Origin of the sequence: Gemmobacter megaterium (assembly GCF_900156815.1) — a bacterium.
Classification (GTDB): Bacteria; Pseudomonadota; Alphaproteobacteria; order Rhodobacterales; family Rhodobacteraceae; genus Wagnerdoeblera; species Wagnerdoeblera megaterium.
This window is the reverse complement of sequence record NZ_FTOT01000003.1, coordinates 284,788-400,130: the sequence shown is the minus strand read 5'-3', so window position 1 is coordinate 400,130 and position 115,343 is coordinate 284,788. Positions and strand designations below refer to the sequence as shown.

Here is a 115,343-nt window from a genome sequence, read left to right as displayed (position 1 = left end):
CTCCACCCGCCCGGTCGATGCGGCAGCAGCAGGCGACATTGCCATTTCCGCCGAACAGATCCGGTTCTTTGCCGAATTCGCCGACAAGGAAGGCGGCGATGTCGTGCCGACCGATGACAGCTCGCTTGGCATGATCCTGTCGGAACCCTATGGCGTGGTGGGCGCCATCACCCCGTGGAACTTTCCGGTCTCGATGGCCGCGTGGAAACTGGGGCCGGCCCTGGCGGCGGGGAATGCAGTTGTGCTGAAACCGTCTGAAATGACACCGTTTTCCACATTGTACATGGTGGAATTGGCCGAACGCGCGGGCTTGCCGCCGGGGCTGGTGAATGTCGTACTGGGCAATGGGCCTGTCACCGGAAACGCCATCACCGGGCACCCAGAGATTGCCAAGATCAGCTTTACCGGATCGACCGGGGCAGGGCAGGCGATCATGGCCAATATCGCCCGTCATGGGGTCAAGCCGATGACGCTGGAACTGGGCGGCAAATCCCCGCAACTGGTGTTCGACGACGCCGATCTGGACCTGGCCGCGCGCTGTGTGGCGGCGGGCATCACCTCGAACGCCGGGCAGGCTTGCGTTTCGGGATCGCGCCTGCTGGTGCATGAAAGCGTGGCTGGCGCGCTGGTCGACCGCATCCGCGCGGCGATGGCCCTGCTGGTGCCGGGCAATACCTGGGATGGTGGCACGCCGTTTTCGCCCATCATCTCGGCCCGCCAGTTGGACCGGATCGACGGTATCGTGCAGGCTGCGGTGGCCCAGGGCGCCGAGTTGATCTGCGGCGGCGAACGGTTCGACAGGCCGGGGTATTTCTACCGCCCGACGATCCTGTCGGGGGTCGGCGAAACCTCTCCTGCCGTAACCGAGGAAATCTTTGGCCCCGTCCTGACGGTGCAGACATTCGCCACCGAGGACGAGGCGATTGCGCTGGCCAGCCATCCTACCTATGGCCTGTGCGCAGGCGTCTTCACGCGGGATCTGTCGCGGGCGGTGCGGGTGACGCGCGCGTTGGAGGCCGGGACCGTCTGGGTCAACCGCTACAACCGTTCGCTGGACCATATCCTGCCGACGGGGGGCTACAAATCCTCGGGGCTGGGCAAGGATCTGGGCCGCGCGGCCTATCAGGCGAACCGGCGTCAGAAATCGGTCCTGATCGGGCTGTAAGGGAAACGGGCCCGGCAGGACCGGGCCCGTTTCACAAGGCGGGGGAGCATCCGCCCCGGTGGTCAGAGACCGCCGATATGGAACGTCTTGACCTCGAGATATTCCTCGATCCCCAGATGCGAGCCTTCGCGGCCCAGCCCCGATTGCTTGACGCCGCCAAAGGGCGCCACCTCGGTCGAGATCAGGCCGGTGTTCAGCCCGACCATCCCGGAGTCCAACGCCTCGCCGACACGGAAGGCGCGGGCCAGATCGCGGGTGTAGAAATAGGCGGCAAGGCCAAAGGGGGTATCATTGGCCATCGCTACCGCCTGATCCTCGGTTTCAAACCTGAACAGGGGGGCGACGGGGCCAAAGGTTTCCTCGGTGGCCAGTTGCATGGCGGTGGTGGCATCGCGCAGGACCACGGGGGTCACATATTGCGCGCCATCGGGGCCGGGGGCGGCGCCGGACATCACGCTGGCGCCCTTGGCCAGCGCATCTGCGACATGGCGGTTGATCTTGTCCACCGCAGCGGCGTTGATCATGGGGCCGATCTCGGTGCCCTGTGCCAAGCCGTCGCCGACCTTCATCGCGTTGACACGGGCGGCCAGACGGTCGGCAAAGGCGTCATAGATGCCGTCCTGCACCAGAATGCGGTTGGCGCAGACGCAGGTCTGGCCACCGTTGCGGAATTTCGACTGGATCGCGCCTTCGACCGCGGCGTCCAGATCGGCATCGTCGAACACGATGAACGGCGCGTTGCCGCCCAGTTCCAGCGACAGCCGCTTCAGCGTGGGGGCGCATTGTTCCATCAGCAGCGCGCCGATGCGGGTGGATCCGGTGAAGGACAGTTTGCGCACGACGGGGTTGGCGGTCAATTCTGCGCCAATCGCCTGCGGCATCCCGGTCAGCACGTTGATCACGCCCGGCGGGATCCCTGCGCGTTCGGCCAGCACGGCCAGTGCCAGCGCCGAATAGGGGGTGAAATCCGACGGCTTGATCACCACGGTGCAACCCGCCGCCAGCGCGGGCGCCACCTTGCGGGTGATCATGGCGTTGGGAAAGTTCCAAGGTGTGATGATGGCGCAGACACCGACCGCCTCTTTCAGCACAAGGATCCGGCGGTTGGCCGTGGGGGACGGGATGGTGGATCCGCAAATGCGCCGCGCCTCTTCGGCGAACCATTTGATGAAGGAATTGCCATAGGCGATCTCGCCCTTCGCCTCGGCCAGTGGCTTGCCTTGTTCCAATGTCAGCAGGCGGGCCAGATCGTCGGCATGTGCGGCCACCAGCGCAAACCAGCGGTCCAGCAACGCGGCGCGGTCGGCGGCGGTCCGGGCCTTCCACGGGCCAAAAGCGGCCCCGGCAGCGGCGATGGCGGCGCGGGTATCGTCGGCGGTGCAGTCCGGCACGCGGCCCAGTTCCTTGCCTGTCGCCGGATTCAGCACGGCAATGGTTGCCCCGTCCGACGCTGCGCGCCATTGGCCCCCGATCAGGCAGGTGTCGCGGAAAAGATCGGTGTCGGCCAGTCCATGCATGGTGTTTTCCTTGGTTGCCATTCTGGCAGGATGGATCGGTTCGGCCGAAAACTCCTGCCGTTCCGCCCTGTTTCGCCGCAGGTCCTGCTGGAATTGCCTGCATGACGGCAGCATATCGCGTGCATTCCTGCGATGCTGGGGCAAATGCAGAAGGAGACCGCCATGCCCGCCCACCGTATCGCCCTTATTCCCGGTGACGGAATCGGCCCCGATGTGACCCGCGCCGCATGGGAGGTGCTGACCCGCGCCACGGCGCTGGACGGGGCCACGCTGGAGGGAGAGTGGTTCGACTGGTCTTGCGAAACCTGGGTCAAGACCGGCCGCATGATGCCCGAAGATGGCATCGAAATCCTGCGCGGATATGATGCCATCCTGCTGGGCGCGGTTGGCTGGCCTGCGACGGTGCCGGATGCGGTATCGCTGCACGGGTTGCTGCTGCCGATCCGCAAGGCGTTCGTGCAATATGCCAACATCCGCCCGCATCGCCTGTTGCCCTGCGTCACCGGCCCCCTGCGTGCCGAAGGGTTCGACATCCTGTGCATCCGCGAGAACACCGAAGGCGAATATTCCGGCGCGGGCGGCCGCGTGCATCAGGGCACGGCGGACGAGGTGGCGGTGGAAACCTCGATCTTCACGCGGGCGGGGGTCGAACGGATTTTGCGCTTTGGCTTTGAACAGGCGCGCAAGCGGCGGGGCAAGCTGGCCTCGGTCACGAAATCCAATGCGCAGAAATATTCGATGGTGTTCTGGGACGAGATGACCGACCGGCTGGCCACCGATTACCCCGACGTCGAGGTCAGCCGCTATCACATCGACGCCATGGCCGCGCGGATGGTCATGGCCCCTGAAAGCCTGGACGTGGTTGTCGCCTCGAACCTGTTTGGCGACATCCTGACCGATCTGGGCGCGGCCATTCAGGGCGGGCTGGGCTATGCGGCCTCGGCCAATATCAACCCCGACCGTTCGGCGCCGTCGATGTTCGAGCCGGTGCATGGGTCGGCCCCCGATATTGCGCATCTGGGCATCGCCAACCCCATTGCCACGATCTGGTCGGGCGCGATGATGCTGGAGCATCTGGGCGAAGGCGCGGCAGCCGCGCGCGTGATGGCGGCGATCGAAGGCGCGACGGCAGCGGGTATCGGAACCGTGCCGGGCAAGGACAAGACAGATGCGATCGCGGCAGCCGTGCTGGCCCGTCTGGGCTGAGGCCGCACCCGGCCAGAACATCATGCAGATACGGGGGCCATTGGCCCCCGTTTTCACATTCAACCCTCACATCCTACATCCGGTCGTTGCGCACATCCAGCGCGTCGCGCAAGCCATCGCCAATGAAGTTGAAGCTGGTCACGGCGATAGTGATGGTCAGGCCGGGAATGATGGCCAGCCATGGCGCCTTGTCCAGATACTGTTGCGCGCCGTTCAGCATGTTGCCCCAGCTTGGCAGCGGTGGCTGGATGCCATAGCCCAGAAAGCTGACATAGGCCTCTAGCAGGATGGCACGGGCAACGGTCAGCGTTGCCGCCACGATGATCGGGCCGATGACATTCGGCAGGATCTCGCGGAACATGATATGCGCGCCCGAAAGGCCCAGCATACGGCCCGCCAGCACGAATTCCCGCTCGCGAAGTGACCGAACCTCTGCCTCGACGATGCGCGCCACCTCCATCCAACTGGTGACGGCAATGATCACGGTGATCATCGTCGGGCTGGGCTTTAGCAGCGCGGCCAGCGCCAGAACCAGAAAGATCGAGGGAAAGGCCAGAAACGCGTCCACAAGACGCATCAGCGTGGCGCCGATCCAACCGCCGCGATAGCCCGCGACCACGCCGATCACCGCACCGATCAGCGTTGACAACAGCATCGCGGCAAAGCCGACCAGCAGCGAGATGCGCCCGGCCTCCAGCAGACGTGCGGCAATATCGCGGCCCAGCGGGTCGGTGCCCAGATAATGCTGTCCGGTCAGCGGCGGGGCAAAACGCGCGCGCAGGTCGATGTGCAGTGAATCATAGGGCAGCAGCCACGGGCCGACGATGCAGGCCAAGGTCAGCGCCGTGATCATCACCATGCCCACCAGGGCCAGACGGTGGCGCATGAACTTGCGCACGGCGCGGTTCTGCCACCAGCGGCTGCGGCCCGACGAGGAAGCGGCAAGGGTAGTCATGGATAAATCCTCCGGGTCGCGTCAGCCAAGGCGGATGCGCGGATCAACCATCGCCACGACGATATCGGCGATCAGGTTTCCAAGCAGGGTCAGGATGGCCGAAAACATCAGCAACCCCATCACGACGGGATAGTCGCTGTACCCCAGGCTATCCAGGAACAGCCGCCCCATGCCGGGCCAGGTGAACACGGTTTCGGTCACCAGCGCGCCACCCAGAATCGAGGGCAGGTGCATCCCCGCAAGGGTGATCATCGGCAACAGCGCATTGCCCACCACATGCTTGCGCAGCACGCGGCGCTCCGGGACGCCCTTGGCGCGGGCGGTCTTGATGAAATCCTGGCTGATCACGTCCAGCGTGGCCGAGCGCATGTAGCGGCTCCAGGTGGCGACATTGACCAGCGACAGGACGATGCTGGGCAGGATCAGGTGGTGCAGGTAGTTCAGCGCCGATTCCTTGCCGATCGTGTACATGTTGCCCGCTGGCACCCAGCCAAGTTCCAGCGAAAAGACATAGATGCCGATCAGGCCGAACCAGAACGTCGGGATCGACAGGGCGATCATGGCGCCGACGGTCGCAGCATAGTCAAAGCCGGAATACTGGTGCGTCGCGCCGCGGATGCCGATCCAGGTGCCAAGCGCGATGGCGATCACCGTGGACGACCCCATCAGCAACAGCGTGGCGAACAGGTGGCGGCGGATCACCTCCAGCACCGGGGCGCCATCGCGGTAGGATGTCCCCCAATCGCCTTGCAGCATCCGCCAGGCCCAGTCGGCATATTGCACGGGCAGCGGGCGGTTCAGGCCCATCTGCTCGGACAGTCGTTCGATGTCAGCCTGGGTCATGCCTGGGTCCAGCGTGAATTGCGCCAGCGGCCCACCGGGCATGAGGTTCAGCACCAGGAACCCGATGATCGACACGATCACCAGCAGGATGATGCTCTGCCACAGACGGTTCAGCAGGAATACTAGCATTCGGCCCTCTATTCGACCCGGACAACAGGCAGGGTTGGGTGTGCCGCCCGGCAGTCAGGGCCGGGCGGCACGTTATGGTCGGATCAGCCTACCCATTTCCAGGCAGCGGCGTGCCAGGATTCGCTGCGGGTGTTGCCGTTGTGCTCGACCCCTTCGATCCCGGCTTTCCAGCCGCGGGCGGAGTTGTCCGAGAACAGCGGCAGGAACGGCAGTTCGGCGCGGATGATGTCCTGCACCTCGTCATAGATCGCCTTGCGGGCCTCGGGGTCGAATGTACGGCTGCCCTGCTCCAGCAGTTCATCCACCCGCGCGTTCTTGAACTGCGAGTTGTTGGACCCGCGTCCGCCCTGTGCCGCGATGGCGGTGGAATGGAAACGGTTGGTCACATCGGGATCGGCGCCAATCAGGAAGGTGATGCCGACAACCACGCTGTCGAACTGCGATTGGGTCCAGAACTCTCCCCAGATCACGGCGGCGGGCAGGTTCTCGATCGTCATCTCGACGCCGATTTCGCGCAGGGTCTGCTGCATGAATTGTTGCAGTTGCTCGCGCAGCTGGTTGCCCGAGGTGGTCGAGTTCTTGAAGGCCAGCCGCACACCGTCCTTGACGCGAATCCCGTCGGCACCCGGCACCCAGCCGGCATCGTCCAGTAGCTTGCGGGCATGATCCAGGTTGAATTCATGCTTGGGCAGGTCGGCCTTGTTGTAATAGGACGTGCGCGGCATGAAGGTTTCGACCGATTCCGGCAGGCCATAGTACAGCGCGTCGATGATCGAGGATTTGTCGATCGCGGCATAGATCGCCTCGCGCACAGCGAGTTCCTTGAACTGCGGGCGCTCGTTGTTCAGGTAGATGCATTCCACCGACGACGACGGCACCAGAGTCACGACCCTGCCCGGCAGTTTCGAGGCTTCTTCATAGTTGTCAGGCGTGATGTACTGACGGCCCAGCAGGTCGATGTCGCCGCTCTTGAACTGGGTATAGAGCACGGTGCCATCGGGAATGTACTTGAACACCAGCTGTTCGATATAGGGCCCTTCGCCGTGATAGTCGGTGTTGGCCACCAACGAGACCAGGTCACCCGCAACACGGTTCTGGAACTTGAAGGCGCCGGTGCCGATCGGGTTCTGGTTGAACGCTGCGGTGTTCGGGTCGGCCTCGGCTTCCAGGATGTGCTTGGGCACCATGAAGGTCTCGGTCAGGAAGGACATATAGGGCGCGAACGGGCGCTCCATCTTCCACGTGATCTCGGTCGGCGAGACGACGGTGATGTCCTTGACCAGCGAATGGCCAATGGTGCGCCAGCTGCGGAAGTTCGGGTTGACGATCAGCTCCAGCGTGTATTTCACGTCTTCTGCCGTAAAGGGGGCCCCATCGTGCCACTTCACGTCGTCACGCAGCTTGACCCGCCATTCCAGACCGTCGGCGGAAATGCCGCCATTGTCCTGTGTCGGCACTTCGGCAGCCAGGTTCGGCACGATCGTGCCATCCGGCATGACACGGAACAGCGCGTCAAAGACCGAGAAATGCACCGCGTCATCGACTTCGATCTTGACCATCAGCGGGTTGAGAACCGTGACCTCCTGCGAGATGCCGACGATGATCCGTCCCGACGGCGCGGCCTTGTCGGCGGCAAAGGCGGGTTTGCCCAGCAGATGCGGGGCCACCAGCCCCGTCGCGCCAAGAATCCCCATCAGTTTCAGCGCGCTGCGCCGGGTCGTTCCATTCTGTGCTGCCATTTTGATAGCTCCCTGTCTGGCTTTGTCACTTGGTTCTTGGTCGGGACGGTGCGCGATCATGCACCGGGGTCTTCGCCCGGAATGGCGGCCACCAGCTCTCGGGTGTAGGCCGATTTGGGGTTGAGGAATATTTGCGAAGGCGGGCCGATCTCTACGACCTTGCCCTTTTGCATCACGGCGATTTCGTCGCAAATCTGGCTGGCGACGCGCAGGTCATGGGTGATGAACACCATCGCCACGCCAGTTTCGCGCTGAACCTGATCCAGCAGCTTCAGGATTTGCGCCTGAATCGACACGTCCAGCGCCGAGACGGATTCATCCGCCACCAGCAGCTTCGGCTTGAACATCAACGCGCGGGCAATGCCGATACGCTGACGCTGGCCGCCAGAAAATTCGTGCGGGTAGCGGCCATAGGCGCCACCGTCCAGCCCGACATGGGTCAACAGGGCCACCGCATCCTGCCGCGCCTGATCATGGGGCACGCCGTGCGCCATGGGGCCCACCGTCAGGATATGCCCGATGGTCGAACGGGGGTTCAACGAGGCGAAGGGATCCTGAAAGATCATCTGGATTTTGGGGCGCAAGGCGCGGAACTGGTCTTCCTTCATCGCGGCAATATCGGCGCCCTCGAACAGGATACGGCCACTGTCACTGTCCATCAGCTTGACCAGCAGCCGGCCAAGCGAGGATTTGCCCGAACCGCTTTCGCCCACCACGCCCAGCGTGCGCCCCGGTTGCAAGGCAAAGGAAATGTCATTCACCGCAGGCACGACGCGTTCATTGCCCAGCCATTTGCTGCCGCTGCGATAGGTCTTGACCAGATTTTCTACCGTCAGGATCGGTGCCACCTCGTTGGTGGTTGGCGGGACACGATCCTGGCCTGTCAGATGCGGCACCGCAGCAATCAGGCGCTTGGTATAGGGATGATCGGGGGTTCGGAGCACCTTGGAGGCAGGGCCCTGTTCGACGATATGCCCCTTTTCCATCACCACGACGCTGTCGGCGATTTCGGCCACCACGCCGAAATCATGGGTGATGAACATCACGCTCATGCCTTTGCGGCGCTGGATGTCGCGGATCAGTTCCAGGATTTGTGCCTGAGTGGTCACGTCCAGAGCTGTTGTCGGTTCGTCCGCGATCAGGATCGACGGCTCCAACGCCAGTGCCATGGCGATCATCACGCGCTGGCGCTGCCCGCCGGACAGGCGGAAGGGATACTGGTGGAACATCAGCGCGGGGTCGGGCAGGCCCACTTCGGTCAGCAGTTCGATGGCGCGGGCACGGCGCGATTCGGCGGTGCCGACCCCGTGGGCCATCATCGCCTCTGTGATCTGGGCGCCGACCGTCATCAGCGGGTTCAGCGCCGACAGCGGATCCTGAAAGATCATCGACACCACGCGACCGCGCAATCCGCGCAGATGTTCGCGGTCGGCGGTCAGGATATCGGTGTCGCCCAGACGGATCGACCCGCCCGCAACGCGGATCGCGCGGGGCAGCAACCCCATGATCGCATTGGCCGTTACCGATTTTCCCGATCCTGATTCCCCGATGATGCACAGGATCTGGCCCGAGATCAGGTCGAACGAGATGCGTTCGACAGCATGGGCCCGTTCCATTCCGGCAGGCAGGCTGACCGTCAGATCGCGGACCGACAGCGTGGCCTGCACATCCGCCGTGATGGTTGCCGGTGCTGAACCCACATGCGCCTCCTGTTGACCGCGTGATGATGCGACTCATGAAAATGGAACATATATTGAAAATTTCAGCAAGAGCCATTGAAATTGAATTTGTGAAGAAAGCGTGGCTCCTGCGGCGAGAATCGTCTATAGTATTGGTATTACTTGATTTATTGCCTGATCCGAGGGGGTGCCACATTTTCACTCGGAATTTTATCTGTGCACAGGTCGTTATCACTATTGAAAGTTTTCGACGGGCATTTCACTATTTTGCACTGACTGTCCCCTCACACGGGCATTGACGCCCCGAGGAGCGGAGGAGCAATGAACGAGCGTATCACGCCGCCAGACGACGGACGCGCCTCTGACCCTCATGTCGGAAGCAACTTGCGCAACCTGCGCAAGGCCAAGGGCCTGTCCTTGCAACGTCTGGCCGAGGCGTCGGGTGTTTCGGTCGGGATGATCAGTCAGGTCGAACGCGGGCTTGCCAATCCGTCGATGCGGCTGCTGACGTCGTTGCGGCGGGCGCTCAACATCTCCATGCAGGAACTGTTCGGGGATGTCGCCACCGCCGCACCGTCCAATGCCGACCCCCATTTCGTCCGGCGTCGTGAAAACCGCCCTGTGATTGACCTGGGGACGCTGCACAAGGAACTGCTGACCCCGACAGACCGCCATCACCTTCAGATCATGATCCTGCGTCTGGAACCGGGTGGTGAATCGGGCGGCAAGGCGCTGAGCTATCCGGCGGAAAAGGGTGGCCTTGTCCTTGCGGGCAAGGTGATGCTCAGCGTCGATGGTGAAGTCGCCGAAATGACCGAGGGCGACAGCTTTGTCTTTGACAGCGTGCGCCCGCATTTCCTGCGCAATTCCAGCGACGCGCCAGCCGAGGTCCTCTGGATCATCGGGGCCGTCCAGTTCGACCGGCATCTCTGACCCGCCAGCACAAGAAGGCCATCATGGAAAAGTCCCGCATCGCCGCAAAAAGCACGCCCTATTGGTGGGAGGCGGCGCCGGTGCGGCCGCTGCCCGACCAGCCGCTGGCCCGGCAGGCCGATGTCGTGATCGTCGGCGCAGGCTATGCCGGGTTGACGGCGGGGCTGACGCTGGCACGCGCGGGCCGGTCGGTGACGATACTCGACAAGATGAATCCCGGCGAGGGTGCCTCGTCCCGCAACGGGGGTATCACCAGTGGTAACATCCGGCTGTCCTACGCTGAACTGGTCAAGAAATACGGCGAAGCCCGCGCCAAGGCCATCGAGGCCGAGGGCAAGGCCGCGCGTGAATTCATCTATGACTTCATCCGCACCGAAGGACTGGACTGCGATTTCCAGATGACCGGGCGGTTCTATGGTGCCATTGGCAAGGAAAACTACGAAGCCCTCGCCCGCAGCGCCGAAGCATTGGCGAAATCGCTGGGCATCGAGTCCCATGCCGTGCCCCACGCCGAACAGCGCAACTATGTTGGAACCGATCACTACCGGGGTGGTTCGGTCCGTATGGATATCGGCGGGTTGCACCCTGCGAAATACCATGCCGAGATTCTGCGGGTGACGCTGGCCGCTGGGGCCAGTGTGCATTCGGGTGTGGCCGTCACCAACATCGACAAGGACGTATCGGGGTTCAAGGTGACCACCTCGGCCGGGGCCATCAAGGCGCGGCAAGTGTTGATCTGCACCAATGGCTACACCGATGGCGCGGCGCCGTTCCTGCGCCGCCGGATGGTGCCGGTGCGCAGCCGCATCATTGCAACCGAGGAACTGTCGCCGGGCCTGATGTCCCAACTGATGCCCAAGCTGATGATGTGTGGGGAAAGCAAGGTGTTGGGCTACTACTACCGGCCCTCGCCGGATGGCAAGCGCATCCTGCTGGGGGGCCGCGATGCCTCGCAATCGGGTGATCCTGCCGCGCCTACGGATATGCTGCGCAAGGGGCTGGTGGAACTGTTCCCCGAACTGGCCGATGTCGGCCTCAGCCACAGCTGGTTCGGCAATGTGGCGATGCACCGCGACATGCTGCCACGGATTTTCGAGAACAAGGGCCTGACCTATGCCACCGGCTTTTGCGGCTCGGGGGTGGTCTGGGCACCATGGATCGGCAGCCGGGCGGCGCTCAAGCTGCTCAATGACGACACATCGCGGTCTGCCTTTGATTTCCGGGCGCCGCCGTTCATTCCGTTCTACAACGGCAAGCCCTATTTCATGCCGGCCTTCATCCAGGTGTACCGGATGCAGGACCGGATCGCGATGGCACGGGCAACCCGCTGACCCCCTCGCGCCGCGCGGTCCGCGCGGTGCCTTACCACAGGATCTGCCATGACCTTCCTGATGCTTTCCTTTCCCGAACGGGTCGAGGTGTTCCGCCGCCATTTCGAGCGTGATCTGCCCGAGGTTCCCTTTGTCAGCGATGCCGCAGCGGTGGACCCGCTGGATGTGCGCTATCTGATGACCTGGAGCTTTCCCGACCAGCTTGAAACCCTCTATCCCAATCTGGAACTGATCTTTTCGGTCGGGGCGGGTATTGATCAGGTCGTGGGCAAGCCCATCCCCCCCAAGGCCCGGCTGGTGCGTATGGTGGAAAGCGGGCTGACCACCCTGATGCGCGACTATGTGGTGATGAGCGTTCTGGCCCTGCATCGGCGTCTGCCTGCCTATATCGACCAGCAGCGGCGCGGCGAATGGAAGAATCTGCCGTTCCAGTGGGCCGACCAGCGGCGTGTCGGGGTTCTGGGGCTGGGGGAACTTGGCCTTGCCTCGCTAGAGGCGCTGCGGCCCTTTGGATTCCAGTTGTCGGGCTGGAGCCGGTCCCCCAAAGAGATCGAGGGCGTGCACTGTCATCATGGCGCCGATGGTCTGGCACAGATGTTGGCCCAGACCGATATTCTGATCTGCCTGCTGCCGCTGACCCCGGAGACCAAGGGGATCCTGAACGCCGATCTGTTCGCCCGACTGCCCAAAGGTGCCGCATTGGTGCAGATCGGGCGCGGCGCGCATATGGATCAGGATGCCTTGCTGGCGGCGCTGGACAGTGGACATCTGGATGCCGCGTTCGTCGATGTGACGGTGCCCGAGCCGCTGCCGGCGGACCATCCGCTCTGGTCCCACCCCAAGGTGATCCTGACCCCGCATGTCGCAGGACATACGCGGGCCGACAGCGCCGCCGAGGCGACGGTTGCCAACATGCGTCTGCATCTGGCCGGGCTGGACCCCAAGGGCCTGGTGGATCCGGCGCGCGGATACTGAGGCCGCCGTCAGGCCCACAGGACGGCAGGTTGCGCCGGGCGGGGGGGCGATTTTGGCAGAATCTTTCGGGCTGGTACCGGGTTTGGCGCCGAACCACCGCGACACGGCGCTATCCTGGGCCAAGACCGCAGGAGTTGCCATGCCCACCGTCGCCTTGCCCGAAATCGCCCTGATCCGGCTTGATGCCACCCATCTCGACGCCGCGCAGCGTCTGTCTGCGCAGGAAAGCTGGCCGCATCGGCGCGAGGAGTGGGCCTTCTTGCTGGCGATGGGTCCAGGGTTCGGCATTCTGGCAGGCGACCGGCTGGTCGGCACCGCCGTGCTGACCCCCTATGGCACCGATGCGGCGACCTGCAACATGATCATCGTGGATGACACGATGCGCGGCCATGGTCTGGGCCGCAAGCTGATGGAGGCACTGGTGGCCGAGGCCGGCGACAGGGAATGTCGTCTGGTCGCAACGGAAAGCGGTCAGCCGCTGTATGCCAAGCTGGGTTTTGTCCCCACAGGCCGGATCCGGCAGTTTCAGGGCATGGCCATCGGGCTGCCCGCGCCGGACGGCCCGGTTCTTGCCCGTGGTGACGATCTGCCGGAAATCTGTGCGCTGGATCGTGACGCAACCGGCATGGATCGCAGCGTGTTGTTGGGGCGGTTGATGGCCGAAGGGCCGGTCTTTGTGCTGCGCGCGGGCAGTGGGTTGCGAGGGTTCGTTGCCTGCCGGGCCTTTGGTCGGGGCGATCTGATGGGGCCGCTTGCCGCGCGGGATGACGATGCGGCAGATCTGTTGATGCGTGCGGCCATCGCCCGTCATGCCGGGCGCTTTCTGCGGGTGGATCTGAGCGCGGCAGGCGCCCGCCATGCCGACCTTGTGCAGGCCGCAGGTCTGCTGCCTGTTGGCGGCGGCGTGGCGATGACCCGACCCGGCGCCACCCGATGCCCTGCACCGTCGGGGGCCGAAACCTATACGCTGGCCAGCCAGGCCCTGTGCTGACCCCCTAGCCGGAGACACCCTTATGGGCGCGCCACTTCTGAGCATTGACACCCCCGGCGATCTTCCGCCCGAGGCGGAGGTTGTCGTCATCGGGGGCGGCATCATCGGCACCTGCGCGGCCTATTATCTGGCGCAGCGTGGTGTGCGGGTGGTGCTGCTGGAGAAAGGCCGGATCGGTGCGGAACAATCCAGCCGCAACTGGGGATGGTGCCGTCAGCAGAACCGCGATGCGCGCGAATTGCCGGTTGCGACCCGCAGCCTTGACCTGTGGGAGGCGATGGCCGCGGACATCGGCGCGGATGTCGGCTTTCGTCGCTGTGGGCTGACCTATCTGTCCGACGATCAGGCCCAACTGGACAGTTGGGCCGAATGGCGGCGGTTCGCCATCGGTCAGGGGGTGGAAACCCACATGCTTTCGGGTGCTGAACTGGAGGCGCGGGCGGCGGCCACTGGGCGGCGCTGGCAAGGTGGTGTCTGGTCGCCGACCGATGGCACCGCCGACCCCTCGCGCGCCTGTCCGGTCATCGCGCAGGGTGTTCAGAAGTTCGGCGGCACGGTGGTGCAGATGTGCGCCGCGCGCGGGATCGAAACCTCGGCGGGCAGGGTCAGCGGCGTGATCACCGAAAAGGGGGTGATCCGCACCGCGCAGGTGGTGATGGCGGGGGGGGCCTGGGCCTCGTCCTTCTGTCGCCAGTTGGGGATCAGCTTTCCGCAGGCGTCGATGCGGTCCTCCATCCTGTCGCTGGCGCCCGGTGACGCCGCGCCGGTGCCTGATGCGCTCTATACGCCAGAGGCGGCCGTAACCCGGCGCACCAATGGTGGATATACCGTGGCGATCAGCGGGCGGGGCCAGATGGACCCGACATTCCAGACCCTGCGCTATGGTCGGCATTTCCTGCCGATGTTCTTCAAGCGGCGCAAGGCCGTCACGCCCGGCGGGTTGCAGGCGCTGGGGTGGGGGCATGAACGCCGCCGCCGCTGGGCGCTGGATCAGCCAACGCCGATGGAACGCGCCCGCATCCTGGACCCGCGCCCGTCGCAGGCGATCATCGACGACACCCTGCGCCGTGTGCGCAAACTGTTGCCTGCATTGGCGGAGCGCAGGTTAGAGGCCGCCTGGGCCGGGTATATCGACAGCACGCCGGACGGGGTGCCGGTGATCGGTGAAATACCCGCACTCCCCGGTTTTGTCCTTGCGGCGGGGTTCAGCGGCCATGGGTTCGGCATCGGCCCCGGCGCCGGGTTGATGATCGCGGATCTGGTGACAGGGCGCCCCGGCTTTGTCGACATGGCCGATTACCGTCTGTCGCGCTTTGCCAGCGCGGCCTGGGGCAAGGTGGCGGAGTTCTGAGGCGGACGCCCCCCCCGATGCGGGGGGGGGCGCAATGACAGGGTGGCAGGTACTAGCGGCAGGTCGCCACGAGCCTTTCCAGAAAGGTGACGCAGGCGTCAAGCTGGCTGACGGCGATGCTTTCATCAGGCTGGTGGGCATCGGCAATATCCCCAGGGCCGCAAACGACAGCCGGAATCCCCGCAACGGCGAAATGTCCGGCCTCTGTGCCATAGGAAACGCCGCGCGGTGCGCTCTGGTCCAGCAGCGTCAGAAGTTCGGCCTCCAGCGCCGCGTCGCCGGTCGGCGCCAGCAGCGGAATGCGTGCCATCACGTCAAAGCGAATGCCCGCCGTTTCGGAAACCCGTTTCATCGCGGGTTCCAGCACATCGGACGCATAGCGGGCAAAGCGGTCGAACACCGCCCGATCATCGGTTCCCGGCACCACGCGCATTTCCCAGAAAAAGGCGCAATCCTCGGCCACGATATTGCCGTGCAGGCCCCCGTTGATCTGGTTGACCTGAATCGTCGAAAAGGGCGGATCGAACAGGTCCAGTTGCGGGCCCGTTTTCATATCGTCGCGGATGCGGTTGATCTCGGCCACCAGTTCGGCAGCGACCATGACCGCGTTGACATATTTGTCTGGTTGCGAGGAATGGCCGGGCACGCCTTTGACATGCGCCCATCCGATCATGCCGCCCTTGTGGGCCGTGATCAGGTCCATGTTGCTGGGCTCGCCGATCACGGCCAGCCGGGGGCGCATCGCGCTGGCGCCGATCCAGTCGGCCATGGGCGGGACGCCGGTACAGCCCACTTCCTCGTCGTAAGAAAACGCGAAATGCACGGGCTTGGTAAGCGGTGCGGCTGCGATTGCCGGCATGGCAGCCAGACAGCAGGCCAGAAAGCCCTTCATATCCGTCACGCCCCGCCCGATCACGCGCGGACCGACGTGGCGCAGGGTCCAGGGGTCGGCCGTCCAGTCCTGTCCGGCGCAGGGGACCACATCCATATGGCCGCTGAACAGCACGCCCCCCGGCACCTCGGGACCAAAGGTCACAAGCAGGTTCGTCTTGGTTCTCTCGGCATTGGCAAAGCGGCGACACCGCCCGCCATAGGGGGCGACCGCGGCTTCGATGGCTGCCGCCATCTCCAGGTTGCTGGCGGCGCTGACGGTGGGAAACGCCACCAGTCGGGCAAGATGATCGGTCACGGACAGCGGGGCAGATGGCGTCATTTCAGGCTCCGGTCATGGAACGGGCGGCCGAAGCCGCCCGCGGATTTGGGTATGTCCGATGGGTCAGTTCGGCACGAACGACGACGGGCGGGTCTGCTCGTCGGCACGCGGCAGGATGTCGATGCCCTTGCGTGCCGCCCAGGTGGACCCCTGCCAGTAGAGCGGAACGATGGCCATGTCGTCATGCACGATCTGCGCAGCTTCGGCCATCAGGCCCCGGCGCTCGCCTTCGTCCATGGTGGCCATGGCCTTCATCGTCACTTCGTCCAGTTTGGGGTTGCAGTAATTGCCCCAGTTGACCGGGCCCATGCCCTTGTCCTTGTCCTTGCAGGCGATCATGGCGCGGATGCCGCCAGCCGCATCGGCCGTATTGCCCCAAGCCATCATGCTCATGGCGAATTCACCGCCATTGCCGCGGGTATTGACCATGGTGAAGGGCATGGAATCCACCTGCGTGCGGATGCCTGCGCGGGTCAACATCTGGGCAATGCCCTGTGCGACCTGTTCGTCGTTGATCAGGCGGTTGTTCGGGGTGGCCAGCGTTACCTGGAACCCGTCCGGGTATCCGGCCTCTGCCAGCAGGGCCTTGGCCTTGTCCGCATCGAAGGCAGGGGCGTCCAGCGCCTCGATATAGCCTTCGCCGCCGTCAAAGACGATATTGTTGGTCGGCCATGCCAGGCCGGACATCAGCCGGTCGCGGATGGCATCGCGGTTGATCGCAAGGTTGATCGCTTGCCGCACCCGCACGTCCTTGAGCGGGTTCTTGTCCAGCGGCTTGCCATCATGGCTCAGGATCGTCGGCGCCTGATCACGGCCCGAGTCGACGAACAGGAACACCACGCGCATCGACTTGGCCGATTCATAGACAAGATCGGGGTTCGACTGGAAACGCTCCAGATCCGAGGTCGGTACGTTCTCGATCGCATCGACCGAACCGGACAACAGCGCAGCCGAGCGCGCACCATCGTCGGTGATGAAGCGGATGCGCACATTGTCCCACGCGGGTGCGTCGCCCCAGTATCCGTCAAAGCGGGTCATGTTCAGTTGGTCGTCGGGGGTATAGCCGGTGAACTTGTAGGGCCCGGTGCCGATGGCGGCCTTGCCACTGTTGAATTCTGGCGTGCTCGCGCCTTCGACCAGGTCTTTCTTGACGATGGCCACGCGGGTCAGGTCGCGCGGGAACTGCGGGAACGGCGCATTGGTGATCAGCCGAATGGTGTGATCATCGACGATCTGGATTTCCTTGATCGGCCGGGTGTAGATCGTGAAGGCCGAGGGGCTGTTGGTGATCGTCGCCGGGCGCAGCAGCGAAAACTCTACATCCGCAGCCGTCATGGGCGTGCCGTCATGGAACATGGCCGGGACCAGATCAAATTCCCAGGTCACGTCGTCGATCAGGCGCCATTCCTTGGCCAGCGAAGGCTCCACCATGCCATCGGGGCCGATCACCGTCAGCGATTCAAAGATGTTGCTGAGGGCGGCGTTGTTCGGCGTGGCATTCTGGTAATGCGGGTCGACCGCTGTCACGGGCGCGCTGATCGCATAGGTCAGATCTGCGGCCTGAACGGCACCGCCGCTCAGGACGAGTGCAAGCGCCGCCGAGGACAAAAGCCTTTTTGCATAGGTCATTTCTATGGCTTCCCTGTTGTTGAGTGTTTCCTTGATCAAATGATACAACGCTGTTAATTTGAGTTTCAACCATTACTTTCGACCATCCGCCCGGCAGAGTCCGAAAGACCCGAACAGAACAGGAAGGACCCACGCTTGGACCATAGGATACCTGCGGCATCGCGCCAGGGGCGCGACGGGGGCCGTATATGACTGCCTATCTGATTCGCCGGGTGTTCCAGGCGCTGTTCACAATGCTGGCGATGGCCGTTCTGGTGTTTGCCGCCGTCTATATGCTGGGCAATCCGGTGGATGCGTTGCTCAGCCCCGATTCCGACCAGATCGAGCGTGCGGCCGCCATCGCGCGGCTGGGTCTGGACCGGCCGCTGCACGAGCAATTCGGCCTGTTCCTGTGGAATGCCGTGCGTGGCGATCTCGGGACATCCTTTGTCTATGGCATTCCGGCGATCGAGGTGCTGTTCCTGCGCCTGCCGACCACGTTGGAGCTTGCGGTCTTTGCCATGGTGCTGGCGCTGGTCATCGGTATTCCGCTGGGCATCATCGCCGGAATGCGGCCAGGCAGTTTCGCAGGCAAGACCATCATGGGCGGGTCGATCCTTGGGTTTTCGCTGCCTGCGTTCTGGGTCGGATTGATGCTGGTGCTGATCTTTGCCGTGCAGTTGCAGGTGCTGCCGTCGGGTGGGCGTGGCCAGACGGTTCAGGTGTTCGGCATCAATCTGGCGTCGCTGACGCTGGACGGGCTGAAACACATGATTCTCCCTGCCACGACGCTTGCGCTTTACAAGGCGTCGCTGGTGATCCGGGTGTGCGAATCCGGCACGCGAGAGGTGATGTCGCAGGATTACATCCGCTTTGCCCGCGCCAAGGGGCTGGGGTTCTGGCGTATCGTTTCCGTCCATATTTTCAAGAACGTGCTGATCCCGGTTGTCACCATCATGGGGATGGAGTTCGGCGGCTTGCTGGCCTTTTCGGTCGTCGTGGAAACGATCTTTGCCTATCAGGGCATGGGCGAGTTGCTGATCAGCTCGATCAACCGGCTGGATCGTCCTGTCGTTGTCACCTACCTGCTGTTCACCACAGTGATGTTCGTCGGCATCAATCTGGTGGTCGATATCCTGTATGCGGTGCTGGATCCCCGGATCCGGCTGTCGGAGGAAAGCGCATGAGCACACCAGCCGCAACCCCGGCCCTGCCCAAACAGAACATCCTGCGCATTCAGGCCGCGAAGTTCATCGAAAGCCCGACGGCCATTGTAGGCATCGTCGTTCTGTTGCTGGCCGCGCTGATCGCCGTGCTTGCGCCATGGATCGCGCCGCAGAACCCCTATGATCTGATGCAGATCGACATCATGGACAACATGCTGCCACCGGGCGGCGAGATGATGTCGGGGCAGATCGCCTGGCTGGGCACCGATGCACAGGGGCGCGACATGTTGTCGGCCATGCTGTACGGGCTGCGGATCTCGTTGTCGGTCGGGCTTGTCACGGTGCTGATCGCTGGGGCGATCGGGGCGACGGTGGGGGTGGCTGCGGCCTTTATCGGAGGCCGGTTCGAATCCATCGTCATGCGGATCGTCGATCTGCATCTGGCGTTTCCGTCGATCCTTATCGCCCTGGTTCTGCTGTCGGCCTTCGGGCGCGGCATCGACAAGGTGATCATCGCGCTGGTGATCGTGCAATGGGCCTATTATGCGCGCACGGTGCGGGGATCGGCCCTGGTTGAAACGCGCAAGGATTACATCGCCGCCTGTTCGGTGCTGCAACTGCCGCGCTGGCGGGTGCTGTTCCGCCATTTGCTGCCCAATTGCATTCCGCCGCTGATCGTTGTGGCCACTGTTCAGGTCGCCGGGGCCATCCTGCTGGAATCCACCCTGTCGTTTCTGGGGGCCGGGGTGCCTGTGACCGAGCCTTCGCTGGGAATGCTGATTTCGCAGGGCTACAGCTACATGCTGTCGGGCAAGTACTGGATTGCGGTGTTTCCCGGCGTGCTGCTGGTTCTGGTGATCATCGCCATCAACCTTGTGGGCGACCGGCTGCGCATCATCCTCAACCCCCGTCTGTCGTCGTGAAGGGGCCTGCCATGAGCCAACCCGCCTTGCAGGTCACGAACCTTGCCGTATCCTTCGCCACCCGTCGTGGCGACCTGGCGGCGGTGCGTGGCATAGAGTTTCACGTGATGCCGGGCGAGGTACTGGGGCTGGTCGGTGAATCAGGGTCTGGCAAGTCGATAACTGGCCTTGCCACCATGGGCCTGATCGACCCGCCGGGGCGTATCGTCTCGGGCTCTGTCAAGGTGAACGGCCATGAATTGGTCGGTCTTTCCGAGGCAGAGCTGCGCAAGAAACGCGGGCGCGAGATCTCGATGATCTTCCAAGATCCCTCGACGACGCTGAACCCGGTTCTGCGCGTCGATACCCAGATGATCGAGGCGCTGCGCGCGCATGAGCCTGGCCTGTCCACCAGGGCGGCGCGGGAAAAATGCCTTGCGGCCTTGGCGGCTGTGGGCATTCCGTCACCCGAGGAACGGCTGTTGGGCTATCCGCATCAGTTTTCCGGCGGGATGCGCCAGCGGCTGGCGATTGCCATCGCGCTGCTGAACCGCCCTGCGGTGCTGATCGCGGACGAGCCGACAACGGCGCTGGATGTCACGATCCAGAGCCAGGTTCTGGGCGAAGTCCAGCAACTGGCCGCGGAAACCGGCACGGCACTGGTCTGGATCACGCACGATCTGTCGGTTGTCGCCGGCCTCGCAGACCGTATCGCGGTGATGTATGCAGGCCGCATTGTCGAGACCGGCACCGTGACCGACATCCTGTCGGATCCGCGCCATCCCTATACGGCGGGCCTGATCGCCTCGGTTCCCAGCCGGAATCGCCGGGGGGCACGGCTGGCACAGATCGCGGGAACAACGCCGTCGCTGGTTGCGATGCCGACGGGTTGCCCGTTCCACCCGCGTTGCGACCACGCCGATGCCGTCTGCCGTGCCGAGGTGCCGCCGCCCCGCCCCGTGGCCGGGCGCACCGTTGCCTGCCATCACCCCCTGACTGCCCATGCCACGGCCTGAAACCGGGATGACCCACATGACCGACACCGCCCCCCCGATCCTTCAGCTTGAAGGCGTGGGCCGCGTCTTTGCCCGCAAACCCGACATTGCGGCGCGCATCGCCCACAAGCTGGTGGGCAGCCCCCTGCCCCCGCGTGTGCGGGCGGTGGATGATGTCAGCTTCACCGTCCGGCAGGGCGAGGTGCTGGGGCTGGTCGGAGAATCCGGCTGCGGCAAGTCCACCCTCGCCCGGATGATCAGCGGCATCCTGTCGCCCACCTCGGGCAGGATCAGGTTCGAAGGCGCCGACATGGCGGCCATGTCGGCCGCCGAGCGGCGCCGGGCGGGGCTGGCCGTGCAGATGGTGTTTCAGGATCCGATGTCCTCGCTGAACCCCCGCTTGCGGGTGGTGGACATCATCGGCGAGGCGCCGGTGGCGCATGGGCTGGTCAAGCCTGCCGATCAGGATGGATATGTCTGCGAGATGATGGAGCGCGTGGGCCTCGACCCTTCGACGCGCTATCTGTATGCGCACCAGTTTTCGGGCGGACAGCGGGCGCGCATCGGCATTGCCCGTGCGCTGGCAGTCCAGCCGCGCGTCCTGATCTGCGATGAATCGACCGCGGCGCTGGATGTCTCGATCCAGTCGCAGATCCTCAACCTGTTCATGGATCTGCGTGCGCAGATGGGGCTGACCTATATCTTTGTCAGCCATGATCTGGGGGTGGTCCAGCATATCTCGGACCGGATCGCCGTGATGTATCTGGGCCGGGTCGTGGAACTGGCGGGCGCCGAAGAGCTGTTCGCCGACCCCCAGCATCCGTACACCCGCGCCCTGCTGGCCGAAGTCCCGCGGCTGGAACCCAAGAAACGTCAGTTCACCGGCATCAAGGGCGAGATGCCGTCGCCGCTGAACCCGCCTTCGGGCTGCCATTTCCACCCGCGCTGTTCCGTGGCCGTGCCCGCTTGTGCCACGCGGCGACCGGCGCTGCGCGAGTTGCCGGGTGGCCGGCTGGCGGCCTGTGACCTGATCGGCGAGGGTGTGGCAGGTTGAGAGGCCGCGCCCGCATTCGCCAGAGTGCTGGCGCCCTACAGCCCCATCCGTGACGGGGCAAAGGGTGTGGGGTCGATAAAGGGGGCCTCGCCGGTCATCATCTCTGCAAGCAACCGGGCACTGGCGGGGCCTTGGGTCAGGCCGTGATGACCGTGGCCGAACAGGCACCACAGGCCCGGTTGTGCCGTCGTCTCACCGATCAGCGGCAGCATGTCGGGCAGGCAGGGACGGCTGCCAAGCCACGGAGGATCGACCGGGGCGCCAAGCGGTAGATATGTATGTGCGGCCCGCGCGGCAGCTTGGATCTGGCGCAGATCCGGCGGGGCATCGCGGCGCGCAAGTTCCACGCCCGTCAACACTCTGAGCCCCATGGCCATGGGCACCACGAGATGCCCGCTGCCGGGCAGGTGAACCGGATGGCGCAGCCTGCAACCCGGTGCGGCGGCGAAATGCTGGTGATAGCCGCGCTTGAACAACATCGGCACCGAAAGCCCCAGCGGCTGCAACAGATCCGGGCTCCACGGGCCCAGGGCGACCACCACCTGCGCAACATCCATGGCACCCTTCGAGGATGCGATCCGCCAGCCGGCCCCCCTGCGGACCAGATCGGTCACGTTCGCCGATACCACCTCGCCCCCAGCGGTGCGAAATGCCTCGGCCATCCGGGCCACATAGGCGCCCGGATCGGTGATCGAGACGGTTCCCTGCCAATGGAATGCACCGGCGAAGGGTTGGCGCAGATCGGGCTCCGCCGCCCGAAGCGCGGCACTGTCCAGCCGGGCAACCGCAATACCATGCTGCGCCATATCGGCCGCACGGTCGATTTCCAGGGCGCGGGGATCGCGGATCAGCTCCAGCCAGCCACAGGCGCGCAAAAGGTCAAGCGCCCCCGCCTTGTGCGCAAGGGCCCGATGTTCGGCCAGCGCCACCCGCATAAGCGTGCGAAAGCTGGCGCCGATCGTGTCGATGCGGTCAGCGCGCGAATTGCGCCAGTACTGATAAAGACCCGCCCCCAGCCCCGCCCATGTCCAGCGCAGATCCGGCGAGAGGTTGAGCGCGTAGCGCGCCAGCGTGCCAATGTCCTGCGGACAGGGATGAGGCAGAAGAGCGGACATCTCTATCAACCCGGCATTGCCATAGCTGGTGCCGCCGCCGGGTTTGCCGCGATCCAGCAAGATCACCGGAACGCCCCTGGCCTGAAGCTGCAACGCCATGGAGACGCCTGCGATACCGGCGCCAAGAATGCCGATTGGCCCGGTCATGCGCCTGCCCTAGGGGCGGTTGCAGGGCGCGGCCCTGGTCCGAGATCGCTGACCATGCAATTCCCTCATTCTTGCATTCAGGGCAGTTTGACCTTGAAATACTCCGCAATGCAATATGTGATCAAACCATCGAATGATTGGAGAATAGCATGACCCCGGACCGCAAGACTGTCGTCGACCTTCTGGCGAAGATCATTTCGTTCCGCACCATCAGCGCAGAGTCGAACCTGCCGCTGCTGGACTGGATCGAAGATGTCGCGCGGCCCTATGGTGTGACCGCCCGCCGCTTTCCCGATCCGACGGGGCGCAAGGCCAGCCTGCTTCTGACGCTCGGACCAGAGGTGCCGGGCGGCGTTCTGTTCAGTGGCCATACCGATGTGGTCCCGTGCGAGGGTCAGAGCTGGAGCGGCGATCCCTGGTTGGCGCGCGTCGAGAATGGCCGCCTGATCGGGCGGGGGGCCAGCGACATGCAGGGGTTCATCGCCTGTTGTCTGGCCGCCTTGCCGACGATTGCTGCCAAGACGCTGACCAAACCTGTCCATTTCGCATTCTCTTATGACGAGGAGGTCGGCTGCACCGGCGTATGGGACATGGCCGAATGGATCGGCAAAAGCCACATGCGGCCGCGCCTCGCCGTGATCGGCGAGCCGACCGAGATGCATGTGGCGAATGCGCATAAGGGCGGGCTGATCGGCTGGTGCAAGGTCAAGGGCCTGCCCGGTCATTCGTCGCAGCCCGACAAATATGTCAACGCGGTGATGATCGCCGCAGAAGTCGTGGCCGAGATCAACCGCATCCGCGACGACATGCGCGATGGCCCGCGCTATGCCGCCGCGACGCCGCCATGGTCCACCATTCAGGTCAACCAGATCCGCGGTGGCCTGCATGGCAATATCGTGGCCGAGGATTGCGAGTTCTTCTGGGAGATGCGCATCACCCCTGGCAGCCCGCCCGACAGCGATCTTGCCGTCCTGGAACGAATGAAAGCCTTTGCCGCCACACTTGAACCGGCGATGAAAAAGATTAGCCCCGAGGCCGGTATCACGTTCATCACCCAGGCCCGAATTCCGCCGCTGAACCCGGTCAGCGACGCGGCCCTTTTGCGCGAGATGCTCGACCTGACGGGTACACAACAGCCGTTGACCAAATCGGGCGGAACCGAGGCGGGAATCTTTACTGTGCAGGGCATCCCGTCGCTTGTGATCGGACCGGGCGACAACACACAGCCGCACCAGCCCGACGAATATGTCGAAGTGGCCATGTTGCACCGTTGCACAGACTTTCTTGATCGCCTGACCGACAGTTGCACCGGATAGCCTGGGCTGCGGACTAAAGGCTTGACCTGGGGCGCCAATAGTGTGATCAAATGATCCGAAACGAGTTGGTGATCCCTCATGCCTTATCTTGCCCGCCGCATTACCGAAACTTCAGGAAAATCCTTCGGGATGTTCGGGCGGGCCGCCGCATTGGCCGCGGCCGGCCGGCCCTTGCTGCGGATGGAGGTCGGGATGCCCCATTCCGACACACCGGCGCATATCAAGCAGGCCACGATTGACGCCTTGTTGGCTGGCAAGGTGCATTATTCCAATTTGCCGGGCGAGCTGCACTTTCGTGAAGCTGCGCGCGACAAGCTGAAACGCAAGAACGCGCTGGATGTGCCGGTGGACCGGATCATCGTGACCAACGGGCTGACCCATGCCTCCTATGCCGCGATCATGGCCCTGATCGACGACGGGGACGAGGCGATCCTGCTGGAGCCTTATTATCCCCAGCATATCGGCAAGATCGAACTGGCAGGCGGCTCGGTCGTCACCGCCGGGCTGGATGCCGCGAACAATTTTGCCATCGACCCGGCGCGGATCGAGGCAAAGATCACCCCGCGCACCAAGATGATCGTGCTGATCAACCCCTGCAATCCCACCGGCCGCGTCTATACCCGCGCCGAATTGCAAGGCCTGGCCGATCTGGCGATCCGGCATGATCTGCTGGTGGTGTCGGATGAGGTCTACGAGGATATCCTGTTCGACGGTGCCGAGCATATCTCCATCGCGTCGTTGCCGGGGATGGAGGCGCGCACGATCAGCATGTTCGCCTTTACCAAGAGCTATGCCATGGATGGATGGCGCATTGGCTATATGGTTGCGCCCGATTGGGCCATCGGGCCGCTGCTGAAGATCACCGCAAACGATGTGACCCATGTCAACACCTTCATCCAGGATGGTGCGACCGCCGCGCTGACCGGCGATCCGGCGGTGCTGGCAGGGCTGGTGGCCGAGGACAAGGCAAAACGCGATATCGTGGTCAGCCGCCTGAACCAGATGGCGGGGGTGCGCTGCGCCTGGCCCGAAGGCACCATCTATGCCTTTCCCGACATCCGCGAAACCGGCCTGTCCTCGCAAGAGGTGGCCGAAAGGCTGCTGGAAGATGCAGGGGTCGCGGTCGAGGCGGGCAGCTTTTACGGGCCGACCGGCGAGGGCCATCTGCGTGTCTGCTTTGGCTCCTTGTCCGAAGAGGACATCACCGAAGCGATGGACCGGATGCAACGGTTCTTTGGCGCGCTCTGACCGGCCGGGTGTCTGGCATGGACCGCCGGGGGGCCAGCCCCCCGGACCCCTTGGGGTATTTCGGGCAAGATGAAAGGCCGAAGCGGGTCAGTCCAGCAGGCTTTTCAAGGCTGCCAGAAGTTCTGCACAGTGATCCGGTGTCGTGACGCTGCCAGGTGACAACCGCAGGATGGCCCCTCGGGCATCGGTATGGATGCCACGACGGCGCAGTTCGTCGACCAAAGCCACGGCATTGCCCTTGATGTGCAACATCAGGCTGCCGCCGCGGCGATCGGCTTCGGCGGGGGAGGCCAGAGACAGGCCCAGATCCGCCGCGCCATCCCGCAGCAGGCCGGTCAATTGCCGGTTCTGCGCCTCGAGCCCCGCAAGGCCGGTGTGCAGAACATGGTCGAGCCCCGGCTGGCTGGCGATTGCCGGCAGTATGTTCGGCGTGCCATTGTCGAACCGCCGCGCGTCAGGTGCAAAGGCAAAGGCATCCAGATCCCAGGAAAACGGATTTGCCTGGCTGAACCAGCCGCGGAATTCCGGCGCGCAGTCGGCCAGCAGGTCGGGCATCACCTGCAAGACCCCTGCCCCGGACACGCCGCACAACCATTTCAGCGAGGAGCCGACGGTGAAGTCGGCATGTGCGGAATAGGGGCGGATCCCCACCCCTTGGGTGATGTCCACGCCCACCAGGCTGCCCATGCGGCGGCCGTGATCGAGAAGGCGGTCCAGATCGGCCCGGTGCGAGGCGGTGGATGTGACCCAGGTGATCAGCGCCAGCCGCACCTCCGGGCCCCATTCGGCGATGAAGTCGTCATCGGTCACATAGGCGCGCCCGCCGGTCGGGGCGACGGTGCGCAGGGTAAAGCCGATGCGCCGCGCCAGTTCGGCGAGCAGGAAGTGCAAGCTGGGAAAGCAATCCTGCGCCACCAGAACCACGCCGCCCGCCAGTCGCCTTTCCGGTAGCCCGCGCATCAGGGAATAGAGCGCGCCCGTCACGCTTTCCGCCAGGGTCAGGGTGCTGTCCGGCGCGCCGATGAGCCGTTGCCAGGCGGTGATGAAGGTGGCCCGCCGTGCCATGGCGTCGGGCCATTGACCATCATCCTGGGCGCACCAGTGGCGGGTGAATTCGGCGACGGCCCGGTTCACCGCCGCTTCCTTGCCGGGAAAGGTTCCGATGGAATGATAGAGAAAATAGCTCATGCCCGGTGCCCCAGATCCCAGAACAGCCCGGCCATCATGGCCAGACCTTCGTGCACGATCGACACCGGAAGATGCTCGTCGGCGCCGTGTTGGCCGCAGCCCGGATAGGAATGCGGCACCCATATGGTCGGCAGGCCCAGCGTGTCGGTAAAGATCGTATTGGGCAGCGATCCACCCAGATTGGGCAGAATTACCGGGGGCTTGCCCAAGGTGCGTTCCAGCGAGGCGCTGGCAAACCGCACCCAGTCATTCTGAAGATCGGACCGGCTGGCCGGAAAGGCGGCATCGGTCGCAGGCACGATCCGGACCCGCTGGAAACCGGCGGCGTCCAGTGTGCGGCGCACGGCGGGGAGTACGGCATCGGTATCCACCCCGACCGGATGGCGCAGTTGCAGCCGCGCCCGCGCCCATGGAGGAATGGCATACAGCGGCTTGGCGATGTTGCCGCATTCCATCTCCATCACCTCCAGCGTGGACCAGCCATAGACACGCTCGGCCTGGGACAGTCCGGGCGCGCCCCACCACGGGTCCAACGGCGGATCGCCGGGCGAGGTTTCGATGGTGCAGCGCGCCAGTGCCTCTTGGACATCCGCCGGAATGCGGCCGGGGGTCAATTCGGGCACCAGGCATTCGCCGGTCGGGCCGATCAGCGCGGCGATGGCATGGGCGAGTTCCACGCCGGGATTGGCCAGCAGGCCGCCCCAGTTGCCCGAATGGTGATACCCCTCGCGTGCCACCACTTCGAGATGGATGTTCAGCCCGCCGCGCGCGCCCAGAAAGATCGTGGGCTGCAACCGCCCGATACGCGGCCCGTCCGAGGCGATCAGCATGTCGGCGGCAAACGCCTCGGGGTTCTCGGCCACCAGATCTGCAAGGCCCGGCGAGCCGTATTCCTCGCCCATTTCCATCAGGAACTTGAGGTTGAAGCCAAGACGCCCGTTCACCGACAGAACAGCCTCGATCGCCGCCAGGTTGACCGAATGCTGCCCCTTGTTGTCCGCAGTGCCGCGCCCGTACCAAACACCATCGCGTTCGGTCAACTCGAACGGGGACAAGCCTGCGGACCACATTTCGGGAACGCCCGTGACCACATCGCCGTGGCCATACATCAGCACCGTCGGCAGTGCAGGATCTTCGATCCGGGAGGCCAGCAGAAAGCCGCCGGGCGCCGGATCGCGGCGGAACTGGCGCTGGTCGAACCCCATGCGGGCAAAGATCGGCGCCAACTCGTCGTCCAGATAACGTTGCAGATCCGGGGCATGTGCGGCTTCGCGGGAAACCGTCGGCATCGCCACACGTCGAGCGAGGTCAGCCTTGAACCGGCCACTGGCCAGAGTGTCTACGGCGGCGGCAATGGCGGCGGCACGGGTCATGCAAATCTCCCTGGGCGGCTGGGGCCGATATGCCCCGTCACCCCAGCCATAGCGATTATGATTTTTTGATCAAGAAGGATCTGCCGCCAGCGCGCTCATGGCGCCGTCGCTTCGGCGATCAATTGGCGCAACAGCAGGTGTGACGCGCGAATATCGGCCTCCATCGCCGCGCGGAAGGCATCGGCATCACGGATCGCAAGGGCCTTGCAGACGGATTCGTGATGTGCGGTGAAACTGTCGCGCAGCGCGGTCTTCAGCAACTGTTCCATCCGGTCCGACAGGATGCGCACATATGGACCCGAGCGCAGCCACAGATTTTCGATCTGACTCATCAGGACGGGACTTTGGGCCGCGCGGTAGATGTGGAAGTGGAATTCGCGGTTGGCCGCCGTCATCGCCGGGGTATTGCCAGCCAGGCCGCTGGCATGATGACGGGCGACGATGGCCTGCAACTGCGCGAGATCGTCGTCGTCCAGGTGGTCAAAGGCGATGGCGGTGGTTGCGCCTTCGATGATGACGCGGGCGCGGGTGATATCCTCCAGCTCGTCAGCAGAGAGGTCGGGCACATAGGCGGTGCCCGAAGGCGCAATGCGCAGCGCGCTTTCGGCCGCCAGACGGCGCAGCGCCTCGCGCACAGGCATGTGCGAGACCTGAAACCTGTCGGCCAGTCCCGCGATGGTGAATGCCTCTTTCGCCTCGAAGGCGCCGGCGATCAGTGCCTCGCGCAGTTGCGCATAGACCTGATCCTGGACGGTCTGCCGTTCCAGAATGGGTTGCAAACCTTTTGATGCCGTCTTTGGTGCCATGATCATCCCCAAGCCGCCGCCACAATCGCGGTATGGCTCCGATTTGGCAAGCACGCAGCCGCCACCGCGCCGGGCGCAATCAGGCAACAAGCCGCCGTTCGGCCATGTGGCACAGTGCCATTTCCAGTGTGGCCTGAAGATCTGCCTTTTTGTAGGGTTTGCCCAGCACCGAGGCAAATCCCGCCGCGATATAGGCGTTGACCTGATCTTCCATGACATTGGCGGTTGCGGCAATCGCGATCGGCGGGCGCGGGGCCGTGCCTTCGCCGGCCATGTCGTGAATCCTGGCCAAGGCGGTGAGCCCATCCATCACCGGCATGTTGATGTCCAGCAACAGCACATCATAGGTATGCGACTGGCTGGCGGCCACGGCCTGCGCGCCATCACCGACGAAATCGGCCGCGACCCCCAGAGACGCCAGCATGGCCTTGAGGATCACCACGTTGGTTGCATTGTCCTCGGCCACCAGCAGGCGAATGTCGGACAGGCTGCGCCGTGAAATCGTCATTGGCCCCGGCCTTGGGGCAATTTCCAGATCGCACCGCGGCAATGGCAGCGTCAGATACGCCTGGGTTCCCGCGCCTGCCGTCGAGTCCATGCGCAGCGTTCCCCCCATCACATCGACCAGCCGCTTTACAATGGGCATCCCAAGGCCCGTTCCGCCGAAACGCCGGGTGATCGAGGTGTCGGCCTGTTCGAATTCGTCAAAGACCCGGCTGAGCTGATCGGGTGTCATGCCGATGCCGGTATCGGCAATGATAATGTGCAGGCTGTCGTCCTGCGCCTGATCGACCGTCACGCGCACCTCGCCATCGGAGGTGAACTTGACGGCATTGCCGATCAGGTTGTTCAGAATCTGGACCAGCTTGGTTTCATCACCCAGACGGGTTGTTCCGTCACGCGGCAGCAGATCGAGATGAAAGGCCACACCTTTGCGTTGTGCCGAAACGCGGTGCAATGCCTCGATCCGCCGCAGCAGGGCAACCGGGTCGAAGGGCTGCGGATCGAGCGTGGCCTTGCCCGCCTCGATCCGTGCCAGATCGAGAATGTCGTTGATCACCGCCAGCAGCGCCTCGCCGGAGTTGCGCATCGTGTCCAGCATTCCGCGCTGTTCCGGCGTCAGCCGGGTTTCGCCCAGCAGTTCCGCCATGCCCAGAACCCCGTTCATCGGCGTGCGAATTTCGTGGCTCATGTTGGCGAGGAATGCTGTCTTGGCCCGGTTGGCCGCGTCCGCTTCCTCGATCGTGCGGACCAGAAGGTTGGCCAGCCAGGCCAGCACGACCCCCTGCACCAGCACGATGACCGCATGAAGCACCACGCGCCCCAGATCTGCGCCGCCCAGGAACACCGCGTTGGGCAACAGGAAGTTGAGAACCAGATGGTGCAGCATCACGACAAGACCATAGATCACGATGGCCCGCGCATTGCAGAATGCGGAAATCCCGGCATAAACAGCAAAGAAGTACATATGTGCATCGGGCTGCCAGGGGTGGAATGACAACTGGAACACGATAAAGCTGACCACCAGTGCAAGGCTGGCGGCGATGGTCAGTTGCACCCGTTCCCCATTCGGGTCACGCCACCATTCCAGCGTTGAGACGACAGCCAGCGCAGCCACCGCCATCGGAACATAGGCCCCGCCTGCGCCGCCGCCGCCCGCTATCGCGGCGGTCAGCACAACATGCATCCAGACATAGACCAACATGTAGCGCACGACGTGACCGCGCAGCCGATCCAGCCGTCCGGTTTCGGATCTTTGGTCTGGCATGGCGATCACCGTCCTCTTGGGTTTTGCAAGCTGGCGCAGGTCACGCCGCTTGCCTTCAGAACGAACATATCCGGCGGCAACAGTTGCCGCAGGTCATCCGGGCCCAGACGCCCCATCGCGTGCGAATCGGCCGAGACGATCAGCAACCGTCCCCCAAACCGGACATCGAGAATCGGCAGGTCCAGCGCGGCGACATGGATCAGCCCATCCGCCGATGTCCGGGTAGGCCCTGCCAGAATGCCGAATTGCGCCGCACCTTCGTCCGGTACGAGGGCGATTCCGATCAACGCCAGAAAACCGGCAAGGACCACGACGAATAAGCGCATTTGAGACTCATCTTTTGGCAAGGGTATTCTCCCGTAGCAGTCTGTATCGCGCAATGTTGATTTGGGCTTAACGGTGCGAAGTGAGGGGCCCGTCCGGGCTTGGGTGACGTCGGCCTGTCCGGATATTATCTTGACAATTTCAATCATCTATTGGAAGTGGCGGTAATTCGCCGATACGACCACCACGCGCCAGCCCTTCTGCCAGCCCGAAACATCCAGAAAACGGGGACTGGGGATGAGACACGGTGTGATGACCACCGCCGCGCTGCGCGCGACGACTGCGCTTGTATTGCTGTCCGGCAGCGCATGGGCACAAGAGACAAGACCAACCGACGAAAAGGAAGTGCGGCTCGACCCGGTCACCATCTTGGCCGACCGCCAGGGCACCCCGGTGACTGACGTTCCTGCCGCAGTCACAGTGGTCACGGGGGCAGAGATCGAGGCGCGCGGCCTGACCGATATCAAGCAGCTTACACGCTACACGCCCGGCATCACGGTCAACCGGCAGGTCAATGCCGATCCGTTCAGCACCTTTGGCGGCTTCACCATCCGGGGGGTCAGCGGCAACCGGGTGCAGATGCTGGTCGATGGATCGCGCATGGCCGAGCGCATCACGGATGGCACCCGCGACTATATGGACCTGAATTTCACCAAACAGGTGGAGATGGTCAAAGGCCCGGCCTCGGTGCTGTGGGGGGCCGATGCCCTGGGGGGTGTCGTTGCGGTGCAGACGCTCGACCCCGAGGATGTGTTGCAGGGGCGCGACCGGGCCGGCACTGCACGGCTGTCGTTTGACGGAGTGTCGGACAAGACGGGCGTGCAGGCGATGTTCGCACAGCGTTTTGGCTCCCAGTTCGCCACCATGATCGGTATCGCGCGCGATACCGGGCACGAACAGGAATATTCCAAGGCGCGGGCGGATGGCGGCATCTATGGCTGCGGGCGCCAGGTGGCGCTGGGGGCGATCGGGTGCAACCGGCTGAACCCCGCCGACATCACCGCAAACCGATTGCTGGCCAAGGCGGTCTGGACCCCGTCCGACGCGCATCGGCTGGAATTCTCGGTCGATATGCTGAAGCGCGAGACAAAGGTGCGCAACCTGACCGTGATCGGCCTGACCACCAGCGGCAGCGAGACCACCACCGGCGATGTGGTGCAGACCTGGGATCGCACCCTGGTGCAAAAGCGCCAGCGGTATGCCGTCGAACACACATGGACGCCGGGCGCGGGCGTCATCGACGAATTGCGCACCACGCTGGCCTTTACCCCGCATGTCTATGACCAGTCCGGCAAGCGGCGCGTGCGCAATGCCGCGACCGGCGCCGAAAAGATCATCGAGGATTACCGCAAGTTCACCGAGGATTTCCTGGAGCTGGATATCCAGGCCACCTCGCGCGCGACGACCGGGGCCGCAGAGCATCTGATCACCTGGGGCTTTGACGGCGACTACGCGAAAACCGATTTTCAGCGCCGCGACGTGACCCGTGACCTGACCAGCGGCACCGTGACGGAATCGCGCGCGGGCGGCTTCAACTTTGCCAATGCCTCGACCCGGCGGGCGGACCTGTACATCCAGGACAGGATCAGCCTGATGGGCGGTGCGCTGGAAATCACCCCCGGCCTGCGCTACGCCACCTACCGCATGAGCCCGCGCCCGGATGGCGATTATGCCGCCGTCCCTGGATCGGAGCCTGTGGTACGATCCAAGGCGCAGGTGCTGAAATCCTTGGGCACGCTCTACCGCTTTGGCAACGGCTGGCAGGTCTGGGGCCATTACGGCGAAGGCTTCAAGATGCCGACGGCTGAACAGCTATATGTGTCGAATCCGTCATTCAACCTGATCCCGAACCCCGATCTGGTCCCCGAAGAGGTGAAAAGCCTGGAACTGGGCGTCCGCAGGGAATGGGGGCGCGGCATGGTCGGGGTAACGGCATTCCAGGCCGACTACACCGATTTCATCGCCAGCTTTCAGCCGGTGACGCTGCCAGGTGGCGCGACGGGATACACCTATCGCAACCTGTCATCGGTGAAGATCCACGGGGTGGAACTGGAAGGCTATTATGACCTGTCCGACAACCTGCGTCTGAACGGCTCGGCCTCGTGGCAGCGGGGCACGCAGGTTGCCAACCCCGGCGCGGCGAAAACGCCCTATACGGTGGCCCCGCTGATGGGCACGCTGGGCCTGAGCTGGCAGGTGCCGGATCGGCCGCTGACACTTGACGTTGTAGGCACCTTTGCCAGCAAGGTCACGCGCGGCACGGCCGGAAACTTCCGGCCGGCAGGATATGGCGTGGTCGATGTCTATGCCCGCTGGGACGTGGCAGAGAACGCGGTGTTGAACGTGGGTGTCAGGAACCTGTTCGACAAGCGGTATTTCGATGCCAGTGCGGCGAACTACAGCGGCACCTCGACCACGGCGACCAGCGTGATTACGCCGCTGGAGTTGCAGACCGGGGCGGGGCGCAGCTTCAACGTCTCGCTGGACCTGAAGTTCTGACATGGCTGTCCGCAGCACGTTCCGGGCCACACTGGTCCGGGCCATCCGTCTGGCGCGGATTGTCATTGCGGGGCCCGGCGCCTGGCAGGGGCTGGCGCTTTATGCGCTGGTCCTAGGGCTCAGCTTTGTCGGTGTCTGGGTCTCGGTCCGGCTGATCGCCTGGAACAAGGCGTTCTATGATGCGCTGGAACAGATGGATGCGGCGGCGGCACTGACCCAGATCGGCGTGTTCTTCGCGCTGGTGGCGCTGTCGGCGGGGTGCTGGCTGACCGGCGACTGGTTCCGCAAGAAGCTGCTGATCCTGTGGCGCGCGCGGCTGACGGCGCGCGCGCTCGACCTGTGGATCGGCAATCGCGCCTACTGGCTGATGCGGCCGGGGTTCGGCACGACCCCGGTAGAGAACCCCGATCAGCGTGTGGCGGAGGATTGTCGCCTGTTCATCGATCGCTTCATCGAATTCACTCTGGATCTGGTGTCCGAGGTGGTGTCGCTGGTGTCCTATGTGGCAGTGCTGTGGTCGGTTGCGACCTTTGCGCTCGGCTTCACGCTGTTCGGGCTGGGGATAGAGATTCCGCGCTACATGGTCTGGCTGGCGCCGGTCTATGTGGTGGTGGCCACGGCGATCACGCATCTGCTGGGCCGTCCGTTGAAACGGCAGTATTTCGACCGGGAGAAGGTCGAGGCCGATTTCCGCCACGCGTTGGTGCAATTGCGCGACCGGGCCGATACCGTGGCCCAGTCGGGTGGCGAGGGTGCCGAGCGCCGCCGCCTTGACGACCGCTTTGCCGCTGTGGCCCTGAACTGGCGCCGGGTGATGCGGGCGGAGCTGATCCTGGGCCTGTTCTCGCGGCCCTATTTCCAGACCGTCCTGCGGATGCCTACCTTCTTTGCGCTGCCGGCCTATTTTGCCGGGGCGCTGACACTGGGCGGGCTGATGCAGCTTGCCTCGGCGTTCTCCAGCGTGACCACAACGCTGAGCTGGTTCATCTTCGAATACCGCAAGCTGGCCGAATTCGTCGCGGTTTGCGAAAGGCTGGACGGGCTGTTCGCGGCGGCGCAGGCCCCTGCCCCGCTGCCCGCCGCCCCCCGCGCGATCCAGCGCGAAGTGTCGGATGACGGTGCGCTGCGGCTGGATGGGCTGCGACTGGCCACGCCTGCCGGGAACTGGCTGGATCCGGTGCCCCACAGGGTGATCCGGCCGGGCAAGGTGTTCCTGATCACCGGCGCCTCGGGGCGGGGCAAGACAACCCTGCTGGCCGCCATTGCCGGGCTGTGGCCCTGGGGTCACGGGCGGATCGAACGGCCTGCCGGGCGGTTCCTGTTCCTGCCTGCCGGGGCGCCTGTGCTGGGCGATGGCCTGGTCACCGCCGCATGCCATCCCGACGATCCCGACCGCCACGATCCCGCCCGCGTCTTTGCCGTGCTGACCCGGCTGGGTCTGGCGCCCCGCCTGACCGCGCCTCAGGGCGAAGCGGCGCTGGCGGGCCTGTCCATGGGCGAGCGACAGCGCCTTGGCCTGGCGCGCGCGGTGCTGAACCGCCCCGACTGGCTGCTGATGGACGAGGCGACCTCGGCCCTTGATCCGGCGGCAGAGGCCGATCTGCTGGCCTGGCTGCGTACCGAACTGCCCGACACCACCCTGATCATCGTGGCCCACCGCACCCCGCTTGGCGTTTCCGCCGATGACGTGCTGCGCATCGGCCCCGCCGAACCCGAAAGGAAATCCGCATGACCGATTCCGCCCCCTCGTCCCGCGCCCGCGTGCTGGATACCGCTCCGGCCGATGTGCTGGCCCTGTTGCCGCAGATGGGCAAGGTCATGCTGATCGCCAGTGCCGGCGGCGTCACCTTTGAACGTATCGGTCCGGTCGAGCGTCTGGTGGCCGACGGGCCTGCCCTGCGTGTCGAAGGGGCGTGCCACGATGCCACCATCCACCTTGCTGCGCTTGCGACGGTCGAGGTGGACCATTCCTCCGTCATGCGCGGCAAGGTCTTTCCTCGGCTGGATGTCCTGGGGGCCGATGGCGCCACCGTCCTGGCCGTGGTCGGCATGGACGGCGCCGCGCCGTTCGATGCCGCACTTGCCGGATTGAACCAAAGTCCGGTGCCCGCCAAGGCCCGCGAAAGTGGCGAGACCCGCCCCGAGCTTGCCGCCGACGACCCGGCGCTGACGCCTTTTGCCCTTTTGCAGGATCTGGGGGTCGAGGTGCAGATGACCTTTGGCAAGCCCGGCCTGTCGCAGGGCTGGCGCGGCCGGATCGAGGCGGTAAGGCCTGCAATGGGGTTTCTCAACGTGATGACGCCGGATTTCCACCTGCACCTGCAAGGCGGCACCGTCAGCGCCTGGCATGCGATGCGTGGCGAACGCACGGCCCTTGGCGTCGATGGCCAGCCCACCGGGCTGGTCCTGCGGTCGGAGGTCTTTGCATGACCGCTGTCCCTTGTATCCAGTCGGGGCTGCGGCGATGACCCGCTGGGCCACCGATCTCGGCCCCGTCGCCTGGCCCACCCTAATCGCCGATCTGGCGCGCGCGCAGGTTGTGCTGTTGGGCGAGCGCCACGACCGGGCTGATATGCACCGCTGGCAGTTGCATGTCGCGGCCGCGCTGGTTGCCCATCGGCCCATCGTCATGGGGTTCGAGATGTTCCCCGCCCGGCTCGACCCGGTTCTGGCCGATTGGACTGCGGGCCGCATCGGATCGGAAGAAGAATTTCTGGCCCGCGCTGAATGGGGCAGTGACTGGGCGTTTCCGCCCGACCTGTATCTACCGCTGTTCCGGTTCTGCCGCGAAACGGCGGTGCCGATGGTGGGCCTGAACGTGCGCCGCGATCTGGTGCGCACCGTGGGTGCGGGCGGCTGGGACTCCGTCCCCGAGGATCAGCGCGAAGGGCTGACCCCGGCCCGCCCCTCGCCCGCCGCGTATCGCCGGTTCATCTTTGATCTGACCGGCGGCGGCCCGGCCGGCCGCACATTGCAATCACCCGAGGATCCGGGGTTTGACCGCTTCCTGCGCGCGCAAGAGGTTTGGGACCGCGCCTTTGCCACCCATATCGCCCGCGCTGTCCAGCGCCCCGGCGCCCCGCTGGTGGTGGGCATCATCGGAATGGGGCATCTGCAATTCGGTGGCGGGGTCTCCTGGCAGTTGGCCGATCTGGGCGTGACGGCCTCGCGCGTGCTTATCCCGCACGACCCCGGCGCCCGTCCACCATCCGGTGCGGCGGATGCAACCTTTGCGCTGGCCGCGCCCGTCGCCTGAATGTCTGCTTGCCGCGGGCGGCAGGGGCCGGGCGCGTCGCCTGCCGCCGGTGGGCTACAACAGGGCCTCGCGCAGGTCCCGCGGCAGATCCGGTGCCTCGTTCAGATCCAGTTGCGCCTCGACATGCTCCAGATGGTGCGCCATGGCGGCCAGCGCCGCCGCCACATCGCCGCGTGCAATATGGCCGACGATTTCCTCGTGCTCGTCGGGGCCGCAATCGTGCATCTGGCGCGGCTGGTACATGGTGGAGATCAGCGAGGTCCGCGACACCAGATCGCGCAGAACGCCATGCAGATATTCGGAACCCGCCAGTTCCGCGATCAGGATATGGAAGGCGCCCGACAGGCGGACCATCGCCGGCAGATCATCGCGCTGATGCGCATCGCGTTCCAGCGCCACATGCGCGCGCAAACGGGCGATATCGGCATCGGTCACACGACTGCACAAGCGTTCCATCAACCCACCCTCGACGATCCGGCGGGCAAAGAAGACGTCCCGCGCCTCGTCGATGGTGGGTTCCGATACGAACCCACCCCGGTTGGGAATCAGCGTTACCAGGCGGTCGCGTTCCAGCAGGCTCAGCGCCTGACGTACCCTTGCGCGGCTGGTCGAGAAGATCTCGGCCAGCTCTTCCTCCTTCAGGCGCATACCGGGGCGCAGTTTGCGCTCGAATATCGCCTGCCAGAGCTTCTCGCAGATTTCCGTCACGGTCACGGGCGCAGCGGCGGGTCTGGCTGTCATTGTAACATCCTGTCGCGTGTGATGCTGTGGTCGCAGATGCGTCCAGGCAAGTCAACACGGGCCTGCACCCCAGTTTCTGCACAGAGTTTCAGCATTTCCTATAGATATTCAGCATTATTGTTTACAATATTGTTGTCACTTTCGGAGGCGCGTTCTAACACTGTCTTGACAGACTGGAAGGTTGCGATGGATTTCGATTTCACCACCCTGCCCCCCGAGGACAGATACCGCCTGCTGACCAACTTTGTGGGTCCGCGCCCGATTGCCCTTGTGACCACCCGATCTGCCGATGGGGTGATCAATGCGGCGCCCATGAGCTTTTTCAATGTGTTCGGTCACGACCCTGCCATCCTTGCCCTTGGCATCCAGCCCAGGCTTGACGGGTCGCCCAAGGATACGGTGGCCAATATGCGCGCGACGGGCGAATTCGTTGTCCATGTTGTGGATGCGCCCATGGCCGAGGCGATGCTGGTCTGCGCCTTGGGGGTCGATCCCGAGGTGGACGAACTGGACCTTGCCGGGCTGAAGGCTGCGCCATGTGTCCAGGTCTCTGCCCCGCGTATCGACGGCGCGGCCTGCGCCATGGAATGCAGGGTAGAGCGCATCATCGACTGGCCGCGCCGCGCGCTGATCCTGGGCGAAGTGGTGCAGATGCATGTGCGGGACGATTGCCTGGATGATCAAGGGCGCTATGTGAACCCGGATGTCTACCAGCCCATCGCCCGGTTGCACGCCGACAATTACATCACCAGTGACCGCCAGTTCGTGATGAGCGCGCCAGACATGGCCCATGCGCTTGCCGCCCGCGCTGCCAGGACAGAGGAATGAGCCATGCGGATCCTTCTCGTCAATCCGAACTCGACGATGTCGATGACCGAAACCATCCGCGCCAGCGCACAGCGCGTCGTGCTGGCCCAGACCGTGCTGGTCGCGCGCACCGTCGCCGGATCGCCTGCCAGCATTGAAGGCCATGCCGACGAGGCCCGCGCCGTCCCCGGACTGCTCGACACCATACGCGATGCCGAGGCGGAGGGCGCGCAGGCCACGGTGATCGCCTGCTTCGACGACCCCGGCCTTGGCGCGGCGCGTGAAGTGGCGCGCGGGCCGGTGTTGGGCATCTGCCAGGCTGGCGTCCAGGTGGCCACCACCATCGCGGCGCGGTTTTCCATCGTGACGACCCTGCCCCGGTCGGTGCCCATCATCGAGGATCTGGTCGATGCCTATGGCGCCACGCGCCAGTGCCGTCGGGTTCGCTCGGTCAATCTGCCGGTGCTGGCACTGGAAGAAGACCCCTCCGAAGCCTTTGCCCGGCTGCGCAACGAGATCCGGCGCTCTGCCGAAGAGGACGGGGCCGAAGCCGTGCTGCTGGGATGCGCGGGAATGGCCGAGATGTGCCTGGCATTGCAGGCAGAGACCGGCATCCCAGTGATCGACGGCGTGACCGCAGCGGTCAAGCTGGCCGAAGCGATGGTGGGCGGCGGATTTGCCACGGCGAAAGCCGGCAGCTATGCCTTTCCCCGCCAGAAGACCGCCCCCGCGCATTGCTCTGCCTGAGACGGCACTCCGCGCCTCAAGTGGGGCTATCTGCCCCCTGCCCCCCTTGGCGCGGAACGCATCTTCACGCCCCAGGATAAATCGCTCCGGGCGAGGCAGCAGACGCCTCGCCGGATGGGCCATGCGGCGGGCTCCTGCGCCCGGCCACCCCACGTGCCATTGCGGTGACGCGCCCGGAACGACAAGGGCGCGGACCGGATCAGGGCGCCGTTTGCAACTCGGTATGACCCGACATGCCCGCGGCTTCGGCCACGCGATGACACGCGACGCGGCTGCGGTCGGCAAGGACCAGGACAGGCGGCCGCTCGGCCTTGCACCGCGCATCGGCCAGAGGGCAGCGGGGGTGAAAGGCGCAGCCCTTGGGCGGGTTCAGCGGGCTGGGCACCTCGCCCACATCGGCTTCGCGCGCGCGTTTGGGCGCCTCGATGTTCGGAATCGTCTGAAGCAGCATCCGGGTATAGGGGTGGCGCGGCGTGGCGAACAGCACCTCGGTATCCGCTTCCTCGACCACCCGGCCCAGATACATGACCGCGATACGGTCGGACATGTGGCGCACGACGCTGAGATCATGGCTGATGAACAGATAGGTCAGCCCCATCTGATCCTGCAACCGCCGCATGAGGTTGAGGATCTGCGCCTGCACAGAGACATCCAGCGCCGAGGTCGGCTCGTCGCAGACCAGAAAGCGCGGTTCGGTCACCAACGCGCGGGCAATGGAAATGCGCTGGCGCTGACCGCCCGAAAACTCGTGTGGAAATTTCGCGCCATCGCGCGGCGACAGGCCAACGGTTGTCAGGATCTCGTCCACACGGGCGCGGATTGCGGTGTCATCGCTCAGCACCTTCAACTCGCGCAGGGGCTCGGCGATGATGTCGCGCACGCGCCAGCGCGGATTGAGGCTGGCATAGGGATCCTGAAAGATCATCTGGGCGGACAGTGCCGTTCCGTCGACGCCAGGACCGAATTCGACCGATCCCTCGGTCGGGCGATACAGGCCCGAGACCAGCCGCGCCACGGTGGACTTGCCACAACCGGATTCCCCCACCAGGCTGAGGCATCCGCCCAGCGGCACATCGAAGGACACGTCGTCGACAGCGCGCAGAAACTGCTTTGGCTTGCGTTCCACCACGCGGTTGAGCCAGGGGGCAGAGACGTCGAACACGCGGGTCAGATTGCGCACGCGCAGGGCGAACAGCTCGGTCATGCGACTCCTCCTTGGTCGATCCAGCAGGCGGTTGCGCTGGCACCTGCGGGTGCCAGTTCAGGACGGGCGATGTGGCACCGCGGCCCGACGGCCGGGCAGCGCGGGTTGAAGGCACAGCCGGGCGGAATGGCATCCAGCCGCGGCATGGCGCCGTCGATCTGGCTCAGGCGCTCCACACGGTGGCCAAGCGCGGGGATCGACCCCATCAATCCCTGGGTATACGGGTGGCGCGGCGCGCGCAGCACGCCGCGCACTTCGCCGATCTCGACCATGCGGCCAGCATACATCACCGCGACACGATCCGCCGCCTCGGCGATCACGCCCATGTCATGCGTCACCAGCATCACCGCCGTTCCTGTATCGTCGCACAGGCGGCGCAGCAGCGCGATGATCTGCGCCTGGATCGAGACATCCAGCGCTGTGGTCGGCTCATCCGCAATGATGAGCCTCGGCTCTGCCGACAGCGCCAGCGCGATGACCACACGTTGCCGCATACCGCCAGAAAACTGGTGCGGGTAATGGTCAACCCGGTCTTCGGGCGCCGGAATACCCACCTGGCGCAGCAGGTCGATGGCACGCGCGCGGGCCTCTGCCTTTGTCATGTCCAGATGGATGCGGATCGTTTCGACAAGCTGCGCGCCCACGGTGAACAGGGGGTTCAGCGAGGTCAGCGGATCCTGAAAGATCGCGCCGATCTCGCGGCCGCGGATCTTTTCCATCTGGCGCAGGGGCAGGTTGTCGATGCGCCGCCCGTTGACGTGGATCTCGCCGCCCGCGATATGGCCAGGTGGTTCCAGAAGGCCCTGAATGGCAAGGCCCGTCATCGACTTGCCTGCGCCGCTCTCGCCCACCACGCCCAGAACCTCGCCGGGGCGCAGGGTCAGCGAAACGCCGTCCAGCGCAGTGACCGTGCCGTGGCGGCCGGGAAAATCGACGCGCAGGTCGCGCACCTCCAGCACAGGATCAGGCATGGCAGTCCTCCATGGGAAAGCTGGGGGGAAAGATCTCGGCCACTGGCGGGTGGCCCCATGTGCGGTCGGGATATTTTGCGACCAACCCGTCGAATTGCGCCTGCGCCTGCGCGCGCGCAGCGGGCAGATCAAGGCCCGCGACCTGCCCGTCCCGCATCGAGAGCCGTCCATCCACAAAGACCGCACGGGTCACGCGGCCCGATGCACCCGCGATCAGGGTCGTGATCGGGTCGATGGCCGGGGCCATATGGGTATCCGACAGGTCGAACACCGCCAGATCGGCGCGGGCACCCGGCGCGATGCGGCCCAGATCCTCGCGGCCAAGCGCGCGGGCGCCACCGAGCGTTGCCGCCTCCCACATCTGGGCAGACGAGACCGCATCGGGGCGGCGCTCCGCAACGCGGGCAAGGATCAGCCCGACCGACAGGTTCAGCAGCATGTCCGGCGGTGCGGTATCGGTGCCCATGGCGATGTTCACGCCCGCTGCCCGCAGCTTGCCGAACGAGTCGAGCACCCCGCCAAAGCGGCCAGAAACCAGCGGACAGTGCACCACCGAAACGCCATGTTGGGCATACAGCGCCAGATCCTCGGCAGTGGCATGGGTGGCATGGGGCGCGATCAGCCGGGGCGACAGCAGGCCAAGCCGCGCCAACCATGCGGGGGCGGTGCAGCCATGCTGCAAGGCCATCGCCTCGCGCTCCATCGCGCCCTGCGCCATGTGCAGGCGGACCGGGACGCCCAGATCCTCGGCCATGGCGCAAGTCTGGCGCAGCAGGGATTCCGTGCAGGTCTCTACCCGGTCGGGCGCGAACAGGCCCTGGACCAACCCGTCGCCAGCGCCTTGCCAGCGCGCAACCCAGGCGGCCGCATCGGCCAGCCCGGCCAGGCCCCGCGCCTCGTCCAGCACAGGCGCCAGCACGCCGGGCGCGGTGCAGACCATGCCGCCGGCGCGATAGCCAGGGCCAAGGTAGACCCGCAGGCCCAGATCCAGCGCAGCCTGGGCCGCCGCGTCGAATTCTGCCGCCGTTTCCCCCCAGGCGCGGTAGAACAGCGAGGCGATGGGTGCGGCGGTGGTGATGCCGTTCAACAGCAACTGGGCAAAGGCGAATTTCTTCTGGAATGCCAGTTCCTCTGGCCCATACATCTCGTAGGGGCCGCGGTCGATGTAACTTTGCGGCCAGACACGCCCCTTGGCCCAACCGGGCTGATGGTCGATCGCCAGTAGGGTGGTGTCCAGATCGGACAGCGCATCCAGATCGACAAAACCGGGCGAGAGGAGCACCGGCCCCAGGTCGATCCGCCGGGCGACCTCGCCCGGAAACCGGCCGCCTGCATGCAGGATGCGGGCACCGTCGATCACCACCTCGGCATTGCGCAGCAGGCGGGGGCCGCCGGGATCATGGGCCAGCACCCAATCGGCCCGCAGTGCGGTGCGCCCTTGCGGGCGCTGGCCAAGGGTCAGGGTCGCAAGGGTCATGGCGCCTCCACCACCGCCTTGCCGGCGCGGGCCGCGACCTTGCCGCCGTGAACCACCAGCGGGCGGGGTTCGTCCAGCACGACCGCGTGGGCCAGCGTTTCCCCGGCCAGCAGCGTCAGGTCGGCCACGGCCCCCACGCTGACCGATCGGCCGGGCACCCCGATGGAGGCGGCACCGGCGCCCGAGGCGGTATCCAGCAGCAGTTCCAGTTCATCATCGCGGCGAAAGCCGTTCTTCATGCCGACGATGCGGGCGCGGTGCATCATGTCGGGTTCACCCCAGGGGCCCCAGGTGTCGCGGATCCCGTCGCAGCCGATGCCGACACGAATTCCCGCCGCCCGCATCCGAGCCAGCGACGGAACATTGGCCGACGGATGGCCGGTGGAATAGATCGACACATCCAGCGCGGCGATCCGTTCCATCAGCGCGGAAATTCGCGCCTCGGGCACCATCGCCAGGTGGAAGGCATGGCTGACGCCGACCAGCCCCTGCATCCCCAGTGCGGCGGTGCGGTCCAGGATCATCTCCATGGTAAAGGCGCCCAACTCTCCGGGTTCGTGCAGGTGGATGTCCACCGGCTTGCCGTGCTTTTCGGCCAGCGCAAAGACGGCATCCAACGACCCCTTGGGATCACGGTCCATCGACGATGGATCAAGGCCGCCGACAATGTCGGCCCCCGCCGCCAGTGCGGCATCCAGCAGCTCATAGGTGCCGGGGCGCACCATCAGCCCCGATTGCGGAAAGGCGACGATCTGGATGTCGATCAGCCCGGCCAGCGCCTCGCGCGTCCTGACCTTGCCTTCCAGCAGGGTCAGGCCGTGGTCGGTGTCCACATCGACATGGCTGCGGATATGGCTGGTGCCACTGGCGATCAGCCCCACCGCATGGCGCATCGACTGGCGATGCACATCAAGCCCCAGCGGGATTCGTTCGTTGCGTTCGTTGTCGATCAGGCTTTGCAGCACACCGCCCTTGCGCCCGCCATACCAGGGCATCCCCCAGGTGGTCTTGTCCAGATGGGTATGCGCATCGACCAGACCGGGAATGACAAGCGCGCCTGCACCATCCTCGACCGCCACGCCAGCAGCGGACAGGCCGGGGCCGATCTCGGAAATCACACCCTTGCGGATCAGGATGTCGGTGGCGGCCCCGCCCATGGGGCGCACATTCGTGAGCAGCAGATCGGACATTGTATTACCTCAGTCTAGGATTGAGCGCATCGCGCAGCCAGTCGCCCAGCAGGTTGACCGACACCACCAGCAGACACAATTGCAGCACGGGAAAGATCACCATCCACCACATGCCGGAAAACAGATACTGGTTGCCGAACCGGATCAGCGTGCCAAGGCTGGGCTGGCTGGGCGGCATACCGATGCCAAGAAAGGACAGCGTCGCCTCGGTCAGGATCGCCATGCCGAAATTCAGCGTGGCGGCGACCAGAATGGGGGTCATGGTGTTGGGCAGGATATGCTTGAACATGATCCGCCGGGCCGGGACTTTCAGCAGTTGCGCGGCTTGAACATATTCCTTGCGCCGCTCCACCGATGCCTGTGCACGCACGGTGCGGGCGTATTGCACCCAGGCCGACAGGCTGATCGCCACGACCAGCACGGCCCCTGCCCCGATGTCGCGCAGCTCCGGCGGCAGGCTGGCGCGGGCCATCGCGGACACAAGCATGGCGATCAGGATCGTCGGCACCGACAGCAGCACATCGCCCACCCGCATCAGCACGTTGTCGGTGATGCCGCCGAAATAACCGGCCGCCAGCCCCAGCCCGATGCCAACCACCAGCGACAGCGCGACGGATCCGATGCCGATCACGATGGAGATCCGCGAGCCGTAGAGCACCGCCGACAGGATGTCGCGCCCCTGGTTGTCGGTGCCCAGAAGAAAGGGCCATTGCCCGCCCTCCATCCAGATCGGCGGCAGTTCGGCATTCCACAAATCCAGCGCAGCCGGATCATAGGGGTTCTGCGGCGTGATCCACGGTGCCAGAATGGCGGTCAGCACCAGCACGCCCAGCAGGATCGCGGCGCCCATTGCCGCCTTGTGCCGGGTAAAGGACCACCACAGGTCCGACCGGCGCAGTCGCAGGAAAAGTCCGGGTTCAGCAGCCATGGTGCCCCCTTAGCGGTTCGCGTCGCGCAGGCGCGGGTCGATCACCGCATAGGTGATGTCGACAATGGTGTTCAGCGCCACGAAGATGAAAGAGACGATGACGAGATAGGCCGCCATCACCGGAATATCGACGAATGTGACCGCCTGGATGAACAGCAGGCCCATGCCCGGCCACTGGAACACCGTTTCTGTCACCAGTGCAAAGGCGATCAGCGAGCCGATGTTCATGGCCGTCATCGTAACCACCGGCATCAGGCAGTTGCGCAAGGCGTGGCGAAAATGGACCCGCCAGGCAGGCACGCCGCGCGCCCGCGCGAATTTGACGAAATCCGACCGCAGGGTTTCCAGCATTTCCGCCCGCACCAGACGCATGACCAGCGTGATCTGATAGAACGACAGCGCAATGGCAGGCAGGATCAGCGCGACGCGCCCCGAATGGGTCAGCAGGCCCGTGCTCCACCAGCCCAGATCCACCACTTCGCCACGGCCAAAGGCGGGCAACCACCCCAGGGTGACGGCAAAGGCCAGGATCAGCAGAATCCCGATGACAAAGCTGGGCAGGGACACCCCGATGATCGACACGAACTGCACCGCTTCGGAATACCATTTGCCCCGGTGGATCGCCGTCATGACGCCCAACGGCACCCCGACCATCAGCGAAATGAGTGTTGCCAGCAGAACAAGCTCCATCGTCGCTGGAAAACGTTCTGCGATCAGCGCCATCACCGATTGCTGATTGCGATAGGAAATCCCGAAATCGCCTTGTACGGCATTGCCGACAAAGCGGGCGAACTGCACCAGAACCGGCTGGTTCAGGCCCATCCGCTCGCGCAACTCGTCGCGTTGTTCGCTGGTGGTCTGTTCATTGACCATCAGCTCCACGGGGTCGCCCACGAAGCGGAAGATCATGAAGGCCATCAGCGATACGGCAAGCATCACCATCGCGGCGTTGGACAGGCGTTTGATCAGGAAGGCAAGCATCGGATCCTCCGTCGACAAGAGGCCGGGCCACCCAAGGGGCGGCCCGGCACATGGGATCACTTGATGCGGGTCAGCCAGTGGCGCGGCTTGTTGTCGGCCTGCTGGAGGACATACTCCACCTTGCTCGACACGGCCCAAGCCATCGGTTGCTGGTGCAGCGGCACAAACAGCATCTCGTCGCGCGCGCCCTTGAGGACTTCGGTCTGATAGCCAAGGCGGGTATCACGATCCAGTTCGACAGCGGCCTTGTCGATCAGGGTGTCCCATTCGGGATATGACCAGTTGCCCCAGTTGAACACGCCCGCCGTGCCGGATTTGGAATGCACGGTCTGCACAAGGATCGAATAGCTGTCCAGCATCGGCTCGTTCGCCCAGCCGAAGATGAACATGTCCGCATCGCCCTTGGTCAACTTGGGCATCTGGTTGGCGCGCGGGCCAATGTCCAGCGTGGGTTGCAAGCCGACACGTGTCAGCATGGACACCACGGCCGAACAGATTTCCTCCTCGTTCACCCACAGGTCATAGGAGCAGGTAAGCTGGAAGGCAAAGCCCTCGGCCCCCGCCTCCTTGATCAGCGACCTGGCCAGATCGGCGTCATAGTCGATGGGCGCATCCAGCGCGGCGTCATATCCGGGGATCTGCGGCGCGACCAGCGTGCCCGCCACGCGCGAGGCGCCACGCATGACCCGCTTGTGGATCAGCTCCGCGTCGATCGCATGGGCCACGGCCTGACGCAGTTTCAGCTCGTTGAACGGATTGGTGCGGCCATCGGCCAGTTCAGGGCGACGGTTGAAGCCGAACATGATGGTGCGCAGGGCGTTGCCTTCGATGACCGTCACATTGTCGGCGGCCTTCAGGCGCGGCAGATCCTGCACCGGGGCGCCTTCGACAAAGTCGATTTCGCCGGACAAGAGTGCGGCAACGCGGGTCGCTGCCGAGGCGATGGGGGTAAACTCGATCCGGGTCACGTTATGGGCGGGCGTATCCCACCATGCTTCGTTGACCACCATGCTGGTGCGGGTATCGGGCACGCGCTCGGCAATCTTGAACGGTCCGGTGCCATTGGCGTTGAAGGTCGCATATCCCTCGACGCCTGCGGTGACGTCGGTCGGTTCTTCGCTGTTGTTCGCCTTCAGCCAGCCGGCATCGAAGATGAAGATATTGGTCAGGTCGTTCAGCAACAGCGGATAGGCGCCGGTCAGTTCGATGTCGATGGTGTGATCGTCGATCACCTTGGCCGACTTGTAGGCAGGCAGATTGCCCCGCAGCGGCGACTTTTCATGGCTGACCCGCGCCAGCGAGGCCATGACATCCTCTGCGGTAAACTCCGCGCCGTCGTGGAACGTCACGCCCTTGCGCAGGTGAAACCGCCAGACGGAGTCGGACATCATCTCCCAGCGCTCCGCCAGGGCGGGCTGGATTTGCAGGTCGGCATCATAGCGAACCAGTCCCTCGTACACATGGTTCAGGAACGACAGCGTGAAGGTGGAGCCATAAGAATAGGGATCAAGCGAATTGAGGTCGGTGGACCCGCCCCAACGAATGGTTTCGGCCGAAGACAGGCCAGCCGACAGGCACAGGGCCGCCGCGCTGATCATCAGGCTAGAGGATTGGGCCTTCATGGTCATCTCCTGTTGAGTCGTTTCTTGTTGATGCGCCGCGCCCGTCTGCTGGCAACACGGCTTGCGAGGGCACGATGCGCGATCTGGGGCACATGCGTCAACGATATTGAGATTATATTTTACAAGATTGCAAACAATCTTGTTGAATGCCCGTTCTTGCGGCACCTTCGCGCACAGCTGGACGTTCGCGCGCCGCCGCTGTGGTGCTGGACAGCACCCGTCGCAGCGACCGCAGAGGCCGGAGATTCGCGCAGAATGCGTGACAGGTGGCGCCGGATGGCCCCGGATACCCATGGCGCACCATCGGGTGACAATGGCCTGAGGACCGGCCTACGCGGCAGGTCGCGGCCAGCGCAGGATGTGATTTCGGATGATCTGGGGTTGCGGCGCGACTGGCTTGGCCGCTACCCATGACGGGGATGGGCATTGCGCCATGCGATCCGTCAGGTCTCGTTGCGGCGGGCGCTTTTGGGCCTTGCCGCAGCGGCCCTGCAAGAGGCGGTCGCCTTGTTCGAAACCTGCCTGCGCAACCGCACCGAGCATGGCGAAGATACCGGAGGCACCGATCTGTCATGACCCCGACCGACCCGCACGGACCACACCGGATGACCGTTGCCAAACCCGGCCGCACGCCTGCGCCACACCCTGACCGGAGACCACAATGACCGCCGCCTATATCGCCGGGGTCGGGTTGACCCCATTCGGCCGCCACGACGGGGCGGATACGCTGGATCTGATGACCCGCGCCGCCCAGGCGGCGCTGGACGATGCCGGGCTGGAACGGGCCCAGATCGACGGGCTGGTCACGGGCTATTCCACAGCCATGCCGCATCTGATGCTGGCCACGCTGTTCGCCGAACATTTCGGGCTGCGGCCCAGCTATGCCAATGGCCTGCAACTGGGCGGGGCAACCGGCGCGGCGATGGTGATGCTGGCAAAGTTGCTGATCGCCTCGGGCCAATATTCCAGGGTGCTGGTCGTGGCCGGAGAAAACCGGCTGACCACCGAAGGCGGCCGCGATCAGGCCATCCGCACGCTGGCACAAGTGGGCCATGCGTTCCACGAGGTGCCGTTCGGGGCGACGATTCCAGGCTACTATGCGTTGCTTGCCTCGCAGTATCTCGGGCGGCATCCGGGGACAGAGCGTGATCTGGCAGAGATTGCCGTCTTCATGCGGCGGCAGGCGCAGGCGATGCCCGGCGCCCATCTCACCGCGCCCCTGACCGTCGAGGACGCGCTGGCCTCGCGCCTTGTGGCCGCGCCGTTGCGGCTGGCCGATTGCTGCCCGATTTCCGATGGTGCGGCGGCACTGGTCATATCGGCGGCGCCCGGACCGCATGGCGCGGTGCGCATCGCAGGCGCCGGGCAGGCGCATCGGCATCAGCATGTGTCGATGGCGACCGACTGGCACAACTTTGGGGCCGCCGATGCTGCCGACCGGGCCTTTGCCGAAGCAGGACTTGCGCGCGAGGATGTAGAGGTTCTGGGCATCTACGACAGCTTTACCATCACCCTCGCCATGCTGCTGGAGGAAACCGGCTTTGCCCCGCGCGGGCAAGCGGGCCGGCAGATCGCCGCAGGTGCCCACGAGGCGGGTGGAGTGCCGCTGAACACCCATGGCGGGCTGTTGTCCTACGGGCATCCTGGTGTCGCGGGGGGCATGGCACATCTGATCGACGTCACGCGCCAGATGCAGCGCCGCGCAGGCCCACGTCAGATGCCGGGGCCGGGGCGGGTCGGTTATGTCCATGCCGATGGCGGGGTGCTGTCCGCCCATGTCGGGCTGGTTCTGGCAACCGAGGGAGCGGCGGCATGAAACATCTGGAAACCCATGTGGCGCAGGCCACTGCACGGGGCGAGATCGCCTATCAGCACTGTCCGGCCTGCGGTCATACGCAGGCGCAGGCGCGCCCCTTCTGTCTGGCTTGCCTGCGCCCCGATCCCGATTGGCGGCTGGCCCGTGGCACCGGAACGGTGGTGGCCCATACGATGCAGTATCGCGCGCCAACCGACGACTGGCGCAGCCGCGTACCCTATGGTGTCACGCTGGTCGATCTGGACGAAGGCCCCCGCGTCATGGCGCTGGCCGAGGGCGCGCTGAATCCAGGCACCCGCGCCATCCTGTGCCCCGGCGGGCGCCATGCCCTGCCGTGCTTCAAACCTGTCGAAGACGGCTGAGCCCTGCCGCCTTGCGCGACCCTGCGGGGATTGCCGCCGCTGCTGGCGTTGTGGCTGGCTTGCGAGGCGGGCGCCTTGCGGTTTGCCGGGACATCAAACCGCCGATCATGACCCCGCAGGGCAGATCGGTGACCGATAGGCGGGCGGCGCGGCCAAGCCGCTGGACGGGCAGACGCCCGTCACATCAGCCCTTGGTGGCGCAGGCTGACAGAACGATGTCCTGCACCGTGGCGATATAGGTTTCGATGCACACGCCCCGGCGGTGGTATTTGGCGCGCTTGACATACCACTCCTGCAACAACGGCTTGATCAGCGCAGGCAGCAACGGCGAAGTTTCGGGCCGGAAACACCCTGTGTGCAGGCCCCGCGCAATCACTTCGGCAAAATAGCGTTCTGTCTGGATCTCGCTGTCCACCGCCTGACGGCGTTCGGACGGGGGAAAGCTCTTGGCCTCCATGAAGGCAAAGACGAACCATGGCAGCATGGTTTCGGTCAGATGAAGGTGACTGTCGATCAACCACATCAGATGTTCGCGCGGATCCTGCGCCAGATGGTCGGGCGGGCTGGCCAGAACGGCTGTGACTGCGGCTGTCACCTCGGACAGGATCATGCGCAGAAGCGTCGTCTTGCCATCGAAATAGGCATACATCCCCCCCATCGACACACCCGAGGCGGCAGACAGATCCCGCAGGCTCATGGCCTGAAATCCTTGCGAATTGGACAGTTCCAGCGCGGCGGTGACGATTCTTTCCAGCTTTGGCAGGGCAAAGGCGGTCTTTTGCACCCGGATGGTGGCGCGGTTGCGCTCCAGCATCAGGCGGCACAACGCATCGGTGGTGTAGGCCCGCGGGTCGTTGGGCGGCGGGGTGGCGATGGGCTGGTCGGTCATGTCGGCTCTGCTGCGGCGCGGGATCGGGATAGGGCGGCGCGCCTTTTGGCGCAACATCCTGCTTGCCACGGTTTGCAAATGATGTGTAGAAAATAAATCGAACGCTCGCTCGATAAAAGGCTGACATCCCATGACCGACCTGACCGGACGCCGCGCGCTTGTGACCGGGGCCTCTTCGGGCCTTGGCCGCCACTTTGCGCAGGTGCTGGCCGCCGCCGGGGCCGAGGTGACAGTGGCCGCCCGACGCGCCGATGCCCTGGCCGAAACCGTGGCGCTGGTGGCGGCGCAGGGCGGCACGGCCATGCCGGTCGCGCTGGACGTGACCGACACGGCCTCGGTCGCGGCGGCCTGCGGCGGTGCGGCCTATGACATCGTGATCAACAACGCTGGCATCGCGCTGGACGGTCCCGCGCTGAAGATGCCCGAGGAGGACTGGTCCAGGGTCATCGACACCGACCTGTCCGGCGTGTTCCGCGTGGCGCAGGCGACGGCAGCGCGGATGGTGGCCGAAAAGCGCGGCGGCAGCATTGTCAACGTGGCGTCCATCGTCGGGCTGCGGGTGGCGGGCAACCTGTCGGCCTATGCGGCGGCCAAGGCCGGCGTCGTGCAACTGTCCAAGGCGCTGGCGCTGGAATGGGCACGGCACGCTATTCGGGTCAACGCGCTGTGTCCCGGTTATATCGAGACGCCGCTGAATTCCGCGTTCTTTGCCGGTGAGGCCGGGCAGGCCCTGATCCGCCGCATTCCGCAGCGCCGTCTGGGCCAGATGGCCGATCTGGACGGGCCGCTGCTGCTGCTGGCCTCGGACGCCGGTGCCTACATGACCGGCACGGCCATTGCGGTGGATGGCGGGCATCTGGTTTCCTCGCTCTGACAGGACATATCATGGATTTCACCATTCCCCCCCGCATCGAGGATTTCCGCGCCCGCATCGCCCGGTTTGTCGAGGATCATGTCCTGCCACTGGAATCCGACCGTTCCGCCTATGACGCCCATGGCAATATCGCGCTGGAACCGCTGGACCGGCTGCGCGCGATGGCGCAGGCTGAAGGGCTGTGGTGCCTGCAACTGCGCCCCGAGACCGGCGGTCAGGGGCTGGGCCGCATGGGCATGGCCGTGTGCTATGAGGAGATGAACCGCTCGATCTTCGGCCCTGCGGTGTTCAATTCGGCCGCGCCGGATGACGGCAACATGATGGTGCTGGAACAGGCCGGGACCGAGGATCAGAAGGCGCGCTGGCTACAACCCATCGTGCAGGGCAAGGTGAGGTCGGCCTTTGCCATGACAGAACCGCATCCGGGCAGCGGGTCGGATCCGTCGATGATGCTGACACGCGCCGAACGGCGGGGCGACCGCTATGTGATCCACGGCAGGAAATGGTTCATCACCGGGGCCGAGGAGGCGGCGCATTTCATCCTGTTGGCGCGCACCTCGGACGATCCGCGCACAGGGCTGACAGCTTTCCTGCACCACCGCGATGCCCCCGGCTGGCGGATCGACCGCCGGATCGACATCATGGGCCCCGAAGAACATGGCGGCCACTGCGAAATCACCTATGACGGGCTGGAAGTGCCGGTCGAGGATGTGCTGATCGGCGAAGGTCAGGGCCTGCGGATGACGCAGATGCGCCTGGGCCCGGCCCGGCTGACCCACTGTATGCGCTGGCTGGGGCTGGCCAAGCGCAGCGTGGAAATCGCACAGGACTATGCCGCCAGACGCGAAGGGTTCGGCGTGCGGCTGGCCGACCGTGAAAGCGTGCAGGTGAAGCTGGGCGATCTGTCGATGCAGATCGAAATCGGCCGCCTCTTGGTGATGAAGGCCGCCTGGGAACTGGACCGCGGCGGATTTGCCCGGCGCGAGGTGTCGATGGCCAAGGTCCATGTCGCCAACGTGCTGCACAAGGCAGTGGATACCGCCATCCAGATCAACGGCGCGCGGGGCTATTCCTGCGATACGGTGCTGGAATGGATCTACCGCTATGCACGGCAGGCCCGGTTGGTCGATGGGGCCGACGAGGTGCATCAGATGGTGCTGAACCGCGAGATGACCAAGGCAGGCCGCGATTTCTGGCGGTGGGGGGTCGCCTGACCCGCTGCAACGCCTGAACACGGAAGGGAGGCCATGTTCGACGATCCGCATCTTGCCGCACGCGCGGCCAATCACCAGCCGCTGACACCGCTGGATCTGCTGGACCGCACGCTGGCCGTGCATGGCGCCCGCCCGGCGGTTGCCTGGCGCGACGATCTGTGGACCTGGGACCAGTTCGGCGCCCTGATCCGGCGCATGGCCCATTGGCTGGCAAGCCAGGGTGTGGGCCGGGGGGATGTCGTCTCGGTCATGCTGACCAACCGGCCTGAACTGCTGGCCGCGCATTTCGCCGTGCCCGCACTGGGCGCGGTCCTGAATGCGTTGAACACCCGGCTGGACGCAGACGAGACGGCCTGGATCCTGAACCATGCCGGATCGCGGCTGGTGATCTGCGAACCGGCGACCCTGCCCCAACTGGCCGCCGCACAGGTGCCGATGCATGTGGTGCCCGAAACTGTCGATGGCACGCAGGGGCTGAACCTGTTCCGGGGCGCAGATGCGCCGCTGGACTGGCGTGCCCATGTCGGCGATGAATGGCAGCCCATCGCGCTGAACTATACTTCGGGCACCACGGGCCGCCCCAAGGGTGTGGTCTACACCCATCGCGGGGCCTGCATGAATGCCTTGGGCAATGTGTTGGCGCTGGGGCTGAACACCGACAGCCGCTATCTGTGGACCTTGCCGATGTTCCACTGCAACGGCTGGTCACACACATGGGCCGTCACGGCGGCGGGGGGCCTGCATGTATGCCTGGACCGCGTGGACCCCGATCTGATCCTGTCAGAGATCGCCCGCCATGAGGTGACGCACATGTCATGCGCCCCCGTCGTCCTTTACATGATGCTGCACGCCGCCAAGGCCCCGCCCCCTGTGCGGGTCAAGGTGGCCACCGGCGGCGCCGCGCCGACGCCTGCGTTGCTGGAGGGGATGGAGGCGCTAGGGTTTGATCTGATCCATCTGTACGGCCTGACCGAAAGCTATGGGCCGGCCACCCTCAACGATCCCGGCCGCAACGCCCCCGGCACCATCGCGGAACGGGCCGAGATGTTGGCGCGGCAGGGAAAGCGGCATGTCACTGCCTCTTGCCCGCGTGTGGTGGATGATCAGGGCCAGGACGTGCCTGCCGATGGTGAAACGGTGGGTGAAATCGTGCTGCGCGGCAATACGTTGATGGCAGGCTACTACCGTAACCCCGAGGCAACAGAGGCCGCCTTTGCCGGTGGGATGTTCCGCACCGGAGATTTGGCGGTTATCCATCCTGACGGGCAAATCCAGATCCGCGACCGGGCCAAGGATGTGATCATCTCGGGTGGCGAAAACCTGTCGAGCCTGGAGGTGGAGAATGTGCTGCACAAGCACCCTCAGGTGCTTATCGCCGCCGTGGTGGCCGCACCGCATCCGAAGTGGGGCGAAACGCCTTGGGCGTTTGTCGAGGTGAAGCCGGGTGAGACACTGGATCCCGATGGGCTGGATACCTTTTGCCGGGCGCATCTTGCAGGGTTCAAGCGGCCCCGGCGCTACGTCTTTGGCCCGCTGCCCCGGACGGCAACCGGCAAGATCCAGAAGTTCGCCCTGCGCGATCAGGCGCGCGCCATGGCCGCCGAAGCCGGACAGGAGTAACCATATGACCAACCGTTTCACCGCTTCGGCCCGCTGGTTGCGCGATCAGCATCGAATGGGCGCCCGGTTTGTGCCCTTTGCCCGCGAAGCCGGCGCCACCGCGTTGCCGGACGCCTACAGCTTGCAAGAGGCCCATGTGTCGGCGCAGCAATCGGATGGGCTTGGCGACATCCGGGGGTGGAAGATCGGCCTGACCTCTGCGCGGATGCAAGCCATGTGCGGCATCGACCAACCCGTCGCAGGCGCCGTGCTGGACAGCCGCCTGCATCGCTCTGGCGCGACCATCCGGGCCGCGTACCATGGCCGGCTGGGGCTGGAGTTCGAGATCTGCCTGCGGATGGGCCGCGATCTGCCGCCGCGTGACACACCCTATACCGCGCAGGAGGTCGCAGCGGCGATCGATGCCGCAGCGGCAGCGATCGAGATGGTGGACGACCGCAACTGCGACTACACGACGCTGGATGTCGAGTCCTTGATCGCCGACAACTCCTGGAATGCCGGTGTGGTGCTGGGCGATTGGGCGGCGGTGCCGGACGATCTGGGCGCAAGCGAAGGGATCGTCACGCTGAACGGCGCCCAACTCGACCGGGGTTTCGGCCGCGATGTTCTGGGGGGGCCGCTGATACCGCTGGAATGGCTGGCCAATCACCTGTCCACCCGCGGACGCGGGCTGTCCAAGGGCGATCTGGTCATGACCGGCAGCCTGATCCCTACGCAATTCCCCGGCCCCGGCGCCTGTTATGATTTCTCTGTGCAGGGGATTGGTACGGTGGCCCTGAGCATCGCTTGACGGGCCAGCCAGCCGCCCAGGATCGAACCGGCGCAGGACCGCATCCGGCACGATCCGCGATCCAGATGCCCGTTGTTCACCCGGACCCCCGCCGCCATGACCACAAAGGAGACCACCCGCCAGAACCCATCGCAATCAGCCGCATCTTACCACATTATGGAACGACCTCCCTTTCGGATGATCCGCAAAGGTAGGCTGTGCTGTGGGATTCGAGCTTGAGCGCGACGCAATGTGCAATATCACGATGGCACAAGTAGATATTTAACACGCGACCAGCAGATCCAGTCCCGCCCCACATGCGTACATGTTCCGCAGCACGTGACACTGCGCGGAATTGGCGCTACACATTCCACGATGTAAAAATAGGGGGCGGCATGGACAGGGAAGAAGCACCACAAGGCGCCCAACTGATCTCGCGCGCGGCAGAGGTGTTGCGCGCAATACCCCGCGGCGCGCCAGATGGGCGTCGCCTGCGCGACATCGCCGCCTCGACCGGCCTGACAGAGCCGACCGTGCGGCGCATCCTGCTGGCGCTGATTCACGAGCAGTTTGTTGTACAGGATGCAGACTCGAAATTCTACCGGCTGGGCCCACTTGCCTTTGAGCTTGGCCTGGCATCGGGCTTTCATGCCCGTGTGGTCGAGCTTTGCCGTCCGCACCTGCGCACGTTGACCTCGGATACCGGCGATACCAGCTTTCTGGCGCTGCGCACGGGCACCGAAACCGTCTGTCTGGACAGGGCCGACGGATTGCAGCCCATAAATGCTAAGGTCGCCGAGATTGGAGAGCGTCTTTTGCTGGGCGTCGGCACCGGCGGCGTCGCCCTGCTGGCCGCCATGCAGGACGCCGAGATCGAAGAGATCCTGGCCACCACAGCCTATGCCCAATCGCCAGTGCCCCCCGATGAAATTCGCGAGCGCATCGCCAGAACCCGCGCCTCCGGGTTTGCCGACATCGCTGACAAACCCATTGCCGGGGTGCGCGGGATCGGCCTTGTCGTCCCGACGGTTCGCGGATTGCCCACGCTGGCGCTGTCGATTGTTGCGACACATGACAGACTGAACGCGGACCATCTGGCCCGCATCCTGCCCATTCTGCGGATGACGGCAGAGCGGGTGGGCGCGGCGCTGGATCTTCCCTGATCCATTGCGGGGCGGCGGCGAATCAACCCGCGAGCCATTCCACATTATACACGCGATCTCGCACGTCAGCCTGGCGACGCGCCCTGCCTGGATCGGACCCAATCGCCCGGTCGCATCGCCGCCGCGCGGCTGATTGTGCGACCGGACACCTGTTGAATGGCATTGCGACCCATGCCAGCAAAATTGCTGCATGGTGGATGCGACATATTTCTTGACAGGGCGCCACAGCGCATCGCACCTTAGAGATATCCACTATGTGGAGTTTGCGGGCGACGTCAGGAAGGATTGATGCCTGTAGTTTCCACAAGGGACACATGCGGGATACGACAAGGCCCCGCATCGCCAGCAGGATGGAGCCCGCACTGGCGGGGACCGTCGAAAGAACACCGGACCGACCAGACCTGAGCGCCCATGCGCCAGATCGGCAAGGACACCGGACCCACCAACACCCAGGGAGGAAGACAATGGCAACAAGGACATGGCGCACTGGCGCGATAGCGGTTTCCGTAGCGGCAACGCTTGGCATGACCGGCGCAGCATCGGCCGAGACGCTCAAATACGCCTTCGGCTATGCATCCGCATCGACCGTTGGCATCGCAGCGGATGACTACGCCGCCGCCGTCAAGGAACGATCGGGGGGCGCCGTCAGTATCCGCAACTTTCCGATGTCGCTGCTGAGCCTGGCCGAAACCGGACCCGGCCTGCGGGATGGCATGGCCGATATCGGCTATGTCGTGGCCGCGCTGACGCCCAAGGACTTTCCGCGCTACATGCTGATGCAGGATTTGCAGCTGATGGTGAACCTGCAAGAGCCACGCGGCAAGGAAAGCGTGGCCTATGCCGGGGCGGTCATCGAATACACCCTGACCAAATGCCCGGAATGCCTGTCGGAGTTCCAGGGCCAGAACCAAGTCTACATGGGCGGCGCCACCAGCTCGATCAACATGTCGCTGTGCACCAAGCCGGTGCGGACACTTGACGAACTGAAAGGCATGAAGATTCGCGTCAGCCATGCCGTGGTGAGCCGCCTGTTCACCGAACTGGGTGCAACGCCGGTCTCCTTCCCGGCCAACGAGTCCTACGAGGCACTCAGCCAGGGCGTGGTGGACTGCACTCAGCTTTCCCTGCCTGAACTGACGAACATGAGCCTTGCCGACGTTGTGAAAGCGGTCACCGTCGATCTGCCCGGCGGCTTGTCGTCGAACGTGGCGGTGAACAACATCAACCTCGATGCCTGGCGCAAACTGAACGACGATCAGCGCGCCGCCCTGCTGTGGGGCGCCAGCCAGATATCCGCCGACATCACCTGGGGCTACTACGCCGATGCGATCACCAACGAAAAGGTGGCCGCCGACGCCAATATTTCCCTTGTGAACGGCGATGCGGCCGCCATGGAAAAAATGCGCGAGTTTGCCCGGAACGACCTGCCCGGCACGCTGGAGGGCTACAAGACCACCTTTGGCGTGGCCAATGCAGAGACCATCGCGTCGGAGTTCCAGGACATGTATGCCAAATGGCTGGATCTGGTCGAGCCGGTCGAAAGCCGCGATCAACTGCGCGAGCTGTTCTGGACCCAGATGTTCCAGAACGTCGATCCCAAGACCTACGGCATGTGAGGCGCGGGCGGCGGGGCAAGCGTGCCCCGCCATCATCGCAAATCGTGCGCGGCAGGCCCCTCGACCAGAACCGGCTACCGCGACGCGCTTGGGGGAGAGCAATGGGAACAATTCGCAAGACGATACGATACATGACCGGGGCCATGGGCTTTCTGGGATCGGCACTGGTCATTCTGCTGGTGCTGCATGTGTCTGCCGATGTGATCCTGCGCAACGTCTTTGGCTACCCGATCGCGGGCACCATCGAGGTGGTGTCTATGGTCTACATGATCGGGATATGCTTTCTGCCGCTGGCGCTGGCAGATGAACGCGATGCCCATATCTCGGTCGAGGTGCTGACAGAGCTGATGCCTCCGGGTGTCGTGCGTTGGCTGATCATCGCGGGCACGGCCCTTGGCATTGTCGTGATGGGCTTCCTGTGCTGGCGCACCTGGCTGGAGGCCGTGGTCCAGTATCGCAAGGGCGCGGTGATGATCGTGGCCGGACGCGACCCCATCATCACCTGGCCCAGCTATTTCCTGCTTCCGCTTGGCTTTGGGCTGTCCGCGCTTGTCTGTGTCTGGAAAATCTTCTGCCAGATGACCCGCCGACCCTTTGGCCCCGGAGACGACGCATTGCCTGCTGGCATGGAACTGGTCGCCAAGGATAAGATCGAAAATGTCTGAAATCGAAATCGGCCTGTATTTCGTCGTTTTCCTGATGACCCTGATCCTGCTGCGGATCCCCATCGGCTTTGCGCTGATTGCGGTGTCGTTCTGTGGGATCTGGGCGCTGATGGGCTGGCGGATTGCCTGGGGCTCTCTGGGGATCATCCCCTTTCATTTCGCCTCGAACTGGGTGCTCAGCTCGGTGCCGGCGTTCCTGTTCATGGGGTTCATCTGCTATCACGCCAAACTGACAGAGGGGCTGTTCACCGCGGCGCGGGTCTGGCTTTCGGGCCTGCCGGGCGGGCTTGCGGTTGCCTCGATCTTTGGCTGTGGCGGGTTCGCCGCCGTGACCGGATCATCGGTGGCCTGTTCGGCGGCGATGGGCAAGATCGCCGTGCCCGAGATGACGCGCTACAATTACGATCCGTCACTGGCCACCGGCACGGTTGCTGCGGGCGGCACCATTGGCGCACTGATCCCGCCGTCGCTGATCATGATCCTGTATTCGGTGATGGCACAGGCGCCCGTCGGCAAGCTGTTCCTTGGCGGGCTGGTCGTCGGGCTGATCACCGTGGCGGCCTATGTCACGATGATCATCATACGGGTCAAGCTGAACCCCAGCCTCGCGCCCCGTGTGACCGAACATTTCCCGCTGTCGGTCAAGATGGCGGCGCTGGGAAAGACTGCGCCGATCCTGCTGATCATCATGGGCGTCTTCGGCGGATTGTTCAGCGGCCTGTTCACCCCGACCGAAGCGGGGGCAATCGGTGCCTTTCTGTCCTGCATCGTGGCGTTGATATCCGGGCGCCTGAGTCTGGACGTGATCCACAAGGCATCGGTGGAGACCATTGTCACGACGTCTTCGATTCTGGTGATCGCCGTAGGGGCCAGCCTGCTGACGCGGTTCCTTGCGCTCTCTGGCTCCGGGGATGCGCTGTCGGATGCGATTCTGGGCATGGGCGCCCATCCGCTGATGATCATCTTCGGAGTGGCCCTGATCTATCTGCTGCTGGGCATGTTCCTGGAGCCGGTTGGCGCCATGATGCTGACATTGCCCGTCGTGCTGCCCATCGTGAACGAGGCTGGCTACAGCGCGATATGGTTTGGCGTATTCCTGACCAAGCTGCTGGAAATCGGCATGTTGTCGCCTCCGATCGGAATGAACGTGTTCGTCATCAAGGGCGTCGTGGACAAATCCATCTCGTTGGGAACCATCTTTCGTGGGGTGTCCTGGTTCATCGGATGCGATCTGATGATCGTCGCCTTGGTGGTGGCATTTCCGGCGATCATTCTGTTCTTGCCAAACCTGGTGGGCTGACGGCGCTTCTGCGCCAAAGGTGCGGCGCCAGCATATGGCGCCCAACCAAAACTCCACAATGTGGCGATACACGGGATGGATTTCCGATGCGCGCCTGTATTTATCCACATTATGACGCAATTTCCGGCGATACACGTGATTAATTGTTGACTTGCCCGCATATCTTGTCGAGCATGACTTTAGAGACAGCCACAATGTGGAAGTTTGGTCGCCATCCATCGAGACTGACGACCATGCGCACAAGGGAGGAAACGCCTTGAAACTTCATTGGTTTGCCGAAGCCAGCTACCCGGAACTTCCGCCCGATTTCCGGGCCAGCGGGGAATCAAGCTGGGTCACGACCCCGATCAGCCGCTGCGAACCCGGCGTTGTCGGCGACATGACACGCATGTTCATCCGCCTGATGCAGCAGGCCGACCGCGAAGGGTTCGACGGGCTGGCGATGAACGAACATCACCAGACCCCTTTTGCGCTGACGCCCTCGCCCAATCTGCTGGCAGCGACGCTGGCCAATACCACGGAAAATGCCGCGCTGCTGATCATTGGGGATTCGCTCGCGCTGTATAATCCGCCGGTGCGGGTGGCAGAGGAAGTCGCCTGGCTGGACTGCCTGTCGGATGGCCGGGTGATCTCCGGCTTTGTCTTTGGCACGCCGATGGACACGCTCTATTGCTATGGCGTGTCGCCCACCGAACTGCGCGAGCGGTTTCACGAAGCGCGCGAGCTGATCCAGAAAGCCTGGGAGGCGCAGGAGCCCTTTGCCTTCAACGGCAAGTATACCAAGCTGCGCTATGTCAACCTGTGGCCCCGTCCAGTGCAAAAGCGCCCGCCGATCTGGGTGCCGGGGTCGGGCAGCGTCGAGACTTGGGATCTGGCGCTGAAGAATGACTATTGCTACGGCCAGTTGTCGTTCTCGGGCCTGCATTCCGCCAAACCGCTGGTCGATGCCTGGTGGAACTATGCCGAAGAGAACGGGTACGAGATCAACCCCCACCAGTTGGCCTTTACCCAGTTGATCTGCTGCGCCGAAACCGACGCCGAGGCAGAGGCGAAGTATTCCGATGCGGTGAAGTACTTCTACCGCAACCGCTCTGTCCATCCGGGGTTCGAATCCGGCCCTGGGTTCCGCACGCAGAAATCTGTACAGGCCATGGCCGCCTTTGCCGCCGAGACCAACAAGAAGCTGCCGCCCGAGGAAAAGGCCCGCGCCAATGCCGGCGAGATGGATTTCTGGGACTATGACAAGCACGGCTTCATCATCGCCGGATCGCCCGAACGGGTGCGCCAGCGGATCGAGGACATGGCCAAGGAACTGCGCGTCGGCCAACTGATCGCTTGCCTGCACATGGGCGATCTGGACGAGGAAACCGCCGCCATGAACACCCATCTGGTCGCCACCAAGGTGCATCCGCATCTGCGGAGCCTGTGGTCCGAATATGAAGATCGCTGGACCCCGCCCTCGGTGCGGGCGGCCCATGCGGCGCAAATGGCAAAGACCGCGGCCCAGCCGCTGAAAGTGGCGGGGGCACGGGCATGATGCAGGCCGTTATCGACACACTGAACGGCACCCCGGTACGCGCCTGGAAAGGTGGCCAGGGATCCAGGCCACTGGTCTATCTGCACGGGTTCGAACAGCACCCCGGTGCCGCAGCGTTCCTGGGCAAACTGGCCGAGACCCGGCCGGTCCTGGCGCCGGAACATCCCGGCTTTGGCGCGTCGGGCGGCGCATCCGGCATGACCGGCATTCTGGATCTGGCGCTGCATTACCGGCAGTGGCTGGAACCGCTGGTTCAGGCCCATGGCCCGGTCGATCTGATGGGGCACTCGCTCGGCGGCATGTTTGCGGCCGAAATGGCAGCGATCTTTCCGCATCTTGTGCATCGGCTGGTGCTGGTGGATGCCTATGGCCTGTGGCTGGACGATACGCCCATGCCGGACCCGTTTGTCATTCCCGCCCCCGAACTGAATGCCGCCAAATGGGCCGATCCCGCCAAATGGGCCAAATCCGAACCCAACAGCCATGATGGGGCACCCGCCGAATATGTGTTCTATCGCAGCGCCAATCTGGGCGCCGCCTCGCGGTTCATGTGGCCGATCCCGGACCGGGGCCTTGCGCGTCGTCTGCCGTTGATCCGGGCACAAACGCTGGTGCTGCATGGTGCGCAGGATGGTCTGGTGCCGCCGGTCTATGCCCAGGCCTTTGCCGATGCCATTCCGGGCGCGACTGTGCAGTTGATCGACGGGGCAGGCCACTTGCCGATGATCGAGCAAGAGGACCAGTTCCTTGCGGCCGTCCGCAGCTTCCTGGCCTAGGGGGCGCACATGTCGGATGCCGAACCACAGCGCGGCAGGGCACGGGTCAACGGGGTTGAGCTCAGCTATGAAATCGGCGGCACCGGCCCGACGCTGGTGCTGATCAGCGGGCTGGGCCAGAATTCGCTGGCCTGGGCCGGGGTTGTCGACACCCTGCGCAAGCAGTTCCGTACCCTGGTGTTTGACAATCGCGGGACGGGGCAAAGCGATGTGCCGACCGCCCCCTGGACCATCGACGACATGGCCGATGACACGGCCGCCCTGATCACACATCTGGATCTTGGTCCGGCGGCCGTGGTTGGCTGGTCGCTGGGCGGCTCGGTCCTGCAATCGCTGCTGATCCGGCATGGCGATGTCCTGCGGGCGGGCGTGCTGCTGAATGCCCTGCCCAACTACACCACGGTGCAGCATCGCTGGCTGGATGCGCAACTGGCTCTGCGGCGCAGCGGTGTGTCGGCCGAAGCCATGGTGACGATGACCCTGCCCTGGGCGCTGTCCTCGCTGATCCTGTCGGACCATGACCGCACCGCGGCGCTGGTCGATGCCATGGTGAAAAACCCCTGGCCGACCGGACTCGACGGCTATGCCGCACAGGCGCAGGCGATCCGCGACTATGATGCGCGGCCCGGCCTGCCCGGTGTGACGACCCCGACCCTGGTGCTGGTGGGGGCCGAGGATATTCTGACCCCCATCGCCCAGTCGAGTCAGATTGCCAGCCTGATCCCCGGCGCCGACATGATGGTGCTGGGCAAGGGCGGGCACAGCATGGTGCTGGATTTCCCGCACGAGGTTTTGCGCGCCATCACCGGCTGGCTGACCCGCCAGCCCACCCCCTGAGACACGAACCGAAAGCCCGATCCATGACAGCGCACTCCGCCTGCCCCTTGCCCGCCATCGTTGCCCATGCTGCCCCGCCGGGTTTGCGGGCTGCGCTGGACGCCTTTGCCAAGGGCGCCATGCTGATCGTCACCGATGACGATGGCCGCGAGAACGAAGGCGACTTGATCATGGCCGCCGTGCATTGCCGACCGCAGGATATGGCGTTCATCGTACGCCACACCTCGGGCATCGTCTGCGCACCGCTGATGCCCGAAATTGCCGCGCGGCTGGACTTGCCGCCGATGGTGGCACGCAATGATGCGCCCTTTGCCACGGCCTTCACGGTCAGCGTCGATTGGCGCATGGGCACCACGACCGGCATTTCGGCCGCCGACCGCTGCGCCACGGTGCGCGGGCTGGCCGACCCCGACAGCCGCCCGGCGGATTTCGTGCGGCCCGGCCATATCTTTCCGCTGGTCGCCCGGCAAGGCGGCGTGCTGGAACGCGACGGACATACCGAAGCGGCGGTAGACCTGTGCCGGCTGACCGACCTGCCCCCGGTGGGGGTGATCTGCGAATTGGTCAACGATGACGGCACGGTGATGCGGGGCGACGATCTGGCCGCCTTTGGTGCCCGCCATGGCCTGCACCGGATCACCATTGCCGACCTTATCGCCCTGCGTCGCACGCTGGAGGCCGGTGCCGCCGCCATTGCCGCGCAATAACCACCTGCATTCTTCGGGGAGGAAGATATGCTGCTCAAGGACAAGATCGCCGTCATTTCCGGCGGAGCAAGCGGCCAGGGTCTGGCCAGTTCCCGCCTGTTCCTGACCGAAGGCGCTCGCGTGGTCATCGTCGACTGGAACGCCGAACAGGGGGAAAAGGCGGTGGCCGACCTGTCCTCGCTGGGGGATGTGCGCTTTGTCGCCTGCGATCTGGGGCAGGAACCCCAGGTCCGCGCCGCCTGCGACCGCATTCTGGCAGAGGTCGGCACCCCGCATATCCTGTTCAACAATGCGGGCATCGGCTATTCGGAACATGGCCGGTTCAAGATGGCCAGTATCTTTGACACCCCGCTCGAAGACTGGGACGCGATCCTGCGCATCAACCTGACGGGTGCGTTCCTGATGACGAAATACCTCGGCGAGCCGATGCTGGATCGCAAGGCCGGGTCGATCATCTTCAACACCTCGATTGCCGGTGTGGTCGGGCAAAAGAACATTGATGCCTATACCGCCAGCAAGGGCGGTCTGGTATCGCTGACCCGCGCGCTGGCCCATTCGCTGGGCGAACATGGCATCCGCGTCAACGCCATCGCTCCAGGCACCATCGACACGCCGATGATCCGCCCGGTTCTGGATCAGGCCAGCACCGCCGAACGGCTGGCGGTCATCCCCCTGCGCCGGATCGGCACGCCCGACGATATCGCGGGACTGGCGCTGTTCCTGGCATCTGACCATTCCGCCTATGTCACCGGCCAGATCATCGCCTGCGATGGCGGCCGCGTCGCGATCTGAAAGGGAAGCTTCATGCTGTTCGCCTGCCCCAGCACCTACAAGAAAGACATCCCGGCCGAGGTTCTGGCCGCCCACCGCGACTGGTTGAAGGCCGCTGTTGCCAGTGGCACAGTGATCTCCGCCGGCCGGCGCGACCCGGCAATCGGCGGGCTGATCCTGCTGCGCGCCGAAACCCGCGCAGCGGCCATGGCCCTGCTGGCCGAAGATCCGTTTGTCACGGCAGGGATCGCTGACTACGATCCGATGGGATTCACCCCCTCGATCGGCGATCTGAAAGGCTGATACCCCATGGCGCCCTTGCTGACCTCTCCTGCGACGCTGCGCGGGCTTACCCTGCGCAACCGCATCGTGATTTCGCCGATGTGCCAGTATTCGGCCACGCCGGACGGCTACCCGACCGACTGGCACCTGGTGCAATATGGCCGCTTTGCCGTGGGTGGCGCCGGGCTGGTGTTTGTCGAGGCCACCTGCATCACCCCCGAGGGGCGCGGAACCCCCGGCGATCTGGGGTTGTGGGAAGATGGGCATATCGCGCCGCTTGCCCGGATCGTCGATTTCGTCAAGTCCCAGGGGGCCGCAGCGGGGATTCAACTGGGCCATGCCGGACGCAAAGGCGCCACGCGCCGCCCCTGGCATGGCAGCACGCCGCTGGATGCCAACGACCTTGCCGAACGGGCCGAGGCGCAATGGACGGTCATCGGACCCTCTGCGGTGGCGATGGCCGATGGCTGGCCGGTGCCGCAGGAAATGTCGCTTGCCGATATTGCGCAGTTGAAGGACGACTACGCCTCTGCCGCGCGCCGCGCCCTGGCCGCCGGGTTCGATGTCGTGGAATTGCACGCGGCGCACGGCTACCTGATCCATGAATTCCTGTCGCCGGTCTCGAACATCCGGACCGATGCCTATGGGGGAGATCGCGCGGGCCGTATGCGCCTGCCGCTGGAGATCGCTGAAATCCTGAGGGATATCTGGCCCGACGACCGCCCCGTCTTTGTCCGGGTTTCGGCGGTTGACCATATGGACGAAGGAATTCAGCTCGAGGACACCATCGCCTTTGCGCGCGCGCTGAAAGAGGTGGGGGTCGATGTGATCGACTGTTCCTCGGGCGGAATTTCCGGCGGGGCAACGGCGGCACGCATCCCGCGCGGCCCCGGCTTTCAGGTGCCCTTTGCCGAAGCCATGCGGCACGAGGCGGGCATCGCCAGCATGGCTGTGGGGCTGATCACCACGCCGGATCTGGCGGAAACCATCCTGCAAGAGGGCCGCGCCGATCTGATCGCGATTGGCCGTGAGGCGCTGGAGAACCCCAACTGGCCGCTGCACGCGCGCCGGGCCCTGGGCGAGGACGGCTTTGATCAATGGCCCGAACAACATGGCTGGTGGCTGGAACGCCGCGTTGCCAGCCTGCGCGCATCGGGGGCGTGATGGGCCTTGAAGGACGGACCGCCCTGATCACCGGCGGCGCCTCGGGGATTGGCGCGGCGGTCGCACGACGACTGGCTGCCCAAGGTGCGGCTGTTGCGCTGGCCGATCTGAACCCTGCGGCCCTTGCCACCACCGCCGCCGCACTGACGGCACAGGGCGCCAGAGTTCTTGCACTGCCGCTGGATGTGACCGACGCCGACGCCGTCCAATCGGCCGTTGCCCATGCGGGCGCCGAACTGGGGCCGGTGCGCCTGCTGGTGAACAGCGCGGGCATCACGGGCGCAGGGGCACCGATGGGGCAGGTGTCGATCGCGGATTGGCGGCGTGTGATGGCGGTCAATCTGGACGGTGCGTTCTTCATGATGAACGCGGCGTTTCCCGTCATGGCTGCCGCAGGCGGTGGGGCGGTGGTGAATGTCGCCTCGGTGATGGGCACGGTCGCCTCGGCGCGGTTCGCGCATTACGCAGCATCAAAGCACGCGCTGATCGGGTTGACCAAATCCGCCGCTGCCGATGGCGCGGCCATGGGCATCCGGGTCAATTCGGTCGGCCCCGGTTTCATCGACACACCGCTGCAAGACGGACGCATGGACGCGGCGCGCCGCGATCACATCGCAGCACAGCACCTGTTGGGCCGCTGGGGCACCGCCGATGAAGTGGCCGCCCTGATCGTCTGGCTGCTGTCGGCGGAGGCCGCCTTTGTCACGGGCAGCCATCATCTGGTGGATGGCGGTTATACCGCCGTCTGAAATGCAGGATCTGGCGCGTTCATTTCCTTGAACAGCCAGTTGCCAAAGACCTGCACGTTATGGCTTTCCCGGTAGCGGTCGGGATAGACATAATAGTAGCTGTCGGTGCAGGGCATCGCATTGTCACTTACCCTGACAAGCGCGCCGGAGTCGATTTCGCGCTGGACCAGAAATTCGGGCAGCAGCGCAAAGCCGATCCCGGCCACCGCCGCCTCGATCACCAGCGAATAGAATTCGAACTTCGGCCCCGCTTCTCCATTCAGGGTGCCGATGCCGGCATGGGCCAGCCATTCCCGCCACAGCGTGGGTCGTGTGGTATGCTGGATCAGCGGGGCGCCACGCAACAATTCTGGCAGCGACGCGCCGGTCATCAGCGACGGCGCCGCGACCGGGATCACGCTTTCGCCCATCAGGTGGCGCATGTTGCAATTGGGCCAAACGGCAGGGCCGAAATAGATGGCGGCCTGAATATCCTCGCTGTCAAAATCGAAACGGCGGATCTTGGACACAAGGTTGATGTCGATGGTCGGATGTGTCGACAGAAAGCGGTTCAGACGCGGCACCAGCCAGCGCGAGCCAAAGGTGGGCAGGCAGCCCAGGGTCAGCACGCCCCCCTGCCGCCCTTCGGTCAACATCCGGGTGGTGGCAACCTCGATCTCGTTCAACAGCCCGCGCAGGGAATCCGCGTAATCGCGCGCAGCGGGCGTGGGAATGATGCGCTGGCGCTCCCGCAAAAACAGCCGTTGGCCCAGCAAATCCTCCAGATAGCCCAACCGGCGGCTGACTGCGCTTTGTGTCATGTTCAGTTCTGCGGCTGCACGGGTGACAGACCCGTTGCGCACGACAGCTTCGAAACAGCACAGGTCGCGGGTCGAGGGAAGCGTGCGGCGCATGGCGGCCTTCCGGGCAGGTGCATTCCGTTTTGGAATGATTAGCGCATGACACTGCAATATACAATCTTTCGTTGCCGGGGCAGTCTGCCGGCAAGGGGGTACATGCCCCACCTTCTGGAGAGGAGCAGACCCGGAATGCCATGTCACCCTGCGCCCATGACACCGCGGCGTCTGCCATGATCGAAGTGCGCGATCTTGCCCGCCACTACACGATGCAGGCAGGGCTGATGGACCGGCTGCGTGGCCGCCAGCCGCTGCGGCTGCGCGCGGTGGACGGCGTCAGCTTCGATCTGGCGCCCGGCGAGGTTCTGGGGTTGGTGGGGGAATCCGGCTGCGGCAAATCCACCACGGGCCGCCTGCTTGTCGGACTGGAAGAGCCCGCGGCGGGTTCGGTGCGGATCGGCAGCGAAGATGCCATGGCCCTGCGCCGCACCGATCGGCGTGCCTTTCATCGCCGGGTGCAGATGGTGTTTCAGGATCCCTATGGCTCGCTGAACCCCTATCTGACGATTTCCGAAATCATTGCGCGTCCGCTGATCTATCAGGGGCACAAGCGCGGGCCCGATCTGTATGCGCGTGTGACAGTGGCGCTGGAACAGGCTGGCCTGACCCCGGCTGCGCAGTTCCTGACCCGCCATCCGCATCAACTCTCGGGGGGTCAGCGGCAACGGGTGTGCATCGCCCGCGCCATCGTGCTCGATCCTTCGGTTCTGGTGGCGGATGAACCGATCTCGATGCTGGATGTGTCGATCAAGTGGGGCATCATCCGGCTGTTGAAGCGGCTGGTTGCCGAACGCAACATCTCGCTGCTGTACATCACCCATGATCTCGCCACCGTGGGTGCGATCTGTGACCGGATCGCCATCATGTATCTGGGCCGGATCGTAGAGATCGGGCCAGTCGATCAGGTTCTGGCCGCCCCGCGCCACCCCTATACGGCTGCGCTTGTGTCGGCCATTCCGGTGGCGGTGCCGGGGGGCAAGCGCCCGCCGCCCGAGATTTCGGGCGCCATCCCGGATGCCGCGCAGATCCCGCCCGGCTGCCGCTTTGCCCCCCGCTGCCCGCGCGCCTCGGACCTGTGCCGTTCGACAGAGCCGACGATGACCGGCTCTTCCCGCTGGCACGTCGCCTGCCACCATCCCGCGACAGGGGCCACGGCATGACCCGCTATATCCTGAGACGACTGTTCTACATGGCGGTCACGCTGTTTGCGATGATCACCCTGATGTTCTTTCTGTTCCGCATGTTGCCGGGCGACCCCACAGCGACGGTGATCAGCCCCGCACTGGATGAGGCCGCCCGCGAGGCGATGCGCCGCCGCTTTGGCCTGGATCAGCCGCTGTTCACGCAATATCTGGCCTATCTGCGCAATCTGGCCGTGCTGGATTTCGGCATGTCGTTCCGCACATCCGCCCCGGTCTGGGACATGATCGAGTTGCGGCTGGTGAACACCTTGCTGCTGATCCTGCCGTCGATGATCGCGGCCTATGTCATCGGTGCCTTTGGGGGCGCCCTGATCGCCTGGCACCGGGGCGGCAAGGCCGAGGGCAGCGTGGTTCTGTTCGCCACCGCCGTGCAATCGGCGCCGCTGTTCTGGTTGTCGATGCTGGCCATCCTGCTGTTCTCCATCACGCTGGGGTGGTTTCCCACCGGCCATATCGTGACACCGGGCAAATTCCCTGACCCCACCTGGCGCATGTATCTGACCTGGGATTTCCTCCATCACCTGGCGCTGCCGTTTCTGGTCAACACCTGCTATCAGCTATGCTTTCCGCTGCTGCTGATGCGTTCGACCATGCTGTCCACCATTGGCGAGGATTATGTCGAACTGGCTCGGATGAAGGGCCTGACAGAACGGCAGGTTCTGTATGGCCATGCGATGCGCAATTCGCTGCTGCCACTGGCGACCACGCTACCGATGATCCTGGGTTGGGCGGTTGCAGGATCGGTTGTCATTGAATCCGTCTTCAGTTGGCCCGGCCTTGGCCTGTTGATGATCGAGGCGATCACGCGGTCGGACTACCCCGTGGTGCAGGGCGCATTCCTGCTGATCGCCGTGCTGACCATTCTGGGAACCTTCGTGGCCGACCTGCTGTACGGTCTGCTCGATCCCCGCATCGTCTATCGCTGAGGGACGCCATGCAGATCATCTTCACCTTCCTCAAAGCCGTGTGGAAAACCCCGACAGGACGATTCAGCCTGATCGTGCTGGGCATTTTCGTCGCCCTGGCAATCTTCGGCCCGTTGATCGCTCCGCATGATCCGATGGTGCGCAACTATGGCCCGGACCGCAAGCTGCTGCGGCTCGCCGGGCCATCGTGGGACCACTGGCTGGGCACCACCCTCATGGGCCGCGATATTGCCAGCCAGATGCTGCACGGCGCCCGGCCGGCGCTGATCGTGGGTGGCCTGACGGCCTTGGGGACTGTCGCCATCGGGCTGAACATCGGGCTGATCGCCGGATATTTCGGCGGGCGGATCGACAGTATCCTGATGCGCATCACGGACGTCTTTCTGGGCCTGCCGTTCTTGCCCTTCATCATCGTTGTGCTGTCGCTCAGCGGGCGCAGCCTGACAACGATCGTCATTGCCATGACGCTGGTGATGTGGCGCTCGACCGCGCGGGTGATCCGAGCCCAGGTGCTGAGCCTGCGCGAAATGCCCTTTGTCGCCGCCGCCCGCATCACCGGCGCCAGCGATCTGGCGATCCTGTACCGCGAAGTCGCACCGAACGTCTTGCCGCTTGCACTGGTCAACACCGCCTTTGCCCTGGCCTGGGCGATCATTACCGAGGCCAGCATCGGCTTTCTGGGCTTTGGCGACCCGCAATCCATCACCTGGGGCTCGATCCTGTACGACGCCTATGCCTCGCAGACGATGTATCGCGCGCCCTGGTGGGTGGTGCCTCCGGGGATTGCCATCATGGTGCTGGTCTCGGCGGTCTACTTTGCCGGTCGCGCCTATGAGGAGGTGCTGAACCCGCGCCTCAAGGGGATCTAGCCATGACAATCCTGCACATCGACGGGCTGGATCTGCGGTATGCAACCGATGCCGGGCCTGCGGCGGCCCTGACCGACATCCGCCTGCGGGTCGCAGGTGGCGAGGCAATCGGTATTGTCGGCGAATCCGGCTGCGGAAAAAGCACACTGCTCAAGGCCATCATGGGGGTGATGCCGCGCAACGCGACCATCACGGGCGGTGCGATCCGGTTCGACGGCACCGATCTGGTGACAGCCGGCGCCGAAGCCTGGCGCCGGGCCCGCTGGAAGGGCATCGCCATGATCGCCCAAAGCGCGCTGAACGCGCTGAACCCGGTCAAGCGGGTCGGCGCCCAGATTGCCGAAGCGATCACCGCGCATGAAACCTGGCCCAGAGCCGAGGTCGAGGCGCGGGTGGCGGAGCTGCTGGCCCTGGTCGGCGTGGATCCGGGCCGCGCGCGGGACTATCCGCACCAGTTCTCCGGGGGGATGCGCCAGCGCGTGCTGATCGCCATGGCGCTGGCACTGCGGCCGCCCGTGTTGCTGGCCGACGAACCGACCACCGCGCTGGATGTGATCGTACAGGATCAGATCTTTCGCCGCATCCGGACACTGCGCGGCGAATTGGGGTTCGCCATGCTGCTTGTCACCCATGACCTTGCGCTTGTGGTCGAGAATTGTGATCGCGTGGTTGTCATGTATGGCGGCCTGGTCGTCGAGGAAGGCACCGTCGCCGACATCATGGCCGCCCCGTCGCACCCCTATACGCTGGGCCTGTACAATGCCCTTGCCAGGCCCGGCCAGCGGCATCAGCCGATTTCCATTCCCGGCCGCCCCCCCGATCTGGTGGATCCGCCGGCCGGTTGCCGCTTTGCGCCGCGCTGCCCCTTTGCCCTGCCCCGCTGCCACACCGAAGCCCCTGCGATGCAGGTGGTCTCGGACGGACACGCCGCACGATGCCTGCGCGTGGCCGAGATGGACACCCTGCGCCCTACCGCTGCCTTGCCCGAAACCTGGGAAGGCCCGCAGCCCTGACCCGACAGTAACGAAGACGAGGATCTCATGCACTATTTCGCCTATGGCAACCTGATGGACATCGACCTGATGCAGTCCTCCTGCCCCAGCGCCCGCCCCGTGGCCGTGGCCCGGCTGGATGGATACGAGTTACGGTTCGTCAAATGCACCGACACCGCCCATGGCGGCTGCACCCTGATCGAGGATCCCGCCGCCGTTACCTGGGGTGTGCATTACGAGATGTCCGAGCAGGACCGCGCCGCGCTGGACGACTCCGCCGGGGTCAAGGAACGCCGCTGGGCCTTGAAGCCCGTTGTGGTCAAAGGACTGGACGGAAACGACTATCAGACAGTCACCTACTACATCCCCGATGATCGCGGGCCGCACAAACCTACCGACAGCTATGTCGGGCCGATCTACAAGGGAGCAGAGGCGCTGAATCTGCCTGCCGATTACCGCAACCGCCTGCGGACGATCATTGACGAGGCCCTGGCGACCGGGGCCTGAGGGACAGCGGGGGGCGCCCCATGGCGCCCCCCGCCGCATCGTGTCAGCGTGGTTCGGACATCAGCCCCTTGACCAGCGCGACCGCCGCGATCAGCAGCACGACGGCAAAGGGGAAGCCGGTCGAAACCGCCATCGCCTGAAGCGCAACCAGACCGCCCCCCAGCAACAGCGCAATCGCCACCAGCCCTTCGAACGTGGCCCAGAACACCCGCTGCGGCACCGGCGCGTTCATCTTGCCGCCTGCGCTGATCGTGTCGATCACCAGCGAGCCGGAATCGGACGAGGTGACAAAGAACACCACCACCAGAACGATCCCGATCAGCGAGGTGATCTGCGTCAGCGGCAGATGCGCCAGCATCTCGAACAACTGGATCTCCAGCGCAGCATCCTGCACAGAGGTCAGCCCCTGAACAGCCACCTGGCTGATGGCCGTACCGCCAAGGGCTGTCATCCATATCGTCGAGACCAGCGACGGGATCAGCAGCACCGCAATCAGGAACTCGCGCACCGACCGGCCACGGCTGACACGCGCAATGAACATGCCCACGAACGGCGACCAACTGATCCACCACGCCCAATAGAACGCGGTCCAGCCCTGGCGGAAATTGTCATCGCTGCGGCCGAAGGGGTTCGACAGCGCAGGCAGATACTCGGCATAGGCCCGCAGATTCTTGAAGAACCCCGTCGCGATTTGCAGCGTCGGCCCAACGAGGATGATGAACACCAGCAGGCACAGGGCCAGCAGCATGTTGATCTCGGACAGCCGCTTGACGCCCTTTTCCATGCCGACCACGACAGAAACGATGGCAATCGCCGTGATCACGATGATCAGGATGATCATCGCCGACATGCTGGCGGGTATACCGAACAGGAAATCCAGCCCCGCGCTGGCCTGGCGTGCACCGATGCCAAGCGATGTCGACAATCCGAAGATCGTGGCAAACACTGCCAGAATGTCGATGACATGGCCCGGCCAGCCCCAGACACGTTCGCCCAGCAGCGGGTAGAACATTGACCGCAGGGTCAACGGCAACCCCTTGTTGAAGGCGAACAGCGCCAGCGACAACGCCACAATGGCATAGATCGCCCATGGATGCAGCGCCCAGTGAAAGATGGTCGCCGCCATCGCCAGCCGCCGCGCGCCTTCGGCATCGCCCACCGCACCGTTCAGCGGCGACCAATCCGTGCGCACGCCATCGGCGCCGATCACCGGCCCCCCGAAGGCTGCGGTGTAGTTGCCCAACGGTTCGGCGACACCATAGAACATCAGCCCGATGCCCATGCCTGCGGCAAACAGCATCGAGAACCACGACATATAGCTGTAGTCAGGCGTCGCCTCGGGGCCACCCAGCCGGATCCGGCCCAATGGCAGAACGATCAGCGCAAGGCACAACAGGACAAAGACATTCCCGGCCAGCAGAAAGAACCAGTCCAGGTTCGCGGTCAGAAAGTTCCGCAGATTCGTGAAAACAGGCTCCAGCGTGGTCTGGAACATCAGCGTCAACAGCGTAAAGGCCACGACACCGATGGCAGAGACGCTGAATACCACGTTGTGAATATCGAGCTCGAAGACAAAGCGCCGTCGATAGTTGATGTTGTCCTGCCCGATCTCGTAATCGGTGTCGATGATCTCTGTCGGGCCTTCGGGCGCGGGGATCGCTTCGGGGGAAACGGCATCGGTCGCAACCTGTGGGGTCTCGGTCAATCGGTATTCCTTTTTCTTGTCACCCTGCGGGCACGAGGCACCGCAGTTCCAGGCGCTTTGCAAGCGCGCGGCGCGCGCCAAGATCGCGCACGCTCACGTAGACGTTAAGGGAAAGTGACCAAAACTTCAACCCGACCGCCTGGGACAGGGGTTTCGGGCGCGGACGACAGGCGCCGCGCCCGGACAGTGCACCTATTCCGGATAGCGCAGGCGCCCCCGGTTGTCCCAGGTGAACCCGGCGTCCGACAGGATCGCACGGGCTTTGTCCAGATCATACGCCTGCACCGCCAGATCCGCGTCCGACCAGAAGGCATTGGACGGGACCAGCGGGGTGGCGATGGCGATCGCGTCGCCGCCCAGCACATCCTCGATGATCTGTTCGCGGGGAATGGCCCAGGCCAGGGCCTGGCGCAGGGCCTTGTGCGAAAATGGCTCGGACCGGATGTTGTAGCGCGCCGACATGTGCCCGTTCGACTGGGTCTGGATCAGGCGCAGGTTGGGGACATTGGCGAATTCCGCAACCACCGTGGGCACGATCGGCTGCAACGACACGCCGATCTCGCCAGTGCGCAACGCCGCCGCAAGCACCTCGGCAGAACCGAACTGGATCATCAGCAGATCCGCCTTGGGGGCCATGAAATGCTCGGCGCGCCGCGTGAACGAGATCTCCTGTCCCTGCCGCCAATAGCCAAGCGCCCAGGGGCCACTGCCCACCGGCTCGGTGTTGCGAAAGTCCTGCGGGGCCTCCATCGCTTCCCAGACATGTTTCGGCAGGATCGGCACCTGCCCCAGCGCCTGCGACACAAAGCTTGCCGACGGCTCGGTCAGCGTAAAGCGGACGCGGTTCCCTTCGGCGGTAACGTCGGACAAGCTCACAAGGGTCGACCGGAAATAGGTCGCCTCCTTTTCCTTGAGGAACGCGAAGGTAAAGGCCACGTCTTGCGCCGTGACCGGCTGCCCGTCGCTGAAGGTAAGGCCCTCCCGCAGCACGGCCTCGATGGTGGTATCATTCACCACTTCGATGCTCTCGGCGGCCCACATGCGCGGTTTGCCATCCGGGCCGGTCACGACAAGACGGTCATAGACAAGGGCAAGCCGGTCCAGATCCTCCAGCGTCTTGAAGACAAGGGGGTTCCAGCTATCCTGGTCGATGGTCCAGCCCAGCTTGACCGGGCCATCCGCCAGCGACACCATGTTCAGCATGTTCCAGATCGACCGCACGCCATCGGGCGAGGGTTGATAATTGTCCAGTTGCACCCGATCGGTGTTGATCGCCATGGTATTCTTGACCGATGCGATCAGCCCCTCTGGCTGTTCGTCGTAGAGGATTTTCTGAATCTCCAGGATCACTTCACGCCGCGCATCGGGATCATAGAGCTTGCGCTGTTGCGGGATCAGCGCCTCCAGCGCGTCGGACTGAAATCCGCCGACATTTCCACCTCCGGGCTTGTCGTTGATCCGGGCAAACTGGTTCACGGTGAAGAACTCCGGGTCCAGCCGGGCAGGAGAGCCGGACAGCACCGACATCACGACATCGAACTTGTGCTCGGTGAACCACATCGACAACATCGGCGACGGGAAAGGCTGGGGATCAAGCTGAACGTCCAGCCCCAGTTCCCGCCAGCTTTCGGCAATGTAGTTCGACGTTTCGTAATAGTGCTGATAGTTCGAGGCTGGCCAGGTCAGAAAACTGATCGGCTGGACCTGACGCCCTTCCGCCAAGGCGGCAAGAGGCGCCAGAACCAGGCCGGTGGCCATCAATGTGCTGCGCAGATGCATGAGGATCTCCCTGAAGGTGGCTTTATATGCGCGGCCCCGTTCGCCGACCGGGCGCCGTTGGGTTTGTCAGGATGATGCTAGTGCATGGCGCATTTGGCGATAATTGACATTTTGCGCGAGGCTCATTCCAATGCGGAATGATGTGGCGAGGGGGCCTGTGGCATCGGCCCGCTCGTGTGGTACCGCAATGGCCCGAGGCAGGCAGGCAAGGCGCGTTCCCTGACCGCAGCGAGTGGCCCATTCGGCACAGGGCCGCCGGTCTGCGGCCTGTTGCAGCACACAGGCCATCCGGTTCCGCCCGCGATGGCGGACGGACCCGCGCACACCTTGCGCCGATATCGCCAGAGGCGGCGCCTAGCGCATCAGGACAACGGGCACCTTGCACGACCGGATCATCGCGGTTGTCGTCGAGCCGATGATCAGGCTGCGGATACGGCTGTGGCCATAGGCCCCCATGACCAGCATGTCGAACTGCGCCTCGTCCACCAGCTTGCCAAGCGCGGTTTCCGGCTGCCCCGTCAGGATGGAGGTTTCCGCCGCGATACCGGCAGCCTTCAGCATGGCCTTGGCATTCTCCAGCCCCTTGGCCACATCCGGGGTCGCGCTCCCGACAGTGACCACATGCACGGCCAGCCCCTGAAACAGCGGGCTGCGGGCAATGTGATCGACGGCCTTCATGGCCGATGCGCCACCATCATAGGCCACCAGAACCTTCGAGATCGGCCTGAACGCCCGAGAGGCGACGAACACAGGCTTGTGGCTGGCGCGCACGATGCGTTCGAGATTCGACCCCAGATGCCCCTTGGCGAAATCCGCGGCCTCGCCGCGCTTGCCGATCATGATGACGCGGGCATCGTTCTCGACCTCGGCCACGGCTTCGACGATGTCGCCATGACGCAGCCGGGTGGTGACGTCGGCAACCCCGGCCTTGTCCAGAATGGCGCGGGCGTCCTCCAGAATGGCGCGGCCCCGGTGGCTGACCAGCTTGGCACGTTGTGCATCCAGTTCGGCCAGTTGCTCCAGCAGCGCGGTCCGCGCACCAAGGGCAATCGCGCCGGAAAGGTCTTTCTTGTCGGCCCCCTCGCGGCGTCCCAGGACATGGATCAGCTCGACCGGCGCCCCGGTGCGCAGCGCGATCCATGCGGCATGGTCACAGAGGCTTGCCGAATAGACCGACCCATCCACCAGTGCGACGATTTTCTGTGGCTGTTGTGTCATGTCTTCCCCCCTCAATGCGCCATCAACTTGTCCATCGCGCCCGGCTTGTCATGGATGGCAAGCTTGTCGACGATGGTTTCGGTGGCCTCATTCATCCCGACGATCTCGACCTCGGCCCCGTCGCGGCGGAATTTCAGCACTGCCATGTCCAGTGCCTGCACACTGGAAATATCCCAGATATGCGCGCGGCTGACGTCGATGACCACCTTGTCCAGCGCCTCCTTGAAGTCGAACGCATTCATGAAATCCTCGACCGAACCATAGAACATCTGCCCTTCGACGATATAGGTGCGTTCGCGGCCATCCTTCGAAATGCTGGTCGAGACATTGAACAACTGCGAGATTTTGCCGGCAAAGAAGATGCCCGACAGCAGAACGCCCACCAGCACACCGATGGCAAGGTTATGGGTGTAAACCACGGTGACAACCGTTGCGATCATCACGATGGACGACGAGCGCGGATGCAGGCGCAGGTTTCGGATCGACGACCAGGAAAAGGTGCCAATCGACACCATGATCATGATGGCGACCAGCGCGGGCATCGGGATCTGCGCCACCCATTCGCCCAGAAACACCACCATGACCAACAGCACCACACCGGCGGTAAACGCCGACAGCCGCCCCCGCCCGCCGGATTTCACGTTGATCATGCTTTGCCCGATCATCGCACACCCCGCCATGCCACCGATAAAGCCGGTGGCGGTGTTGGCGATGCCCTGACCGATACATTCCTGATTGCGGTCGGATTTCGTGTCGGTCAGTTCATCGACCAGGGTCTGCGTCATCAGGCTTTCCAGCAGTCCCACGACGGCAATTGCCAGCGCATAGGGCAGGATGATCAGCAGCGTTTCGAGTGTCAGCGGGATTTGCGGAATCAGAAACACCGGCAGCGTATCGGGCAGCGCGCCCATGTCACCCACCGTGCGCACATCCCAGTCGAAAAACATCGCCAGCGCGGTTAGAACAATGATCGTGACCAGCGGCGACGGGATTGCCTTGGTCAGCAGAGGAAACAGATAGATGATCCCCAGCCCCGCCGCGACCAGAACATAGGTCAGCCATGTGACCCTGGTCGGGTCGAGTTCGGGCAGTTGCGCGATGAAGATCAGAATGGCCAGCGCGTTGACAAAGCCGGTCATGACCGATTTCGACACATAGCGCATAACGAAACCCAGCCGCAGCAGCCCTGCCCCGATCTGGATCAGCCCGGCCAGCACGGTCGCGGCAAGCAGGTATTGCAGCCCGTGATCCTTGACCAACGTGACCATCAGCACCGCCGTCGCGGCGGTGGCCGCCGAAATCATGCCAGGGCGCCCGCCGGTGAATGCGATCAGCACCGCGATGGAAAAGCTGGCATACAGCCCCACCTTCGGATCCACCCCGGCGATGATCGAAAAGGCAATGGCCTCGGGGATAAGCGCAAGGGCCACGACAAGACCTGCCAACAGGTCTCCTCGGATGTTGCCGAACCATTGGGCGCGATATGCGTCGAGTGAAATCATGTATATTCATTCCTGATCGACCCGCGCCAAACAGGCCGCGCGTCGAGATTTGATCTGTAGGTCAGTTCAGGTTGTCTGGCGGATCAGCGGCCAGAAGAGCCACCCGGGCTTGCACCGGGTCCATGCGTTTCCCGCCTGTTACGCGCAAAAATGCATATTTGGCAAGCCAAAACCGCTGCGCTGCGGCATCCTCCGGGCGGGGCGCAGTGCCATTGGCCAGTCACATCGAAGCGGCTCTGCCAGACCGGGAAAAGGAGCCCGGCCGAGGCGTGGCCGATCCATGTATGGGCAATCGGGCAAGTCGGGTTGCAAATCCTGACCACCGCACGTCGGCGCGCGGCGGAACAGGGGCCAAGCGACCGGCGCTGGCCTGCTGTCCAGCCCTAGGCAAATATCGCGGGCGACAGATCTGCCAGACGTGTGACCCCTAGAAGTTGCAGGGTCCGGCGGGTTTCCTCAGTCAGGATCGCCAGCGCGCGCGCAGCGCCCGCCTGACCACCTGCGGCCAGACCATAGGCCGTGGCCCGCCCAAGCAGCACCGCATTGGCGCCAAGCGCCAAGGCCATCACCACATCGGCCCCACGCCGGAACCCGGAATCGACCAGCAGCGGATACTCCGGCCCGACCGCCGCCCGTGCCGGCGCGATCAGATGCAGTGGCGCAATGGCCCGATCCACCTGCCGCCCGCCGTGGTTCGACAGCACGACCCCATCCGCACCGGATTCGACAGCGAGACGCAGGTCGTCCAGATGCTGCACACCCTTGATCAACAGTTTTCCGGGCCAGCGGGCGCGGATACGGGCCAGCATGGCCCAGTCCATCTCCAGCCGCATATTGGCCGCAGACCAACTGGCAACGCCGAACAGATCCTGCTGACCTTGGGGGGCAAAGGGCTCCAGATTGGGAAAGCGCGGCATTCCGGGACGCAGGATCGTGCGCCACAGCCAACCGGGATGACACAGCGTATCGACCTTGGACGACCAGGAAATCCGCCCCGGTGCGGCATAATTGCGCCGGTCCCATTCCCGGTTGCCAATCACCGGCGTATCCACCGTGACGATCAGCGCCTCGCAGCCCTGGTCTCGGGCGGTATCGACCAGCGACTGCCAGACCTCATCCGGGCCATAGCAATAGAGCTGGAACCAATGCCGCAGGCCTGGAACCGCCGCAATCGAGGCGATGGGCACATTCGACACCGTGCTTTGCCCGAAGGGGACGCCTGCCTCTGCCGCAGCCTGGGCCAGCGCCCGGTCGCCATCGGGCCAGAGCAGGCCATTGAACCCCGTCGGCCCGATCCCGAAGGGCAGCGCCATCGGTCGCCCGAACAGCGTGGTCGAAAGATCTACAGTAGAAATGTCGCGCAACACTCTGGGCGCAAGGCGAAAATCATCAAACGCCGCACGGTTCCCGGTCAAGGCGCGTTCGTCTTCGGCCCCGCCTTCCAGATATTCGGCGGAAAAGCGCGGCAGCCGCCGCAGCGCCATCATGCGCAGATCCTCGATGGTATGCGCGCGGTCCGGGCCGCCATGGCTGACATGACGGCGGCGGGGCCGCGCGGGACGGTCAAGGGCGTGGGGCAAGGCAGGTCTCCGGCTCATCTGCCCTTGCCTAGCACCCTCCGACCTGCGCTGGCAAAGGAAACGGCAGGCACAATGCCCCGAGAATTGTGACTTGATCCGGCAGGGGAATCCCCGTAACTAACCCGACTGATACAATCAGGTATATCGGTTGATAGCCCTGATGCCGCGTCAGCCACGCCTTCGGGCCAGCCAGTTCCTTGCGGATACCGAACGGCAAAGGACCAGATCATGGCTGAGCGCCCCTCTGCGGCAGCGATACGCGCATTGCGTGCCGAACATCCAAAGTCGCGCGCCCGCGACTTCGCCGCCCTCAACGGCATCACCGAGGCAGAGCTGGTGGCGGCCCATGTCGGGGCGCAGGTGATCGTGATCGACCCCGATCCCGAACGCCTGATCCCTCTGGTCAGGGACCTGGGCGATGTGCTGGCCCTGACGCGCAATGAAAGCTGCGTGCACGAGCGGGTGGGCACCTACACCGAGTTTCACGGCGGCCCCCATGCGCAGATGGTTCTGGGGCCAGAGATCGACCTGCGCATCTTTCCCGCCCACTGGGTGCATGGCTTCGCCCTTGCCCAGGCCGATGCCGACGGGACGGTAAAGCGCAGCATCCAGATCTTCGATGCGGCAGGCGATGCCATCCACAAGATCCACCTGCGGGCGGAATCGCATGTGCCCGCCTTTGACGCACTGGTCGCGGCGCTGCGGCGGTCGGAACAATCCGACACCCTGACGCTGGTCCCGCGCGCCCCGGTGGAGCCCGCAAAAGCCGACCCGGCCAAGGCCGAGGCGCTGCGCACCGAATGGGATCAGATGACCGACACGCATCAGTTCCTTCGCATGGTGCGCAAGCTGAAGATGAACCGTCTTGGGGCCTATCGCGTGGTCGGCGCGCCCAAGGCCCGCGCGCTGGTCTCCGATGCCGTGACGCGCCTGCTGTTCGCGGCATCGGACGACAAGGTTCCGGTGATGGTCTTTGTCGGCAACATGGGCTGCATCCAGATCCATGCCGGGCCGGTGGACCGGATCGTGCCGATGGGGCCCTGGATCAACGTTCTCGACCCGCGGTTCGACATGCATCTGCGCACGGACCACATTGCCGAGGTCTGGGCCGTGACGAAACCCACCCGCACCGGCGATGCCATCAGCGTCGAGGCATTCGACGCACAGGGCGGGCTGATCCTGCAGATATTCGGCCACCGCAAGGACACATCCGGCGACGCGTGGGACAGGCTGGTGGCGGCGCTGCCTGCGCTGGAAGAGGTTTCGGCATGATGTTCAGAACACTCGCATTCGTCGCGCTGCTGCCCCCCATGGCGCTGGCGGAACCGGCGCAGCGCATCGTTTCCATTGGCGGGTCGGTGACGGAAATCGCCGCCGCCCTTGGCGCGACCGCGCGGTTGATCGGACGGGATACCACATCCACCTATCCGCCCGCCGTGCTGGACCTGCCCGATGTGGGGTATATCCGCGCCTTGTCGGCCGAAGGTGTGCTGGCGCTTGGCCCCGAGCTGATCATTTCCGAAGCCGGGGCAGGCCCGCGCGAGGCGGTCGAGGTGCTGCGCGCCGCAGGTGTCCCCTTTGTCGAGATGCCGGGCGATCCCTCGCCCGACGGGATACTGGACAAGATCGACGCCGTGGCCAAGGCACTGGATCTGCCTGCCGAGGGCGCCGCATTGCGCGACGCTGTGGCCAGCGGCCTGGCCATGGCCAAGGCCCGTGCCGAGGCCGCGCCTGCACCGCGCAAGCGGGTGCTGTTCGTGCTGGCGCTGCAATCGGGCCGGGTCATGGCGGGCGGCGAAGGATCGTCGGCCGAAGGCATCATCCACCTTGCCGGGGCCGAAAATGCCGCGACGGGGTTCAAGGGTTACAAGCAGATGACGGACGAGGCGGTGATCGCCGCCGCGCCGGATGTCATCCTGATGATGAACCGCGAAGGCGATCTGGCGGTGGCCAATGCCGATGTGCTGGCCCATCCTGCGCTTGGCCAGACCCCTGCCGCCCAGGCGGGCGCCATGATCCGCATGGATGGCATGAAGCTGCTGGGCTTTGGCCCCCGCACACCCGAGGCGGCAGCAGAGCTGCATCAATCGCTCTACGGGAACTGATCCATGGTTGCCATGCCAGCCCATGGGCCAGCCGGAGATCGCACCCAGCGCGCCGCGCTGACGTTTCGACTGCTGCTGCTGATGGCCCTGGCGGTGGGCCTGATGTCACTGGGCACAGGGGCGGCAGGTGTGCCGCTGTTCCAGGTCGCGCGTGATCTGATGTCGGGCGAGGGTTTGAGCCACCGCGATCAGGTCATCCTGATGAACATCCGCCTGCCCCGACTGGCGATGGGGATGTTGGTGGGTGCCGCACTGGCCGTGTCGGGCGCCCTGATGCAAGGGCTGTTCCGCAACCCGCTGGCCGATCCCGGCATCGTCGGGGTGGGTGCAGGGGCCGGGCTGGGCGCGGTCACGGCCATTGTTCTGGGCGGCGTGCTGCCCGCAGGGCTGGCGGCGGTGGTGGGCGTTCATCTGGTGCCGTTTGCCGCCTTTCTCGGCGGCTGGGCGGCAACGCTCCTGCTGTACCGCATCGCCACCCAAGGCGGGCAGACCCAGGTCGCCACCCTGTTGCTGGCAGGGATCGCGCTGGGGGCACTCGCCGGGGCGCTGACCGGCATTCTGGTCTATCTGGCTGACGATACCCAACTGCGCAACCTGACCTTCTGGGGCATGGGGTCCATCGCCGGGGCAAGCTGGGCCAAGATCGGGCTGGGCCTGCCGCTGATCCTGCCCGTGCTGGTGTTTGCGCCACTACTGGCGCGCGCCCTGAACGCGCTGGCGCTTGGCGAGGCGCAGGCAGGCCATATCGGGATCGAGGTGCAGCGCGTCAAGCGGGTGGCCATTCTGGGCGTGGCCGCAGCGGCCGGGGCCTCGGTTGCCATCGCCGGGGGGATCGGGTTTGTCGGCATCGTGGTGCCGCATCTGCTGCGTCTGGCAACGGGGCCGGACCACCGCTGGCTGCTGCCCAATGCCGCGCTGCTGGGGGGCACGCTGCTGGTGCTCGCCGATATGGTCGCGCGCACGCTGGTCGCGCCCGCGGAACTGCCGATCGGCATCGTGACGGCCGCCATCGGGGCGCCGGTATTCCTGTGGATCCTGCTGCAACGCCGCGGACTGGGGGGGCTGTGATGCTGGCCGCCCGCGACCTGACAGCAGAACTTGCCCGCCGCCCGGTCCTGCACGGGATCACGCTCGACTGCGCGCCCGGCACTCTCACGGCGATTGTCGGCCCCAACGGTTCCGGCAAGACCACATTGCTACGCGCCCTGACCGGAGATCTGCGCTATGGCGGCTCGGCCCGGCTGAACGGGGTAGAGATTGCCCGCGCCGGGGCCGCCACGCTGGCGCACCTGCGCGGGGTCCTGGCCCAGGCCACATCTCTGAGCTTTCCCTTCACGGTGCTGGAGGTGGTGCGCCTGGGCCTGACCAACGGCGGCGGCGATGCCCGCGCCATGGCCGCGCTGGCCGAGGTCGGCCTGCACGGCCATGCCGGGCGCGTGGTGCAGGAACTGTCGGGCGGGGAACAGGCCCGTGTCCATCTGGCCCGCGTCCTGTCGCAGGTATGGGAGCCGGTGACACCGCAGGGCCCGCGCTGGCTGTTTCTGGACGAACCCGTCGCGGCGCTGGATATCGGGCAGCAACTGACGGTGATGCGCCTGGCCCGCCGCTATGCCGATCAGGGCGGCGGCGTGGTGGCGGTGATGCACGATCTGAACCTGTCCTCGATGTTCGCCGACCGCGTTGCGCTGATGCAGGACGGGCGGCTTCTGGCGCATGGCACACCTGCGCAGGTGCTGACCGACATCCATCTGTCGCGAGCCTATGGCTGTGCTCTGCGGGTGAACACCGTGCCGCAGGTCGGCGGCCCCTGGCTGGTGCCGCAGTCCGTTGGTGCCTGAGCGATTTTTCGGTACATCGCAATCTTTGATTGACCTTGCAGTCGCGCGGCTTACGCTGCGCGCGATACCCCGATGGAACGGGGACTGTCTTTAGGGGAGGACAAGACATGACCATCACACCCACACGTCGCAGCCTTGTCGCCGCAGCGGCCCTTTTTGCCGCATTCGGGTTCGGAAGCACCGCCAATGCCCAGGATTTCGTGCTGAAACTGCACCAGTTCCTGCCTGCGCAGGCTCCGGTTCCAGCCGGGGTTCTGGTGCCATGGATGGCCAAGGTCGAACAGGAATCGGGCGGCCGCATCAAGTTCGAACATTACCCGGCCATGCAACTGGGCGGCCCGCCCGGCGGCCTGATCGATCAGGTGATCGACGGCGTGGCCGATGTCGTCTGGACACTGCCCGGCTACACCCCCGGCCGCTTCCCGCGTACCGAGGTGATGGAACTTCCGTTCATGATCACCAATGCCGAAGCCTCGTCCCGCGCCTTCTGGGAACTGGGCGAGAAATACATGCTGGACACCGAATTCAAGGATGTGAAGGTGATCGGCCTGTGGAACCACGGCCCCGGCCTGATCCACTCCAAGACGCCGATCACCAGCCCCGACGACCTGAAAGGCGTAAAGCTGCGCGCACCCACTCGGGTGACGAACATGATGGTGTCCGCCCTGGGTGCAACTGCCGTCGGGATGCCGGTGCCGGCGGTGACGGAATCGCTGTCCAAGGGCGTGATCGACGCGACGATCATTCCGTGGGAGGTGACTGCCTCGCTCAAATCGTCAGAACTGGTCAAGAACCACACCGAATTCCCCTCGGCCCCGCTTTATACCTCGTCCTTCGTGCTGGCGATGAACAAGGATGTCTACAACCGGATGCCCGATGACCTGAAAGCGGTGATCGACGCCAATTCGGGCGCGGATTTCTCGGCGAATGCGGGCAAGGTCAGCCAGGATGCCGACGCGCCAGCCCGCGAAATCGCCATCGGGCTTGGGAACACGATCATCGAACTGACCCCTGCCCAGATCGAGCCCTGGAAAGCCGGCGCCCAAGGCACCATCGACGCCTGGATCGCCGACAGCGCCAAGGCGGGCTTCGACGGACAAGCCCTGGTGAACGAGGCGCGCGACCTGATCGCCAAATACACCAAGTGACCAAGGCGGCCTGCCGGAAAGCCCGGCAGGCCCACAGCCGGGGCCGTTCATGGACCGATTCATCACCGCACTTGCGCGCCTGACCGCCATGGCCGGAGGTCTTGTCCTGACGGGGCTGATCGTCATGGTCTGCGTCTCGATCAGCGGCCGCGCCATGTCCGGCCTTGGCCTCGGGCCGGTCCCCGGCGACTTCGAACTGCTCGAGGCGGGAATCGCCTTTGCCATTTTCGCATTTCTGCCGTGGTGTTCGGCAAGCGGAGGCCACGCAACGGTGGACATCTTCACCAATGGCCTGCCCCTGCGCGAGAACAGGTGGCTGCTGGCACTGTGGGATGTGGTGATGGCACTTGCGGTGGCCCTGATCGCCTGGCGGCTGTATCACGGGATGAGCGACAAGCTGCGGTACGGGGAAACCACGCTCTTGCTGCAATTCCCGATCTGGTGGGCCTATGCGGCCTGTCTGGTCCCTGCGGGGGTTATGGTGCTGGTCTCGTTCTGGTCGGCCTTTGACCGCATCCGGGCCGTCGCCACCGGGCACGACACCCGGCCCGTCAAGGCGGAGATCCAGCATTGAGCAATATCGAAATCGGCCTGTGGTCCTTTCCCGTCCTGCTGGGCATGATCTTCCTGCGGGCGCCGATCGGGCTGGCGATGTTCGTCTGTGGCCTGGGCGGCATGTGGCTGGTAACGGGCAGCCCCAACATCGTGCTGGCGAAACTCAAGACCGAGACCTTCACCACCTTTTCCAGCTATTCGCTGTCGATCATCCCGATCTTTCTGCTGATGGGCCATCTGGCAGGGATCGGCGGCATGAGCCGGTCGCTGTTCAAGGCGGCAGAGGCATGGCTGGGGCATCTCAAGGGCGGCACGGCCATGGCTGCCGTCGGGGCCTGCGCAGGGTTCGGCGCGATCTGCGGATCGTCTCTGGCCACCGCCGCGACCATGGGGCAGGTCGCGCTGCCCGAACTGAAGCGCGCGGGATATGCAGGCGGATTGTCCACCGCCGCGCTGGCGGCGGGCGGCACGCTGGGCATCCTCATTCCGCCATCGGTGGTGCTGGTGATCTATGCGACGCTGACCGAGCAGAACATTGCCAAGCTGTTTCTGGCCGCCTTTGTGCCCGGCCTGCTGGCCGCGCTTGGCTATATGCTGGTGATCGCGCTGTTCGTGCGGATTTATCCCAACTCCGGCGGCGCGCAGCCACGCCTGCCGCTGGCCGAAAGGTTCCGGGCGCTGGCCGCCGTCTGGCCGGTCATGCTGATCTTCATTGCAGTGGTCGGCGGCATCTACAGCGGCATTTTCACCCCGACCGAAGGCGCATCGGTCGGCGCGCTTGGCACGGGCCTGGTGGCCTGGAGCTCGGGGCAGCTTTCGCTGGAGCGTCTGAAACAGGCGGTTCTGGCCACGGCTGGCGGGACCGCGATGATCTTTTTCATCGTGCTGGGGGCCGCGTTCTTCAACGCGTTTCTTGCGCTCAGTCAGGTGCCGCAGGCGATTTCCGGTTGGGTCGTCGCGCAGGGATGGGCGCCCATGACCGTGCTGTTCGCCATTCTGCTGGTCTATCTGGTGCTGGGCTGCGTGATGGACAGCCTGTCGATGATCCTGCTGACCATCCCGATCTTTTTTCCGGTGATGACCAGTCTCGACTGGGGCATGAGCACCGATCACATGGCCATCTGGTTCGGCATTCTTGTGCTGATCGTGGTCGAGGTCGGGCTGATCACCCCGCCCGTCGGGATGAACCTGTTCATCATCAACGCAATGGATCGCAGCACACCCATGACCGCAACATACCATGCCGTTACATATTTCGTTGCCTCTGATCTGTTGCGCGTGGTGCTGCTGGCGCTGTTCCCGGCCATCACCCTGTTCCTGATCGCCTGAGCCGGGCGCGGAACCTCAGCCCATGGCAATGGTCGGCGGTCGGTCGTTCAGCGTCTGCACGCTGAACCCGGCCAGACGCTTGTAATGCTCGGCATGAGCCGCCAGTTCGGCATGGGGGATCACCTCGTCGATATGGCGAAACACCCCTCCGCAGCGGTCCTCGACCATCTGCATCACGGCATCCGGGCCACTGCCGCGGTTGGCCAGCCCCACCGCCGTGGTGCGTGGCCGCACCTCGGCCTCGTAGGCTTCCAGCGCCTGCGAGGTCGGCCCGTGGGCTAGAATGGCCGCACCGATCACCCGCGCATCGACAATCGCCTGACTGGCCCCGTTCGACCCCACCGGATAGGTCCGATGGGCCGCATCGCCCATCAGGGTCACGCGGCCATCCGTCCAGCGCGGCAGCGGATCGCGGTCGACCATCGGATATTCATAGACCTCGGCAGCCCCCGCGATCAGCGCAGGCACATCCAGCCAGTCGAACCGCCAACCGGCAAAGGCAGGGGCGAAATCGTCAAGGTTCGCCTTGCGGTTCCAGTCCTCCTTGTTCCAGCCCTGCGCAGGGTCGAGGCGCAGTTCGGCAATCCAGTTCATCGTGACAAGGCCCGACGCCGGATCCGGCTCGGAGATCGGATAGGCCACGATGCGCTGGGTATCATGCCCCGCCAGCGCCATCGCTGCACCGCCGTGAAAGGGGGGCGCCTGCGTCGTACCGCGCCACAGCACCGCCCCGGCCCAGATCGGCGGGCCTTCTTCGGGGTACATCTGGCGACGCAAGGCCGAATGAATTCCATCGGCGGCAATCACGAGCGAACCATCGACCTCGGCCGAGTCCAGCAACAGCGCCGCCCCCTGCGGCATGTTGCGAAACCCTGTCGCCCGCGTGCCGGTCAGCAGAACCTCTGGCCCGGCGCGCTGCACCAGCGTTTCGGCCAGCAGCATCTGCAACCGCCCGCGATGGATGGAATATTGCGGCCAGCGATAGCCAGCCGCCAGCCCGCGCGGTTCTTCCCAGATCGTCCTGCCAGTCTTGGAATAGAATCCGTACTGCCGGGTCCGCACGCCAATGCGGTCCAGATCCTCGCCCAGCCCCAGATCCAGCAGTTCGCGCACCGCATTAGGTTGCAGGTTGATCCCCACGCCCAACGGGCGCAACGCGCGCACCGATTCATGGATTCGGAATGGAACCCCGATCTGGTGCAGCGTCAGCCCCAATGTCAGCCCGGCAATTCCGGCCCCTGCGATCAGAACGGTCATGGCATCTCCCCTTGCTTGCGGTCAGGATAGGGCCAGCGCCCGCCGCCATGCAAGGACCGCCCATGCCGCTGATCGGTTATGCCCGCGTCTCGACCGAAGACCAGACCGCCGACCCGCAAGAGCGCGAGCTGCGGGCGGCAGGTTGCGTGGAGATCCACCGCGAACAAGGATCCGGCGGCAACCGCGCGCGGCCGGTTCTGGCCCGGCTGATGGAACGGATCGGCAAAGGCGACATACTGGTTGTCGTGCGGATCGACCGGCTGGCCCGCTCGCTGGCGCATCTGCTGGAAGTGCTGGACCGGCTGGAGGCCAAGGGCGCGCATTTCCGGTCGCTGAACGACCCTATCGACACGGCAAGCCCGCAGGGTAAATTCACCTTGCAGGTGCTTGGCGCGGCTGCGGAATTCGAGCGTGCGCTGATCCGCGAACGCACGCGCGCCGGGCTGCAATCCGCGCGGGCGCAGGGCCGCATCGGCGGCAATCCGGGGCTGCGCGCAGGCGATCCACGCGCCTTGCGCAAGGTGGTGCAGGCGCGGCGCGAAACCTATCTAGACCGGCTGAATGAAACCGCCGAAGACTGGGTGCCGCTGGTCCGGCGGCATCGCCCCGACATGGCCTGGGAAGATCTGGTGCGCCTGATCAATGCGCGCCAACCTGCCGGACGCGCCGCCTGGACCCTGCCGCGCCTGCGCCGCGCCGTGGGGGCCTATGTTGCCGAAGGCATGTTGCCCGAAACCCTGCTGGCACCGGCCCCGCGCACCGCCAGAGACGACCGCCTGCCTGCGCTGGTCGCCGCACTGAAAGGCGCCGATCCCGACATGACACTGCAACAGATTTGCGACCGGCTGGAGGCCATGCGCGAACGCACACCGCGCGGGCGGTCCAAATGGCAGCCTTCGTCGGTGCGTATGCTGTTGGAGCGCGCGGGCAAACTGGGATTGCTTTAACCCTCGGCGCCGCCCCGCACCTCGACCAGCCGCGCGAACAGGCTGGCCCCCACCGGCAGGATGCTGTCGTCAAAGACATAGCCCGGATTGTGCAGCGGCACCGTACCGTTGTGGCCAAGGTTGAAAAAGGCGCCCGGCACCACGTTCAGCAGGTCGGCCATATCCTCGGATCCCATGGTCAGCTCGGCGTCCGGGGCGGCAAGATCGCCGACCACGCCTTGCGCCACGTCGATCAGGTTCGCCACGCGGGCAGGATCGTTCGACAACACGCCAAAGACGGTGCGGATGTCTGCCGCAATCTCCACCTCATGGGCATGGGCCAGCCCCTCGCAGATGCGGCGCATCCTACCCTCGATCATCGCGCCATCGGCATCGTCCAGATAGCGGAAGGTGCCGCGCAGCACAGCTTCGCCCGGTATGACGTTGTAAGCAGACCCGGCATGGAATTCGGTCACTGAAACCACCGCCGCATGGGTCGGGTCGGTGTTGCGGGCGACGATTTCCTGCAATTCCTTGACCAGACCCGCGCCGATGGTGATCGGGTCGCGCCCCATATGGGGATAGGCGCCATGCGCCCCCCGCCCCGTGATGCGGATGTCAAAGAACCCGGCCCCTGCCTGCGCGATGCCGGGGCGGATCGTCACGCGCGAATGCGGGTGATAGGGCGAGTTGTGCAGGCCATACAACTCGTCGCAGGGAAAGCGGTCGAACAGCCCGTCGGCCAGCATGGCGCGGGCACCGCCCAGACCTTCCTCTGCCGGCTGAAAGATGAACACGGCGCGGCCCGCGAAATCGCGGTTTTCCGCCAGATAGCGCGCGGCGCCCAGCAGGATCGTCGTATGCCCGTCATGGCCGCAGCCATGGAACACCCCCGGAGTGCGCGAGGCATAGGGCAGGTTCGTCTGCTCCTCCATCGGCAGGGCGTCCATATCGGCGCGCAGGCCGATGGTGCGGCCGGGCCTACTACCCTCCAGCACACCGACCACCCCGGTGCCGCCAATCCCGCGCGTCACCGTCACCCCCCAGCTTGCCAGCAACTCCGCCACCCGCGCACTGGTGCGGTGTTCCTGAAAGCCGATTTCCGGGTGCATGTGGAAATCGCGGCGGATCGCGGTCAGATCCTCGGCAAAGGCGGCAATCGCGGGCAGAACGGTCATGGGGCGTCCTCAGTCAAAGGCCACTTCGGGCATGGCGGCGATCAGGGTGCGGGCATAGTCGCTTTGCGGGGCATCGAACACCGCCTGCGTATCGCCCTGTTCCACGATCTTGCCGCGATAGATCAGCGCCGTGCGGTCACAGACATAGCGGATCACGCCCAGATCATGGCTGATGAACAGATAGGTCAGCCCCAGCCGCGTTTGCAGATCACCCAGCAGGTTCAGCACCTGCGCCTGAACCGAGACGTCCAGCGCGCTGGTCGGCTCGTCCAGCAGCACCATGTCCGGCTTGCAAGCCAGTGCGCGGGCGACGCAGATCCGCTGGCGCTGCCCGCCCGAGAATTCATGCGGATAGCGGTGGAGGTGCTGGGGGCCAAGGCCGACCAGATCCAGCAGTTCTGCCGCGCGCTCGGTGCGCTGGCGTGGCCCAAGACCAAGGGCCGCCGCGTGAATGACCATAGGCTCGGTCACGATGTCATGCACCGACATGCGCGGGTTCAGGCTGGCGAACGGATCCTGGAACACGATCTGGATCCGCGCCCGCATCGCCCGCAGCGCGGCGGGGGACAGCGTGGCGAAATCCTGCCCGTCAAACCGGATACGCCCCGAGGTGGGTTCCTCCAGCCGCAGGATACAGCGGGTGAGCGTGGTCTTGCCCGACCCGCTTTCGCCGACCAGCCCGAAACTTTCGCCCGGCCGGATCGACAGCGACACATCGGACAGCGCCGTCACCGGGGCGGAACTGCCGAACATCCCCTTGCGACCGGGATAGACCTTGGTGACGTTCTCGATCTCAAGCATCAACCGTCTCCGCATGGATACAGGCGACGCGGTGGCTGGCGCCGGTCAGGGGGGGCGTGGCGGCGCGGCAGGTGTCGGTCGCCAGCGCGCAGCGGGGGGCAAAGCGGCAGCCGGGCGGCGGGGTGATCAGGTTGGGCACCGATCCCGCCAGCCCTTGCAAGCCGCCGCGCGGGGTATCGCGGGTGGGAATGGCCTGCATCAGCGCGCGGGTATAGGGGTGGCGCGGGGCCATCAGCACATCGCGCACCGGGCCGCTTTCGACGATATTGCCTGCATACATCACCGCGACATGGGTGCAGCTTTGCGCCACCACGCCAAGGTTATGGGTGATCATCACCACGCCCATGTCGAATTCATCCACCATCGACCGCATCAGCCGCAGGATCTGGGCCTGCACGCTGACATCCAGCGCGGTCGTCGGCTCGTCCGCGATCAACAGATCCGGCCGTCCGATCAGCGCCATGGCGATCAGCACGCGCTGGCGCATCCCGCCGGAAAACTGGTGCGGATAGTCGCCCATCCGCTCGGCGGCGTTGGGGATGCCCACCTTGTCCAGCATCTGCACGGCCAGCCGTTCCGCCGCCTGTCGCCCGCCGCCGCCCAGCACCTCGGGCTTGCGGCGCGCGGCGGCCAGCGCCACATCGACCAGTTGCGTTCCGATGCGGAAGGCCGGGTTCAGGTTGGTGGTCGGATCCTGAAAGATCATGCCGATCCGGGTACCACGCAGCGCCGCCACCTGCGCATCGGGCATGGCCAGCAGATCCTGCCCGTCGAACCGGATTTCGCCTTGCAGATACCGGCCCGGCGGGGTCGGCACCAACCGCGAACAGGACAGCCCCGTCAGCGACTTGCCGCAGCCGGTCTCGCCCACCAGCCCCCAGACCTGTCGGCGCTCCACCGCCAGTTCGATCCCGTTCAGGACATGCGCCTCGCCGTCAAAGCTGCGCATGGCCAGATGCAGGTTGCGGATTTCCAGAAGTGCCATCAGCGCCGTGCCCGCGGGTCAAGCACATCGCGCAGCCCGTCGCCCAGAAGGTTGAAGCCAAAGATCGCCACGAACATCGCCAGACCGGGGAACACCGCCGTCCACCAGAAATCGGGCATGTAGCTGCGGGATACCGACAACAGCGTACCCCATTCCGGCGTCGGCGGCCGCACCCCGATGCCGATGAATCCCAGCGACGCCACGGTCAGAATGGCAAAGCCCATGTCCAGCGACATCTTGACCACGATGGGCGACACGATGTTGGGCAGCACATGGCGGAACAGCACGCGCGACGGGCTGGCGCCGATGGCGCGGGCGGCGGTCACATAGACCTCTTCCTTGCGGGCGATGACCTCGCCGCGCACCAGCCTTGCATAGCCGGGCCACCAGGACAGGGCGATGGCGATGATCATGTTCATCAGCCCCGGCCCCAGCGCTGCCGCCACCGCCATGGCCAGGATCAGCCCCGGAACGGTCAACTTCAGGTCCGCCAACCGCATCAGCACCTCGTCGGCCCAGCCACCAAAGAACCCGGCCAGCGCGCCTGCCAGTGTGCCGACGATGGTGCCGATCAGCACCACCCCCAGGCCCGCCAGCACGGAAATGCGGGTACCCGCCAGCACCAGGCTGAACACATCCTGACCCAACTCGTTGGTGCCGAACGGATGCGCCAATGACGGCGATTGAAAGCGGTTGGCGGTATCGACACCGCCGACGATATGCTCGGGATAGGGCGCGATCCACGGCCCGATCACCGCCAGCACCAGAATGGCCAGCACCAACACCGCCCCCAGCATCGACAGGCTGGACTGGCGAAACCGGAACCAGCCCCGGCGAAAGGCATAGGCGCGGGCGGATTCAGTCATCTCGGTCATGCGTAGCGCACCTTCGGGTTGATGACGCCGTACAGGACATCGACCAGCAGATTGACCAGCATGAACAACAGGCCAATCACCAGCGCGACGCCGATCACCGGCATGAAATCCTGCGAGACGATGGCTTGCGTGGCGTAGAGGCCCAGCCCCGGCCAGTCGAACACGGTTTCCACCAGAACGGTGCCGCCCAGCAGCCAGCCGAAATAGAGGCCGATGACGGTCAGCGTGGCCGAAACGGCGTTCTTGGCGACATATTTGAACACGATCAGCCGGGGCGACAGGCCAAGCGCGCGGGCGGTCATCACGTAGTCCTGCTGCAACACCTCGATGGTCGAGGCGCGCATCATCCGCATGATCGTGGCCAGCGGCGACAGGCACATGGCAATGGCAGGCAGCGCCAGATGGCGGCAGGCGGTGACGAACGCCTGCCAATCGCCGGCAAACAGGGCGTCCAGCGTCAGGAACCCGGTCACGGTGGGCGGCGGTTCCAGGATGATGGGAAAGCGGCCCCCCAGCGGCAACCAGAACAGCCACATGGCAAAGGTCAGTTGCAACAGCAGGCCCAGGAAAAACCGCGGCATGGAAATGGCGGCAAGCGCGCTGACGCGGCTGGCATAATCCGGCCAGCGGTTGCGCCACACGGCAGCGGCCAGCCCGCAGGGAATGCCGATCACCACGGCCAGCGCCATGGCGGCGAACACCAGTTCCAGCGTCGCAGGAAGATAGGCGATCAGGTCATCCAGCACCGGGCGGCGGGAAAAGATCGACACGCCCAGATCGCCTTGCAGCAATCCGGTCAGATAGCGCCAGTATTGCACCGTCACTGGCTGATCCAGACCGAAATCGCGGGCATAGGCGGCAATTTCCTCGGCCGTGGCATTGGGTCCGGCGGCTAGACCCACAGGATCGCCCGGCAAAAGGCGGGCGATGATGAACATCATCACCGTCAGGCCGAACAGCACCGGCACCAGCAGGATCAGGCGGCGTAGCACGAAACGCAGCATGGCGCCTCCGCGTGGGTGGGGCCCCCGGCAAGGCGCCGGGGGCATGTGGTAAGGTCAGACGGACAGGCCGTTGCATTCGATGGCGTTGGACGCGACGGGGGCAAAGACAAAGCCCTGCACCTCGGCCCGCATCCCCAGTTTGCGCCGCTCCAGCACGCCGAACAGGTCGGGCGCGTCGGCCACGATCAGTTCCTGCATCTTGCCGTAGATCTCGACACGCTTGGCCTCGTCGATCTCGGTGCGGCCTGCCTCGATCAAGGCGTCCACCTCGGGATTGTTGTATACCGCGTTCTGCCAGCCGCCGTTGCGCGACGAATGATAGGCGGCAAAGGCGATGTTGTCCGGGTCGCCGTAGTTCGCGGTCTGGTAGACCGGGAACAGATCGGGGAAGGTTTCCGGCTTCTGGCACGCGGCGACCATGTCGGGCCACAGCATCGGCTGGATTTCCAGAGTGATGTTCAGCGCCTTGAGGCTGTCGAGCATGATCAGCGCCCAGCGGCGTTGCTGTTCCAGCCCGTTGACATGCACCATCTTCAAGGTGATGCCGCCATCGGGATGGGCAGATTTCGCCAGATGCTCCTTGGCCTTTTCCAGGTTCAGCCGGTACACCTCCAGCGCCGGGTTGTGGCCCATGATGCCGTTGGGCAGCGGCCCGGTCATCAGGTCGGCATAGCCTGCCGCATCGGCAATGGCCTGATAGTTGGTCGCATAGCTGATCGCCTTGCGCAGTTCCACATCGGCCAGCGGCCCGTGTTCGGTGTTCATCTTGATCGAGAAGGTGCGGTATTCCGGCTCGATCACGCGCACCACGCCGGGGCGGTCCTTCAGGCTGTCCATATCCTCGGAGGTCAGATCGACGGCGATATGCACTTCGCCCCGTTGCAGCGCCAGGCGCTGGCTGGCGGTTTCGCGGATGATCTGCCAGATCACGCCGGTCAGGTTGCCCGCACCGGATTGCCAAGCACCGGCCGGACGTTCCAGTTCGTAAAGCGTCCCCGCCTGCGCGCGTTTGAGCGCAAAGGGGCCGGAACCTGCCGTGTTTGCCAGCAACCAGGCCTGCCCGTCATCGGCGCCCAGATTGGCCTCGATCTGCGATTTCTGCACAACGAAGATCCAGGGCAGCACGGCCAGAAAGGCGGCAAAGGGCGCGGCCAGATCGAATTGCACGGTGGCGGCATCCACCGCCGACACCTTGCCCGGCTGAACGATACCGCGGATCATCCAGCTATTGCCCTTGGCCAGCCGCAGCGCGCGCTCGAACGAATAGACCACGTCATCGGCGGTCACGGCATCGCCATTGTGGAATTTGGCGGCCGGGTTCAGCTTGAAGGTCCAGGTCAGGCCATCGGCCGAGGACTCCCAGCTTTCGGCCAGCGCAGGCACGGGTTCGGGCGGGTTGTTGGCCACGCGCACCAGCGGGTCATAGACATTGCGCATGAAGAAGCTGGCGGAATAGCCGGTGGCGACATGCGGGTCAAAGTTCGGAATGTCCTGACCGGCGGCAATGACAAGGATCTTGCGACCCTGCGCAAAGGCGGCCTCGGGCAGCATCATGGCGGCAAGCCCCGCGCCCGACAGGGCCAGAAGCCCCCGGCGCGAGATGCGGGACAGATCGGTCTGGGTCATGGGTCGTTCTCCGTGTTGGGGTGGGGCGGCCCTTGGCGGGCCGTCTTTCGGTGTCAGGAAACGGGGTCGGCAGCCGGGGTGGGAACGGCAGCGGGGTCATAGTGCCGCGCGGCGTGTTCCGGGCTGATCAGCCCCAGCGCCACATCGCGGGCCACGGCTGCGGGGTCTCGTTCGGACGGCGGGCCATATCCGGCGCCGCCGGCCAGAACCATCTCGACCCGCTGGTCGGGGTGGGTCAGTTCCACAAGCTGGCCGGTGCCGCAATCGACCAGCACATTGCCCGCCGGATCCAGCACACGGCCCCGCGCGCCAAGGCCCGGCAAGCCGCCGAACAGGCCGGGGATCGGGTTGTTCACACCTTCGGGATAGGCCGAGGCCAGCATCGTCTGGCCGTCGTCATCGCGCTTGCGGAACACCACACGCTGGCCAAACCCGCCACGATGGCGACCGGGGCCTGCGCTGTCGGTCAGATAGGTCTTTTCCTCGACCAGCACCGGGGCGCGGCTTTCCATCAGCTCGATCGAGGTATTGGCGGCGGATGTCGGCCACAACAGCGCCGAATGCCCGTCGCCGCGCGCCGATCCGCCCTGACCGCCGCCACAGAACAGCATGTCGGCATAAAAGACGCCGGTCTGATCCTTGCCATAGACGGTACTGGCCACCGCAAGGCCGGTAAACGCCTGCACCTGTGCGGGTGCCGCCTCGGCCAGTGCGGTGAAGATGTTGGGCGCAAGATACCAGCCCGTCCGGGTGCGGATGTTGACCGAGGCCGGATAAACGCAATTCAGGATCGAGCCTTCGGGCGCCTTGACCGTGAAGGGGCGATAGCAGCCCGCATTGCCGCGCACGCCGGGCGTCAACATGCATTTCAGCGGATAGGTGGCATGGGCCGCCGTGTAGTTCATGGTCGAGTTCAGGCCACCTTGCGGCAGTTGCGGCGGGGCACCGTCAAAGTCGATCTCGATGGCGTCGCCGTCGATGGTGATCTTGACCGGATAATCCAGCCGGGTGCCCAGCGGGTTGTTGGAAATGGTCGAGCGGTATTCCCCATCGGGCAGCGCCCGGATGGCATCGCGCATCGCCTTTTCCGACAGGCCCTGCACCACCTCGGCCAGCGCGCCCAGATCGCGCATCCCGTAATCGTCCATGAAGGCCGTCAGCCGTTCGGCACCAATCGCATTGGCAGCGACGAACGACATGATGTCGCCCCAGACCTGTTCGCCGCCGCGCACATTGGCGTGGATCAGGGTTTTCAGCGCCTCGTTCACCTCGCCCGCGTGGAACAGCTTCATCGGCGGGATTTGCAGGCCCTCTTCATAGATCTCGCGGGCTTTCAGCGAATCCTTGGTGCCGCCGATGTCGGACACATGGCCCACCGTCCCCATCAGCCCGACCAGACGCCCGTTGTGGAAGGCAGGCGTGACGATGGCGATGTCGAACAGGTGGCCGGCGCACAGCCAGGGGTCGTTGGTGATCAGCACATCGCCCGGTTTCAGCGTGTCGGCCGGGTAGCGTTCCAGCAGCGCCTTGACCGCGCGGGGCAGCGTCAGGTTGAACACCGGCATGGCGCGGGGGCTGTGGGCCAGCGTTTCGCCCGTGGGATCCAGCAGTTCGCAGGCGAAATCCTGCGCTTCGGCAATAACCAGCGAAAAGGCGGTGCGGCAGACGGTCAGCCACATCTCCTCGACCACATTGACCAGCCGGGACCACATGATTTCCAGCCCGATCGGGTCGCCCTGAATGCGCGCCACGGCGGCGGCGCGGTCCATGGTTTCGCTGACCTTCACCTCGGCGGCCTGCGGGGCGGCCACGGTGATCACCAGGTTCAGCCCGCCGTCCACGGTGATGCTGTCGCCGGGGGCAATGATGGTGGTCGCCTCGCGCTCCTCGACGATGGCGGGGCCTGCAATGGTATCACCGGCCTCCAGCGCATAGCGGTCATAGACCGGGGTGGTCACATCATCGGCGCCATCGAACCACGCCTGACGATGCCCCTTGATCCGCGACGACGGATCGGCGCCGCCGACTGCCCCCGACAGTGACAGTTTCGGCACCGGACCGGCCACGCGGACGCGGAAGTTCACCGCCTCGATCCGCGCGCCTTCGAACGGCTGGGTGTAGCGGGCGGCATAAACGCGGGTAAAGGCGGCGCGGATCTCGGGCAGCGTGTCAGCGCCAATCGCGCCGGACGGCAGCGGCACCGAGATTTCGTGCATTTGCCCGACCAGCCGCATGTCGGCGGTGCGATCCACCGTCATGTCGGCCGGTTTCACCCCAGCCTCGGCCAGATGGCGGCGGCCCTCGGCCTCCAGCGTGTCCAAAAGGGCGTTGACGGCGCCCGTCTCCATCCCCTCGGCTAGGGCGATCCGCATCGAGCGGGCCGCATCATGCGACAGCGGCGCAGCCAGGAACCCCAGCGCCGAGGCGGCACCGGACGCGGGCGGGATGATGACCGTGGAAATCCCCATCGCACGCGCCACATCGGCGGCATGGGCCGGACCGGCGCCCCCGAACCCGACCATGGCATAATGGCGCGGATCGTTGCCACGTTCCACCAGATGGACGCGGGCGGCGGCGGCCATGTTTTCCACCACCACCTTGTGGATCCCCAGCGCGGTTTGCTCGACCCCCAGCCCCAGCGGGGCGCCCAGCCGGCCGATCGCGGCGCGCGCAGCGGGCAGGTCCAGCTTCATCCGGCCACCAAGGAAGAAGCCGGGGTCGTAGTAACCCAGCACAAGGTTGGCATCCGTCACCGTTGCCTCGTGCCCGCCCATGCCATAGCAGGCCGGGCCAGGATCGGACGATGCGCTTTCCGGCCCCACCTTCAGCAGCCCGACCGAGTCGATCTGCGCGACCGACCCGCCACCCGCGCCGATCTCGATCATCTCGATCACGGGCGCCTTGATCGGCAGGCCCGATCCCTTGGTGAAACGGTGGACGCGCGCCGCCTCCATCATCGGGGCGATCTCGATATGGCCATTCTCGATCATGCAGGCCTTGGCCGTGGTGCCGCCCATGTCAAAGGAAATCACATCCTTGCGCCCCGCGCCTTCGGCAAACAGCGCCGTGGCAAGACCGCCGCCCGCCGGGCCGCTTTCCAGCAAACGGATCGGCAGGGCGCGGGCGGAGTCCAGCGACACCAGACCGCCCGCCGAATGCATCAGCCGCAGCGGCCCGGCAAACCCGGCGCCCCGCAGGCTGTTTTCCAGCTTGCGCAGATAGCGGCCCATCAGCGGCTGCACATAGGCATTGGCGCAGGTGGTGACGGTACGCTGGTATTCGCCCAGTTCAGCTACAACTTCCGAGGAGATCGACACCGCCAGTTCCGGGAATTCGCTGCGCAGGATCTCTGCCGCGCGCTGTTCATGCACCGCGTTGGCGTAGCTGTGCAGGAACACCACCGCCACCGCCTCGCAGCCAGCGTCCAGCATGGCCTGTCCGGCAGCGCGCACGGCGCCTTCGTCTAGCGCGGTCAGGACGCGGCCATTGGCGTCGATCCGTTCGGCCACTTCCAGCCGCAGATCGCGGCGGGCCAGCGGCTCGGGGAACTGTACGAACAGATCGTAGATGTCATACCGCTGTTCCGTGCCCATCTCCAGCAGGTCACGGAACCCCTGCGTGGTGATCAGGCCCAGCCTGGCGCCCTTGCGTTCGATCACCGCATTGGTGACCAGCGTGGTGCCGTGCACCATCTCGGACACATCCGAATGGCCAAGGCCGCGCAGCGCGAGCAATTCGGACAGCCCCTTGAGCGCACCGACCGACGGGTCGTGCGGGGTGGTCAGGTGCTTGTGCAACGTCACCTGTCCCTCGGCCGCATCATACAGGATGAAGTCGGTGAAGGTGCCGCCGATGTCAAAGCCCACGCGCCAGCGGTTCGCCGTTGCGGTCATGCCGGAATCCTTTCGCTCAGTTGCGCCGCGACCGGATCGCCGGTTCGGGCCGCTATTTCGGCTGCGCCGCGCATCAGGCCGCGCAGAATGGCGGTGCGTTCGCCCTCGCCCACCACAGCGGCGGGAAAGACGACGCACAGCGCCACGGTTTCACCCGCGCGCGGGTCACTGACCGCCACGGAAATCGCATCGACGCCCGGCGTCGCTTCCTCGTTCGACAGGGCATAGCCCTGGTCGCGGATGGTGCGCAGACGGTCGAGCAGGTCATCCAGCGTGACAGGCGCATTGGTGTGTCCCCCCGGCAGACCGCTGGGAAACAGCTTGCGGACCTCGGCATCAGGCAACCGGGCCAGCAATGCGCGGCCCGTCGCCGCCGCATGGGCCGACAGGCGTCGCCCCAGGTTCGACACCACGCGCAGGGTGTTGGAGCCCGGCGTATCCGTCACGGCTGTCACCTCACGCCCTGACAGCACAGAGACATAGCCGGTATGCCCGCAATCGGCGCTGACCCGGCCCACCACATCCGCGGCCATGAGGATCAGCGGCGACGACCCCCGGAACGCGGCCGAAATGTCCAGCAACAGACGGCCTGGGCGGTGACGCTTGCTGTCACCGATGGTTTCCAGCAGCCCCGCCTCGCGCATCGCCTTCATCAGGCGCGAGGCATTGGCCTTGGGCATGTCCAGCCGGGTGGCCACATCGGTCACTGTCAGTTCGGTGCAGTCCGAACTGAAGCAACGCAGGATGGCGGCGGCATTGGCAAGAACAGTCACATTCGGCCCTGTTGTTCCATTATTTGCAACTTAGATTGCATTTGATGCAACTCTTTCACGGCGAGGCGCTGATTCGCAATAGTCTTGCGAGGGGCGCGGCGCCCCCTGGCCCAAAACAATGTGCGACGCACAGGCGTTCCGATGCGCATTGCCCGTTCCTTGGGCGCCCGACAGACCCGAAACGCAAACGGCCCGCCCGGAAAACCGGACGGGCCGCGCGATGGACGACAGGGCGGGGAGCTATTTCGCCCTGTGCCAGTCCATGATGTTCCAGATCTGGCTATCCCAGCTGTTCATGCGGTTCCCCGCCAGCGTCTTGGCCTTGCCCGAGACATTGCCGCGATGGATCAGCGGCGCGATGGACTGCGAGTTCACCAGCAAATCATTCATCTCTTTCGAGATACGCCCCCGGTCTTCAAGACTGGCAGCCGACCGGAACTGGTCCGACAGGGCGTCAAAGGCCGGGTCGCAGAACCGCTGGACATTGCTGCCCTGCCACTGGTTGGCAGGCGAGGGGATGCCCTTGCAGGTCCAGCGCGCCAGAAATGCCTCGGGATCCTGCCCCTTGGAATTGTCCGTATACATCTGCACATCGGCAAAGAATTTCTGCCGCGTGTCCGGGTTGCCGACATCGCCCCCGAAATAGACCGAGGCGGCGACATTGCGCAGCTCTGTCTGCACGCCGATCTGCGACCACCACTGCTGGATCAGCATCTGGGTATCCTGCCGGACGCTGTTGGTGGATGTCGTGAACGACAGCGACAGCTTGCGGCCGTCCTTGTCGCGGATGCCATCACCGTCGGTGTCGGTCCAGCCCGCCTCGTCCAGCAGGGCCATCGCCCCGGCGGGATCGGCCACCTCGCAGCCAGCGGTCGTCGTCGAGGCATAAAGCTCGGGGGCCGGAACCACATTGCAGGTCGGGCGCCCGAGATCGCCATACAGCACCTCTGCCAGTTCGGTGCGGTCGATTGCCATCGACAGCGCCTGCCGCACACGGATATCGCCCAGGATCGGATGATCGCCGCCCTGAACGGTCGAGCGCGCCTCGCCCAGGGCCGGGTCCGGGTTGGTCAGGTTGAAGAACAGGAACTCGACCGCCGCGCCATAATCGACCACCGGATCCCCAATGCCACGCCCCGCCATCGCTGCCAGCACATCGGGGGCGATTTGCAGGTTCCAGGCGTAATCGACTTCGCCGGTTTCCAGCACCGCCCGTGCCGCGCCTGCCGGGTCGCCCCCGCCCTTGATCGACACGTTGGCGAAATGCGGCTTGTCCGCAAAGCGGAAATGCGGATTGATCGAATAGACCGCGATGTCGTTCGTCAGAAACTCGTCCACCTTGTAGGGCCCGGTTCCGATGGGCCTGAAATTCTGCTCGGTGCATTGCGCCATGCGTTCGCCGGTGCAATCCTTGAACTGCGCGGCTTGCAGGATGGGCGCGGTCGAACTGACAAAGGGCACATAGGGATAGGGCTTCGGTTCGGCAAAGCTGATCTCGATGGTACGGTCATCGACTGCCACCACATCGGTCACGCCGTCGAACATCGCCAATGCGGCGCATCCCGCATTCGGATGCGTACAATACCCCCAGGTAAAGACAGCATCCTCGGCCGTCACCGCGCTGCCATCGGACCACAGCAGCCCCTCGCGCAGTTTCCAGGTGATCTTGCGCATGTCGGCAGCCAGGCCGCCATTTTCCACCGTGGGAATGCTCTCTGCCAGCCAGGGCACCAGAGCACCTTTTTCGTCGAACCGCGCCAACGGTTCCAGCACCAGCGACGCCGCCTCGACCTCTTTGGCGATGCCGGAGAGATAGGGGTTCAGATGGGTCGCCACCTGCCAGTAGTGGATCCGCAGGTCGCCATCGGCCCCGCGCTCGGCCTGCGCGGCCAAGGGCAGCGCCGCCAATGCGGTGCAGAGGAGGAATGCCGTCTTGGTCATCTTTTGCCCTTCCTGTCGGTCTGATCGGTCATTCCTACCCGTCTGGGCGCACCGATTCCGGGATTGATCTATGTATCAAATGGTGCAAACCTTCGCGTCACACGTCAATATCTAACATTCATTACATGGCCCCGGATAAAAATCTCATCCCGAAGATCCGTGACGGCGCCAGTTCGGCCGCCGAGCGCAAGGTGGCTTCGGTCATCCTGGAGGGGTATCCCGTGCGCGCGCTGGGTACCGTGGGCGCCCTGGCGCAGCGGGCCTCGGTCAGCGCGCCGACAGTGCTGCGGTTTCTGGCCCGGATCGGCTTTCCCCGCTTTGCCGATTTTCAGGCCGCAGTGGTGGCCGATGTCGAACGCCATATGGGATCGCCTCTGCACAAGCTGGGGCAACAGGATGATGCTGCCAGCAGCGACCACATCTATCACCGCACCTTGCTGATGCAGGCAGCCGCACTGCGCGCCGCCGCCGCGCAGGCGGTGGTGGGCGAATTCGACATGATCGCGGATCTGCTCGCCGATCCGCGCCTGTCGGTAAAAGTGCTGGGCGGGCGCTACAGTCAGGTTCTGGCCCGCCGTCTGTCCATGCAACTGGGCCAGATCCGTCCCGGCGTGGTGCTGGTCCAGCAGGAAGTGGGTTTCACCTATGACATGCTCGTCGATGCCGGCCCCCGCGATCTGTGCGTGTTCTTCGACTATCGCCGGTATCAGCCGGAACTACTGACCTTTGCCGCCGCCGCCCGTGCCGCCGGTGCGCGCATCTGCCTGCTGACCGATACCTGGCGCTCGCCCATCGCGGAACATGCGGAGGCGGTGCTGACCTCGCCCGATGCCTCGCCATCGCCATTCGGCTCCCGCGTGGTCGCCACCGCGCAGGTCGAGGCGCTGGTGGCCGCCGTCACGCACCGCATCCGCGACGAGGCCCGCACCCGGCTTGCCCGGATCGAGGATCTGCGCAAGCTCGACCGCAAGGACGGTACGGAATGACGCCCGATGTGCTGAACCCGCAGGGCCACCTGCCCGGCCTGATCGTGGTGGATCATGCAGGGACCGCCATACCAGACGCGCTGGGGCCGCTGGGGCTGGCCCCGCACTGGCGCAGCACCCACCATTTCTGTGACCTTGGCGTCGCGGATCTTGCCCATGCGCTGGCGCAGCGGCTGGATGTGCCGGTCGTCCTGTGTCCGGTGAGCCGCCTTGTGATCGACGTCAACCGCTGGCTCGAAGACCCCCGCTCGATCCTGAGCGATGTCGATGGCGAGGCGATCCCCGGCAACCTCGACCTGCCAGCCGCGATGCGCAGCGCCCGTGCAGAGCAAGTGTTCTGGCCCTATCACGCCAGGGTTGGCCACATCTGGGGCCAGCAGATGGCCCGACACGCGCGGCCGTTCTTCTTTGCCCTGCATAGCTGTACGCGGGTGTTCGGCGGGGTGCGCCGACCATGGGACGGCGGCACGATCTGGCACGAAAGCCCCGCCATGTCCGACACGATCCTGCACAGCCTGCGACAGGACTCCTCGCTGACGCTTGGGGACAACCAGCCCTATTCCGGGCACGCCGGCATCTACACCATAGACCGTCATTGCTTCGGCACCGGCCTACCCGCCTGTGGGTTCGAGGTGACGAACGATCAGCTTGAGACCCCCGCCGACATTGCCTTGTGGGCCGACCGGCTGGCCCGCGCATTACATATGGTGATGCAGCAGGGCCCTGCCCCATGACAGCGATCTCTCCCATGCCGCCTTATGCGCTGACCGCGCCTCCGGCCCCTGAAACACCCGTTCTGCGCGGCGCCTGGGTGACGGATCACGTTCTGGTCGGCGCAGGCTATGGGGGGTTGCTGGCCGCCATCGCCCTGGCCGAACGCGGCGCGCGCGTGATGGTGATCGACGCGCAGGAACTGGGCTTTGGCGGATCGGGCCGCAATCATGGGCAGTGCATTCCGGTCTATCGGTATCTGGACCCCGAACGCCTGCCGCCCGAAGGGTTCGAGCTGTTGCTGAACTCCGGCGCCGGGGTGTTCGATACAATCCGGCGTTTCGACATTGCCTGCGAGGCGGTGCAGAACGGCACGCTGACCGCGGCACACACACCCCGAACGCTGGAGACAACGCGCGCCACGCACGCCCGCTATGCCCGTTGGGGCAAGGCAGGTGGCTATCTGGACCGCGACGGCGTCGCAGACTGGGCCGGAACGCGGGATTATCTAGGCGGCTGGATCCACCGCGATGGCGGCCACCTCAACCCGCTGGCCTATGTGCGCGGCCTGGCACGGGCGGCGCAGTCGCTGGGCGTCAAGGTGCATACCGGCACACCGATGACCGGCCTGCGGCGGGACAACGGACGATGGATCGTCTCGATCCCGCTGGGCGAGATTTCGGCACAAGCGGTCGGGCTTACCACCGATATCTACGCCACGGCTGCCATCCCGGCGACGCTGCGCCGGACAGTCTTTCCGCTGACCGCCTATGGCCTGGCCAGCCGCCCCCTGACGCCCGAGGAACGGCGCCAGGTGCTGCCTGGCGGCACCAACTTTGGCGAAACCCGGCACGATCCGATGTTCTTTCGCATCGACACGGCGGGCCGCATCATCGGGGGCGGGCTGGTCGAGTTGCGGCGGGGCCGCAATGCCGAGGTGACGGCGGCCCGTTTGACCCGCCGCCTGGCCGCCCGCTGGCCGGTGCTGCAAGGGCTGACATGGGATCACCTCTGGACCGGCCGGATCAGCATGGCAATGGACCAGATGCCCTCGATCCAGCGCCTGGATGACGGACTGTGGGGCCTGACCGGCTGGTCGGGGCGCGGCGTGCCCACCTCTGCGGCGCTGGGGCAGGCATTGGCCCGCACCATGATCGACCCCGCAGACGGTGCCCGTCTCTGGCCCGCCACCACCCCGCCCAGGATTTTTGCCCGGCACGCGCTTGGGCTGATGATCCAGACCTTTCGCGGCCCGCTGAACCAGCTCCGCGACCGGACCGGCTAGCCGCTCAGCGCAACAGGCGGCGCAGATCGGCCTGCACATCCAGCAGGCCCGGCAGGTACCGCGGCCGCAAGTCGTCCAGGCTGGCACGCCCGGCCGCGACACCCACATTGGCCGCCGCCACAACACGACCATGCGAATCCATCAGCGGCACCGCAATCGACCGCAGCCCCAGTTCGACCTCCTGATCTATGATGGCATGACCCCGCGCGCGGATGCGGCCCAGCTCTGCCAGCACGTCCTCCGGGTCGGTCAGCGTGCGCGGCGTGCGCGGCACCAACGGCCCCGGCCCCAGCATCGCCCGCGCCTCCGGTTCCGGGCGCGCGGCCAACAGCACGCGCCCCGTACTGGTGCAATGCGACGGCAGCCGCGATCCCGGCATCAGGGCAATCGACATCACCTTGGTCTGAGCGGCCCGCGCAACATAGACGATATCCGCCCCATCTAGAATGCAGACGGACGAGCTTTCCCCGATGGCATCCGACAGCCGGTCCAGCAACGGCTGCACGATCTGCGGCAACGGCATGGTGGCCAGACAGGCGGTGCCCAATCGCAGCACCCGTGGCGTGAGGGTAAAGAACTTGCCGTCCCACTCTGCATACCCCTGCTGCGCCAGGGTCAGCAGACAACGCCGCGCCGTCGCCCGGTCCAGCCCCGTGGCGCTGGCCACGCTGGCAATGGTCTGCCGTGGCTGATCGGCGTGGAAAGATTCGATCACCCCCAGGCCCTTGGCCAGCCCGCTCATGATGTCACGTTCCGGGATCGTCATGTCATTCTGTGCGATATGTCAACAAATGCAGCATATCGCACAACACCGATTTACGGAACCCCTCGATCTGCCTATCCCTGACCACGACCAAAAGGGGGTGCAGATGGACAAACGGGTTCCCGACCTTGCCAGGGCCGTGGCGGGCATTCAGGACGGCATGACGGTGATGATCGGTGGCTTCGGCGGCGCCGGCTCCCCGATCGAACTGATCCATGCATTGATCGACCGCTACCGCGCCACTGGCCATCCGCGCGACCTGGTGGTCGTGAACAATAATGCAGGCAACGGCCATGTCGGGCTGGCCGCGCTGATCGAGGCGGGAATGGTGCGCAAGCTTGTGTGCTCGTTCCCCCGATCCGCCGATCCGGTGGTCTTTACACAGCTCTATCTGGCTGGACAGATCGAACTGGAACTGGTGCCACAAGGTACGCTGGCCGAACGCATCCGTGCAGGTGGTGCAGGGATCCCCGCTTTCTATACGCCGACCAGCTATGGCACCGATCTGGCCGATGGCAAGCCGGTCGCCGAATTCGAGGGCCGCCCCTATGTTCAGGAACGCTGGCTCAAGGCCGATTACGCGCTGGTCAAGGCTGAAACCGCCGACACCCACGGCAACCTGACCTATCGCGCCGCGGCGCGCAATTTCGGCCCGCTGATGTGCATGGCCGCCAGCGTGGCGGTGGTGCAGGCCACCCGCATCGTGGCCCCCGGCGATATTGACCCCGAAACCGTCATCACGCCGGGGATCTTCGTGCAGCACATCGTCGAAATCCCCCACCCGCATCAGGAAGAAGACCTGAACCGCGCCAATGCCGCCTATCCGCTGGAGGGCTGAGGAATGGACCGTCTGAGCAACTCGCAAATCGCCTGGCGCGCCGCGCAGGACATCGCCGATGGCGCCTATGTCAACCTGGGCATCGGCCTTCCCGAACGTGTCGCCCAATATCAGCCACCCGGCCGGCAGGCGATCTTTCACACCGAGAACGGCATCCTGAACTTTGGCGAGGCCCCGCCCAAGGGGGCCGAGGACTGGGATCTGATCAATGCCGGGAAAAAGGCTGTCACGCTGAACCCCGGCGCCGCGTTCTTTCACCATGCCGACAGCTTTGCCATGGTGCGTGGCGGCCATCTGGATGTGGCGATCCTAGGCGCTTATCAGGTGGCCCAGACCGGCGATCTGGCGAATTGGTCAACCGGCCCGCGTGGTGTTCCCGCCGTGGGGGGCGCAATGGATCTGGTGCATGGCGCCAAACGTGTGGCGGTGCTGACCGATCATGTCACCAAGGACGGCGCGCCGAAACTGCTGGAACGCTGCACCCTGCCGCTGACCGGGGTTGGATGCGTGACCCGCGTCTATACCTCGCTTGCCGTGATCGACATCGCCGAAGGGCGCTTCGTGCTGCGCGAAAAACTTGCCAGCCTGTCCTTCGACACCCTGCAATCCCTGACCGGCGCGCGGCTTCATGCCGATGGCGCGGTTGCCGACCTCATCTGCCCGGAGATCTGAGCCATGCGCGACGTATTCATCTGCGACTACATCCGGACCCCGATCGGTCGGTTTGGCGGGACGCTGTCGACGGTTCGGACGGATGATCTTGCGGCGGTGCCGCTGCGGGCGTTGATGGCGCGCAATCCGGGGGTGGATTGGGCGGCGGTGGAGGATGCGGTCTTTGGCTGTGCGAACCAGGCGGGCGAGGACAACCGCAACGTCGCGCGCATGGCCTTGCTGCTGGCCGGGCTGCCCATCGCCATTCCCGGCACCACGATCAACCGGCTGTGCGGCTCGGGGATGGATGCCATCCTGGCCGCCGCCCGCGCCATCAAGGCCGGCGAGGCCGAGCTGATGATCGCCGGCGGCGTCGAATCCATGTCCCGCGCCCCCTTTGTCATGCCCAAGGCCGACAGCGCCTTTTCCCGCCATGCCGAGATCCACGACACCACCATCGGCTGGCGCTTCGTCAACCCGCTGATGAAGGCGCAATACGGCATCGACTCGATGCCCGAGACAGGCGAAAATGTCGCCGAGGACTATCGGATCAGCCGCGCCGATCAGGATGCCTTTGCCCTGCGCAGCCAGGACAAGGCCTCGGCGGCCCAGGCCAATGGCCGCCTCGACCGCGAGATCACCCCGGTCGAGATCCCCCAGCGCAAGGGCGATCCGCTGGTGGTCGCGCGCGACGAACACCCCCGCGCCACCACGATCGAGGCGCTGGCCCGGCTCGGCACCCCCTTTCGCAAGGGCGGCACGGTCACGGCCGGCAATGCCTCGGGCGTCAATGATGGCGCGGCGGCCCTGATCCTGGCCAGCGCCGAGGCGGCGGCACGGCACGGCCTGACCCCCATCGCCCGCGTGCTGGGCGGGGCGGCGGCCGGGGTGGAGCCGCGCATCACGGGCATCGGCCCGGCCCCCGCCAGCCAGAAGCTGATGGCGCGGCTGGGCCTGACCCAGGCCGATTTCGACGTGATCGAGCTGAACGAGGCCTTTGCCAGCCAGGGCCTGGCCAGCCTGCGCCTGCTGGGCATCGCCGACGATGACCCGCGGGTGAACCCCAACGGCGGCGCCATCGCGCTGGGGCATCCGCTGGGCATGTCGGGCGCCCGCATCACCGGCACCGCCGCGCTGCAACTGGCGCTGACCGGCGGCAAACGCGCCCTGGCCACCATGTGCATCGGCGTCGGCCAGGGCATCGCCATCGCCGTCGAACGGGTCTGATCCCCCCTCCTCGCCGCACCCCCGGCGGGGAGCCCACGTCAGCGCAAAAGACCAAGACCCGCATCGACCGGGCGCCGGGGGGCGAACCCCACCGGCAACGCCTCAGGCCCGCGTCAACACATCCGCAAGCCCGCCAAAGCCCCGCGCGTCAGCGCCCCATGGCATAGAACTCTGCATTGGGCCGCATTGCGCTGACATTGGCCACCCGGTTCGAAAGGGCAAAGAAGGCGGCGATGCTGGTGATGTCCCAGATGTCGTCGTCGCTGAACCCATGGGCATGAAGCGCGGCGAAATCCTGGTCATCGACCTCTTGCGCGCGGAGCGAAACCTTCATGGCAAAGTCCAGCATCGCCTTTTGCCGGGGCGTCAGGTCGGCCTTGCGATAGTTGGCAGCCACCTGATCGGCAATCAGTGGGGACTTGGCGCGGATGCGCAGGATGGCGCCATGGGCGATGACGCAATACTGGCACTGGTTCGCCGCCGAGGTGGCCACCACGATCATCTCGCGCTCGGCCTTGGTGATCGGTCCCGGCTTGTCCATCAGCGCATCGTGATAGGCAAAGAAGGCACGGAATTCGTCGGGCCGATGCGCCAGCGCCAGAAAGACATTGGGGATGAACCCCGATTTTTCCTGCACCGCCTCGATCCGGGCGCGGATATCTTCGGGCATGTCGGCCAGTTTCGGCACCGCAAAGCGGCTGATCGCATGGGTCATCGGGTCTCCTCCCGCAGGGGTTTCAGGCCGTCAGCGCAGCCAGTTCGGCATCATAGATGGCCATGGCATCCCCGGCCTTGCCCTGCCAGGGTTCGATCCGCACCAGGCAGGTATGGGCCGAACACCCCTGCCCAAAGCCGGAGCTGCCGATATCGCGGGTCAGCACATTGGGGTTGCCCGCAATCTCCAGCCCGCTGTTGCCCTGCGGCGTGAACCATGCCCCGGTCGGCAGCACGACCACGCCGGGCGCCACCCGGTCGCAGAGGGTCGCGGTGGCCAGACAGGCGCCGCGCGCGTTCCACAGCCGCACCGGCTGACCATCGGCGATCCCGCGCGCGGTGGCCTCGGACGGGTGCATCCGGGCCTGTTCGCGCCCCGCCCGCTTGTCGGCAAGGCTGGCGGCGGCGGTTTCAAGCTGGCTGTGCAACCGCCCGTTGGGCTGGTGCGACATCAGGTGCAACTCGTCCGGCCCGGCCTCGCCCAGCCATTCGCCAGGGGGCAGCCAACTGGGCACCGCCGGGCAATCGTCCAGCGCGAGCCGGTCCAGCGTCTCGCTGCCCAGCACGATCCGGCCGCTTTCGGTGGCCAGCGGCCGTGCCGCCGGATCGGCGCGGAACTTCGCCAGATAGGTGTGCTGGTGCTTGAGCGGAACCTCGGCAAAGCCGCGCTGCCAGAAACTGTCAAACTCGGGCATTTCGTGCCCCTGCGCGGCAGCGGCGGCACGGCTTTCGGCATAGATGTGGCGCAGCCAGCCCATTTCGTCGCGCCCTTCGTTGAATGCGGCGGCCACGCCCAGCCGCCCGGCCAGCGCATTGAAGATGTCGAAATCCGATCGGGACTGCCCCACAGGCTCTATCGCCTTGTGCATGGCGACCACCAGATCGGACCGCTTGTTGCCCGCCAGATCGTTGCGTTCCAGCGAGGTGGTGGCAGGCAGCACGATATCGGCCCGCCGCGCCGTGGCGGTGAACATCGGATCCTGCACCACGATGGTGTCGGGCCGCGCCCAGGCCGCTTGCAGCCGGTTCAGATCCTGATGATGGTGATAGGGGTTGCCCCCCGCCCAATAGACCATCCGCACATCCGGGTAGCTCCGCGTCTCGCCGGAATAGGTGAATTCGGCGCCGGGGTTCAGCAGCATGTCGGCAATGCGCGCCACCGGGATGAAACTGTCGATCGCCTTGGCGCCTTGCGAGATGGCGGGCGATTTGCCGGTGCTCAGATGCACCCCCATCCCGCCCAGGGATCCATAGCCATAGCCGACCCCGCCACCGGGCAGCCCGATCTGGCCTGCCAGCGCCGCCAGACCCAGCGCCGCCCAATAGGGCTGTTCGCCGTGGCGGGCGCGTTGCAGGCTCCAACTCAGGGTCATCATCGTGCGCGTCGCGGTCATCGCAGCCGCCAGATCGCGGATATGTCCGGCGGGCACGCCGCACAGCCCGGCGGCCCAGTCGGCGGTTTTGGCCACCCCATCGGTCTGCCCGCGCAGATAGGCCAGCCAGCGGTCGGCCCCGCTGGTACAACGCTCAAGAAATGCGCGATCCTCGCGCCCGGCGGCCAGAATCTCGCCCGCGATGCCCAGCAGCAGCGCCGTATCGGTGTTGGGGCGGATCGGCCACCACTCACAGGGCATCCAGTCGGGCAGGTCGTCGCGCAGCGGCGAAATCAGGATCACCCGCTTGCCGCTGGCCGCGATCTGGCGCAGATGCCCTTCGAGCCCATGCGTGCCCAGCCCGCCCGCCTCGGTCTGGGCGGTGCGCGGCGACAGCGCCCCGAAGACCACCAGGGTCTCGCTATGGTCCACGATACTGTCCAGCGAATTGGCATAGCCGCCGCAGGCCGCATCATCGCCCAGAACATGCCGCAGGATCACCGGCCCCGCAGCGATGGAATAGGTATCGACATGCCCGGTATAGCCGCCGACCAGATTGAGCAGCCGCTTGAGCAGCGAGGGCGCATGGTGGAACCGGCCACAGCTTGTCCAGCCATAGCTGCCGGCAAAGATCGAGGCATTGCCATGATCGCGGGCGACGCGGGTGATTTCGCCGGCCACCATGTCCAGCGCCTCGTCCCAGGGCACGGCGGAAAACCCGTCGCTGCCCCGCCCCTCGCGCTGCCCGGCCAGCCAGCCCTTGCGCACCATCGGACGCAGCACGCGGCGGTCGGGTTTCGCCCAGTCCATGACCGACTGGATGATCGGTGATGGCGCCGGATCCTGCGGCAGCGGCTCTACCCCGATGATCCGGTCGCCGTCGACCAGAACGGTATAGCTGCCCCAGTGGCTGGCATGGGGAACCCGGCGGATCATCGGCGCCTCCTCAGATCACGGCTTCGATCAGGAACGGCCCGCGCGAGGCGCAGGCCGCGCGGAACAGGTCGTCGAACACTTCGGCGGTCTCGGCGCGCGCGGCCTCGACCCCCATGCCTTCGGCCATGCGCACCCAATCCAGATGCGGATTGTCCAGATCCAGCATCCGCCGCGCATTCTCGCCCGGTTGACCGGCGCCCACCGCCTTCAACTCGCCATGCAGGATATTGTAGCGCCGGTTGGCATAGACGACCACCACCACATCGGTCCGCTCGCGCGCCATGGTCCACAGCGCCTGCACCGTGTACATTCCGCTGCCATCCGCCTGCAAGGCAATGACCTTGCGATCCGGGCAGGCAATCGCCGCCCCCGTCGCCATCGGCAGGCCGATGCCGATGGCCCCGCCGGTCAGTTGCAGAAAGTCATGCGGCGCCGCGCCATGGGTGATGCCAAAGATGTTGCGCGCCGAGGTGACGGCCTCGTCACAGACAATCGCATTGGCTGGCATGTGCCGCGCCACCGAGGCCGCGCATTTCTCTGCCGTCAGCGCGCCGGTCGGGGCGTCGGGGCGCGCGGCGACATTCAGCACCAGCGGAATATCGCGCCCTGCCCCCACCGCGTCGGCCAGCGCCTGCACCGCTGCGGGCAGGTCGGCATCCGGGGCGGTCATGTCGATCACGCGGCAGCCTTCGGGCAGCATCGACCCCGGTTTGCCCGGATAGGCAAAGAACCCCACCGGCGCCTTGGCCCCGATCAGGATCACCTGTTCGGTCTGGGCAAAGGTGGCAAGCTGCATGTCCACCGGATAGGGCACCCGTTCAATCGCCACGCGGCCCGTACCGCGCTCGACCCGCGCATTCGACTGCTGGGCCAGGATGCGCGCGCCGGTGCGGGTGGCGATACGCTGCAACAGTTCCAGCGACGCGCTGCGCAGGGCACGCCCGCCGACCAGAACCGTCGTGGCCTTGCCATTGCGCAAGGCGGCCACCGCCTCGGCAATCCGGGCCGCATCGGGGGCGGATTGCACCGGCAGCGCAATGGCTTGCGGCAGGGGCGCCTCGGTCTCTGACCAGGCCGCATCGGCAGGCAGGATCAGCGTGGCCACCTGCCCCTGCCCCGAATGGGCGGCGCGAATGGCCTCTTCGGTGCTGGACACCATCGTTTCGACATTCTCGGCCCAGCCCACCCAATGCGACATCGGGCGTGCCAGGCTGTCGATGTCGCTGGTCAAGGGCGCATCATGCACCAGATGATAGGTGGCATGGTCGCCCACCACATTCACCATGGGCGTCCGCGCGCGCCGCGCATTGTGCAGATTGGCCAGACCGTTGGCCAATCCGGGGCCGGTGTGCAGCAGCGTGGCCGCCGGGCGGTCGGCCATACGGGCATAGCCATCGGCAGCCCCCGTCACCACCCCCTCGAACAGGCCCAGAACGCAGCGGATACGCGGCTGGCGGTCGAGGGCGGCCACGAAATGCATCTCGGACGTGCCGGGATTGGCAAAACATGTGTCGATGCCGTTGGCCAGCAGGGTTTCACACAGCAGATCTGCGCCGATGGGCATGACGGTCCTCCTCGAATCCATTCTGTCGCTGGCAGAGGATCACCATGCGCAGGCAGGGGCAATGGGGCGAGTGGCGTCAATCTGCCCGTTCCGCCGACAATCTGATCCGTCGAAATCCGCCGCCGGGCACGCAGGGTGCCAAAAAATCCGCAAGCGGCGGGATGATTCAGGGCGATGGCTCCGTATCCCATACCAGTTTGCACAAGACGGATATCCCGATGACCGTTCAGCCCACGGCCCGCCCGATCCCCAGCCCTGGCGATCCGGCGCCATCTTTCACCCAGCGCAGCCCAAGCAACCCGCGCTACAATTTCGACTCGGCGGCGGGGCGCTATCTGGTGCTGTGTTTCCTGGGCAGTTCCGCCGAACCGCTGGCACAAGAGGCATTGGCCACGGTCGCCGCCCGGCCCGATCTGTTCAACGACGACCGCGCCAGCTTTTTCGCCGTCACCAACGATCCGGCCGACGAGACGCGGCAGGCCAACCGGACGCCCGGCTATCGCTGGTTCTGGGATTTCGACCAGAGCGTCGCGCGCCAATACGGCGCCGTCGCCCCCGATGCCACCCCCGGAGACCGGCTGGCGCTTCGGCGGTTCTGGCTGCTGATCGACCCGACGATGCGGGTGATCGCCACCCTTCCCTTTCGCCCCGAAACCAGCGGCGGCGCCGAGCTCGTCGCGCTGCTTGATGCCCTGCCGCCCCCGGCCCGTTTTGCGGGGTTCGAGATTCAGGCCCCCATCCTGGTGCTGCCACGGGTGTTCGAGCCAGAGCTGTGCACGCATCTCATCGGCCTCTACGAGGCGCATGGCGGTAGCGAAAGCGGCTTCATGCGCGAGGTCGATGGCCGCACCGTCGGCGTCAGCGACCGCAGCCACAAAAGCCGCAAGGACTACGACATCACCGACCGCGATCTGGTCGCGGCACTGCAAGCGCGCTTCGTGCGCCGCGTCGTGCCCGAGATCGCCAAGGTGCACCAGTTCCACGTCACCCGGATGGAACGCTATATCGTCTCTTGCTATGCCGCCGAGGATGGCGGCCATTTCGGCGCCCACCGCGACAACACCACCAGCGGCACCGCGCACCGCCGCTTTGCCGTTTCGGTCAATCTCAACGACGATTTCGACGGTGGCGAAGTCAGCTTTCCCGAATACGGGCCGCGCAGCTTCAAGGCGCCGCCGGGCGGGGCGGTGGTGTTTTCCTGCTCGCTTCTGCACAAGGTCAGCACGGTGACACGCGGGCGCCGCTATGCATTTCTGCCCTTTCTTTATGACGATGCCGCAGCAAGACTGCGCGAACGCAATGCCGCGCTGGTCGGGGAAAACGGCTCTGCCTACCGCGCACAGGACCCTGAACAGGCCAGATGACACCACCCTTCGACATCCTTCCGCATCTGGACAGCCTGCGCCGCTATGCGCGGGTTCTGGTGCGGCACGATGCCGAGGCCGACGATCTGGTCCAGGGCGCGCTGGTCCGCGCGATGGAGCGGGCGGGCACCTTCCGCCCCGAGGCCGATCTGCGGGTCTGGCTGATGACGGTGCTGCGCCACCATGTGATCGACCAACGGCGCAGCCGCCGCGCCGCCCAGGCCCGCGATCAGGCCTGGGCCGATCTGACCCCCGGCTTTGCCGAGCCGGTCGGCGAACAGGCCGCGCGGCTGGCCCAGTTGCGCACCGCCTTTCTGTCCCTGCCCCGCGATCAGCGCGAGTCCTTGCACCTGATCGCCATCGAGGGATTGAGCATTTCTGAAACGGCGGCCATTCTCGACATTCCGGCCGGAACCGTGATGTCCCGCCTCGGTCGTGCCCGCGCCGCCTTGCGCGCCTTCGAGGACGGCACCCGGCGCCCCCATCTGAAACTTGTAGGAGGGCGCGATGACCCCGCCTGACCCCCCGACAGAAATCGACCTTGCCGCCTTTGTCGAAGGGCAGCTCGATCCGGCACGGCGTTGCGAGGTCGCCGGTTGGCTGGCCCGCCATCCCGACCAGGCGGCCAGGGTCATGGCCGATCTGCACGTCACCGAAGGCTTGCGCCTGGCCCTGGCGGGTCCGCTGGCCCCTGCCCCGCCGGCGATGCGGGCGGGGGCGGTCCGGTTGCGCCGCCGCATGGGCCGTCGCCATGCCCTGCGCCGCGTCTGGCCCGTGGCGGCGGCGGTTGCGATCTTTGCGCTTGGCTGGACCGGCCACGCCCTGATGCCCCGGCCCAATCCGCTGGCCTCTGCCATCGCCGCTGCGCTGGAGATCGAGGCGACGCTTGCGATCGCCCAGGCCATGGGAACCCTGCCAGATACCTCTGCGGTGGATCCGGCAGGGCTTGC

103 protein-coding genes and 1 other annotated feature (2 of these 104 only partly in view) are annotated in these 115,343 nt (G+C 65.1%); of the genes, 61 read left to right on the top strand and 42 right to left on the bottom strand.

Annotated features, from left to right (window positions below; translation table 11 throughout):
• Positions 1-1,165, top strand: partial view of an aldehyde dehydrogenase family protein gene (locus tag BW970_RS10480; RefSeq protein ID WP_076530952.1) — the 3' portion only. Its footprint begins 299 nt before the window's first position; the window shows 1,165 of its 1,464 coding nt (coding positions 300-1,464); the start codon falls outside the window, past its left edge; the stop codon is at positions 1,163-1,165.
• A 62-nt stretch (positions 1,166-1,227) separates the two neighbouring features.
• Here the strand turns inward: BW970_RS10480 and BW970_RS10475 are convergent, their stop codons facing one another.
• Positions 1,228-2,682 carry an NAD-dependent succinate-semialdehyde dehydrogenase gene (locus tag BW970_RS10475; RefSeq protein ID WP_076531125.1) on the bottom strand — a complete coding sequence of 485 codons (1,455 nt, stop codon included), beginning with the start codon at positions 2,680-2,682 and terminating at the stop codon, positions 1,228-1,230.
• Positions 2,683-2,844: 162 nt separating this feature from the next.
• Between BW970_RS10475 and BW970_RS10470 the strand changes: the two genes are divergently transcribed.
• A complete protein-coding gene (locus BW970_RS10470) occupies positions 2,845-3,888 on the top strand; it encodes a tartrate dehydrogenase (protein ID WP_076531123.1) in 1,044 nt (347 codons plus the stop codon).
• Between the two features lie 73 nt (positions 3,889-3,961).
• On the opposite strand, the gene BW970_RS10465 is transcribed toward BW970_RS10470, so the two are convergent.
• The 4 genes from BW970_RS10465 to BW970_RS10450 all read right to left on the bottom strand — a co-directional run bounded on the left by BW970_RS10465 (position 3,962) and on the right by BW970_RS10450 (position 9,254).
• Entirely contained in the window at positions 3,962-4,843 is an 882-nt protein-coding gene (locus BW970_RS10465) for an ABC transporter permease (RefSeq protein ID WP_076530949.1), read from the bottom strand.
• Positions 4,844-4,864: 21 nt separating this feature from the next.
• Positions 4,865-5,815: an ABC transporter permease gene (locus BW970_RS10460; RefSeq protein WP_076530946.1), complete on the bottom strand. Its 951-nt coding sequence runs from the start codon at positions 5,813-5,815 to the stop codon at positions 4,865-4,867.
• An 83-nt stretch (positions 5,816-5,898) separates the two neighbouring features.
• Positions 5,899-7,554 carry a peptide ABC transporter substrate-binding protein gene (locus BW970_RS10455; protein WP_076530944.1) on the bottom strand — a complete coding sequence of 552 codons (1,656 nt, stop codon included), beginning with the start codon at positions 7,552-7,554 and terminating at the stop codon, positions 5,899-5,901.
• 56 nt (positions 7,555-7,610) lie between these two features.
• On the bottom strand, positions 7,611-9,254 hold the full coding sequence (locus BW970_RS10450; RefSeq protein WP_076530942.1) for an ABC transporter ATP-binding protein: 1,644 nt from the start codon (positions 9,252-9,254) through the stop codon (positions 7,611-7,613).
• Between the two features lie 300 nt (positions 9,255-9,554).
• Here BW970_RS10450 and BW970_RS10445 point away from each other — a divergent pair, with 300 nt between their 5' ends.
• The 5 genes from BW970_RS10445 (at position 9,555) to BW970_RS10425 (ending at position 14,814) form a co-directional block, all read left to right on the top strand.
• Positions 9,555-10,166 carry a helix-turn-helix domain-containing protein gene (locus BW970_RS10445; RefSeq protein ID WP_076530940.1) on the top strand — a complete coding sequence of 204 codons (612 nt, stop codon included), beginning with the start codon at positions 9,555-9,557 and terminating at the stop codon, positions 10,164-10,166.
• A gap of 23 nt (positions 10,167-10,189) precedes the next feature.
• A complete protein-coding gene (locus BW970_RS10440) occupies positions 10,190-11,497 on the top strand; it encodes an NAD(P)/FAD-dependent oxidoreductase (protein ID WP_076530938.1) in 1,308 nt (435 codons plus the stop codon).
• A 48-nt stretch (positions 11,498-11,545) separates the two neighbouring features.
• Positions 11,546-12,472 (top strand): 2-hydroxyacid dehydrogenase, encoded by a 927-nt coding sequence (locus BW970_RS10435; RefSeq protein WP_076530936.1) that lies wholly within the window; start codon positions 11,546-11,548, stop codon positions 12,470-12,472.
• 139 nt (positions 12,473-12,611) lie between these two features.
• Positions 12,612-13,463, top strand: coding sequence for a GNAT family N-acetyltransferase (locus BW970_RS10430; RefSeq protein ID WP_076530934.1), 852 nt, complete (start codon positions 12,612-12,614; stop codon positions 13,461-13,463).
• 22 nt (positions 13,464-13,485) lie between these two features.
• Positions 13,486-14,814: an NAD(P)/FAD-dependent oxidoreductase gene (locus BW970_RS10425; protein ID WP_076530931.1), complete on the top strand. Its 1,329-nt coding sequence runs from the start codon at positions 13,486-13,488 to the stop codon at positions 14,812-14,814.
• 52 nt (positions 14,815-14,866) lie between these two features.
• Here BW970_RS10425 and argE (BW970_RS10420) read toward each other — a convergent pair whose 3' ends face one another.
• A complete protein-coding gene (argE, locus tag BW970_RS10420) occupies positions 14,867-16,027 on the bottom strand; it encodes an acetylornithine deacetylase (protein ID WP_076530929.1) in 1,161 nt (386 codons plus the stop codon).
• A 63-nt stretch (positions 16,028-16,090) separates the two neighbouring features.
• Complete coding sequence (locus BW970_RS10415) at positions 16,091-17,656, bottom strand: ABC transporter substrate-binding protein (protein WP_076530927.1); 1,566 nt, start codon at positions 17,654-17,656, stop codon at positions 16,091-16,093.
• A gap of 188 nt (positions 17,657-17,844) precedes the next feature.
• Here BW970_RS10415 and BW970_RS10410 point away from each other — a divergent pair, with 188 nt between their 5' ends.
• The 4 genes from BW970_RS10410 to BW970_RS10395 are packed head-to-tail and all read left to right on the top strand — an operon-like array spanning position 17,845 to position 21,752.
• On the top strand, positions 17,845-18,822 hold the full coding sequence (locus BW970_RS10410; protein ID WP_076530925.1) for an ABC transporter permease: 978 nt from the start codon (positions 17,845-17,847) through the stop codon (positions 18,820-18,822).
• A complete protein-coding gene (locus tag BW970_RS10405) occupies positions 18,819-19,724 on the top strand; it encodes an ABC transporter permease (protein ID WP_076530923.1) in 906 nt (301 codons plus the stop codon). The genes BW970_RS10410 and BW970_RS10405 overlap by 4 nt, the downstream gene beginning before the upstream one ends.
• Positions 19,725-19,735: 11 nt before the next feature.
• Entirely contained in the window at positions 19,736-20,719 is a 984-nt protein-coding gene (locus tag BW970_RS10400) for an ABC transporter ATP-binding protein (RefSeq protein ID WP_076530920.1), read from the top strand.
• Positions 20,720-20,735: 16 nt separating this feature from the next.
• Positions 20,736-21,752, top strand: a complete 1,017-nt coding sequence (locus BW970_RS10395) for an ABC transporter ATP-binding protein (protein ID WP_076531121.1) — start codon at positions 20,736-20,738, stop codon at positions 21,750-21,752.
• Between the two features lie 35 nt (positions 21,753-21,787).
• Here the strand turns inward: BW970_RS10395 and BW970_RS10390 are convergent, their stop codons facing one another.
• The gene (locus BW970_RS10390; RefSeq protein ID WP_076530918.1) at positions 21,788-23,014 is read right to left on the bottom strand and encodes an NAD(P)/FAD-dependent oxidoreductase; all 1,227 of its coding nucleotides are present in this window, start codon (positions 23,012-23,014) and stop codon (positions 21,788-21,790) included.
• 149 nt (positions 23,015-23,163) lie between these two features.
• Here BW970_RS10390 and argE (BW970_RS10385) point away from each other — a divergent pair, with 149 nt between their 5' ends.
• On the top strand, positions 23,164-24,330 hold the full coding sequence (gene argE, locus BW970_RS10385) for an acetylornithine deacetylase (protein WP_076530916.1): 1,167 nt from the start codon (positions 23,164-23,166) through the stop codon (positions 24,328-24,330).
• A 78-nt stretch (positions 24,331-24,408) separates the two neighbouring features.
• The gene (locus BW970_RS10380; protein WP_076530914.1) at positions 24,409-25,578 is read left to right on the top strand and encodes a pyridoxal phosphate-dependent aminotransferase; all 1,170 of its coding nucleotides are present in this window, start codon (positions 24,409-24,411) and stop codon (positions 25,576-25,578) included.
• A gap of 87 nt (positions 25,579-25,665) precedes the next feature.
• Here BW970_RS10380 and BW970_RS10375 read toward each other — a convergent pair whose 3' ends face one another.
• The 5 genes from BW970_RS10375 to BW970_RS10355 form a co-directional block, all read right to left on the bottom strand.
• Positions 25,666-26,766 (bottom strand): aminotransferase class V-fold PLP-dependent enzyme, encoded by a 1,101-nt coding sequence (locus BW970_RS10375; RefSeq protein WP_076530912.1) that lies wholly within the window; start codon positions 26,764-26,766, stop codon positions 25,666-25,668.
• The gene (locus tag BW970_RS10370; RefSeq protein ID WP_076530909.1) at positions 26,763-28,139 is read right to left on the bottom strand and encodes a M20 family metallopeptidase; all 1,377 of its coding nucleotides are present in this window, start codon (positions 28,137-28,139) and stop codon (positions 26,763-26,765) included. The genes BW970_RS10375 and BW970_RS10370 overlap by 4 nt, the downstream gene beginning before the upstream one ends.
• A 95-nt stretch (positions 28,140-28,234) precedes the next feature.
• Entirely contained in the window at positions 28,235-28,945 is a 711-nt protein-coding gene (locus BW970_RS10365) for a GntR family transcriptional regulator (RefSeq protein WP_076531119.1), read from the bottom strand.
• A gap of 79 nt (positions 28,946-29,024) precedes the next feature.
• Positions 29,025-30,713, bottom strand: coding sequence for an ATP-binding protein (locus BW970_RS10360; protein ID WP_144038925.1), 1,689 nt, complete (start codon positions 30,711-30,713; stop codon positions 29,025-29,027).
• A 5-nt stretch (positions 30,714-30,718) separates the two neighbouring features.
• Positions 30,719-31,039, bottom strand: coding sequence for a hypothetical protein (locus tag BW970_RS10355; protein ID WP_076530905.1), 321 nt, complete (start codon positions 31,037-31,039; stop codon positions 30,719-30,721).
• A 235-nt stretch (positions 31,040-31,274) separates the two neighbouring features.
• Between BW970_RS10355 and BW970_RS10350 the strand changes: the two genes are divergently transcribed.
• The 4 genes from BW970_RS10350 to BW970_RS10335 are packed head-to-tail and all read left to right on the top strand — an operon-like array spanning position 31,275 to position 36,792.
• Positions 31,275-33,536 carry a TonB-dependent hemoglobin/transferrin/lactoferrin family receptor gene (locus BW970_RS10350; protein WP_076530903.1) on the top strand — a complete coding sequence of 754 codons (2,262 nt, stop codon included), beginning with the start codon at positions 31,275-31,277 and terminating at the stop codon, positions 33,534-33,536.
• 1 nt (position 33,537) lies between these two features.
• The gene (locus tag BW970_RS10345; protein WP_076530901.1) at positions 33,538-35,268 is read left to right on the top strand and encodes an ABC transporter ATP-binding protein/permease; all 1,731 of its coding nucleotides are present in this window, start codon (positions 33,538-33,540) and stop codon (positions 35,266-35,268) included.
• A complete protein-coding gene (locus BW970_RS10340) occupies positions 35,265-35,966 on the top strand; it encodes a ChuX/HutX family heme-like substrate-binding protein (RefSeq protein WP_076530898.1) in 702 nt (233 codons plus the stop codon). Before BW970_RS10345 ends, BW970_RS10340 begins: the two co-directional genes overlap by 4 nt.
• Before the next feature lie 34 nt (positions 35,967-36,000).
• Positions 36,001-36,792 (top strand): ChaN family lipoprotein, encoded by a 792-nt coding sequence (locus tag BW970_RS10335; RefSeq protein WP_076530895.1) that lies wholly within the window; start codon positions 36,001-36,003, stop codon positions 36,790-36,792.
• A gap of 54 nt (positions 36,793-36,846) precedes the next feature.
• On the opposite strand, the gene BW970_RS10330 is transcribed toward BW970_RS10335, so the two are convergent.
• Positions 36,847-37,533 carry a GntR family transcriptional regulator gene (locus BW970_RS10330; RefSeq protein ID WP_076530892.1) on the bottom strand — a complete coding sequence of 229 codons (687 nt, stop codon included), beginning with the start codon at positions 37,531-37,533 and terminating at the stop codon, positions 36,847-36,849.
• A 186-nt stretch (positions 37,534-37,719) separates the two neighbouring features.
• Between BW970_RS10330 and BW970_RS10325 the strand changes: the two genes are divergently transcribed.
• Positions 37,720-38,361, top strand: coding sequence for a flavin reductase family protein (locus tag BW970_RS10325; RefSeq protein ID WP_076530889.1), 642 nt, complete (start codon positions 37,720-37,722; stop codon positions 38,359-38,361).
• A 3-nt stretch (positions 38,362-38,364) separates the two neighbouring features.
• Positions 38,365-39,087 carry an aspartate/glutamate racemase family protein gene (locus tag BW970_RS10320; protein WP_076530886.1) on the top strand — a complete coding sequence of 241 codons (723 nt, stop codon included), beginning with the start codon at positions 38,365-38,367 and terminating at the stop codon, positions 39,085-39,087.
• A gap of 199 nt (positions 39,088-39,286) precedes the next feature.
• On the opposite strand, the gene BW970_RS10315 is transcribed toward BW970_RS10320, so the two are convergent.
• From BW970_RS10315 to BW970_RS10285, 7 genes are read right to left on the bottom strand one after another with little or no spacing between them, the layout of a single operon-like run.
• Positions 39,287-40,291: an ABC transporter ATP-binding protein gene (locus tag BW970_RS10315; RefSeq protein WP_076530883.1), complete on the bottom strand. Its 1,005-nt coding sequence runs from the start codon at positions 40,289-40,291 to the stop codon at positions 39,287-39,289.
• Positions 40,288-41,262 carry an ABC transporter ATP-binding protein gene (locus tag BW970_RS10310; protein WP_076530881.1) on the bottom strand — a complete coding sequence of 325 codons (975 nt, stop codon included), beginning with the start codon at positions 41,260-41,262 and terminating at the stop codon, positions 40,288-40,290. Before BW970_RS10310 ends, BW970_RS10315 begins: the two co-directional genes overlap by 4 nt.
• On the bottom strand, positions 41,255-42,739 hold the full coding sequence (locus tag BW970_RS10305; RefSeq protein WP_076530878.1) for a chlorohydrolase family protein: 1,485 nt from the start codon (positions 42,737-42,739) through the stop codon (positions 41,255-41,257). The genes BW970_RS10310 and BW970_RS10305 overlap by 8 nt, the downstream gene beginning before the upstream one ends.
• Positions 42,736-43,929 carry an amidohydrolase family protein gene (locus tag BW970_RS10300; RefSeq protein WP_076530875.1) on the bottom strand — a complete coding sequence of 398 codons (1,194 nt, stop codon included), beginning with the start codon at positions 43,927-43,929 and terminating at the stop codon, positions 42,736-42,738. The genes BW970_RS10305 and BW970_RS10300 overlap by 4 nt, the downstream gene beginning before the upstream one ends.
• Positions 43,930-43,933: 4 nt before the next feature.
• Positions 43,934-44,857 carry an ABC transporter permease gene (locus BW970_RS10295; protein ID WP_076530872.1) on the bottom strand — a complete coding sequence of 308 codons (924 nt, stop codon included), beginning with the start codon at positions 44,855-44,857 and terminating at the stop codon, positions 43,934-43,936.
• 9 nt (positions 44,858-44,866) lie between these two features.
• A complete protein-coding gene (locus BW970_RS10290; RefSeq protein ID WP_076530870.1) occupies positions 44,867-45,838 on the bottom strand; it encodes an ABC transporter permease in 972 nt (323 codons plus the stop codon).
• Positions 45,839-45,894: 56 nt separating this feature from the next.
• Positions 45,895-47,460, bottom strand: coding sequence for an ABC transporter substrate-binding protein (locus tag BW970_RS10285; RefSeq protein ID WP_083701223.1), 1,566 nt, complete (start codon positions 47,458-47,460; stop codon positions 45,895-45,897).
• A gap of 276 nt (positions 47,461-47,736) precedes the next feature.
• Between BW970_RS10285 and BW970_RS20740 the strand changes: the two genes are divergently transcribed.
• The 4 genes from BW970_RS20740 to BW970_RS10275 all read left to right on the top strand — a co-directional run bounded on the left by BW970_RS20740 (position 47,737) and on the right by BW970_RS10275 (position 49,638).
• Positions 47,737-47,874 (top strand): hypothetical protein, encoded by a 138-nt coding sequence (locus BW970_RS20740; protein ID WP_159441432.1) that lies wholly within the window; start codon positions 47,737-47,739, stop codon positions 47,872-47,874.
• 12 nt (positions 47,875-47,886) lie between these two features.
• Positions 47,887-48,036 carry a hypothetical protein gene (locus tag BW970_RS20735; RefSeq protein ID WP_159441431.1) on the top strand — a complete coding sequence of 50 codons (150 nt, stop codon included), beginning with the start codon at positions 47,887-47,889 and terminating at the stop codon, positions 48,034-48,036.
• A gap of 85 nt (positions 48,037-48,121) precedes the next feature.
• Positions 48,122-49,276 (top strand): thiolase family protein, encoded by a 1,155-nt coding sequence (locus tag BW970_RS10280; RefSeq protein WP_076530867.1) that lies wholly within the window; start codon positions 48,122-48,124, stop codon positions 49,274-49,276.
• Positions 49,273-49,638, top strand: a complete 366-nt coding sequence (locus BW970_RS10275; protein ID WP_076530864.1) for a Zn-ribbon domain-containing OB-fold protein — start codon at positions 49,273-49,275, stop codon at positions 49,636-49,638. The genes BW970_RS10280 and BW970_RS10275 overlap by 4 nt, the downstream gene beginning before the upstream one ends.
• 184 nt (positions 49,639-49,822) lie before the next feature.
• Here the strand turns inward: BW970_RS10275 and BW970_RS10270 are convergent, their stop codons facing one another.
• Positions 49,823-50,527 (bottom strand): TetR/AcrR family transcriptional regulator, encoded by a 705-nt coding sequence (locus BW970_RS10270; RefSeq protein ID WP_076530861.1) that lies wholly within the window; start codon positions 50,525-50,527, stop codon positions 49,823-49,825.
• Positions 50,528-50,657: 130 nt separating this feature from the next.
• On the opposite strand from BW970_RS10270, the gene BW970_RS10265 reads away from it, so the two are divergent.
• From BW970_RS10265 to BW970_RS10190, 16 genes are all read left to right on the top strand, one after another.
• Positions 50,658-51,401, top strand: a complete 744-nt coding sequence (locus tag BW970_RS10265; RefSeq protein WP_076530858.1) for an SDR family NAD(P)-dependent oxidoreductase — start codon at positions 50,658-50,660, stop codon at positions 51,399-51,401.
• Between the two features lie 11 nt (positions 51,402-51,412).
• A complete protein-coding gene (locus BW970_RS10260) occupies positions 51,413-52,615 on the top strand; it encodes an acyl-CoA dehydrogenase family protein (protein ID WP_076530855.1) in 1,203 nt (400 codons plus the stop codon).
• 33 nt (positions 52,616-52,648) lie between these two features.
• Complete coding sequence (locus BW970_RS10255) at positions 52,649-54,235, top strand: AMP-binding protein (RefSeq protein WP_076530852.1); 1,587 nt, start codon at positions 52,649-52,651, stop codon at positions 54,233-54,235.
• Between the two features lie 4 nt (positions 54,236-54,239).
• Positions 54,240-55,025 (top strand): 2-keto-4-pentenoate hydratase, encoded by a 786-nt coding sequence (locus BW970_RS10250; protein WP_076530849.1) that lies wholly within the window; start codon positions 54,240-54,242, stop codon positions 55,023-55,025.
• A 374-nt stretch (positions 55,026-55,399) separates the two neighbouring features.
• The gene (locus BW970_RS10245; RefSeq protein ID WP_076530847.1) at positions 55,400-56,167 is read left to right on the top strand and encodes an IclR family transcriptional regulator; all 768 of its coding nucleotides are present in this window, start codon (positions 55,400-55,402) and stop codon (positions 56,165-56,167) included.
• A gap of 464 nt (positions 56,168-56,631) precedes the next feature.
• Complete coding sequence (dctP, locus tag BW970_RS10240; protein WP_076530844.1) at positions 56,632-57,783, top strand: TRAP transporter substrate-binding protein DctP; 1,152 nt, start codon at positions 56,632-56,634, stop codon at positions 57,781-57,783.
• 131 nt (positions 57,784-57,914) lie between these two features.
• Positions 57,915-58,448: a TRAP transporter small permease gene (locus tag BW970_RS10235; protein WP_076530841.1), complete on the top strand. Its 534-nt coding sequence runs from the start codon at positions 57,915-57,917 to the stop codon at positions 58,446-58,448.
• On the top strand, positions 58,441-59,748 hold the full coding sequence (locus BW970_RS10230) for a TRAP transporter large permease (protein ID WP_076530838.1): 1,308 nt from the start codon (positions 58,441-58,443) through the stop codon (positions 59,746-59,748). The genes BW970_RS10235 and BW970_RS10230 overlap by 8 nt, the downstream gene beginning before the upstream one ends.
• A 256-nt stretch (positions 59,749-60,004) precedes the next feature.
• Entirely contained in the window at positions 60,005-61,285 is a 1,281-nt protein-coding gene (locus BW970_RS10225; RefSeq protein ID WP_076530835.1) for an LLM class flavin-dependent oxidoreductase, read from the top strand.
• The gene (locus BW970_RS10220) at positions 61,282-62,061 is read left to right on the top strand and encodes an alpha/beta fold hydrolase (protein WP_200799283.1); all 780 of its coding nucleotides are present in this window, start codon (positions 61,282-61,284) and stop codon (positions 62,059-62,061) included. The genes BW970_RS10225 and BW970_RS10220 overlap by 4 nt, the downstream gene beginning before the upstream one ends.
• A 9-nt stretch (positions 62,062-62,070) precedes the next feature.
• The gene (locus tag BW970_RS10215) at positions 62,071-62,898 is read left to right on the top strand and encodes an alpha/beta fold hydrolase (RefSeq protein WP_076530832.1); all 828 of its coding nucleotides are present in this window, start codon (positions 62,071-62,073) and stop codon (positions 62,896-62,898) included.
• A gap of 23 nt (positions 62,899-62,921) precedes the next feature.
• Positions 62,922-63,605, top strand: coding sequence for a 3,4-dihydroxy-2-butanone-4-phosphate synthase (gene ribB / locus BW970_RS10210; protein ID WP_083701208.1), 684 nt, complete (start codon positions 62,922-62,924; stop codon positions 63,603-63,605).
• Between the two features lie 27 nt (positions 63,606-63,632).
• Complete coding sequence (locus tag BW970_RS10205) at positions 63,633-64,397, top strand: SDR family NAD(P)-dependent oxidoreductase (RefSeq protein WP_076530829.1); 765 nt, start codon at positions 63,633-63,635, stop codon at positions 64,395-64,397.
• Positions 64,398-64,409: 12 nt separating this feature from the next.
• Complete coding sequence (locus tag BW970_RS10200; RefSeq protein ID WP_076530826.1) at positions 64,410-64,679, top strand: YciI family protein; 270 nt, start codon at positions 64,410-64,412, stop codon at positions 64,677-64,679.
• Between the two features lie 6 nt (positions 64,680-64,685).
• A complete protein-coding gene (locus tag BW970_RS10195; protein ID WP_076530823.1) occupies positions 64,686-65,822 on the top strand; it encodes an NADH:flavin oxidoreductase/NADH oxidase in 1,137 nt (378 codons plus the stop codon).
• Positions 65,822-66,571 carry an SDR family NAD(P)-dependent oxidoreductase gene (locus BW970_RS10190; RefSeq protein ID WP_076530819.1) on the top strand — a complete coding sequence of 250 codons (750 nt, stop codon included), beginning with the start codon at positions 65,822-65,824 and terminating at the stop codon, positions 66,569-66,571. Before BW970_RS10195 ends, BW970_RS10190 begins: the two co-directional genes overlap by 1 nt.
• Here BW970_RS10190 and BW970_RS10185 read toward each other — a convergent pair.
• Positions 66,556-67,464 (bottom strand): LysR substrate-binding domain-containing protein, encoded by a 909-nt coding sequence (locus BW970_RS10185; RefSeq protein WP_076530816.1) that lies wholly within the window; start codon positions 67,462-67,464, stop codon positions 66,556-66,558. The two genes, BW970_RS10190 and BW970_RS10185, sit on opposite strands and share 16 nt — an antisense overlap.
• A gap of 176 nt (positions 67,465-67,640) precedes the next feature.
• Here BW970_RS10185 and BW970_RS10180 point away from each other — a divergent pair, with 176 nt between their 5' ends.
• The 5 genes from BW970_RS10180 to BW970_RS10160 are packed head-to-tail and all read left to right on the top strand — an operon-like array spanning position 67,641 to position 71,963.
• Positions 67,641-68,627 carry an ABC transporter ATP-binding protein gene (locus BW970_RS10180; RefSeq protein ID WP_076531112.1) on the top strand — a complete coding sequence of 329 codons (987 nt, stop codon included), beginning with the start codon at positions 67,641-67,643 and terminating at the stop codon, positions 68,625-68,627.
• Positions 68,624-69,595: an ABC transporter permease gene (locus BW970_RS10175; RefSeq protein WP_076530814.1), complete on the top strand. Its 972-nt coding sequence runs from the start codon at positions 68,624-68,626 to the stop codon at positions 69,593-69,595. Before BW970_RS10180 ends, BW970_RS10175 begins: the two co-directional genes overlap by 4 nt.
• Before the next feature lie 8 nt (positions 69,596-69,603).
• A complete protein-coding gene (locus tag BW970_RS10170) occupies positions 69,604-70,464 on the top strand; it encodes an ABC transporter permease (protein ID WP_076530811.1) in 861 nt (286 codons plus the stop codon).
• A 2-nt stretch (positions 70,465-70,466) separates the two neighbouring features.
• Positions 70,467-71,477, top strand: coding sequence for an ABC transporter ATP-binding protein (locus BW970_RS10165; RefSeq protein WP_076530808.1), 1,011 nt, complete (start codon positions 70,467-70,469; stop codon positions 71,475-71,477).
• Between the two features lie 27 nt (positions 71,478-71,504).
• On the top strand, positions 71,505-71,963 hold the full coding sequence (locus BW970_RS10160; protein WP_076530806.1) for a gamma-glutamylcyclotransferase family protein: 459 nt from the start codon (positions 71,505-71,507) through the stop codon (positions 71,961-71,963).
• Positions 71,964-72,006: 43 nt separating this feature from the next.
• Here BW970_RS10160 and BW970_RS10155 read toward each other — a convergent pair whose 3' ends face one another.
• The 5 genes from BW970_RS10155 to BW970_RS10135 form a co-directional block, all read right to left on the bottom strand.
• Entirely contained in the window at positions 72,007-73,668 is a 1,662-nt protein-coding gene (locus BW970_RS10155) for a BCCT family transporter (RefSeq protein WP_076530804.1), read from the bottom strand.
• 192 nt (positions 73,669-73,860) lie between these two features.
• Positions 73,861-75,447 carry an ABC transporter substrate-binding protein gene (locus BW970_RS10150; protein WP_076530802.1) on the bottom strand — a complete coding sequence of 529 codons (1,587 nt, stop codon included), beginning with the start codon at positions 75,445-75,447 and terminating at the stop codon, positions 73,861-73,863.
• Positions 75,448-75,801: 354 nt separating this feature from the next.
• Positions 75,802-76,665 (bottom strand): universal stress protein, encoded by an 864-nt coding sequence (locus BW970_RS10145; RefSeq protein ID WP_076530800.1) that lies wholly within the window; start codon positions 76,663-76,665, stop codon positions 75,802-75,804.
• A gap of 11 nt (positions 76,666-76,676) precedes the next feature.
• Complete coding sequence (locus tag BW970_RS10140) at positions 76,677-78,167, bottom strand: SulP family inorganic anion transporter (RefSeq protein ID WP_076530798.1); 1,491 nt, start codon at positions 78,165-78,167, stop codon at positions 76,677-76,679.
• A gap of 69 nt (positions 78,168-78,236) precedes the next feature.
• Positions 78,237-78,292 (bottom strand) — a sequence feature (sul1 is cis-regulatory element that is thought to sense ions involved in sulfur or methionine metabolism; They are found in Alphaproteobacteria).
• A 258-nt stretch (positions 78,293-78,550) separates the two neighbouring features.
• On the bottom strand, positions 78,551-79,765 hold the full coding sequence (locus BW970_RS10135; protein ID WP_076530795.1) for an alpha-hydroxy acid oxidase: 1,215 nt from the start codon (positions 79,763-79,765) through the stop codon (positions 78,551-78,553).
• Positions 79,766-79,975: 210 nt separating this feature from the next.
• Here BW970_RS10135 and BW970_RS10130 point away from each other — a divergent pair, with 210 nt between their 5' ends.
• The 7 genes from BW970_RS10130 (at position 79,976) to BW970_RS10100 (ending at position 86,722) form a co-directional block, all read left to right on the top strand.
• Positions 79,976-81,019 carry a hemin-degrading factor gene (locus tag BW970_RS10130; protein WP_076530793.1) on the top strand — a complete coding sequence of 348 codons (1,044 nt, stop codon included), beginning with the start codon at positions 79,976-79,978 and terminating at the stop codon, positions 81,017-81,019.
• Positions 81,019-81,852, top strand: coding sequence for a heme/hemin ABC transporter substrate-binding protein (locus tag BW970_RS10125; protein WP_083701221.1), 834 nt, complete (start codon positions 81,019-81,021; stop codon positions 81,850-81,852). Before BW970_RS10130 ends, BW970_RS10125 begins: the two co-directional genes overlap by 1 nt.
• 3 nt (positions 81,853-81,855) lie before the next feature.
• Positions 81,856-82,920, top strand: a complete 1,065-nt coding sequence (locus BW970_RS10120) for a FecCD family ABC transporter permease (protein ID WP_076530788.1) — start codon at positions 81,856-81,858, stop codon at positions 82,918-82,920.
• A complete protein-coding gene (locus tag BW970_RS10115; RefSeq protein WP_076530786.1) occupies positions 82,920-83,690 on the top strand; it encodes a heme ABC transporter ATP-binding protein in 771 nt (256 codons plus the stop codon). Before BW970_RS10120 ends, BW970_RS10115 begins: the two co-directional genes overlap by 1 nt.
• A 107-nt stretch (positions 83,691-83,797) precedes the next feature.
• A complete protein-coding gene (locus BW970_RS10110; RefSeq protein WP_076530784.1) occupies positions 83,798-84,838 on the top strand; it encodes a TRAP transporter substrate-binding protein in 1,041 nt (346 codons plus the stop codon).
• A 49-nt stretch (positions 84,839-84,887) separates the two neighbouring features.
• Positions 84,888-85,412 carry a TRAP transporter small permease gene (locus BW970_RS10105; protein WP_076530781.1) on the top strand — a complete coding sequence of 175 codons (525 nt, stop codon included), beginning with the start codon at positions 84,888-84,890 and terminating at the stop codon, positions 85,410-85,412.
• Positions 85,409-86,722: a TRAP transporter large permease gene (locus BW970_RS10100; RefSeq protein ID WP_076530779.1), complete on the top strand. Its 1,314-nt coding sequence runs from the start codon at positions 85,409-85,411 to the stop codon at positions 86,720-86,722. The genes BW970_RS10105 and BW970_RS10100 overlap by 4 nt, the downstream gene beginning before the upstream one ends.
• Before the next feature lie 15 nt (positions 86,723-86,737).
• On the opposite strand, the gene BW970_RS10095 is transcribed toward BW970_RS10100, so the two are convergent.
• Positions 86,738-87,979, bottom strand: coding sequence for a flavin-dependent oxidoreductase (locus BW970_RS10095; RefSeq protein WP_076530777.1), 1,242 nt, complete (start codon positions 87,977-87,979; stop codon positions 86,738-86,740).
• Positions 87,980-88,041: 62 nt separating this feature from the next.
• Here BW970_RS10095 and BW970_RS10090 point away from each other — a divergent pair, with 62 nt between their 5' ends.
• Entirely contained in the window at positions 88,042-88,926 is an 885-nt protein-coding gene (locus BW970_RS10090; protein WP_076530775.1) for a recombinase family protein, read from the top strand.
• Here BW970_RS10090 and BW970_RS10085 read toward each other — a convergent pair.
• From BW970_RS10085 to BW970_RS10045, 9 genes are all read right to left on the bottom strand, one after another.
• Positions 88,923-90,083 carry an amidohydrolase gene (locus tag BW970_RS10085; protein ID WP_076530773.1) on the bottom strand — a complete coding sequence of 387 codons (1,161 nt, stop codon included), beginning with the start codon at positions 90,081-90,083 and terminating at the stop codon, positions 88,923-88,925. The genes BW970_RS10090 and BW970_RS10085 overlap by 4 nt on opposite strands.
• Before the next feature lie 9 nt (positions 90,084-90,092).
• On the bottom strand, positions 90,093-90,884 hold the full coding sequence (locus tag BW970_RS10080; protein WP_076530771.1) for an ATP-binding cassette domain-containing protein: 792 nt from the start codon (positions 90,882-90,884) through the stop codon (positions 90,093-90,095).
• Positions 90,877-91,869, bottom strand: coding sequence for an ABC transporter ATP-binding protein (locus tag BW970_RS10075; RefSeq protein WP_076530769.1), 993 nt, complete (start codon positions 91,867-91,869; stop codon positions 90,877-90,879). The genes BW970_RS10080 and BW970_RS10075 overlap by 8 nt, the downstream gene beginning before the upstream one ends.
• Positions 91,869-92,744 carry an ABC transporter permease gene (locus tag BW970_RS10070; RefSeq protein WP_076530767.1) on the bottom strand — a complete coding sequence of 292 codons (876 nt, stop codon included), beginning with the start codon at positions 92,742-92,744 and terminating at the stop codon, positions 91,869-91,871. The genes BW970_RS10075 and BW970_RS10070 overlap by 1 nt, the downstream gene beginning before the upstream one ends.
• Positions 92,741-93,748 carry an ABC transporter permease gene (locus BW970_RS10065; RefSeq protein ID WP_076530765.1) on the bottom strand — a complete coding sequence of 336 codons (1,008 nt, stop codon included), beginning with the start codon at positions 93,746-93,748 and terminating at the stop codon, positions 92,741-92,743. The genes BW970_RS10070 and BW970_RS10065 overlap by 4 nt, the downstream gene beginning before the upstream one ends.
• Before the next feature lie 54 nt (positions 93,749-93,802).
• Entirely contained in the window at positions 93,803-95,374 is a 1,572-nt protein-coding gene (locus tag BW970_RS10060; protein WP_076530763.1) for an ABC transporter substrate-binding protein, read from the bottom strand.
• Positions 95,375-95,427: 53 nt separating this feature from the next.
• Positions 95,428-99,267: a hydantoinase B/oxoprolinase family protein gene (locus BW970_RS10055; RefSeq protein ID WP_076530761.1), complete on the bottom strand. Its 3,840-nt coding sequence runs from the start codon at positions 99,265-99,267 to the stop codon at positions 95,428-95,430.
• Positions 99,264-100,040, bottom strand: coding sequence for an IclR family transcriptional regulator (locus tag BW970_RS10050; RefSeq protein ID WP_076530759.1), 777 nt, complete (start codon positions 100,038-100,040; stop codon positions 99,264-99,266). Before BW970_RS10050 ends, BW970_RS10055 begins: the two co-directional genes overlap by 4 nt.
• Before the next feature lie 240 nt (positions 100,041-100,280).
• Positions 100,281-101,981, bottom strand: coding sequence for a peptide ABC transporter substrate-binding protein (locus tag BW970_RS10045; RefSeq protein WP_076530757.1), 1,701 nt, complete (start codon positions 101,979-101,981; stop codon positions 100,281-100,283).
• 125 nt (positions 101,982-102,106) lie between these two features.
• On the opposite strand from BW970_RS10045, the gene BW970_RS10040 reads away from it, so the two are divergent.
• Genes BW970_RS10040 through BW970_RS10030 form a run of 3 tightly spaced genes read left to right on the top strand, consistent with a single transcriptional unit; the run spans position 102,107 to position 104,963 of the window.
• The gene (locus BW970_RS10040) at positions 102,107-102,967 is read left to right on the top strand and encodes a MurR/RpiR family transcriptional regulator (protein ID WP_076530755.1); all 861 of its coding nucleotides are present in this window, start codon (positions 102,107-102,109) and stop codon (positions 102,965-102,967) included.
• Positions 102,964-103,701, top strand: a complete 738-nt coding sequence (locus tag BW970_RS10035) for an N-formylglutamate amidohydrolase (RefSeq protein ID WP_076530753.1) — start codon at positions 102,964-102,966, stop codon at positions 103,699-103,701. Before BW970_RS10040 ends, BW970_RS10035 begins: the two co-directional genes overlap by 4 nt.
• A complete protein-coding gene (locus tag BW970_RS10030) occupies positions 103,698-104,963 on the top strand; it encodes an NAD(P)/FAD-dependent oxidoreductase (protein ID WP_076530751.1) in 1,266 nt (421 codons plus the stop codon). The genes BW970_RS10035 and BW970_RS10030 overlap by 4 nt, the downstream gene beginning before the upstream one ends.
• A gap of 4 nt (positions 104,964-104,967) precedes the next feature.
• On the opposite strand, the gene BW970_RS10025 is transcribed toward BW970_RS10030, so the two are convergent.
• Positions 104,968-105,729 (bottom strand): IclR family transcriptional regulator domain-containing protein, encoded by a 762-nt coding sequence (locus BW970_RS10025; RefSeq protein WP_076530749.1) that lies wholly within the window; start codon positions 105,727-105,729, stop codon positions 104,968-104,970.
• A 103-nt stretch (positions 105,730-105,832) separates the two neighbouring features.
• Between BW970_RS10025 and BW970_RS10020 the strand changes: the two genes are divergently transcribed.
• The 3 genes from BW970_RS10020 to pcaF are packed head-to-tail and all read left to right on the top strand — an operon-like array spanning position 105,833 to position 108,442.
• A complete protein-coding gene (locus BW970_RS10020; protein ID WP_076530747.1) occupies positions 105,833-106,564 on the top strand; it encodes a 3-oxoacid CoA-transferase subunit A in 732 nt (243 codons plus the stop codon).
• 3 nt (positions 106,565-106,567) lie between these two features.
• Positions 106,568-107,236 carry a 3-oxoacid CoA-transferase subunit B gene (locus BW970_RS10015; RefSeq protein WP_076530745.1) on the top strand — a complete coding sequence of 223 codons (669 nt, stop codon included), beginning with the start codon at positions 106,568-106,570 and terminating at the stop codon, positions 107,234-107,236.
• Between the two features lie 3 nt (positions 107,237-107,239).
• Positions 107,240-108,442 carry a 3-oxoadipyl-CoA thiolase gene (gene pcaF / locus BW970_RS10010; protein ID WP_076530743.1) on the top strand — a complete coding sequence of 401 codons (1,203 nt, stop codon included), beginning with the start codon at positions 107,240-107,242 and terminating at the stop codon, positions 108,440-108,442.
• 148 nt (positions 108,443-108,590) lie between these two features.
• On the opposite strand, the gene BW970_RS10005 is transcribed toward pcaF, so the two are convergent.
• From BW970_RS10005 to BW970_RS09995, 3 genes are read right to left on the bottom strand one after another with little or no spacing between them, the layout of a single operon-like run.
• Complete coding sequence (locus BW970_RS10005) at positions 108,591-109,157, bottom strand: peroxidase-related enzyme (RefSeq protein WP_076530740.1); 567 nt, start codon at positions 109,155-109,157, stop codon at positions 108,591-108,593.
• 22 nt (positions 109,158-109,179) lie between these two features.
• Positions 109,180-111,465, bottom strand: coding sequence for a molybdopterin-dependent oxidoreductase (locus tag BW970_RS10000; RefSeq protein ID WP_076530737.1), 2,286 nt, complete (start codon positions 111,463-111,465; stop codon positions 109,180-109,182).
• Positions 111,466-111,475: 10 nt separating this feature from the next.
• Positions 111,476-113,029 carry an acetolactate synthase large subunit gene (locus BW970_RS09995; RefSeq protein ID WP_076530734.1) on the bottom strand — a complete coding sequence of 518 codons (1,554 nt, stop codon included), beginning with the start codon at positions 113,027-113,029 and terminating at the stop codon, positions 111,476-111,478.
• Between the two features lie 218 nt (positions 113,030-113,247).
• On the opposite strand from BW970_RS09995, the gene BW970_RS09990 reads away from it, so the two are divergent.
• The 3 genes in view from BW970_RS09990 to BW970_RS09980 are tightly spaced (each overlapping or abutting the next) and all read left to right on the top strand, a layout consistent with a single transcriptional unit that may run on beyond the window.
• Positions 113,248-114,393 (top strand): 2OG-Fe(II) oxygenase, encoded by a 1,146-nt coding sequence (locus BW970_RS09990; RefSeq protein WP_076531109.1) that lies wholly within the window; start codon positions 113,248-113,250, stop codon positions 114,391-114,393.
• Positions 114,390-114,914 (top strand): sigma-70 family RNA polymerase sigma factor, encoded by a 525-nt coding sequence (locus tag BW970_RS09985; protein ID WP_076530731.1) that lies wholly within the window; start codon positions 114,390-114,392, stop codon positions 114,912-114,914. Before BW970_RS09990 ends, BW970_RS09985 begins: the two co-directional genes overlap by 4 nt.
• Positions 114,901-115,343, top strand: the 5' portion of a protein-coding gene (locus tag BW970_RS09980) for an anti-sigma factor family protein (protein WP_076530728.1). 310 nt of this gene lie beyond the right edge of the window; the window shows 443 of its 753 coding nt (coding positions 1-443); the start codon lies at positions 114,901-114,903; the stop codon falls past the right edge of the window. The genes BW970_RS09985 and BW970_RS09980 overlap by 14 nt, the downstream gene beginning before the upstream one ends.

Coding starts and splice junctions, on each gene's coding strand:
- BW970_RS10475 (WP_076531125.1), bottom strand. CDS start 2,682: ATGCATGGACTGGCCGACACCGATCTTTTCCGCGACACCTGCCTGATC.
- BW970_RS10470 (WP_076531123.1), top strand. CDS start 2,845: ATGCCCGCCCACCGTATCGCCCTTATTCCCGGTGACGGAATCGGCCCC.
- BW970_RS10465 (WP_076530949.1), bottom strand. CDS start 4,843: ATGACTACCCTTGCCGCTTCCTCGTCGGGCCGCAGCCGCTGGTGGCAG.
- BW970_RS10460 (WP_076530946.1), bottom strand. CDS start 5,815: ATGCTAGTATTCCTGCTGAACCGTCTGTGGCAGAGCATCATCCTGCTG.
- BW970_RS10455 (WP_076530944.1), bottom strand. CDS start 7,554: ATGGCAGCACAGAATGGAACGACCCGGCGCAGCGCGCTGAAACTGATG.
- BW970_RS10445 (WP_076530940.1), top strand. CDS start 9,555: ATGAACGAGCGTATCACGCCGCCAGACGACGGACGCGCCTCTGACCCT.
- BW970_RS10440 (WP_076530938.1), top strand. CDS start 10,190: ATGGAAAAGTCCCGCATCGCCGCAAAAAGCACGCCCTATTGGTGGGAG.
- BW970_RS10435 (WP_076530936.1), top strand. CDS start 11,546: ATGACCTTCCTGATGCTTTCCTTTCCCGAACGGGTCGAGGTGTTCCGC.
- BW970_RS10430 (WP_076530934.1), top strand. CDS start 12,612: ATGCCCACCGTCGCCTTGCCCGAAATCGCCCTGATCCGGCTTGATGCC.
- BW970_RS10425 (WP_076530931.1), top strand. CDS start 13,486: ATGGGCGCGCCACTTCTGAGCATTGACACCCCCGGCGATCTTCCGCCC.
- argE (WP_076530929.1), bottom strand. CDS start 16,027: ATGACGCCATCTGCCCCGCTGTCCGTGACCGATCATCTTGCCCGACTG.
- BW970_RS10415 (WP_076530927.1), bottom strand. CDS start 17,656: ATGACCTATGCAAAAAGGCTTTTGTCCTCGGCGGCGCTTGCACTCGTC.
- BW970_RS10410 (WP_076530925.1), top strand. CDS start 17,845: ATGACTGCCTATCTGATTCGCCGGGTGTTCCAGGCGCTGTTCACAATG.
- BW970_RS10405 (WP_076530923.1), top strand. CDS start 18,819: ATGAGCACACCAGCCGCAACCCCGGCCCTGCCCAAACAGAACATCCTG.
- BW970_RS10400 (WP_076530920.1), top strand. CDS start 19,736: ATGAGCCAACCCGCCTTGCAGGTCACGAACCTTGCCGTATCCTTCGCC.
- BW970_RS10395 (WP_076531121.1), top strand. CDS start 20,736: ATGACCGACACCGCCCCCCCGATCCTTCAGCTTGAAGGCGTGGGCCGC.
- BW970_RS10390 (WP_076530918.1), bottom strand. CDS start 23,014: ATGACCGGGCCAATCGGCATTCTTGGCGCCGGTATCGCAGGCGTCTCC.
- argE (WP_076530916.1), top strand. CDS start 23,164: ATGACCCCGGACCGCAAGACTGTCGTCGACCTTCTGGCGAAGATCATT.
- BW970_RS10380 (WP_076530914.1), top strand. CDS start 24,409: ATGCCTTATCTTGCCCGCCGCATTACCGAAACTTCAGGAAAATCCTTC.
- BW970_RS10375 (WP_076530912.1), bottom strand. CDS start 26,766: ATGAGCTATTTTCTCTATCATTCCATCGGAACCTTTCCCGGCAAGGAA.
- BW970_RS10370 (WP_076530909.1), bottom strand. CDS start 28,139: ATGACCCGTGCCGCCGCCATTGCCGCCGCCGTAGACACTCTGGCCAGT.
- BW970_RS10365 (WP_076531119.1), bottom strand. CDS start 28,945: ATGGCACCAAAGACGGCATCAAAAGGTTTGCAACCCATTCTGGAACGG.
- BW970_RS10360 (WP_144038925.1), bottom strand. CDS start 30,713: ATGCCAGACCAAAGATCCGAAACCGGACGGCTGGATCGGCTGCGCGGT.
- BW970_RS10355 (WP_076530905.1), bottom strand. CDS start 31,039: ATGCGCTTATTCGTCGTGGTCCTTGCCGGTTTTCTGGCGTTGATCGGA.
- BW970_RS10350 (WP_076530903.1), top strand. CDS start 31,275: ATGAGACACGGTGTGATGACCACCGCCGCGCTGCGCGCGACGACTGCG.
- BW970_RS10345 (WP_076530901.1), top strand. CDS start 33,538: ATGGCTGTCCGCAGCACGTTCCGGGCCACACTGGTCCGGGCCATCCGT.
- BW970_RS10340 (WP_076530898.1), top strand. CDS start 35,265: ATGACCGATTCCGCCCCCTCGTCCCGCGCCCGCGTGCTGGATACCGCT.
- BW970_RS10335 (WP_076530895.1), top strand. CDS start 36,001: ATGACCCGCTGGGCCACCGATCTCGGCCCCGTCGCCTGGCCCACCCTA.
- BW970_RS10330 (WP_076530892.1), bottom strand. CDS start 37,533: ATGACAGCCAGACCCGCCGCTGCGCCCGTGACCGTGACGGAAATCTGC.
- BW970_RS10325 (WP_076530889.1), top strand. CDS start 37,720: ATGGATTTCGATTTCACCACCCTGCCCCCCGAGGACAGATACCGCCTG.
- BW970_RS10320 (WP_076530886.1), top strand. CDS start 38,365: ATGCGGATCCTTCTCGTCAATCCGAACTCGACGATGTCGATGACCGAA.
- BW970_RS10315 (WP_076530883.1), bottom strand. CDS start 40,291: ATGACCGAGCTGTTCGCCCTGCGCGTGCGCAATCTGACCCGCGTGTTC.
- BW970_RS10310 (WP_076530881.1), bottom strand. CDS start 41,262: ATGCCTGATCCTGTGCTGGAGGTGCGCGACCTGCGCGTCGATTTTCCC.
- BW970_RS10305 (WP_076530878.1), bottom strand. CDS start 42,739: ATGACCCTTGCGACCCTGACCCTTGGCCAGCGCCCGCAAGGGCGCACC.
- BW970_RS10300 (WP_076530875.1), bottom strand. CDS start 43,929: ATGTCCGATCTGCTGCTCACGAATGTGCGCCCCATGGGCGGGGCCGCC.
- BW970_RS10295 (WP_076530872.1), bottom strand. CDS start 44,857: ATGGCTGCTGAACCCGGACTTTTCCTGCGACTGCGCCGGTCGGACCTG.
- BW970_RS10290 (WP_076530870.1), bottom strand. CDS start 45,838: ATGCTTGCCTTCCTGATCAAACGCCTGTCCAACGCCGCGATGGTGATG.
- BW970_RS10285 (WP_083701223.1), bottom strand. CDS start 47,460: ATGAAGGCCCAATCCTCTAGCCTGATGATCAGCGCGGCGGCCCTGTGC.
- BW970_RS20740 (WP_159441432.1), top strand. CDS start 47,737: ATGGCCCCGGATACCCATGGCGCACCATCGGGTGACAATGGCCTGAGG.
- BW970_RS10280 (WP_076530867.1), top strand. CDS start 48,122: ATGACCGCCGCCTATATCGCCGGGGTCGGGTTGACCCCATTCGGCCGC.
- BW970_RS10275 (WP_076530864.1), top strand. CDS start 49,273: ATGAAACATCTGGAAACCCATGTGGCGCAGGCCACTGCACGGGGCGAG.
- BW970_RS10270 (WP_076530861.1), bottom strand. CDS start 50,527: ATGACCGACCAGCCCATCGCCACCCCGCCGCCCAACGACCCGCGGGCC.
- BW970_RS10265 (WP_076530858.1), top strand. CDS start 50,658: ATGACCGACCTGACCGGACGCCGCGCGCTTGTGACCGGGGCCTCTTCG.
- BW970_RS10260 (WP_076530855.1), top strand. CDS start 51,413: ATGGATTTCACCATTCCCCCCCGCATCGAGGATTTCCGCGCCCGCATC.
- BW970_RS10255 (WP_076530852.1), top strand. CDS start 52,649: ATGTTCGACGATCCGCATCTTGCCGCACGCGCGGCCAATCACCAGCCG.
- BW970_RS10250 (WP_076530849.1), top strand. CDS start 54,240: ATGACCAACCGTTTCACCGCTTCGGCCCGCTGGTTGCGCGATCAGCAT.
- BW970_RS10245 (WP_076530847.1), top strand. CDS start 55,400: ATGGACAGGGAAGAAGCACCACAAGGCGCCCAACTGATCTCGCGCGCG.
- dctP (WP_076530844.1), top strand. CDS start 56,632: ATGGCAACAAGGACATGGCGCACTGGCGCGATAGCGGTTTCCGTAGCG.
- BW970_RS10235 (WP_076530841.1), top strand. CDS start 57,915: ATGACCGGGGCCATGGGCTTTCTGGGATCGGCACTGGTCATTCTGCTG.
- BW970_RS10230 (WP_076530838.1), top strand. CDS start 58,441: ATGTCTGAAATCGAAATCGGCCTGTATTTCGTCGTTTTCCTGATGACC.
- BW970_RS10220 (WP_200799283.1), top strand. CDS start 61,282: ATGATGCAGGCCGTTATCGACACACTGAACGGCACCCCGGTACGCGCC.
- BW970_RS10215 (WP_076530832.1), top strand. CDS start 62,071: ATGTCGGATGCCGAACCACAGCGCGGCAGGGCACGGGTCAACGGGGTT.
- ribB (WP_083701208.1), top strand. CDS start 62,922: ATGACAGCGCACTCCGCCTGCCCCTTGCCCGCCATCGTTGCCCATGCT.
- BW970_RS10205 (WP_076530829.1), top strand. CDS start 63,633: ATGCTGCTCAAGGACAAGATCGCCGTCATTTCCGGCGGAGCAAGCGGC.
- BW970_RS10200 (WP_076530826.1), top strand. CDS start 64,410: ATGCTGTTCGCCTGCCCCAGCACCTACAAGAAAGACATCCCGGCCGAG.
- BW970_RS10195 (WP_076530823.1), top strand. CDS start 64,686: ATGGCGCCCTTGCTGACCTCTCCTGCGACGCTGCGCGGGCTTACCCTG.
- BW970_RS10190 (WP_076530819.1), top strand. CDS start 65,822: ATGGGCCTTGAAGGACGGACCGCCCTGATCACCGGCGGCGCCTCGGGG.
- BW970_RS10185 (WP_076530816.1), bottom strand. CDS start 67,464: ATGCGCCGCACGCTTCCCTCGACCCGCGACCTGTGCTGTTTCGAAGCT.
- BW970_RS10180 (WP_076531112.1), top strand. CDS start 67,641: ATGATCGAAGTGCGCGATCTTGCCCGCCACTACACGATGCAGGCAGGG.
- BW970_RS10175 (WP_076530814.1), top strand. CDS start 68,624: ATGACCCGCTATATCCTGAGACGACTGTTCTACATGGCGGTCACGCTG.
- BW970_RS10170 (WP_076530811.1), top strand. CDS start 69,604: ATGCAGATCATCTTCACCTTCCTCAAAGCCGTGTGGAAAACCCCGACA.
- BW970_RS10165 (WP_076530808.1), top strand. CDS start 70,467: ATGACAATCCTGCACATCGACGGGCTGGATCTGCGGTATGCAACCGAT.
- BW970_RS10160 (WP_076530806.1), top strand. CDS start 71,505: ATGCACTATTTCGCCTATGGCAACCTGATGGACATCGACCTGATGCAG.
- BW970_RS10150 (WP_076530802.1), bottom strand. CDS start 75,447: ATGCATCTGCGCAGCACATTGATGGCCACCGGCCTGGTTCTGGCGCCT.
- BW970_RS10145 (WP_076530800.1), bottom strand. CDS start 76,665: ATGACACAACAGCCACAGAAAATCGTCGCACTGGTGGATGGGTCGGTC.
- BW970_RS10140 (WP_076530798.1), bottom strand. CDS start 78,167: ATGATTTCACTCGACGCATATCGCGCCCAATGGTTCGGCAACATCCGA.
- BW970_RS10135 (WP_076530795.1), bottom strand. CDS start 79,765: ATGAGCCGGAGACCTGCCTTGCCCCACGCCCTTGACCGTCCCGCGCGG.
- BW970_RS10130 (WP_076530793.1), top strand. CDS start 79,976: ATGGCTGAGCGCCCCTCTGCGGCAGCGATACGCGCATTGCGTGCCGAA.
- BW970_RS10125 (WP_083701221.1), top strand. CDS start 81,019: ATGTTCAGAACACTCGCATTCGTCGCGCTGCTGCCCCCCATGGCGCTG.
- BW970_RS10120 (WP_076530788.1), top strand. CDS start 81,856: ATGGTTGCCATGCCAGCCCATGGGCCAGCCGGAGATCGCACCCAGCGC.
- BW970_RS10115 (WP_076530786.1), top strand. CDS start 82,920: ATGCTGGCCGCCCGCGACCTGACAGCAGAACTTGCCCGCCGCCCGGTC.
- BW970_RS10110 (WP_076530784.1), top strand. CDS start 83,798: ATGACCATCACACCCACACGTCGCAGCCTTGTCGCCGCAGCGGCCCTT.
- BW970_RS10105 (WP_076530781.1), top strand. CDS start 84,888: ATGGACCGATTCATCACCGCACTTGCGCGCCTGACCGCCATGGCCGGA.
- BW970_RS10095 (WP_076530777.1), bottom strand. CDS start 87,979: ATGACCGTTCTGATCGCAGGGGCCGGAATTGCCGGGCTGACATTGGGG.
- BW970_RS10090 (WP_076530775.1), top strand. CDS start 88,042: ATGCCGCTGATCGGTTATGCCCGCGTCTCGACCGAAGACCAGACCGCC.
- BW970_RS10085 (WP_076530773.1), bottom strand. CDS start 90,083: ATGACCGTTCTGCCCGCGATTGCCGCCTTTGCCGAGGATCTGACCGCG.
- BW970_RS10080 (WP_076530771.1), bottom strand. CDS start 90,884: ATGCTTGAGATCGAGAACGTCACCAAGGTCTATCCCGGTCGCAAGGGG.
- BW970_RS10075 (WP_076530769.1), bottom strand. CDS start 91,869: ATGGCACTTCTGGAAATCCGCAACCTGCATCTGGCCATGCGCAGCTTT.
- BW970_RS10070 (WP_076530767.1), bottom strand. CDS start 92,744: ATGACCGAGATGACTGAATCCGCCCGCGCCTATGCCTTTCGCCGGGGC.
- BW970_RS10065 (WP_076530765.1), bottom strand. CDS start 93,748: ATGCTGCGTTTCGTGCTACGCCGCCTGATCCTGCTGGTGCCGGTGCTG.
- BW970_RS10060 (WP_076530763.1), bottom strand. CDS start 95,374: ATGACCCAGACCGATCTGTCCCGCATCTCGCGCCGGGGGCTTCTGGCC.
- BW970_RS10055 (WP_076530761.1), bottom strand. CDS start 99,267: ATGACCGCAACGGCGAACCGCTGGCGCGTGGGCTTTGACATCGGCGGC.
- BW970_RS10045 (WP_076530757.1), bottom strand. CDS start 101,981: ATGACCAAGACGGCATTCCTCCTCTGCACCGCATTGGCGGCGCTGCCC.
- BW970_RS10040 (WP_076530755.1), top strand. CDS start 102,107: ATGGCCCCGGATAAAAATCTCATCCCGAAGATCCGTGACGGCGCCAGT.
- BW970_RS10035 (WP_076530753.1), top strand. CDS start 102,964: ATGACGCCCGATGTGCTGAACCCGCAGGGCCACCTGCCCGGCCTGATC.
- BW970_RS10030 (WP_076530751.1), top strand. CDS start 103,698: ATGACAGCGATCTCTCCCATGCCGCCTTATGCGCTGACCGCGCCTCCG.
- BW970_RS10025 (WP_076530749.1), bottom strand. CDS start 105,729: ATGACGATCCCGGAACGTGACATCATGAGCGGGCTGGCCAAGGGCCTG.
- BW970_RS10020 (WP_076530747.1), top strand. CDS start 105,833: ATGGACAAACGGGTTCCCGACCTTGCCAGGGCCGTGGCGGGCATTCAG.
- BW970_RS10015 (WP_076530745.1), top strand. CDS start 106,568: ATGGACCGTCTGAGCAACTCGCAAATCGCCTGGCGCGCCGCGCAGGAC.
- pcaF (WP_076530743.1), top strand. CDS start 107,240: ATGCGCGACGTATTCATCTGCGACTACATCCGGACCCCGATCGGTCGG.
- BW970_RS10005 (WP_076530740.1), bottom strand. CDS start 109,157: ATGACCCATGCGATCAGCCGCTTTGCGGTGCCGAAACTGGCCGACATG.
- BW970_RS10000 (WP_076530737.1), bottom strand. CDS start 111,465: ATGATCCGCCGGGTTCCCCATGCCAGCCACTGGGGCAGCTATACCGTT.
- BW970_RS09995 (WP_076530734.1), bottom strand. CDS start 113,029: ATGCCCATCGGCGCAGATCTGCTGTGTGAAACCCTGCTGGCCAACGGC.
- BW970_RS09990 (WP_076531109.1), top strand. CDS start 113,248: ATGACCGTTCAGCCCACGGCCCGCCCGATCCCCAGCCCTGGCGATCCG.
- BW970_RS09985 (WP_076530731.1), top strand. CDS start 114,390: ATGACACCACCCTTCGACATCCTTCCGCATCTGGACAGCCTGCGCCGC.